Here is a 110,952-nt window from a genome sequence, read left to right on the forward strand (position 1 = left end):
GCGGCTGTCATAACCGAAGAAGCGCGCAAAGCGTTCCATGGCGCCGACGTCATCGGGCAGCGAGTGAGTCTGTTCGTCGGCCACCATCTGCAGCCGATGCTCGACACGTCGCAGGAAATCATAGGCGAGCGTCAGTTCATCACGCGCCTCAAAGGTGATCCAGTTGCTGGCGGCGAGAATGTTCAGCGCCTCCAGCGTCGGCCGCACGCGCAGTTCCGGATGGCGCCCGCCGGCAATCAACTGCTGGGTCTGCGCGAAGAACTCGATCTCACGGATGCCGCCGCGCCCGACCTTGACATTGTGGCCTTCGACGGAGATTTCATTCTGCCCGCGAAACGTCTGCATCTGCCGTTTCATGTCATGGACATCGGCCAGTGCGGCGAAATCCAGATGCTTGCGCCAGACGAAAGGCGCGATCTCGGCCAGCAGGGCCTCACCGGCCTTGAAGTCACCGGCGCAAGGCGACGCCTTGATCATTGCCGCGCGTTCCCATGTGCGCCCCTCGCGCTCATAGTAATGCAGCGCCGACGCGGTCGAGACCGCCACCGGCGTTGAGGCCGGATCTGGCCGCAGCCGCAGATCGACGCGGAACACATAGCCGTCGCCGGTGCGCTGCTGCAGCAGCCGCGACACGCCCTGCGCGATGCGCACAAAGAACGAATTCGGCTCGATATCCTCGGCCAGCGTATGCGCTTCGAGATCGAAGAAAACGATGAGATCGATGTCGCTGGAATAGTTCAGCTCGCCGGCGCCCATCTTGCCCATCGCCAGCACGATCAGGCCGCTGCCCTGCTCCGGATTCTCGGGATCCGGCGGCAGGATGCGCTTGCGTGCCATGTCCTGGCGCAGCAGATAACGCACCGTCGTCTGGACGGAGGACACAGCGAGATCGGTCAGCGCCCGCGTGACGCGCATCACCGGCCAGACGCCACCGATATCGCACAGCGCAATCAACAAGGCCGCTTCGGATTTCATGCGTCGCAGCAGATGCATGACATCGGGATCGCCGCCAGCGGCAGCGACATTCGCCGAGGTCTCGGCGATCAGCGTGGTGAGCTGGCGATCGGGATCGCAATGCAGCAGCCGCAATGCGCGCCCGGCATCGGCGCGGATCAGATCGAACAGATAGGGCGAGGCCTCGGCAATGCCGAGCAGGATCGCCTTGACGTGCGGAAATTGCTCGGTGATCGCGCGAAATGCGGCGGCATCGTCCGGCGCGATATCGGCGAGCCATTCGCCGAAGCGCTGCTCGGCATCGGCGGGGGCGAACAGCTGCGGTCCGCTGACGAATTGCGCGGCCAGCGGGAGCTGGCCCTCGCCTGTTGCGGCTGAGGTCATGCCGACTTCTGTGGCACATTCCCCGTTTGACCCGCAAGGCCTTCGGCTGCCACTGCGGGCAGCGCCAGCGTGACCCGCAACCCTGGATAATTGTCGCCCAGCTGCAATTCACCGCCGTGCAGCGTGGCCACGGCAGATGCAAGACTGAGACCGAGGCCGGAACCGGGCAATGTGCGGCTCGCTTCCAGCCGCACGAAGCGCTCCACCGCATGTTTCCGATCGGCTTCGGGAATGCCTGGACCATGATCGGACACGCTAAGCAGCACCTGATCGCCCTCGCGCCGCGCCTCGATCACGATGTCCTTGGCAGCCGCAGCGCCTGCGCTATCGGCACTCTCGTCCGTGATCGCAGGTTTGCCATATTTGATGGCGTTTTCGACGAGATTGGCGAGCGCCTGGCTGATCAGTTCGCGATTGCCACGCAGCGGCGCTGCCGCGGTCTTGACGGTCAGCGTGAGGTCGCTGTCTTCAGCAAGCGGTTCATAGAGCTCGTGGATGCCCTCGGCCACTTCAGCAGCGTCGAAATTGTCCATATTGCCGCGCGCCTGCCCTGATTCCGCACGTGCGATCATCAGCAGCGCATTGAAGGTCCGGATCAGGCCATCGGATTCCTCGATGGTGCGTTCCAGCGCCGCACGATATTCGGCCTCGTTGCTGGATCGCGCCAGCGCCTCCTCCGCCCGATTGCGCAGCCGCGTGAGCGGCGTCTTGAGGTCATGGGCGATATTGTCCGAGACTTCCTTCAGTCCTGTCATCAGCGCTTCGATGCGCTCCAGCATGGCATTGAGATTTTCCGCGAGACGGTCGAGTTCGTCGCCACTGCGTCCGACCGGCAGACGACCGGAGAGATCGCCCGCCATGATACGCTGCGTGGTGCCGGTCATCGCGTCGATCCGCCGCAGCACGCGGCTGGCGACGAAGATACCGCCGCCGAGTCCAAGGACGACGACGATCAACACCGACCACTTCGCGGCATCGCCGACGATGTCGAACAGGCGCCGGCGTTCCTCGAGATCATGGCCGATCAGCAGCCGGAAGCCGCTGCTCAATTGCGTCACCTTCACCAGTGCGCGATGGTTGGACGAGTCGGGATCGTCGAGCCGGCGATAGGCGGTCTCGGACCAGCCCGTGGTCGCCATCACGCCGGGCGCCAGTGAGGACACGTTGCCGGCGATGGATTGACCCGCCGGTGTCGTGATCAGATAGAGGTTGGCGCCAGGACGCAGCGCCCGGTTCTCGATGGCGCCCACGATTCCCCGCAAGCCGCGCCGCCCGAACAGATCGCTCAGCTCGGTCATTTCGTCATCGACCGTGGTCGTGATCTGATCGTTGATCAGCCGGTGTGTATTCCAGGCGAAATAGCCGAGCAGCGATGCTGCAAACAGCGCGAACAGCAGCAGATAGGCCAACGTCAACCGGAAGGCCGTCGTGCGAAACAGTTTACCGATAGCCGTCACGGGTCACGCTCGGGACGTGCGGAAATGGAAGGTTCTGGAAGTCATCCCCTGTTCTAGCAGGCGCAAGCTGTAACAAACAGGGCGTGAATATGAGATGTTGGTAATGTCGCCCGACTGCAGGAATTTTATCTTTCAGCCAAGTTTATTCCGGAAGGCCGGCTTTTCGCAGGCCTTCCGATGCAAGTGCGAAGTCCTGCGGTCGCCGCACCAGCAGCCAGTCGTCAATATTGCTGAGCCGTAATGTAGGATCGAGCCGGCGCACATGGCCCATCGCCTCACGCGCCTCTTCCATTCGCCCACCCAGGGCATGCGCAGCGGCCTGGAATGCGGCGACCCGAAGAATGTTCGGCACCTCGCGCGACGCCTCCCGCAAGCAATCGAGCGCGGTATCAAAGCGTCGCGAATAGAGATGCGACATCGCGATTCCCGTATGCATCTGGAATGTCTCGGGATCGAGCGGACTGAGCCGCATGGCGCGTGAAAAATAGGCGATGGCCTCGTCGTGTTCACCGAGCGAGACGCGTTGATAGCCGCCGAGGTACCAGATCGTCGAGAGATTGGGATTGAGCACCAGCGCACGATCGACATAGGCGACGCAGGCATGCAGGTCGCCGCCGAAATGCGGCCAGGCATGGCCGCCACGTGTCAGCGCTACCGCATCGTTCTTGCCAAGCGTCACAGCGCGCTCGGCAAGCCACGCCGCCTCACGCCCGTCAGCCACACGATCGGAAAGCCAGCGGTTCATCTTGCGCCAGTAGAAGCATCCCGCGGCCATCCCATAGGCCGCAGCGAAGTCGGGATCGAGCTCGATGGCTTTGTAGAAATTCGCCAATGCCGCATCGATCCCATCGCGCGTCGACACATGAAAATTCGCCAGTCCGCGCAGGTAGTAATCATAGGCGTCGAGGCTTTCGGTCGGCTTCCGCTTGGCGCGTTCGATCTCCGCAAATTCAAGCTGCGGCGCGATGGCGCCTACGACGCTTTCCGTGACCTGGTCCTGCAGATCGAAGATGTCATCGACGACACTCTCGAAGCGCTCGCCCCACAGATGCATGCCCGTGGTGGTATCCACGAGCTGTCCGGTGATGCGCACGCGGTTCGCCACACGGCGCACGCTGCCTTCCAGTACATAGCGCACGCCAAGTTCGCGCCCGACCTCACGGACGTCCACGGCACGGCCTTTAAACGTGAAACTGGAATTGCGGGCAATGACGAACAGCCAGCGAAGCCGCGACAGTGCGAGGATGATGTCCTCGACCATGCCATCGACGAAATAGTCCTGCTGCGGATCGCCGCTCAGATTGAGAAACGGCAATACTGCGATCGACGGCCGATCGGGCAACGTCAGCGCGGCGTTCGGATTCGCCGTCGACGTGGCGTGATCGGCAACCGCCGCGTCAGACTGCGCCGGCATTGCCGTCTCGGTCACATCGCCGACGAAACGAAAGCCCTTGCGCGCCACCGTCTTCAGCAGCCGCTGTTCGTCGCCGCTATCGCCCAGCGCCTTGCGTACCGCATTGATGTGACTGGCCAGCGTCGATTCGGACACGATCCGTCCCACCCATACGGCATCGAGAAGGGCATCCTTGCTGACGACGTGGTCGCGGTTCTTCACCAGATGCAGCAGCAGGTCGAAAGCCTGCGGCGTGATCGCCACCTTGTCGCTGCCATGCGACAACTCTCTGCGGTCGGGATCGAGGACATAGCCTGCGAACAGATACGGCACTCGGCGCTCCATGACTGCCTGCGTTTTCGGCCGGCGGCAATGAACCGTCAAGACCTTCAGGAGGCAACAGAACCGACCCCACAAGCTGGCCGGTCGCGCGCCATCGGCGGTGACGTGTCAGCCGGCCCCTTCTGAACGAACATCCAAGCGAAACTCAAGAGAAAACGAAGGTTGCGGCAAAGTCTTCCAGTGCGCCGCGGCGCATGGTCCGCCCACACGATCGTCACCGTGTGAAAGGGAGAAAATATCATGAAAATCGTCGTCATTGGAGGTAGCGGCCTCATCGGTACGCAGGTCGTGAGCGGCTTGAACAAACTGGGCCATAAGGTCTTCGCCGCCTCGCCGTCGACGGGCGTCAACACGCTGACGCGGGAAGGACTGGCCGAGGCCATGTCCGGGACAAACGTCGTCATCGACGTGGCGAATTCGCCATCATTCGAGGACGGGCCGGTGATGGACTTCTTTCAGACATCCAGTCGCAACCTGCTCGCGGCGGAAAAAGCCGCAGGCGTCCAGCAGCATCTGGCCCTGTCTGTGGTCGGGACCGAGCGCCTTCTGGCCAGCGGCTATTTCCGCGCCAAGCTGGCCCAGGAGGATCTCATCAAGGCGTCTGGAATGCCCTACACGATCCTGCGGGCGACGCAGTTCTTCGAATTCATCCCCGCCATCGTGCAAGGCGGCGTGGACGGCGACGTGATTCGCCTAGCGCCGGCCCTGATCCAGCCCATCGCATCTGCGGACGTGGCAGCCGCCATGGTGGACCTGGCCTTGGGCACCCCAGTGAACGGCGTCGTCGAGGTGGCCGGGCCCGAACCGCTCCCGCTCGACGCACTAGGGCGCAAATATCTGACGGCAAAGCAGGACCCACGCCAGGTCATCGCCGACATCCACGTGGGTTATTTCGGCACGCCGATCAATGATCGCTCCCTGACGCCCGATGCCGGCGCGCGCATCGGAGCGATCCATCTCGACGACTGGCTCAAGGGCTGATCGACGCAAGCTGCCTCTCCGCCAGCCAAGGACCGACCATGACCGACGACGTTCCGCGCTCGACACCCTCCCGCCGCGATCTGCTCGCAGCTGCCGCCATCACCGCGATCACTGCCGGCTTGCCCTCGATCGCCGAGGGCAAGGCCGGCGACAAGCCAACCAAACCTCACGCTCACAAAGGACATCGCACCATGAGCACCATCACCACAAAGGACGGCACCGAAATCTATTACAAGGACTGGGGCAAGGGCCCGGTCGTTACCTTCTCCCACGGCTGGCCGCTCAACGCGGACGCGTGGGACGGCCAGATGCTGTTTCTGGCCCAGCATGGCTACCGTGTCGTCGCCCATGATCGCCGCGGTCATGGGCGCTCCAGCCAGGCCTCGAACAACAATGACATGAACGGTTATGCCGACGATCTCGCCGCAGTCATCGAGACGCTCGATCTGAAGGACGCGACGCTGGTCGGCCATTCCACCGGCGGCGGCGAAGTCGCACGCTACATCGGCCGCCACGGCACCAAGCGCGTGAAGAAGGCGGTGCTGATCGCGGCGGTGCCACCGATCATGCTGAAGACACCAGCCAATCCCGAAGGATTGCCGATCGAGGTGTTCGACGGCATCCGCGCCGGTGTCGCGGGCGACCGCTCACAATACTACAAGGATTTGGCGATCGCCTTCTACGGCGCCAACCGGCCCGGCGCGAAAGTCTCGCAGGGCACGCTGGATCAGTTCTGGCTGTGGAGCATGCAGGCCGGCGCGAAGAATGCCTATGAGAGCGTGAAGGCATTCTCGGAGACGGATTTCACGGAAGACCTGAAGAAGTTCGACATCCCCACCCTCGTCCTGCATGGCGAGGACGATCAGATCGTGCCCGTGAAGGATTCCGCAGTGAAATCAGCCAAGCTGATCAAGGGTGCCAAGGATGTCTATTATCCCGGCGCACCGCACGGCATCACGGCGACCCATGCGGATCAGGTCAATGCCGAGCTGCTGAAATTCCTGAAGAGCTAGCACAAGCAACCTTCACGGTCCGGTAGAGCGAGGCGACGAACATGCAACAGATCAATGACAGGCAACTGGCGGGAGTAACCGTCCCCGATACGGCCATCATCGCCAGCGCGATCGACCACGCCCGGAACAGTTGCGAACCGTACCTGTTCAACCATGTCGTCAGGTCATGGTTGTTTGCGGTGCGGCTCGCTCAACTGCAGAACATCGAGCACGACGGCGAGGTTCTCGCCGTCGCAGCACTGCTGCATGACATCACGCTCAATGAACGCTTCGCCGGACCGCGTCGCTTCGAAGTGGAAGGCGCCGACCTCGCGCGTCTCTTTGCACGGGAGCATGGCTTCGACCGAAGCCGTGCTCAGTTGATCTGGGATAGCGTTGCGCTCAATTCCACACCGTCGATTGGGCTGTTCAAGGAAGCGGAAGTCGCGCTCTGCACCGCCGGCATCTGCTTCGATGTCGTCGGCTTGCAGTATGAGCTTATTCCGCCGAGCGACGTTGCGGCAATTGTCGCGGAATTTCCACGTTTGGGAATGAAGCAGAAAATGACTCGCTGCTTCTGCCATATCGCCCGGACCCAACCCGGCACCACTTACGACAACTTCATTCGCGATTTCGGCGAACGTTTCGTGGCGGGCTACAAGGCAAGCTCCGTCGTCGAACTGGTGATCAACGCGCCGTTCGACGAAGAACAGCCATAGATGGCGCGACGGGACCGCCGCTGCATCTTTATTAGAATCAGGTTCCGGGAGAATGTCACGATTGTCGTAAGGCAATCTCGCCAGCTGCCATAGTTTCGCCGGCGACCTGATCAAGCGCGAAAGTGTGGGAATCACGGGTAAATTTGCCTAATCTCCTTAGTTATGGGTGAAGAGGATAAAGCTCCATGGATCTTGGCAGATCCGGTTGGAGGCCGACAACAACCAGAACGACATCGGCAACTCGGCCGATTAATCCTACCAAATACCGCTATCGGGCAGTAGATGAAGTAGCTTGGGGGAGGAATTGAGGCTGATGCAGATGCTTGCTCGACGGTTGGATAGCCGGCGGCTTTCTGTTTCCTTGATCGTGATCGGATGCGTTCTTTTAGGCTTCCTGCTCCGCTTCCTCGCTCGGGAGCATGCCACCACTGACGCCGTTCGATACCTGATCCCCTGGTACATATTCGCGCGCGACCGCGGTATCGGCGGGCTTGGCGAAGCCTTCACCAACTACACGCCGTTCTACAGTTACCTGTTGTTGATCACGGCGCAATTCAATGGGCTGGGCCAGCCCCTCACTCTGGTGAAGGCGATCTCGTTCGTATTCGAATTCGGCTGCGCGATTGTGGTAGCTCTGATCGTGTGGTCGGCGAATAAGGCACCATCGCGCGCGTGCGTTGCCTTTTGCTGTGTCTGGCTTGCGCCGACAGTGATCTTCAACGGCGCGGTGTGGGGCCAGGCCGACTCGATCTGGACATTCTTCACGCTCGTTTCGATAGCGGCATTCATGCAGCATCGGAACGGCATTTTGCCATTCGCGGTCGCAGTCGCGGTGAAGGCCCAAGGCGTATTCCTGGGGCCGTTCGTCCTTGGCATGATGTTGCGTGACAAGATTCACTGGGCATGGCTCGCCGCCGTTCCCGTGGTCTATGCAGCCCTCGCCGTTCCTGTGGTTGTCGCCGGCAGACCCATCGCCTCGGTGTTCAGCATCTACATGGAGCAGGCTGAGACGTTCCACCGCCTCACCATGAACGCCGCGAATATCTGGGTGTTCGCAGGGAGTCTTCCCTACCAGATGGGTGTCGCCATCGGGCTCGCATTGGCGGCGCTCGGCGGGCTGGCTCTGGCAGCCTTGCTCGCGCGGTCCAAGCGAGAAGGCCCAGAGTTCATTTTGCTTGTCGCATGCGCATCTCTGATGATCATGCCCTACCTGCTTCCGAAGATGCACGATCGTTACTTCTTTGCGTTCGAGGTCGCGTCCATCGGGCTCGCCTGTCTCAATGCGCGTTACCTGCCGTTTCCGGTGATCGCTCAAGTCTCCGGCGTGCTGTCTTATCTGGGATTCGAACGCGAGATCGTGATGGGCCTGCTCCCCGCGGCGCTGTGCAACACGTTGCTGGCCATATACCTGGTGCTCGACCTCTCGCGCGATGAGAGCGGCTTCCGCTTTCCGAAACTTGCATGGCTCGGCTACGCCGCATCGACTGCAGGACTGTTCGCTTACCTGTTGCTGGCAGATGCAGGGGAGAACATGTCTCTCACCTACCTGCTCTTCACGGGTCTCGTCGTGGGCACGGCGCTGATGGTCATTAAAGGCTCGCGTTGCGCGTCGGTTCCCGAACGGTCAGTCGCCGGGGCAGCCCCCGCGCACCCGCCCGTCAATTGAGATCAATCACTTTCGCAGTCCGGGACGATTCACGCGATGATGATCGGCAACGACCGCGTAAAGCGTCAATCTTCTGACTGAACCTAGATTTGACTCACTTCATGCCGTCGCGGACCATATAGCCGGCGCCGCGAATCGTGTGCAGCAGCGGACGCTCGAAGCCCTTGTCGATCTTCGAGCGCAGGCGCGAGATATGGACGTCGATCACGTTGGTCTGCGGATCGAAATGATAGTCCCAGACGTTTTCCAGCAGCATCGTGCGGGTAACCACCTGCCCGGCATGTTTCATGAGATATTCGAGCAGCCGAAATTCGCGGGGCTGCAGGATCAGTTCCTGGCCACCGCGCGTCACGCCATGGGACAGCCGGTCGAGTTCGAGATCACCGACGCGATAGGTCGTTTCTTCGGCGGGACCACCCTGGCGGCGCGACAGCACTTCGACGCGCGCGAGCAGCTCAGCGAATGAATAAGGCTTCGGCAGATAATCGTCGCCGCCGGCGCGCAGGCCCTTGATGCGGTCGTCGACCTGGCCCAGCGCCGACAGGATCAGTGCCGGCGTCCGGTTACCCTTGTCGCGCAGGCCGCCGATAACGGAGAGTCCATCGCGCTTCGGCAACATGCGATCGACCACCAGCACGTCGTAATCGCCGGAATCGGCGAGCGCGAAACCTTCCTCGCCATCGCTGGCGTGATCGGCGACATGGCCGACCTCACGGAAAGCCTTGACCAGATAGTCGGCGGATTCGCGGTCGTCTTCGATGATGAGCAGACGCATCTGGGGATCGGATTCGCTGTGGATCTTGTGAGTCTCGGTCACCATGGCGCGCACCGGGCTTTCATGCAAGGCGGCGGAATGCCCGCCGGATATCCTTCGGGGCAGAAAGAAGAATAGGCGGTGAAGCTGGGGGAAACTTCACCGCCCATTGGCCTTTCAACGGAGGGGGGCGTTTTCCATCGAAAGGAAGCAGCGGGAGCGAGTTTGTGGCTCGCCCCCTGGAAAGAGCCGTCAGCGGGGGCGACTATGCCGGCGACACTCTCCGTTCATGTGCGGTGATCAGCTCTTCGCAAGGGGAACGGCCACGAACTTCGAGGAGCCGTTCGAGCGAACCCTGATCAGCACGCTGTTCTTGTTGTCGTTGTGCGCGGCGACAATCGCCTCGCGCACATCGCCGGGATTGGTCACGCTCTTGCCGGCGACTTCGAGAATGACGTCGCCTTCCTTGAAGCCACGCTCAGCAGCGGCGCTCTTCGGATCGACGCCGGTCACGACCACGCCGTCCTTGCCGGCACCGGCGACACTGCTCGCGGGCGAGACCGTGAGGCCGAGCCGCGGCACGTCGCTGCCGCGCGATGACGATCCCTTGTCACCGCTATCGACATCGGCCTTCGCCTCTATCGTGTTCGGTAACTGGCCGAGGGTCATGGACAGAACCTTGTCCTCGCCTTTGTGCAGCACGTTGATCTTCACCGTGTTACCCGGCGCGAAGCCGCCAATGGTGCGGGCGAGTTCGCGTGCATCCTTGACCGGCGTGCCATTCACCGCGGTGATGACGTCACCGGACTTGATGCCGGCCTTGGCTGCCGGACCATCGGCCTGCGGCTCGGCGACCAGCGCACCTTCCGCCTTCTTCAGGCCGAGACTGTCGGCGATATCCTGGGTCACCGGCTGAATCTGCACGCCGATCCAGCCACGCGAGACCGAACCCTTGTCCTTGAGCTGCGCCACCACCGTCTTCACGGTCGAGGCCGGGATCGAGAACGCGATGCCGACGCTGCCGCCCGAAGGCGAATAGATCGCGGTGTTGACGCCCATCACTTCGCCCGACGTATCGAAAGCCGGACCACCCGAATTGCCCTTGTTCACGGGCGCATCGATCTGGATGAAATCGTCATACGGACCGCTGCCGATGTCGCGACCCGAGGCCGAGACGATGCCGGCGGTCACGGTGCCGCCGAGTCCGAACGGGTTGCCGACTGCCAGCACCCAGTCGCCGATCCGCGGCTTGCCGTCAGCAAGCTTGGCGAACGGGAAATCGGTGCGGCCCTCGACCTTGATCAGCGCCAGATCGGTGCGCGGATCGGTGCCGATCACCTTAGCCGAATAGGTCTTGCCGTCGTCGGTCGAGACCTCGACCTTGTCGGCGCCATCGACCACGTGATTGTTGGTTACGGCGAAACCGTCAGCCGAGATGAAGAAGCCCGAGCCCTGACCGCTCACGACGCCACGGCCGCCGCCGCGCGGACCACCGCGCATGCCTGGGGGCACGCCGTCCTGGCCGAAGCGTTTGAAGAAGCGCTCCATCGGGGAGCCCGGCTGGAACGGTGAATCGCCGTTGTTGTCGTCATCCTTCGATGCGACCTTTTCCTTCATGTTGACCTTGACCGAGATCACCGACGGCTTCACGCGCTCGACGATATCGGCGAAGCCGACCGGCTGCGCGGCCTGCGACTTGACCTGCTTGTCGACCTGCGCATGCGCAGTGGTGGTGAAGATGTCGACCGGACCGTTGGAGGGCGACAGGCCATAAGCGGCAACACCAAGGCCCGCAACAACCGACGCCATCAGCGCGAATTTACGCGCAGAGAACAGCGAACGGCGGGACGCCTTGTAGGACGGCAATTCGGAAAGATCGGTGGGGCGGTCGGACATCGAGAAAATCTCCAGAGCAACGGCGCGGGGGCAAGGCGCCTTGTGTGATCTGAAGATGGAGGTTTCCACCTTACCGCGGGCTGGCAGGGGAATTAAGGTTTGGTAATCTGGCGGATACAGGTGTGGCGGGGTGACGCAGGGAAAACCGCGCCTGAATCACCCCGATATCGGCAGATGCAGCGGCGGTATCAACCGCCGGTCTTTTGACCCGTCTCCGGGAACAGACCGGCCAGGATTTCGCCGGCCATGTTGAAGGCTGCAACGCCGCGGAACAGCGCCGCGATTCCGGCGCTTGCGTGCAGTTCCTCAAGCGTAGCCCCGGCCTTGATCGCAGCCTTTGCGTGATTGGCAGCAGCTTCGGACGTCTGGACCAGCAGGATTGCGAACGCCATCAATTGCACGGTCTTCTGGTCCAGTGCTGTCGGCGTCAGCGCCGCAATGCGCCAGTCCTCCAGCGCCGTGACCAGAGCGGGATCGACGCGCATGCCCAGTTCCAGCCGCTTGGCGATCTTCGGCGGCGTAAAGCCAATCATGGTCTCGTAGCGGGACTTCAGCTCGTCGAGCTCAGCAATTTTCTTCGTCATATGATTCCCGTTTTCAAATCGATTACCGCCGAGGTCCTACTCGACCTTGGCGCCCGCTGTCTTCACCACCTGGCCCCATTTTTCCGACTCCGTGCGCAGAAACGCAGCGAATGCGTCGCCTGACAATGTGCCGGGCTCGGCGCCGACATCGGCGAGACGCTTCACCATGTCGGGGTCCTTCAGCACCTTGGTCACCCCGTCGATCAGCACCTTCGTCACATCCGGCGGCATCTTGGCCGGCGCGACGAGGCCAAACCATGACGACGCCTCGAAATTCGCGACACCCGCCTCCGCCATGGTCGGCAGCTCCGGGAACAGAGGCGAACGCGCAGCGCCGGCCACGGCAATCGCACGGATCGTGCCGCCCTGAACCTGCGGACGAATGGCAGGCATGTTGTCGAACATCATCGGGATCTGACCGGCGATCAGGTCGTTCATCGCCGGCGCCGCGCCGCGATACGGCACATGGACGATATCGATACCGGCGCGCGCCTTCAGCAGCTCGCCCGCCAGATGATTGGTTGATCCCAGGCCGGACGAGCCGAAATTGAGTTTGCCCGGCGACGCCTTGGCGAGCGCAATCAGCTCAGCCACCGTCGTCGCCTTCACGCCCGGATTGACCGCCAACACGATCGGAACCGACGCGATCAACGCCACCGGCGTGAAATCCTGCGCAGGATTGAAGGGGAGTTGCGCGTAGAGCGACTGATTGACCGCGAGCGGTCCGGGCGCCGTCAACAGCAACGTATAGCCATCAGCGGGTGAGCGCGCGACTGCATCCGCGCCAATGTTGCCGCCGCCGCCGGCACGGTTATCGATCACCACCGGCTGTCCCCAGAGCTCCTGCAGCTTGGTGCCAAGCAAGCGGGCAACGACGTCGTTCGATCCGCCGGCCGGAAACGGCACCACGATCTTGATGCCGCGTTCGGGAAACCCTGCATGGGCAACCTGGCCGACCAGCGAAACCATGACCAGAGCCACCAGTGCAGAAACCACGTGCCGCATGCGAACCTCCAAATAATCGATTTTTCTTGCTTCGTCGATTTTATGTTGGCACTACTTAAGGCTGTCGTCAAATCGGCTGATTGCCACCGTTTATTTTCAGCGAACAAAGATCGCTTATTTGAAGGGAGTTGCCACGATGAGTGCGCATACGCCTGGCGCCGCACCGAAGCCCTGCCCCGGCCCCGATCGCCATCCGAAGCGGCCGGCATTCGTGATGCCGCGTGGTGCCTGCGATACCCACGTCCACGTCTTCGGCCCGCAGGCCGAATTTCCGTTCGGCGAACAGCGCAGCTACACGCCCGAAGACTGCACCTATGCCGACCTGATGCAGCTCCACGAAACGCTCGGGATCGACCGCGCCGTCATCGTGCATGGCGGCGCTCACGGCACCGACAACAGTGCGACCCTCGCGGCCCTCGACCTCAATCCGAAACGGTTGCGCGGGGTTGCCGTGATCCCGTCGGGCCTGCCGCAACAGGCGCTCGAAGACATGCACCTCCGCGGCATGCGCGGCTGCCGCATGTCCCACGTCGTCAGCGGCGGCGCATCCTTTGCGCATCTGGCGGGCCTCGCGGACGAGACCTTCGATCTCGGCTGGCATCTCGTGCTGCATTTCAACAAAGCGAGCGAACTGGTCGATGTCGCGCCTCAACTGATGCAGGTCCGCAGTCCGTTCGTGCTGGATCACCTCGCCCGGATCAGCGCCGCGGAAGGCGTCGATTCCGAACCGTTCCAAACCTTGCTGCGATTGCTCGACACCGACCGCTGCTGGATCAAGCTCGCCAGCCTGTATCGCCTCTCTGCAGAGCCCTATCCGCATCGCGACATGCTGCCGATGATCGCGTGCGTGGTCGAAGCGCGTCCCGACCGCATCCTCTGGGGCAGTAACTGGCCACATCCGATCTGCCCGGTCGCGATGCCGAACGATGGCGACCTCGTCGATCTCATCCCGCTCTGGCTGCCGGATCCCAAAGCGCAGCAATTGGCACTGGTGGATAATCCGGCTTCGCTCTACGGTTTCGAGAGCATCGGACAGGCATCATGAGCACCGCACACACCACTACGGCCGGCGCGATCCCGACCACATTGTCCACCACGCTCGTCGCCCGCTTGCGGGATTCGATCATGCGCGGCGACCTGCTGCCGGGCAGCAAACTCAATCTCGATCGCCTGCGCACCGCCTTCGGCGTCAGCCTCAGCCCGCTGCGCGAAGCGCTGTGTCGTCTGGAGAATGACGGACTCGTCGCGCTGATCGACCAGCGCGGCTATCGCGTCACGCCGGTCTCGGCGAGCAATCTCGCCGAGATCATTCGGCTGCGCGTCGAACTCGAAGGCCTCGCCGTCAAGGAAGCCATCGAACACGGTGATGTCGCCTGGGAAGGACGCGTGCTCGGCTCGCTGCATCAGCTCAGCCGCTGCAAGCGCGGCTCACGCTCGGCCGCTGAACAGGAAGCCTGGGAGATTGCGCATCGCGCCTTCCATGCCGAACTGATCTCGGCATGCCAGATGCCGCTGCTGCGGCAGTTCTGCGCGACGCTGCACGACCAGAGCGATCGCTATCGCCGCATCTTCCTGAAGAAACATCAGCCGGATCGCGATGTGCCTGCAGAACACACTGCCATGGCCCATGCGATGATCGAGCGGCGCACGCGCGATGCAACGCGGATCCTGCGGGAGCATATTGAACGGACCGGCCGGAACATCCAGGCGGTGTTGCCCGCCGAATAGACGCCGGCCGCGACAACAGCTGCACTAGTGGATTGACGCTTCCCCCGTTTGATAGCGTCGCGGACGAGTTTGGGATTGGCCGTCCAGACAAAGGGCTTTGGATCGGTGTTGGTTTTGGTAACGAAGCGATCGATGACGGCTTTGAGATCATCGACGGATCGGAACACGCCGCGTTTGAGGCGGCGTCTCGCAAGCTTTGCGAAGAAGCCTTCGACAGCGTTGAGCCATGGTGCCGAGGTTGGTGTGAAGTGGAACGTCCAGCGGGATGCCGGGCCAGCCATTCTTGCAGCTTGGGATGTTTGTGGTTGGCGTAGTTGTCGATGATGGCGTGGATCGCCTTCGTGCCGGCACCTGGCCCTCGATGGTGTTGAGGAAGCGGATGAACTCCTGGTGCCGGCGGGGGCTGCATATTGCGGCCGATAACGGTGCCGTCGAGGATATTCAGGGCCGCAAACAGGGTGGTCGTGCCGTTTGTAGTCCTGGGTCATCGTCCCGACACGGCCCTTCTTCGTCGGCAAGCCGGGTAGAGTGCGGTCGAGCGCACGGATTCAATGAGTCCTGAGCCTCAGCGGCCATATGTAAAAATACGGCAACTCGCGTATTCTGTATTAAGATCGTCGGGCAAATGAATGCATGGCTCCCAATCTTTGATTGGATATGATTTATATCCTAGTGCCGTTGTAGCGGGGCGATACATGAGCGGACTGGTGAGGACGATCATTGCCGACGATCATGCCTTCATTCGGCAAGGTCTGAAACAGCTTCTATCGACCGTCGACGAGCTAACAGTCAGTGGAGAAGCCGCGGATGGTGAAGCCGTTCACCGGCTGCTGAACGAAAGCTCCGCCGATCTTCTCATACTCGATCTCGGCATGCCGGGTGTGAACGGGTTTCAGTTCATAGCTAACCTGAGAACCGAATGGCCGGAGCTGCGAGTTCTTGTCGTCACTGCCAATGTTGAGCCACGTTCCGTTCGGGCAGCTTTTTCTGCAGGCGCGAATGGCTATTTGACCAAGAGCGGCGATCCATCCGAGCTCATCGCTGCAATCGATGCCATCAGAAAAGGCAACACCTATGTGGCGGAGGAGGTTCGTTTTGCGGTGGACCAGCATGACGGACCGAACGTCTCCCCGGAGCCCACGGCTGCGATCATATCTCCGGTCACGCTTACACGGCGCGAGCGGCAAATCCTGGGGATGATCCCTCACGGTGCCACCAGCCGCGACATCGCCAGCCGGCTCGGCATTAGCCCGCTGACCGCCCGGAAACATCGCGAGAATCTGATGCGGAAGCTTGATCTGCACAGCGGTGCTGAATTGACAGCCTACGCAATTCGTCTCGGCCTTCCAGCGGGCTAGCGCAACGCGCAACTCGCGAACGAAGCCGCCGCACCTACCGGCGCGCGAAGAGGTTTCGATGCAAGAAGACAAGATACGCGAGGCGCTCGTCGAGCTTTTGTATCGCAATTCCTACGGGGTGGTGGTCGCCAACATCCTCATCTCCCTGGCGGCAGCATACGTACTGAGGAGCGTCGTATCGGCGAGCTGGTTGATCGGATGGCTCGGCGCATTGTATCTGCTCACTGCCATACGCGTTCTGGCGGCGCGCCGGTTCTTCAGCCGAGATAGAGAGCCGACGTCCGCGTTGCGATGGGCCTGGCTTGCGGCTGCGTTTTCCTGCGTGTCAGGCCTGCTATGGGGAATGCTCGGCTGGGTTGGGTTCCTTCCTGAGGCGCCCATTCCTTTTTCATTCACGGTCATTGTCTTGACCGGTCTGATCTGCGGCACAGTTCCGTCGCTCTCGGCCTTTCCGCCTGCTCTCGTCGGCTCGATCATCGCAACGGTGCTTCCGATCACCGTACGCTCGATTACCAATGGAGGTGACATCTCCGGCGCATATCTCTCCCTGCTTGCGGGGCTTGTGGCCATCAATCTCTATTACTGCCGCACAACGTACCACATGCTGCGTGAGACCATCAGGTTGCGCCTGGAAAATGTCGAACTGGTGAGCCACCTGCAGGAAGAACGCGACCGCGCGCAAGCGGCCGATCATGCGAAAACACGTTTCCTTGCGGCCGCCAGTCATGACCTGCGCCAGCCGATCCATGCCTTGAGTCTACTGATCGCCACGCTCGCGGCGCTGGGTCACCGCGGCGCTGTCGCATCCGGCGATGCTCGCGATCTGGCCGGCAAGGCAAAATCCATTGTCGGCAATCTCAGCGCCCTCCTGAATGGACTGCTCGACATCTCCCGGCTCGATGCCGGCGTCGTCACTGTTGCGAAGGAGACGGTGAATTTGTCCCAACTTTTCAATCAACTCGGCAACGAATTCGCGCCCGTGGCGAAGGATCGCGGCCTTGATTGGCGTGTTGTTGAAAGCCGTCTGCTGGTGGACAGCGATCCCATGATGCTGAAACGGGTTTTGGACAATCTGCTGTCGAACGCTTTTCGATACACGAGATCCGGCGGCGTTCTGCTCGGCTGCCGTAGGCGCGACGCTTCGGTGGAAATCCAGATATGGGATACCGGCCCCGGCATCCCCGCAGATCAGCAAGCAATGGTGTTCGAGGAATTCGTACAATTGCAGAACCCGGCGAGGGATCGCGCGCTTGGCCTCGGCCTTGGCCTCGCCATCGTTCGCCGCACCGCCGTACTGCTGCAACATCCGCTAAAGCTGGTCTCCGTCACCGGGCGCGGCTCGATGTTTTCCGTTACGGTTCCGATAGCCAGTGCGGCGGAAACTCCCTTGCCCGACAACAAGGCATCACCAGCCGGCATCGCCGTCGGCATCATGGTCGTGGAAGACGAGAGGGATGTTCTCGATATCATGGTGCAGTTGCTCACACTGCAGGGGCATCGCGTCTATGCCGGCCGATCTGCCGCCGAGGTGCAACAGATTCATGCCGAGGCGATCGAGTCCGGCAAGGCACCGGTCGATCTGATCATTGCCGACTACCGCCTCGGAGATGGGTCTACAGGCCTGGACGCTATCGAGGCTCTTTGCGCCCATATCGGCCGCTCGGTCCCTGCCGTTATCGTGACCGGCGATACCTCGCCGTCGCGGATCAAGGAAGCCATCGCCAGCGGTCATCGTATTCTGCACAAGCCGATCACCGGCGAGGAATTGCACGAAGCGATCGTTACAGCCTGTGTTGACGGCAAGGAATCAATCGATAGCGGTCGCTAAAAGCATATGTAGCTGCCCCGGATTGGCGATCACCCGGCCACGGTTGAGATCGCGTCTCCGCACTGATCTCCCACGGCGCCACCATCTGCAGCGGCGCAAAGCCTTTCGATACCAGAGCGTTTTCCAGCAAAGTGGACCCGGTTCGCGTCAAGAAAACGCGTCAGAATAACGAATCTAGAGCCCCGTTTCGATTCTATCGAAACGGAAAAGGCCCTGGCCTCCTTACCGACGACGAAATACGGCATCTGCCGTATCGCTTGCGACTGAACCCAACGATATCTTTCGTGCCGACTGGGCACGCTAGAACAGCGGCAGATTCTGAATTCGGCAGTTGAGAGCAGAAGTGTGCCATCAACGGAGCTATCAAGACGAGCAGCTTCGCTTCGGGAAGTCTCGCACGACGACGGCGATCTTCGAGGATGAGTTCTCCAACGTGACGCGCAGCTACGCAGGCGAAAGTGTCGCGCGGTACCAGTGGTGAGCAGGGAATGTCGAGTGAATGTCACACAGGAGATATCTGACATGTTCATGAAACAAATTGCCGTAGTTGGTGCCGTCTTGGTGTTGGGCGGCTACTTGGCGGCCTCAGATGGCGCGCTGGCCGAAAGTCAAGGCGGGCTTGGCCAGCGCCCCTCGCAGACGGTCAAAAACGGCACGCCAAATCTCGCCGGTCCGCAGACCAAATCGCCCTCAAACTCCTTGTCCGGTTCGACGATCCGCAACGGTAACAGCGCTTCTGGCCCCTATAAACCTGTCTTGGGATACAAGTGGTGAGCGGCATGCAGGCGAGCGCGTTCCTCTAGCTATTATGAGGCAACGGCGACGTTTTGATTCCAAAGTCGGTCGCATGAGTGGCGAAGTGCACGTCAATCGATTGACCGCGAGGATGAGTGGATGTCACACAGGAGATATCTAACATGTTCATGAAACAAATTGCCGTAGTTGGCTCTGTCTTGGCGTCGGGTGGCTACTTGGCCGCCTCAGACGACGCGCTCGCCCAAAGTCAGGGCGGGCTTGGCCAGCGACCGTCATACACGATGAAAAACGGCGCGCTAAATCTCTCGCAGGCCAAACCGCCCTCAAACTACTTTTCCGGTTCGCCTTCCTCCGGCTCGACGATCCGCAACGGTAACAACACCAACTTCAGCCTCAACGGCCCCTATGTCGGTCTGAAGTATATCGGAAAACAATAACCGACCAAACCGCGGCTACGACCTGGTCGTTTCGGGGGCGCCTCCAGGCGGCCTTTTCTATACTAGCAAACAAAATACGGGCCGCCCTCGCCGCGGCTACTCCGTAACCGGTGCGTCATTCCTCCACAGACCAGCTCTGTTTGGGGGAACATTACTGACTTTGAAATTTGTCCGTAATGCTGTGAAATGCGTTCTGGAATTTTGGGCGGCGGGGGTATTTTATGCGACTATTAATTCCCGGTGCGGTCGTGGTTGCGTGCGGAGGTGCTCCAGGTCAGGCGCTTGCAGCCGATATGCCGATCAAGGCCGTTGTGCAGTCGATCGATCAGTTGTGGAACATCAGCTACAACAGCGAAGTCCGCTATTTCAGTTGGCGGAATACCCGAGGCTTTCCGACCAATGCTGCCCCCCTGAACGGCGTCGGTCAGGGAACGCAACTTTACGCGCCGATGTCACTGTTGTTGACAGGCAATCCCAACCCCAATTGGAAACTCGAATTCGTGCTGCGGGGGGGCTTTGTCTCTTCGTCGCAATCAACATCCGGCGAACGCGGCTCGGTCGATACGCCGGTCGATACGCAGCTCTCGGGCACCGCCACTTACAATGGCTTCACCGGCTTCCAGCCCTTCGTCGCAATGCTGATCAACGCCCCGACCGGAACGTCCGCACTTTACGGTAACTCGCGCTTCGCGCGCATGGACGGCGATCTCGTCGACCAGGGCACCTATGGCGAAGGCTGGAATTTCGGACCGACTGCGGGCGTCAACATTCCGCTGTCGCAGGCGCTGATTTTGACCCTGTCGAGTGGCTATACCCAGCGCAACCCCTTCAACAAGGAAGCCCTCAACCCGATTACGGGCCTGACCACCGATACCATCAGTATCAAGAACGGCGACGAGACAACGGTGACCGCCGCGCTTGGATATTCCAATGGGCCGCTCTCGCTGCAGGGCTCCGGGTCCTATTCCTGGGACGGCATCTCGCAATCCGGCCAGTTCGGCATGCTAGGCTACGACAAGTACAGGGTCGGGCCGCGCACGACGATTTCCGGCAGTGCATCTTATGCCTTTGATCAAAGGTGGTCGATCTACAGCGATGGTTTCTGGACCCATACCAACAAGAATGAGATTCTTGATCCTGGCGGGTTGGCCTTGATTCCGGAAGGGTTCAATTCCAACAGCAACCTGTATAGGGTCAATGCCGGATTGAACTACAGGTTTGCCAACGGCTTCACCGTCGGCCCCACCGCGGGCTATCTCTATCGCGACCACGATGGTTATGATGCTGCGACGTTCAGCTTCGTGCCGGCCAAGACCCGCTGGGCGGTGGGCGGAGTCGCCAACTACAATGTCACCAACAAGATCAACATCAATGGCAGGGTCGAGCGGGTCTGGATTCGGGAGAATGAAACTCCGGGACCTCCGGCTTCGCTCCGTTAGTGCCATTCATGTCCGGCGACGCCTGGGTCGTCGCCGGCGGCGCAACCGTGAATTTTTGAGAGAGGCCGACATGTCAAAACGTTTCAACACCGGCCTTCTCGTCACGCTCGCTTTTGGAGCCAGCGTCCTTACCAGTTCGATTGCCGCGGCCCGATTCACATGCGCCCCCGGACTCGAGAATGTGGCAGGCACCTGCGTGACTGCCGGCCTTGCCGGATCGATGCGATTACGCAGTGTCCTGATGAACCAATTGAAGATCGGCTATAACCTGCCGATACCGCCACAATTGGAAAACACCTATCCGAAGAATTTTGACGTCAACCGATTTGAATTTAGCCAGCGCGGCAACTTCAGAACCCGCGCGTCTCCCCTTTCGCCCTAGGTGTTCAGTCCCGAGGTGAAGTGGAACGGATTGAGCCGAAAGCGGTATGGTTCATTTGCCCAAGCCGTACAGATGGCTTCATGGGCAGTGAGGCCGCGTCTTCAGCCGCCTGGCGAAGTTGTAGCTGTTCAGGAAAGCCGCGAGCCGATGCTCGATGCCATGATCTCGACAGGTCCGGTCGAAGGGATGGCCGCGCCAACTGACGGTTGGCCGCCCCTCACCAGCGACATCCGGCAGGCGGCTGATCCCGTGGCGCTAAGAAATAAACCAATGACGGTTGCTAAAAGGATGTGTAGCTGCCCCGGATTGGCGATCACCGGGCCACGGTCGAGATCGCGTCTCGGCGCTGATCTCCCACGGCGGCGCCACCTGCGGCGGCGCAGGGCCTTTCGACATTAGCCTCCTTGCCGACGACGAAATACGACATCTGCCGTATCGCTCGCGTATGAACCCAGCGATATCGTTCACCCCAACTGGACGCGCTTGAGCAGCAGCCGATCTTGAATTCGGCAGTTGGAAGCAGGAGCGCGCTTTCAAAGTGACAGTCGAATTTTCCGAACGCATGCAAGAAGGAAATTTGGATATGGCAGTTACCAAGAGCTCCCACATCCGTCGACCAACGCCTCCTCCGTCTCCTCTCAAAGCGTGGGCAATCGCTGTCCTGGCTGGCTTCGGCATTTTGCACGTTGTCGGAGGATACATGCTGAACCACGTGTCGAGTATCCAACCTATCGAAACGGCAACAACGGCGATCCACGGCGACTAGATGGATTGGTTGTTATGGCTTGAGTGAGTTCGGACGCCCCAGCGGTCCCGCTATTGAAGACGATCACCGTTCCAAAGGAAGCGATGCCATGTCAGATATAGCGGCTTATTTGACGCTAAGCGGGGCGGTCTTTGCGGGCGCGTTCGTTTCCGGCCTTTCCGGGTTTGCGTTCTCGGCGGTCGCCGGTGCTGTCCTGCTACACGTTTTTCCGCCTATGGAAGCCGTGCCATTGATGATGGCTTGCAGCATCACTGTACAAGCGGCCACTCTGTTTGCGCTACGCAAGAACATGCAATGGAAAACCAGCCTCGTTTTCATCGCGGGTGGACTGCTAGGCATTCCGATCGCGATCTATCTCCTGCAGAATGTGGGTACTGGAACCTTCAGACTGGGTTTTGGAGCTCTCGTATCCCTTTACGCGACATATGCCTTGTTCCGGCCAACGCCTGCCTGCTCGCGTCAGATGGAGAGCCAGAGCAGAAACGCGCTGGTAGGGTTTGGTGGGGGATTGGTCGGCGGATTGACTGCGATGCCCGGCGCACTTCCTGCGATCTGGTGCGACATCCATGGTCTCCCGAAAAATCAGCAGCGCGGTCTGGTTCAACCCTACATCGGGGTCATGCAGCTTTTCGCCCTTGCTCTCATGCTTTCGCACCACAGCCTTTCGTTAAAGGTCTTGATCAACTTTGGCATGTCTCTACCCGCCTTGGCTGCTGGAACGGCTTTAGGCATCGTCCTGTTCGGACGGGTCAACGAAGCAGCCTTCAAACGAATTATCCTGGGCTTGTTGCTGTTTTCGGGACTTTGCCTCGTGATCTAGATGCGAGCTTTCAATAGTCGGCTGCTGGCCGGGGTCGGCGAACTAAACCGGCTTGTCCTGCACCGTTTCCTTGGCAATCAGCTTTTCGATCCGCGCTTCTTCCTCGGCGGTGAGCGTCATCACGGCATCATCATCGCCTGCAGCCCTGCCCCGCCGCCGGTTGTGCCACCATAGCGCAACGCCACCACCGATCAGCACCAGTGGCGTCAGCAGCCACAGCAGCAGCGTGTGCAGGTTGAGCCGCGGCTTCAGCAGCACGAATTCGCCATAGCGCGCCACCAGGAAATCCAGCACCTGCTTGTCGCTTTCGCCAGTGGCGATACGCTCGCGCACCAAGAGGCGCAGGTCGCGCGCCAGCGGTGCATCGGAATCGTCGATGGACTGATTCTGACAGACCATGCAGCGCAGCTCCTTCGACAGGTTGCGCGCGCGGCCTTCCTGCGCCGGGTCCTTCATGATCTCGTCGGGCTGCACCGCATGCGCGAGCGGCGCAGCGAGCAGGAACATAACGGCGATGAGGCTTGCGACAATGCGTGTCACGCCATCACTCCGCCGGCTGTAGTGCGCGCGCCGCCTTGGCCGGCTTCGGCGCGCCGACGCGTAGCCGTCGGTCGGACAGTGACAGCAGCCCGCCGAAAGCCATCAGCACCGGTCCCCACCAGATCATCAGCACCAGCGGCTTGTGATACATCCGCACGGCAACTGCGCCGCCCGCGGCTTCCTCCCCGAGCGAGATATAGAGCTGGCTGGCGCCGCGCGACAGCAACGCGGCTTCCGTGGTGGAGGACTGCCGCGCGGTGAAGTTGCGCTTCGATGGCGTCATCTCGCCGATCTCGTCGCCGCCGCGCGTCACCCTGAAACGTGCGAGGCTCTCGCGGAAATTCGGCCCCTGCCGCTGCGTCACATCCTTGAGCGTGAGCTCATAGCCGGCAAGCTTCGCCACATCATTCGGCTGCATGGTGCCGATATATTCGGTATTCCAGGTGCTCTCGCAGACGATACCGATCAGCACGACGCCGATGCCGGCATGAGCAAAGGCCGTGCCCCAGGCCGCGCGCGGCAATCCGCGCGCACGGCGGAACGCCGCACCGAACGGTAAACGAAACAGCATGGTGCGTTCGGCGATATCGACGATCGATCCGGCGATCACGAACACGCCGAGCCCGATCGCCAGCGGCGCCAGCGCCGCGCCGCCGGTCGTCCATGCCCAGACGAGTGCCACCGCCAGCAGCGCGGCAATGCCGGCCGCCATCAGCCGCTGCGTCACGCCTCTGAGATCGCCGCGCTTCCACGCCAGCAGCGGTCCGAACGGCATCGCCAGCAGCAGCGGCACGAACAGCGGGCCGAATGTGAGATTGAAGAACGGCGCACCGACCGAGATTTTCTCGCCGGTCAGCATTTCCAGCGCCAGCGGATACAACGTGCCGATGAACACCGTGGCGCAGGCCGTGGTGAGGAACAGGTTGTTCAGCACCAGCGCGCCCTCGCGCGAGATCGGTGCGAACAGGCCGCCCTGCTTCAGCGACGACGCTCGCCACATATACAGCGTCAGGCTGCCGCCGATGAACACGCACAGGATCAGCAGGATGAACACGCCGCGCGTCGGGTCGGTCGCAAAGGCATGGACGGAGGTGAGCACGCCGGAGCGCACCAGGAAGGTGCCGAGCAGCGACAGCGAGAAAGTCAGGATCGCGAGAAGTATGGTCCAGACCTTCAGCGCGTTGCGCTTCTCCATCACCACGGCCGAATGCAGCAACGCGGTGCCGGACAGCCATGGCATCAGCGAGGCGTTCTCGACTGGATCCCAGAACCACCAACCACCCCAACCGAGTTCGTAATAGGCCCAATAGGAGCCCATCGCGATTCCGAGCGTCAGGAAGATCCATGCCACCAGCGTCCATGGCCGCACCCAGCGCGCCCATGCAGCATCGATGCGGCCTTCGATCAGCGCGGCGACGGCGAAGGAGAATGCGATGGAGAAGCCGACATAGCCGAGATAGAGCATCGGCGGATGCACCGCGAGGCCGATATCCTGCAGCACCGGATTGAGATCGCGCCCCTCGAGCGGCGGCTGTGCCAGCCGTAGGAACGGATTCGAGGTCATCAGGATGAACAGATAGAACGCCGCGGCGATCCAGCCCTGCACCGCCAGCACATGCGCCCGCAGCGACAGCGGCAGATTATTGCCGAAGGCGGCAACCAGCCCGCCGAACAGCGCGAGGATCGACACCCACAATAGCATTGAGCCTTCGTGGTTTCCCCATACGCCGGTGATTTTGTAAAGCAGCGGCTTGGCCGAATGCGAATTCTCGAACACATTGGCGACGGAGAAATCCGACGTGACATAGAGCGTCGTCAGCGCCAGGAACGAGAGTCCGGCGAACAGCAACTGCGCCAGCGCGGTCGAGCGCGCAACATTCATCAAGGCGGGATCGCGCAGCCGCGCACCGATGATCGGCACTGTCGACTGGATCAGCGCCAGCGCGAGCGCCAGCACCAGTGCGTAATGTCCGGCTTCGGCAATCACTGCAAAACACTCTGTTTTGCAGGCGTCACCACGGGCTTGGCGGCGCCCTGCGACATCACCGGCTTGCCGCCCTCGCCTTCCTGCCAGCGCCCCTGTTTCTTGAGCGCGTCAGCGACTTCCTTCGGCATGTAGTTCTCGTCATGCTTCGCCAGGACCGTATCGGCCTTGAACACGCCCGACGCATCCATCGCGCCTTCGGCGACAACGCCCTGCCCCTCGCGGAACAGATCCGGCAGGATGCCCTTGTAGTTCACCGGCAAGGTTGCGCCACCATCGGAGACCTTGAAGCTCACGGCGAGATTATCGCCGCGCACCAGCGAGCCCTGCTCGACCATGCCGCCGAGACGAAAGCGCTTGCCAACGGGGATCTGCTTTTCGGCAACCATCTGCGGCGTCGAGAAGAACACGATGGAGTCGCGCAGCGCGTTCAGCACCAGCCCGGCCGCGATGGCGAGCACCACCAGCGCTCCACCGATCATCGTCAATCGTCGCTGCTTGCGCGTCATGCTTCACCTTCAAGACGCATGATGTTCTCCGAAAGCCGCTTCACACTTTTCGGCATCATGCGTTTACCCATCCAGCCCGGTGTCTTTCAGGCCATCGTTCAGCTTGCGCAGCCGCTCGGCATCGGTGCCGACCGCCTCCCGTGCATCCGCCAGCGCGCTCTTTGCCTTGTCGCGCTCACCGAGCACCATATAGGCACGCACCAGCCGCAACCATCCCTCGACATCGCTGCCATCCTGCTTGAGCCGCGTGGCAAGCCGGTCGACCATGCCATGGATCATCGCATTGCGGTCGCCTGCATTCATGCCCTGTACCGACGCGATCGTGTCTTCCGACAGCGCCGGCAGGTTCGGGCCTGATTTCGGAGCGCTGCCGCCGACACGCGCCAGAGCCGCCGTGACCACCGGACGCCACGGCGCATCCGCAGGTCCCTTTGTCAGCATGTCGCGCCAGATCACCGCCGCGTCGCTGCCACGCCCGTCCTGCTCGGCCGCGAGGCCCAGGAAGTAGCGGGCCTTGACCTCACCGGCATCGAGCGCGACAGCGCGTTGGAATTCGGTCTTGGCATCCGCTGTGATGACACCATTGGCGGCCATCGCCATGGCTTCGCCGAGATCGGCGCGGCGCGCGGCCGTATCGCCGGCATAGGTGATCGCATTGCGGAACGCGCGCACCGCATCGTCGGTACGGCCGATCTTCGCCAGCACAGGCGCCAGCACGGTCCAGCCACGGCCGTCGGTCGGGTTTTTCTCGAGATGCTGCTCGACCTGTGCGACGAGATTGTCTAGCGGCTGGGTGGGACTGGGCGACTGGTTGCGCGCGGCGAGCGGAAAGTCCGGCATGGCAGGCGAACCGAGCGGCAGATAGAAGCCGATGGCCAGCAGCGGCAGGCCGATCAGCGCCACCAGCGCCACCGCGCGGCGAAAGCCGGGACTGCTGCCCACGGACGCCGCGCCCTCGGCATCGACGGCTGCCAGCAGACGGCGGCTGACCTCGACACGCGCCGCCTCCGCCTCCGTCGGCCCGATCAGGCCGGCGGCGGTATCGCGGGAGATTTCAGCGAGCTGATCCCGGTAGACAGTGGCCTCGGTGCCCCCGGCATCGGAGCGGGTCCGGCCAAGCGGCCACAACACGGCGAAAGTCGCTGCGGCGGTCATCAAGGCGAACACAAACCATAAGGCCATCAATGGGTTCCGGCGTAGTCTTGAGTCGATCTAAACGACGTCATTGCCGGGTTACACCATGGCCACCGACGACGCGCAATTGACTTTTATGCCATCGCGACGTCCAGCCGCTTGTTCTGGATCAAGGATTGCGGCGGCTGCGAGCCCGCTTTCCGAGTAATGCCCCCTCCGCGACGTGGATGCCCTCCGGGAAGACCCATCAACGCGATTGACGAAACCGCTATCGGGCCTGTCGCGCGCCGACAAAGGCCGCGGTTATTTCATCCGGCGCAATGATGAAGTGCGCAGAGCGTGCATTCTCGCGCGCCGGATCATGAAGCAACTTGCATTCGCTGAACGGGAATGGACCCGACCACGAATTCAGGATCACAATCATGAAGCTCTATCACCATCCACTGTCCGGCCACTCTCATCGCGCGCATCTGTTCGCTTCGCTCCTTGGCCTGCCCCACGAACTCATCGAGGTTGACCTGAAGTCGGGGGCACACAAGACGCCGGATTTCCTTGCGCTCAATCCGTTCGGTCAGGTGCCGGTCCTCGATGACAGTGGCACCATTGTCTCCGACTCGAACGCCATACTCGTTTATCTCGCCAAGACATCCGGCCGAGCCGAGTGGCTGCCCGATGACGCGCAGGGAAGCGCGGCCATCCAGCGCTGGCTGTCTGTCGCTGCCGGCCAACTGGCCTATGGTCCTGCCGCTGCACGGCTGATCACCGTTTTCGGCAGGAACTTCAATCCAGAGGAAGTCATGGAGCGCGCGCACGCCTTGTTGGCACTGGTCGAAGCGCATCTCGCCGATCGCGACTGGCTTGTCGGCAATGGTCCGACCATCGCGGATGTGGCGCTCTACAGCTACATCGCAAGCGCGCCGGAAGGAAATGTCGATCTGTCCGGCTATCCCAAGGTGACCGCCTTCTTGCGCCGCATCGAAGCGCTGCCCGGCTTCGTGCCTTTCGCCAAGACCCCCGTCGGCCTCGCCGCTGCGGCTTAACTGCGTGTGTCGGGCGTATCCAGGCATACGCCCGACACTGCCAACGAGAGCGGACCGATGACCGATACTATGTCGCTATCAAAACTGGACATCTGGCACGCCGGCGAGAAGACGATTCAGGAAAAGGTCGGCGTTTCGGCTCACATGGATGAGCTCGGCAGGCGCATCGTGCGGGACTACATGCCGACGCAACACCGGGATTTTTACGCCCAGATTCCCTTCATAGCGCTCGGCAGCGTCGACGGCGCAGGTGACGCATGGGCCACATTTGTCACCGGCAAGCCCGGCTTCATCTCATCGCCAACAGCGCAATCGCTCGATATCGATGTCGTCAGGGAGCCAAGCGATCCCGCCAGCGAAGGTATGCACGAGGGCGATGCAATCGGCCTGCTCGGCATCGAACTTCACACGCGCCGCCGGAATCGCGTCAACGGCATCATCGGGCCGTCGGACAACAACGCGATCCATTTCGACGTCGACCAAAGTTTCGGCAATTGCCCGCGCTACATCCAGCTCCGCGATTACGAGTTCGTGCGCGATCCACGCGAACTGTTTACGGGAAATATCGAAGAGAAAGCCGAAATCGACGCAACGGCACGCCGCATGATCGAAGCCGCCGACATGTTCTTTGTCGCGTCCTATGTCGAGCGAGAATCTCGTCGACAGGTCGACGTCTCGAGCCGCGGCGGCAATCCCGGTTTCGTTCGCGTTGCCGACGACGGTACGCTCACAATCCCGGATTTCGCAGGCAATCTCTTTTTCGCGACGCTGGGCAACATCCTCATCAACGGCAAAGCCGGACTCTTGTTTGTCGATTTCGAGACCGGCGACGTGCTGCAGATGACCGGTGACGCCCGGGTCATGCTGGACGCCCCGGAGATCGCCGCCTTCCAGGGCGCCGAGCGCCTCTGGCAATTCAACGCGCGGCGTGTCGTTCTTCGGCGCGGTGCCCTGCCCCTGCGCTGGGCGTTCCGGCCGGACGGATGGGCTCCGAGCACACTCATGACAGGCAGTTGGGAGCAGGCAGCCGGTCGTCTGCGGGCTGCAGAACTTGCGACCAAATGGCGGCCGTTCAAGGTCATCAACATCGTCGATGAGAGCGCAACGGTCAGGTCGTTCCATCTGGAGCCGACTGACGGCGCCGGCCTCCTCCCTCATCGTGCCGGGCAGTATCTCCCGATCAGACTACCCATTGACGGAGCGGAGAAGACCGCCATCCGAACCTATACGCTGTCGGTCGCGCCTTCGGATCACGTCTACCGCATCAGCGTCAAACGCGACGGACTCGTGTCGCAGCGGCTGCACGACGGCGTCAATATTGGCGACGTGATCGAAGCAAGCGCGCCCGCCGGTGAATTCACGATCGATGCCGCTGAGGCGCGACCAGCGGTGCTGCTGGCGGGCGGCATCGGCATCACGCCGATGCTCGCGATGCTGCGGCATGTGATTTACGAAGGGCTGCGGACGCTCAAGATTCGACCGACCGTGCTTTTTCAGGCAGCCCGTTCGAAGAACGAGCGCCCCTTCGGCAACGAATTGGATGAACTTGCGACCTCCGCTGGAGACGCAGTCCGGGTCATCCGAGTTCTCGGCGACATCACGGATGCCGAAGAAGGCCCCGACTACGACGCTGCGGGGCGTATCGACATGGCCCTGCTGTCACGGTTCATGCCGGTCGGCGACTACGATTACTATCTCTGCGGACCTTCCGGATTCATGCAGTCGCTCTATGACGGTCTTCGTGCACTGAACATCGCTGACAACCGTATCCACGCCGAAGCATTCGGTCCCGCGTCACTGGTACGAACCGTTGACAGCCCGGCGACAGCACCAGCGCGCCGACCACCGTCGTCGACATCGGTGCATGTGGTGTTCGCGGAGTCTGCGAAGGAAGCACGCTGGACACCAGAGTCGGGATCGTTGCTCGACCTCGCGGAATCGCGTGGCCTGAGCCCCGATTTCAGTTGTCGGGAAGGACATTGCGGCACCTGCCGAACGAAGCTTCTGGCGGGAGTGGTGACCTACGTCAAAGAGCCAGCCGCTGCGGTGGCCGACGATGAAGTCCTGATCTGCTGTGCCGTTCCGGCCGCACAGAACGGCAACGAAGCCAATCGCATTCAATTGGCGCTCTGATCTCGGGATCAGGCGATGCGGATGTCACATCGCCGACGAGCCATTTCGCATCGCCTGGCCTAGCCGGCCCGCTTAGGCTTGCGCTCGACCACGACCATGGCCTGTTCGGCGGCGCGGCTCATCAGCGAGGCATATTCCTGGCCGAACAACACCTGGCAGAAGCGGATCGCGGCCTTGGCCTGCATCTGCCGGTAGCTACGGACGCGGGCATCGCCGGCGCGCAGCGACTGCACCAGCGACTCCGTGGACTTCTCGACATATTGCTGCAGGTCGGAATAGGTCCGCAGCGTCACCTCGTTGATGGCGAGTTCGCTGGCATAGGTCCGGCACACCGCGACGAAATTGATCAGCGCCACGGTCTCCTCGACCTCGGCGAAATCGATCGTCGCCGTCGCGGCAATATCCTTGTCAGGGCGCTGGCGCAGCAAACGCCGCACCCTGCCCGGCACGCTCTCGATCTCCGACTGCAGCGTCGAGGAAATCTCCACCCGGATCGACGCCATCTGGCGGCCCCAAGTGGAATCGTTGCGCATGTCGAGTTCGGTGCGCAGGCCGCGCACGCCGTCATGGGCGACCTTGAGATGTTCGGGGGCGCTGTCGAACTTGCCGCGCCTGATATCGGAGCGCAGTTCGGCCGCGACGCGATTGAGATCGGACAGCGCCATGGTCACGGCGACACCATAGGGCGTGGCGGCCACGCGGATTTCATCGTCCGAGGCCGCGATCTTCACCGCCAGACGAATGATCTGCCATGGCGCCGCCAGCCGCTGCATCACCAGCGAGAGTGCGAAAGGCAGCACCTGCGGCGTGGTCAGTGTCGGCACGTTCAGCGCGCTGTTCACCGAGGCGATCTGGCTATCGCCGAAGCTGCGCAGCACGCTCGGCAGCTTGCCGGCAAAGCCGTCCAGTTGCTCGCGCGCCTTCAGCACCGCGCCGATGGACGGCAGGTCTTCGACCGCATGGGTCGGCCCGATGCGGGCCGCGCCGCGATTGCCCGATGTGGCAGTGGTAATGGCGGCTGCTGCCGCCTGCTGGAATTTCTTGACCGCACGCTCGATGTCCGAAGCGCCCGGCTCGGGCGATACGGTGACGGCCGCCTCGAACTCGCGCACGGCGTCTGCGGCGTCGCGCTCCAGCCACTGCCAGATCGGCAGCAGCGAGGCGCGCCGGATCTGTCCGGGCCGGACATTGCCCACACCTTCGACAAGGAACGGCTCGAGCGATTTGAAGACGAGACGGGTGGGATCCTCGACGCGCGGGCGCACTGCATTTTCGTGGCCGCGAACCACGCCGCGCAGCAGGTCGAGCACGAAATTGGCGACCACGACGTCTTCGCCGCGCTCGATCGCGCGCTCATATTCGCGCATCAGCAGCATCTGCGACTGCTCGGGCAGTTGCGCCAAATACTCCCGCAAGCGATCGATCGAGGTTTTGTTCATGCAGCCTAGGAATCCGTGCTTTCCGGTCGATCTACAACCGAAAATCGCCACCGATTTTTGTAGCAGGCGCCCCGTTAAGAAGGCGTTGAGGAACCGGGATCAGGCGGCCGCCCAGGTGCCTTCGGGGCTGCGACAGGCGGTGCCGCGGGCGGTCTTGAGGTCACCATTCACAGTGACCGTGTGGGAAAAGCCGCGGCATTCCCGGCCCTTCTGGTTATAGGCCGGTCCGGCGACAATATTGCCATAGCGTCCCGACGTGGCGTTGCGCCAGGGCACCGGCGCGCCGGGTGCACCGCGGTCGAGGGCGGCGATCTGGGCCTCGTAGGCCAGCCGGCGGTCTTCGTCGTTGAGCTGCGCCCCGAGTTTGGCGCCGATCAGCCCGCCAAAGGCGGCATTGGTCACCGCCGCCGCTGCGTTTTCCTCGGACAGGCCAACGGCCGACTTGGTGCTGATATAGGCCCGGGCGATCGTATCGGTGCCGAGGCCCAGCCCGCCGTCCGAGGTCGTCACGTCGCAACCACCCAGCGCCAGCGCGACGGCGGCAACACAGAAGGCGTTGAACTTGACCATGGACCGCAGACCCCGAACGCAAACCGGAACACAGGAAACGTCAAAGACGTTACGAACGGGATAATTCGGGCGACAACGGGGCGCAACATGGCCGGAACTCAGACACCCGGCAACACCAGTTCGGCCCGCAGCCCGCCGATCGGCGCCTTGCCGAGCGTCAGGCTACCGCCATAGAGCGCGGCCAGATCGACCACGATGGACAGACCCAGACCTGACCCCGGCTTGGTCTCGTCGAGCCGCTGGCCGCGGCGCGCGACCTGGGCGCGCTCGGTATCGGACAACCCGCGCCCGTCGTCATCGACGATGATCCGCAGCTTCGACGCCGGATCGGCACCGCCGGTGCGCTCGACCTGCACGCCGATGGTGACATGGGAGTCCGCCCATTTGCAGGCGTTGTCGACGAGGTTACCGACCATCTCCTCGATGTCCTGTTTTTCGCCACGGAATTTCGCCGCGGCATCGGCCTCAAGGTCGATGGTGATGCCGCGGTCCCGGTGAATCTTCTGCATCGTCCGGCACAGCGCCTCCAGCGCCGGCGCGACATCGGTGACGGTGCCGACGATGGTGACACGCGCTGCGATCCGCGCACGCTCGAGATGATGCGTCACCTGATCGCGCATCACATCGGCCTGCTCCAGCACCTTGCTCGCAAAGGGATCGACACCACGGCTGTTCGCCTCGTTGACGATCACCGACAGCGGCGTCTTGATCGCGTGGGCGAGATTGCCGACATGGGTGCGCGCGCGCTCGACGATGGCGCGGTTGGCATCGAGCAGCGCGTTCATCTCGCCCGCCAGAGGTGAGATCTCGACAGGGAATGTGCCCTCCAGCCGCTCGGCACGGCCGGACCGGATATCGGCAATGGCATCCGACATGCGCTTCAGCGGCGCGAGGCCGAAGCGGACCTGGAAGATCGTGGTGAGCACGAGCACGATCGAGAGGGCAGCGAATGTGCCGCCAAGATAATAGTCGAAGGTGCGGGTTTCCTCGAAAATCTCGGTGGCGTCGCCGGCAACGCTGATGCGGAATTTGCCGTCGGCGCCGAGATCGACGGGACGTTCCACCATGCGCAGGCGCTGGTCTTCCGGCCCGTCCACATAGCCCTGGCGGATGCCCGACGCCGTCAGCTCGATGCCTTGATCCTCGAGCTTCGGAAGCTTCTTGTCCCACAGCGAGCGCGAGGCCCGCATCTCGGTCTTCGCGCCTTCGGTGGGCGCGATTTCCCAGTACCAGCCCGACAGCGGCAGTTCGAACAAGGGCTCGCCGAGCGATGGCGCATCGTGATCCGGCGCGTCCGGGGGATTGGCGACTTCGGCCACCAGGGTACGGAGATAGAGATTGAGGCGGCGATCGAAGGCGCGCTCGGTGGCGCTGCGATAGACCGAGGACAGGACGATGCCGGTGATCAGGAGGATCACCACCACCCAGGCCGTCGCCGACAGAAACAGCCGCGTTGCGAGCGAGCTGTTGCGCATCAGCGCATGATCCCGGGGACGATCACGGCTGCGGCGGCGTGAGCAGATAGCCGAGGCCGCGCACGGTCTGGATGATATCGACGTCGAGCTTCTTGCGGATACGGCCGACGAACACCTCGATGGTGTTGCTGTCACGATCGAAATCCTGATCGTAAAGATGCTCGACCAGTTCGGTGCGCGAGATCACGCGGCCGGTATGGTGCATCAGATAGGACAGCAGCCGGTATTCGTGTGATGTCATCTTGATCGGATTGCCGGAGACGCTGACGCGGCCGGTGCGGGTATCCAGCGACACGGGTCCGCAAGTGAGTTCGGACTGGGCGTGGCCGGTGGAGCGGCGCAGCAGCGCGCGGATGCGGGCCAGCACCTCTTCGAGGTGGAACGGTTTGGCGACGTAATCGTCGGCGCCGGCATCGAAGCCCTGGACCTTATCGCTCCAGCGATCGCGCGCGGTGAGGATCAGCACCGGCATGATGCGGTTGTTGCGGCGCCAGGCTTCCAGCACCGAAATGCCATCCATCTTCGGCAGGCCGATATCGAGCACCACGGCGTCGTAGGGCTCGCTGTCGCCGAGGAAGTGCCCCTCCTCGCCATCGAAGGCGCGATCGACGACATAGCCGGCATCGGTCAGCGCCGTGGTGAGCTGACGGTTGAGATCGGGATCATCTTCGACAACGAGCAGGCGCAAGTGACTTCTCCGCGTTCACAATCCGAATTGATGCCCGGACGCGTGAACACTCCATGAATGGCGACGGCCGCCAACCTTACTTTTTCTTCACACCGTCTTTGACCAGAACCGCCTTGACCAGCTTCTCGACCATGCCGGGCGAATCCTGCCCGGTCAGTGCACTGACCTTTTCGCGGGTGCGGCCGCTGATATAGACGCCTAGCACGCCGAACCGGAACCCCCAATAGGTCACCAGGAGCGCTGTGGCATTGACCAGCGCGTTGATGGTCTGAATATCCCCGGTCCAGAATTCGTGCATCAGCACACACCACAGCGCGGCGCATTCTACCGTCAATTCCAGTGCGTAGGCCGGCCGCCACCAGCGCTGCAGCGGATCGTCGCTGGCGATCTCGGCGCGGATCGTCGCCTGGGTCTCGCTGATCGCCGCGCGCTGGGTCTCCGCCTCGGCGCGGATCATGTCAGCCCAATGCGCCTCGGCTTCAGCCAGCCTGGCTGGATCGGCCGCGGGAAGCGCCGCCTGCACCGCCGCCGGCGTCAGCGTCACCGAGCCCACCGCCTTGGCGAGGATCTCGCCGGCCACGCCGCCGAGCGGACCGCCCAATGCCGTCCCCAGCATCGGCGCGCCCAGCGCAATCACCTGTTTGGCAAGGTCACCCCAGTCCATGGTCATGTCCTCCGGAAAGCCGCGACTACCGCGGCAATGAAAGCGGAAAGATTGGTGGGCTTAGTGGTGGGTTTGGCTGCCGGCAGTTCGGGCACCAGCGGCGGCGATGCGATCACGGGCGGTAGCCCTACGGACGGCGCTGTCGCCAGCGACACATCGCGCAGCGCAGCCTTCCATTTCGCCAGCCACGCCTTGCGCTCGGCGAGACCCACGGTGCCGCCATTCAGCCGCCGCGTGACCCCGACGATGTCATCGGCTTTCGCGAACGGCAGGCAGCCGCAATTGATGAAATCCGATGCAGCGCAAGTGAGGAAGTACCGCGGATCGATCAGATATTCGGGATGGCTGACCACATCGATCCCCGTGGCCTTCCTGACCCGCTCATAGCCTTCGCGGCCCGTGGTCTGCGACCCGCCCCTGCCGCGGAAATTCCAGCCGTCATCGGAGCCGACGGCGTTGCCCATGCGGCCGTTATAGACCTTGTTGGCCAGCGCCCGCGGATTGCCGGCATAAGGTCCCGCACTCGCCATGGTCGGAAAGCGCGACGGCCAAACCTGCATCATCCGCCCGGCGCTGTAGTTCATGTTCTCGACGACGTCGCGCCCTGCTCCGCATTCGTGTGATATCTGCGCCATCACATGCGCGGCAAGCAAAGGCGTGGTGATGCCGTAGCGCGCAAACACAGCCTCGGACGATTGCACCATACCCGACAGCAATCCGGGCACGCGGCTGTCGCCCTGCGGCCAGAGACGCCGCAAGGTGTTTCCATCGAGCTTCATGATGTTGATCCTGTAAGAGAGCGAGATCCTCGCCTTCGCGCAACTAGGCGATGCGGTGGCCGTAGAAGCCGTTCTGCGCGGCGGCGATATAGCCGTCATTGGTCTCCATCGCCGCCCAGACCGAAATGGCATCGCCGGCGGCGAGCTTGAGAAGCGCATGGCCGCTCAACATCGTCCTGTTGCTGACGAGCGCCGACGATGTCTGCACCCGCGTGTCGTTGAGCAGCTCAACGCCGTTCTTGTACATGGCCGCCGTCAGCATGGTCGGCACCGCCGCATTGGCCTTGAACAACACGCGGAAGCCGAGCGCATAGACGCCGGCGACCGGCGCGACAAACTGGTTGTTCGCGGCATCGAAAACGCTCTGGTCGTTATGCCGGCTATTGTTGAACTGCACCTTGGTGAAGGTGTTCGCCGCGCAATATTTGTCGAAGTTCAGATAGGCGAGAAACTTCGGGGACTGCTCGAAACTGACCTGCCCGCTGGTCTTGTCGACTGCCAGCGCGGTCCGATAGGTCACGCCATCGGCGGAGACCTTGATCGAGAGATCGTCGCTGCCGAGCAAGCCGATCAGCGCGCGCGGTGAATAGTTCGACTGCAATGTGAAGCCGACATCCTTCATTGCATTCAGCTTGTTGAACGTCACCCGCAGGTCGCCGCTGCCGGGTGTTACGTCGTCATGCGACAACAAAACGGCATCGGACTTGACGCTGAAGCGGTTGCTGCTGTCGGCCGCTGTGTTGACGCCGAGATGGTCGATATTGTCGAGCGCAAGGTTGCGCAGATCGCGCCACAGCGCGCCGTCGAACACCATCATCACGTCATCGGCCACCGACCAGACGCACCAGCCGGCTTTCGGCACGAGGAACGTCCAGGCCCCGTCCTGCCATGTGGCGATGGCCAGCGCATGGCCGCTCCAGGCCCCTGACGCCCCGGCCGCCACGATATGCCGTGCGCCCTCGGCCGGCGATGCCGGCGGAACGGTTCGCGTCACGTCGCGCACCGAGATCTGGATCGCCGCATCGAGAATGCGCAGCGCCTCATTATGGGTGACGTGTTTCTGCGCCTGCCCACCATCGATGAAGGGCAGCTTGAGATTCGGCGTGTCGGTCATGTCTACGGTCTCGCGCTCTCAGCCGTCATTGCGAGCGCAGCGAAGCAATCCAGAAAACCAAGAGCTGGATTGCTTCGTCGCTATGCTCCTCGCAATGACGATCACAATGAAATTATACCCTCGGTCGCATGCCCGGCGCCGACGGTGCCGGAGAGCTGCGCGACGCGCAGATGCAGGCTCGGCTGCGGCGCGCCGAAATCGGCGACCTCGTCGGCCACTGCATAGAGCGCCTGCGATGTGGTGCAGGCGATGCTGCGGACGACAGTGCTACCTGAGAGAATCTCGAGCCGGTACGCCTCGCCGTCTTCGCCAAGGGGCACTTCGGCATTCCAGCCATCGCCATCGAGACGCGTGCGCCTGATCCACGCAATGTGGATGCCATCGGGCTTGCGCACGGCTTTTACATGCACGGGCGCGAGCGGCAGCAGCGCGCTGCGATCGGGCGTCAGCATCAGCGCGACGGCCGAGGCATCGTCATGGCTGCGGCCATTGCCGACGACGCGCAGCGACAATGGTCGTTCGAGTGCGTCGAGTCCCCGTGCGATCGGTACCAGGCTTCTGTCGAGCACCACGAACGGCGCACCAACCGGCAATAGCGCTGCCATCGCGGATTCCGACCCCGCCTGCCCGCGCAGCAGCCGCGACAGCTTGTAGGTGTTGGCCCCGACCAGTTCGGCATCGGCAAACTGGATAATCTCCCAACCACCATCCGCATTCCGCACCGCTGCGGAATTGCTGCCGCCGAGCACCCGCGCGTCCGACAGCGAAGCCAGCGCGCCGCCATGAAGCCGCACGCGGCAGATATTGGCATTGTCCCATCGTGCGGTCGGGCCGGCCGGCAGCGGATCCAGCGTCTCGCCGATGACAGCAGGCGTCGCCGCGATGGCAGCGACCTGAAAACTCGCACCGTCGTTCGATTGCCAGATCACCACCGAGCCCGGCCACGGATTGGCGAAGACAGCGAGCCGTGTCAGCACATCGGCATTGGCGCCATCGATGACAGGCAGATTCAGCGCGAGTACCTGTACCGGCCCGAGCGCCGCCGGCACCGGCGGCAGCTTGATCTCAGGCGCCAGCAGCGGCACGGCAAACACGTCGGGATCGATACTGCGCGCCGTCACCTGCCGCGCCTGCGTATCGACGAGCCCGCTGATCTCGAACAGCCGTCGCCTTTCGTTGAGCGTCAGCGCGATGACGTCGCCCGGCGCCAGTGCGAGCGCAGTCATGCCGACGGCGAACTCCGCGCGCTCGCGCCCGGCCCACAGGTCCTGCAGCCAGACCTCGGCGCGCTGCGTAGCTGCCGTATCGCTGGTGATGACGGCGAGATCCGCATGCAGCATCCGGTTGGCGCCGCCGGTGAGTTTGCGCGAGGACACCGCCGAGCGCCGATAATCCGTCAGCGCATCGCTGAAGCCGATGCTGACCTGACGGGGCAATTCGGTCTCCTGTGCGCGGACCAGCCGCGCCAGCGCGCCGTCATCCGGCGCCACCAGATCGTCTTCGGACAATTCCGCCACCAGCGGCCCGCCGCGCGGGATGAAGCGCAACGTGCCATCCCCCGCCGTGGCATCGAAGGCATAGGCCACCGACAGCGGCTCGATCATCGCCCGCGGCGCCATCGGCCGGTCCACGACATAGCCGTCGCAGCCGCCGGCCAGCGCCGATGTATCGATCCCCGTCACACCGGCATCCGTTGCCAGCCTGTCGACCAGCGCATCCAGCGGCGCGCCGCCGAGCCGGCCGGTCAGCCAGTGGCCGGTATGCCAGTTGGCGCCATCGCCCCAGATGTCATCGGCCGCGGGAAAGATCGGATAGGGCCGCGAGTCCCAGGTCCAGACATGAATGGCCGAGACATCGATCATCCGCCCGCCATAAACAGGCGACACCGGATTGTCGGTATCGCTTGCGCCGAAGGCCGGATCGAAGGCGGAGATCAATGCTTCCAGATGGCGCCGCTGCATCAGGTCATCGCGTGCGCCGCTGGAGAAATACGGCGCAAAGTTCTCCGACGACTTCGGATCGGGAAACACGCTGGGCTGATTGGCGCCCTTGTCGACGGCGGGACAGCCGATTTCCGTCAGCCAGATCGGCTTGCTGCGTGGAACCCATGCGGTCGGACTGCCGAGCTCGGCATGGCCGACGCGCTCGTGATGGGCATTGCCCCACCAGTTCCAGAGATCCTTGACGCGATGGATCCACGGCTTACCGGTGCCATCGGTGATGGCAACACGCTCCTGCGCGTCGCGCGCGGCGTCGTTCGGATAGTACCAGTCATAGGCCTCGCCGCCCGCCACATTGCTGCGCAGATAGGCGCGATCATAGATCGTGTCGGCGAGATCACGATCGAGATGATCGGCTTCATCGCGCCAGTCTGACAGCGGCGCATAGTAATCGATCCCGACCGCATCGATGGCGGCCGATGCCCAGAGCGGGTCGAGCGGAAAACGGATCTCCGACGCGTCACTGGTTGCGACATGCGCGCCGTATTCCGTCCAGTCCGCGCCATAGGTCACGGCCGTGCCGCCCCCGACGATCGCCTTCACGTCGGCTGCGAGCGCGATCAGTTGAGCGACAGCGGGATAGTTGCCCGACGCCGAGCGCACGCGCGTCAGCCCGGGCAATTCCGAGCCGATCAGAAAGCCATCGACGCCGCCGGCAAGCGATACGAGCTGCGCATAATGCAGCACCATCCGGCGATAGTTCCAGACACCTCCGGCAAAGAAGTTGTCGACCTGCGCGCCGGCCGTTGCGGTGCCATCGGGTGAGCCCGGTCGTCCTGGCGCGGGATCGCAGGTGATGCGGCCGCGCCAGGGATAGGCCGGTTGCGCGTCCGCCCCGCTCCACGGATCTGGCAGGCCGTTGCCATCAGGCACATCCATCATCACGAACGGATAGAACGTGATCTTCAGCCCGCGCGCTCTCAGCTCGCCGATCAGATGCACGACGCTGTCATCCGACGGCGTCCCGCCGAATGCCGCACGTCCGTCGATTTGCGACACCACATAGGCGGAGGGGCGCGTGACGCCAGCCACCGACCACGACAGCGGGCTGGTCGTCTTGGCGGAATTGTCGATGCCCGGCCGTACCACGCAATATTCGGCGCGCAGATCCGAACCAAACCACGCCACAACAATGGCGACACGCTGGAGGTTCGGGCACAGGCCCTGCAGATCGTCCAGCGCCGCCACCACATCGGACCGCGCCGAGCCGTGATGGCGGTTCTCCGGTGCGGATTGTCCGGGGCCTAGCAGTTGCACCACCGTGGAGGGTTCATAGCCGAATTCGGTGGTGCCGGGGATCAGCGTCACCGCGCGCACCATCGCTTCGAGCAGGCCGATCGGCCGGATGATCTCGAAGGACAGCTGCGGAAGCCGGTTGCCGAAATTCGCCAGCGGCAAGCGCTCGAACACGACATAAGCCAGCCCGCGATGGGCCGGCGCGTTACCCGCGCCCTCCTTCGCGACGATCAGCCCGTCCGGCATCTGGTCTTCGGTGCCGCGATAGACGCGAAAATTGATCCCATCGAGATCGAGCGGCTTGCCGTCGGCCCAGATCCGCCCGACGCGGCCGATCACGCCGTCGCAAAGACCCACCGCGAAATTCGCGAAGTAACTATAGGTCGTCGTCGTTGTCGTCGGACCGCCGCCGAGACCCTTGCCGCCATCGGTCGGCACCGTATCCGATGTTACGACCTCCTCCAGCGGCGTCGCCCAGATCACTTGGCCGCTCAGCCGCGCGCGGCCATAGATGCGCGGGATCGGCGCCCCTTCGGTCGACGCCATCACATCGAGATCGGCCAGTTGCGGACCGCTTGTGGTCTGATCGCTGGAACCGAACAGCGCGCTATCGATCGCACCGCCAAGCGCCGCGCCGGCGAGCTGGCCCGCGATTGCACCGATGGGCCCGAACATCCCGCCTATGGCGCCGCCGGCCGTCGAGAGGACGAGTTGCGACATCAGCTCACTCCGGGAAAGCGAAACGCATAGGCCAGACGCCGCCGCCACCAGGATGTCAACGCCACCTCGCACACGGCCGCGCCGTCATGGGCGTGGATCATTGTGCCCTCGCCGCTTGCGATCGCGGCATGTTTGGCGACGAAGCCGTCGCGCCAGCGAAACAACAACACATCGCCAGCGCCGAAGTCATCCACTGCAACGGTCACGAGATGACGCAACGCCGCCTGCGCGAGCGACTCCTCAGCCCGCGCCTCGGCCCAGTCCGGCGCATAAGGCGGCGGCGCTTCCGGCTCATCGCCAATGCAATGACGCCAGACGCCGCGCACGAGGCCGAGGCAGTCGCATCCGACATGCTTCACCGACGCCTGATGCTGATAGCGCGTGCCGATCCAGCTCCGCGCCTCGGAAACGAGGACCATAGGCGTGAGCGTTTCGATCATCACGTGAACTCCATCGCGTCAGCGATTGCGCGACGCGCCACATCGCCATCCGGCACGCGTATTGCATCGACACATCTTGTGATGCTGGCTCATCCGATCGCATGACGCTCCGCTTTGCGCGTCCCTGCTAGCAGAACGCTCGATGCCCCGGCTTCACCGCGGGACACAATGCACGAGCAAGAGGAAACGAGATCGATGACACATGTTGGGAAGTGCTTCTGCGGCGCAGTTGAACTGGAAGCGGATGGTGCACCGGAAGCGATGGGCTATTGCCACTGCAGTTCATGCCGTTCGTGGTCCGGCGGGCCGGTCAATGCCTTCAGCCTGTGGAAGCCGAGTGCCGTGCGGATCACCGCAGGCGCCAAGCATATTTCAAGCTTCCAGAAGACGCCGCTCAGCCAGCGCCAATATTGCAGCAAATGTGGCGGGCACCTGCTGACCAATCATCCGACGTTCGGCCTGGTCGATGTCTTTGCGGCGACCATCCCGACACTTCGTTTCGAACCCGGTGTCCACGTCAATTATGCCGAGACCGTGCTGCCGATGAAGGACGGCCTGCCGAAGTTGAAGGACTTTCCGGCGGAGCTCGGCGGCTCCGGCGAGGCCGTCGCTGAATAGACATCACGCGCGAGGTCCCATGAACGATCACATGAATTGCAAAGTGAAGTGCAGACTGTTCGGGGCGGCGCTCATCGCGGCCCTCGCCGCGTTGACGCATGCGGTCGCAGCTCAGGTGCCGTCCGAGATTGCCGAGCCGGATGCCACCATCGTCGCGATCTATCACGCGGAGGGCGCGCAGGTCTATGAGTGCATGGCCGCCTCCGACGGCAAGCTCTCCTGGAGCTTCCGCGAGCCGATCGCCACGCTGCTGTCCAATGGACTGACCGTCGGCCGCCACTATGCGGGCCCGCATTGGGAACTCACCGATGGCAGCACGCTGGGCGGCAAAGCGATTGGTCGCGCACCAGGTAAAACCGCGAGCGATATCCCGTGGCTCAAATTGACGGTGACTGACCGGCATGGCGACGGCAAGCTCGCAATGGTCGACGTGATCCAGCGCATCAACACCAAAGGCGGCGTTGCCGCCGGTTCATGCGATGATGCCGGCCAGTTTCTCAGCGTGCCCTATTCGGCAGACTACGCGTTCCTGCACAAGGATTGAGTGTTCCGCATCAGTTGAATTTGGTTCAAATGACGGCGCCGCAAGCGCCGTCATTTTGCTATCAAAGACCGATCGGCGCACGTCCGTGATTTTCGATTTATTCCGCGCATCATTCGGAAAATATTTCGCATGCTGAAACACAGCTTCTGCGCGTTCGGCAACGACATCGCCGCCGGAACCACATAGCTTTCCAATCACGCATCGTCGGTGTGCCGGCATAGGCACGCATGCAAAGGTGCATGCTCACCTTCCCGAGAGATAGTTGCAAATGACGTCAGTGACTCCGCTCTGGCCGATGGCCGCCCGGCTCGCATCGCCTGATCTCGCAGAAGGCGCAGAACAGCTCAGCGACCTGATCGGCTGCATCTACGACACCGTCCTCGACTCGTCGTCCTGGACGAATGCGATCGAGCGCGCGATGCAATTCGTCGGCGGTGTCGGCGCCAGCCTCTATACCAAGAATGCAGCCATGCCGTCGGGGCATATTCTCCACGTGGTCGGCATTTCCGCGGACTATCAAAGCTCCTATTTCGACAAATATGTTGCGCTCGATCCTACCACAACCGTGCAGTTCTTCGCGGAGCTCGATGAACCGATTGGGATCGAGGACATCCTGCCTTACGCGGAGTTCAGGGAAACCCGCTTCTACAAGGAATGGGTGCAGCCGCAGGGACTGGCGGATTGCATCAATTCGGTGCTCGACAAGTCGATCACCAATGTCGCCATGTTCGGCGTGTTCCGGCATGAGCGTGACGGCGTCGCCGATGAGCGCGCACGTCACCGTATGCGGCTGATCGCGCCGCATATCCGCCGCGCCGTGATGATCGGACGCATGTTCGATCTGAAAGCCGCCGAGGCCGCGACGCTGGCGGATACGCTGGACGGGCTGAGCGTCGGCCTGTTCCTCGTCGATTCGGCTGCGCGCATCGTTCATGCCAACTTTGCCGGCCATGCCATGCTCGATACAGCGGACGTCCTGCGCGCCTCCTCCGGCCGCCTCAGTGCTCGCGACAGCCAGGCCGATCGCGCCTTGCGGGAGGCCCTCGCCGTCGCCGGTGAAGGCGACAGCGCACTCGGCACCCGCGGAATCGCCATGCCGCTCGTCGGCAGCACTGGCGAACGATACGTCGCACATCTCCTGCCGCTGACATCGGGAGCACGGCGACAGGCCGGTCTGGTCTATTCGGCCACGGCGGCCTTGTTCGTGCGCAAGGCGGATATCGACGCCACCTCGCCGCCCGAACTCATCGGCAAGACATTCCAGCTCACACCGTCAGAGCTTCGCGTCCTGCTGGCGATCGTCCAGGTCGGCGGCGTGCCGGAGGTCGCTGCAGCGCTCGGCGTCGCCGAAACGACGATCAAGACGCATCTCAGCCGCCTGTTCTACAAAACCGGAACCCGGCGGCAGGCGGATCTGGTCAAGCTGTTCGCCGGCTATGCGACGCGCGTGATCGGGTAGACGCCGCTTGCCGATCACACCGACAGCGGAACGTGGCGACGCACGCAACAGATGAATGTGAACGCGTATCCGTCGTTCGTAGGACGCTTGATATCACTGCTCCATCGATGGTGAACCCGCGACAAGCGCGTCTCTCATCCGGATGGACCACCGATGGCATTACTCGAACGTCTGCTCTACGCCGTCGCGATCGCCTGTTTCGCGATCGTCCACTACATCGCCCTGCAGCGAATCGATGCCGCCGCATCACATGCGACCCACCCGCCATCCGTCACGCTGCAGGGGACGGATTGATCGTGCTCATCCCCACCCGTCCCTGGCGTCGGGTAACTCATGACGAAATCGTTGCCGGGAATATCGGGGAAGCCGCGGAAATGATCGACATTGCCGATACACCAAGAAGCTGTTCGGGGCCGGAGAGCGACCGACGAGTAACCCTGATCTTCATCGCGTAGCGATGCTGCTCCTCAGCGAGTGGCTACAACACGCCACCCATATTCTCGTGGTGTTCGTCATCAGATAAGTTGCGACGGATCGAGCTCTTTCGAAACGACGCCAAGTGTCAGAAGCAGACTTGTCCTTCGATGGGTCAGCTTTTCTGTCGTTTCAATTTGTCGCGCCAATTCTAGTACCGGTTGATTCTCTCTTCTCGGTGTCGCAAGCTGTGGGCCACGAGTTAAGGAGGCACCCGATGAAAATCGACGACTCCAACACAACGAAAATGCGAGATAATTTTTCGAACGATCGCACAACCGTTGGCCGCCGCGATCTATTGCTGGGCGGTAGCTGTGCGCTCGCGGCGTCAACCCTCATTGGCGAAGCATTAGTCCATGCAACGCCAGCCCAAGCGCAAACGCTTGCGGCTCTTCCCTCCGACGAGATCAGCGAGGTAGCAATCAGCGCCTACATCTACGCCTATCCCCTAATCCTCATGGAAATAACGCGCCGGGTCAGCACCAATGTCGCCGATGCCAGCCATTTCGGTAAGGCACCGATGAATCAGTTCGGTCATCTACCAGCATTTCCTGACGCCACCTTTACCGACGTGGTGCGTCCGAATGCTGACACGCTCTACTCGCTGATGTGGTTTGACGTGTCGGAAGCTCCGCTGCTGATAGGCGTGCCTGACTCGGGCGGGCGTTACTATCTACTGCCAATGCTGGACATGTGGACCGACGTGTTTGAGTCCACTGGCAGCCGAACGACCGGCACAAGCGCACAATACCTTCGCATAACGGGGCCGGACTGGCGAGGCGACGTTCATCCCGAGGCCATCTCCATTCGAAGCCCGACCGCAATTGGCTGGATCATCGGGCGCACACAGACCAATGGCAAAGCCGATTACGACGCCGTGCATAAGTTTCAAGCCGGACTAGTCGCTACGCAGCCGGGGCGCTTCGCTACTCAGCCGCCCAGCAAGATCAACCCCGATTGGGATATGAAGACGCCGCCCACGGAGCAAGTGGAGAAGATGACTCCAGCGGCCTACTTTTCGTTGTTTGCGGAGCTGGCGAGGACCAACCCGCCTCACGCGAACGACTATCCGATCCTTGACCAGATGCTGCGCATTGGAATCGAGCCGGGCAAACCATTCGACTTCAAAAGCGCATCACCGGAAGTGCAGCGCGCGTTAAGCGATGCTGGCCCGGCAGCAACGAAAAAGATCAAAGCACAGTTTTTGCGCGCCGGCATGGCGCATGCTGGATGGCGCACAAACCTCTCGGCGGTCGGGACTTATGGCGCGGATTATCTCAGCCGGGCCGGAGTCGCTTTTGCCGGTCTCGGTGCCAACACCATCGAGGATGCCGTTTATCCAACGGCGCTCACCGATGCCGATGGTAAGCCGTTCAGCAGCGACAATCGGTATGTCCTGCATTTTGAGAAGAACCTGCTTCCCGCGGTGCGTGGCTTCTGGTCCCTTACAATGTACAACGAAAAGCAGGCCTTCGCGGCCAATCCGATTGATCGCTACGCCATCGGAGATCGCGATAAACTTTCGTTCAACCCCGACGGCTCGCTCGACCTTTACATCCAGCGTGAGACGCCCGGCAAAGAGAAGGAAGCAAACTGGCTACCGGCACCTGCAAGTGGCCCATTCACAATGAACATGCGTCTCTATTGGCCGAAACCCGAGGTTCTCGACGGAAGCTGGCAACCGCCGGGCGTAAAGCGCGTGTAAGTCTGCTCTGAGTCCACCTCGGGTCATTTGCTACAGGGGCAAACGCTTCGTCCGCCATCGCCCAGCATGCAGGCGACAGACTGATCAGGATCATCCCCCGCCCGTCCCCGGCGTCGGGTAACTCATGACGAAATCGTTGCCGGGAATCTGCGGGAAGCCGCGGAAATTTTCGACATTGCCGATACACCAGGAAACTGTTCGGGGCCGGAGAGCGACCGACGAGTGCCCTGATCGGCGTCGCCGCTCGCGCCGTGCCCCAGCGGTTCATGGAAGCGACGGTGCTATCGACGCTAGCTCCGGACGAGATCGCGGCCTTGTTGCTCGAGCCAGTCGCAGAACACGGCGATATGTGGATCGGTCCGTCGCGCCTCCGGCAGATAGGCGAAGTAGCTTCGCGCCGAAAGACTGATGTCCGGAAACGGCGTCATCAATCGCCCGGCCGCGAGATCATCGGCAACCAATGCGGTCGGCCCCATCGCCACGCCGAGTCCGTCGATCGCTGCCTGTATGGTCAGATAGAAATGATCGAAGGTCAGGGATGCCTCTGGGCGAAGGGCGGGCTGTCCGGCCTCAGCCAGCCAGTCGCGCCATAGCCGCGCCATCGACGAGACGTGAAGCAGCGTGTGCTGCGACAGATCGCGGATATCGGTCAGCGGCGCCCGATCCAGGATGGTCGGACTACACACCGGCAGCCGCCGCTCCCCGAACAGGAAACGCGAGGTGTAACCGGGAAAAGTGTCCGGGCCACCTCTGATCACGACATCGAACGACTCTGCCAGGGCGTCGATCGTCTCGTTCGACGTGCTCAAGCGTACCTCGATGTCAGGATGCTCCGCACGAAAAGCGCCCATGCGTCGCAACAGCCATCGCAGACTGAAAGTTGCGAGAGCGTTCACATGCAGCACGATGGATGGCGCGTCATCCCGTCTGGTTCGATGCTGCTGCACGGCAGCCGAAATACGATCGAGCGCCGGTCCGAATTCGGTGAGCAACGCTGCGCCGGCAGGCGTCAGCACGACCCGGCGGACCGAACGCCGAAACAGCGCCGGAGCACCCAGCCAGTCTTCCAAGTGCCGGATCTGCTGACTGACGGCGCCGTGGGTCACGCTGAGCTCAACGGCCGCCTCCTTCAGACTGCCGAGGCGGGCGGCGGCTTCGAAGGCGCGGACCGCATTCAGCGGCGGCAGGCTACGGCGCGGGACAAAGGTGGACATAGTTGAGAATTTCTAGCCCATGACCTGAGTATTACTGATTTGTGACAGCCTGAACTCTAGTTCAGAGTGACTTTAGCAGCGCTTTGCATGCCAGACACCAGCTTTAGCACACCAATCTTCAGATTTTCTGCAATTGCGGCGCGTGCGCCGGAAGACCCAAGAAACAGCACATGACCCACAATGAGACCACGGCATCCACCACTACGGCTCCTGCGAACCGGACACGCGCCGCGCGAACGCTTGCGCTCACCGGGCTCAATCACGCTCTGCACGACGGTTTCACCGACGTGATCTACGTGCTGCTGCCGATCTGGCAGTCCCAATTCGCACTGAGCTACAGCGTGCTTGCTATTTTGCGCGGGCTCTATTCCGGCACCATGGCATGTCTGCAAATTCCGGCAGGGCATCTTGCGGAGCGCATCGACGCCAAAATCATTCTCTGTTGCGGCACAGCGCTGGCGGCACTGGGCTACGCTCTCGCGGGCATCTCCGGCGGCATCGTCGGACTGAGCCTGGCGCTTGCGCTGGCAGGCGCAGGCTCAAGCACCCAACATCCTCTGGCGTCCGCCGCCGTGTCGCGCGCCTATGGGCGCGCTGCGCGCAGGCCGCTTGGCGTCTACAATTTCACCGGTGATCTCGGCAAGGCGGCCATTCCCGCGCTCATGTCTCTGCTGCTTGTCAGCGTCGCCTGGCAACACGCCGTATTCGCTCTCGCTATCGCGGGCATCGCGGTGTCCGTCGCCATGGCTGTGTGGATGCCGGCGGTCGGCAAAGGACATGCAGCCGATACGAAGGAACGATCCAGCCAGACGGGTCAAAGTCGAGGCGGGTTTTATTGGCTGCTGGCGATCGGAATGCTCGATAGCGCCGTCAGAATGGGCTTCCTCGCCTTTCTGCCATTCCTCCTGATTGCAAAAGGAGCGACGCTTCCCACCATCGGTTTCGCCTTGGCACTTGTCTTCAGCGGTGGGGCCGCCGGCAAGTTTGCGTGCGGCTGGCTGGGCGACAAGGTCGGCACCCGGCGCACCGTCCTCTTCACCGAGGTTGCCACTGCCCTTCTGATTTTCGGCGTTCTGGCCCTGCCGCTCGTTCCGGCCATCGTGCTTCTGCCGGTGCTGGGAGTGATGCTCAACGGCACGTCATCGGTGCTGTATGGAACGGTTCCCGAACTGACCCCGCCCCATCGCACCGAGCGTGCATTCGCTTTGTTCTATACGGGCACCATCGGCGCGGGCGCCGGTGCCCCGGTTCTCTATGGGTTTCTGGGCGACGCGTTCGGACCCGCGACGGCAACGGCCGCGACCGCGATGACGGCGCTGGCGATCTGCCCGTTCATGATCGCTCTATCAAGGCATCTGAGCGATGACGTCGCAATCGGTCTGGCATCGCACTCATCCGGACAGCCCTAGATCATTCTTTCACCACCACATGAAGGTTCGCCAAATGGATACGGTCTCGCAGACGCCGCTCATTCTGATAACGGGCGGAAGTCGCGGCGTAGGCGCGGCGACTGCGCGGCTTGCTGCCGCACAGGGTTACGATGTGGCGATCAGCTTCGTCTCCAACGAGTCTGCCGCCCTTGCGGTGGCGGCTGACGTTGAAGCTGCTGGGCGTCGGGCTTTACCCGTGCGCGCAGATAGCTCGGATCCAGAGCAGGTCGCCCAGCTATTCGCCGAGATCGACCGTGTGTTCGGCCGGATCGATGTGCTGGTGAACAACGCCGCGATGCTCGCGCGGCAGTCCCGGCTGGAGGATCTCGGATTCCAGCGGATGCAGCGCATCTTCGCCGTCAACGCGATTGGCCCTATCCTCTGTGCCCAGCAGGCAGTGAAGCGCATGTCGTATCGTCACAACGGACGGGGCGGCTCCGTGATCAATATCTCGTCGGCTTCGGCCCGGCTGGGCAGCCCCGGCGAATATGTCGACTACGCTGCGTCGAAGGGTGCCGTCGAGACATTCACGACCGGCTTCGCCAAGGAAGTCGCGCGGGATGGCATACGCGTCAACTGCATTCGCCCGGGGCACATCTACACCGACATGCATGCCAGCGGCGGAGAGCCCGGACGAGTGGATCGCGTCAAGGACTCGATCCCGATGGGTAGAGGCGGTCAGCCTGAAGAGGTTGCGCGAGCGATCCTGTGGCTGGCGGGCGCCGAGGCTTCGTTCGTCACCGGCACGTTCCTCGATGTCACTGGCGGCAAGTGAGCAACAATGTATGGCGCCGGGCCCTGCCCGAAACGCCCTCCTGATCGAAACCGAAACTTTCTCCAGAATAATTGCAGGCGACATGTGCGGTGAGCTCTCGCATATCGGCCGCTCGCTAGAGCCTTATTGGTTCTGATTGAATCAGAACCAGGCTCTAGCTTTCTGTTTTGACGCGTTTTCTTGACGCGAACCGGTCTCCACTTCGCTCGAAAACGCTATAATCCACTCCATCCCCCACCCGTCCCCGGCGTCGGATAGCTCATGACGAAATCGTTGCCAGGGATAGCAGGGAAGCCGCGGAAATTATCGACATTGCCGAAGCGATCGCGGCAGGTCGCCAGCGTCTTGTCGCAGCCGGCCGTGACGGTGAATGCATCGCCAGCCGCGATCGGCTCCGCCATGGCCTGCCACAGCGACAACCGCACATGGCCCGGCGTGACGCGATGCTGCTTCACTTCCATGGCGAGCCCGGCATTGCCGCCGCTCGTCCATGTCAGACGCCCCGCGGTGAACAGATCATCTGCGAAGGCACCGAGGCCACTCGCGGAAAACATCGACACGCCTTCGAGCGCCTCGACCGCACCAGTCCCCCGCCAGCCTGCGAGATTGATGCGGCATTTGCCATCGCCAAGATCGGCACCGCAGCGCGCCGTGTAGAGCCGCCCGCTCTCCTGCGACAGCAGCGCCGCAAGCCCACGCAATTCGGCGATGAATGCGGTGCCTTCGCGCTTCACTTCACCGAGCGTGCCGCGCGCCGTCAGCACGCGCAGCGAGGTGTCGCTCCAGTCCACCAGCCAGGTCTCCACCTGCGCGGCATCGTAGCGCCCCGCCGCGAGATCCGCGTCGGTGAGGATGTCGTCGTCCAGCGCACCGGCGATATCGCCGCCGTCCACCGACAGATCGAAGCGGCTCGTGGCTTCCGACGCGGCGAGCCCGGTGCCGGCGCGATAGGTGACGCCATCAATGACGAGATCGCAGTCGTGATCGGTGAAACCCGCGACGACGCCATCGCGCCGCGTCAATTTCCAGACCTGCGCCAGTGTGGTGACGCCGGAATCGAGCCTGGCCTGAAGTGCGGGCGGGATGCTGCGCATGGTTGAATCCTGAAACGTCGTCGTTGCGCGCGACCATCCTTCGCGCTCTAATTGTTCTCACAGTACCGGCATGCAACAAGCCGGGCACAGGGAGCGGACGGATGCTGCGACAACGCCTTGCCGGGATCGCCGTGCTCGCGGCAATCGTCACACTGATCGTTACTCCCGCGACCGTCATTCGCGCAGCAGGTGCGCCGGACGAAACGCCGGCGACGACGCCGCCATGGCCGACCAAGGGCTGGCAGGTCGCAACGCCGGAATCGCAAGGGATGGATTCCGGCAGGCTCGCCCAATTGATCGATACCGTCGGCGCACGCCAGCAGGACAGCCTGTTGATCGTGCGCCATGGCAAGCTGGTCGCCGATGCCTATTACGCGCCTTATGTCGCCGGCCTGCGCCACGATCTGCGCTCGGTGACCAAGAGCGTCACCGGGACGCTGATCGCCATCGCATTGAAAAACGGGATACTCGACAGTGTCGATCACCCGGTCGTCGATCTGTTCGCCGACAATCAGATCGACAAACTGGATTATCGCAAGAAGGCCATTACGATCCAGCATCTGCTCGACATGACTTCCGGCATCGCCTGGAAGGAGGAAGCCTATACATCCGACGAAACGCTTGACCGGATGTATCGCAGCAAAAATCCGACCGAATTCGTACTCGGCCAGGAGATGAGCCGGGCGCCGGGCGAGCGGTTCTATTACAATAGCGGCAATCCCTATCTGCTCTCCGCGCTGATCAACAAGAAGACGGGACAGAACGCGCTCGAATTCGCCAAGCGCGAATTGTTCGGACCGCTGGGCATTACCGACATTGACTGGGGCCGCCCCGACGCGCAGGGCGTGACCGATGGCGAAGCCGGGCTCTATATCCCGCCGCATGACATGGCAAAGATCGGCTATCTCTATCTGCAAAACGGTGTCTGGGAAGGCCGCGAGATCATTCCGCCGTCATGGGTCGATCGCGCGGCCGAGGGCAAGATCGTCGCAACTGCCGACAATCATTACGCCAATCTGTGGTGGTCGATCCCTGAGAAAGGCGCCTATATGGCGCGTGGTCTGCACTCGCAGCTGATCATGGTTTTGCCGAAACTCGATATTGTCGCCGTGTTGACCGGCAGCATGCGCAAGGATGAATTCTATCCGACCCGCCGTCTGATCGACGACATCGCCGGCGCAGTGAAATCCGAGAGCGCCCTGCCCGACGATCCCGTCGCGCAGGCCCTGCTGGCCGCATCGATCCGCAACGCGGCAACGCCGCGGCCGTCACCGCTCGGCCTGACGCCGGATCTGGCCAAAGACGTCTCCGACAAGACCTACCGCTTCACCCAAAATGCAATCCGGGTCGGGACGTTCAGCCTGACCCTGGTCGGTGACAGCCCGTCATGGGAGATCACCACCGTCACCGGCAAGCCCGAACAGACCCGACGCTTCACCGGTCCACTTGGACTTGACGGCAACTTCCGGACCGGTTCTCCCGTCAGCTACGGTGTCGATGCGGTGCGGGGGCGATGGACGAACACCAATACTTTTGTCGTCGAGCGCCGTATTCTCGGCCACAGCGAAATGCAGTCCTGGACGCTGGCTTTCGAGGGCAAGAAGGTCACGGTCAATTTCGAGAACACCGACAGCTACAAGCTCGAGCTGCACGGCGAGACTACCGACTGATAGTCCGCCCCCCTCACGACCGATGCGCCTCCTAAATTCTGATCTCCACCAGCGGAATTTTCGGGATTGCACCGGCGGCGAAGGCCGACAGATCGACTTCGAGATAGTCGGTGTCGAAACGCACCGGCACATCGAACTGGAAGCCGGCGGTGATCGCGGTACCCGCCCCAGGAATATGCCCGCTGGCGAATGTCACGAGGCCCGTCGTCACATCGCAGCTGAATGCACTGCCCGCGATCTCGTCGCCGCCAACGGCGATCCGCACGCTGCCGTCGACGGGCTTGGTGATCGGCCGCTGATAGGGCGCAAAAGCGCTGCCATAGGTCTTCATCAATTGAAACGAGGCGGTCGCACCGTCGCCGATGCCGATGCCCTGATCGCGGGGCGAGATCGCGTCGCCCGAGATGTTCGAGGTCTGATCGAGCCGGTCGCGCCAGCGAAAGCCATGCAACCTTCCCCGCCGCTCCTCGAAGAACGCCACCACGCTCTGCAGCGCCGCCAGCGTCCTGATGCCGTAGCCTGCATCGTAGCGGCGCCGCGAATGCGCCCAGCGTGCGTTGCGCTCCTCTCGGCCTGAGCCGAACGACACGATCTCCGTGCGCCGCTCCGGTCCGCCTGCGCTCTTCAGCGCAATATCGAGCGGAAACAGGATGTCGTGAAAGACTGTCATGAGACTCTTCCTTCACCCTCCCCTGGAGGGGGAGGGTGAACGATCAGCGCACGAAGCGCGATGAGAGACGGGGTGGGGTAAAGCCACAAGTACCGTCGATGAACAGTCACCCCACCCCGTCACGCGCTGCGCACGTGACGACCCCAGAGCGGGCGAAGTCGCCCGCTCGACCCCTCTAGGGGAGGGTAAGCAGATCGCACGCTATCCATCACAGACTGCGCTGTCCGCGCGCGACGGCACGGGCGATCTGGCCGGTGACATAGCTCTCCGAACGACGGAAGCCGTCGAGATCCGGCGTCGCGATCTGCACATTGATGGTGTTGCCACCGCCCTGCGTGGCGACGCCGAGGCTGCCATCCGCGGCACGCTGCAGCGGCATGATCGCTTCCGGCCCGGACTCGCCGGCCAGACCCGTGCCGCCGCCGGGTATCGGAAAATAACTGGGCGTGCCGATCACGCCGCCCGACGCGAACGCCTTCACCGGACTGCTGACACCAGCCTTGCCCGCGCCGCCGAACAGGCTCGAGACCAGCGAGGCAATGCTCGATGACATCGCGCCCGCGCCGGCCTGCAGCGCGGATTTCGTCGCCAGGTCCGACATTTTCAGCGCCAGCGACTTCAGCACGTCGTCGAACTTCTGGCCCGACGCGACCGAACTCGAAAAGGCCTGGGTCATCACTTTCGAGAACGTCGTCGCGGCGGATGTCAGGCCGGCGGTCTTCGTGGTCATGCCGTCGAGCGTGCTCGACGCCGTACTGAGGTCACTGGCGTCACTCATGGAGAAGCTCCCCAGAATCCGGAAACTGTTTCATCAATGCGTCGAGCGCCCCCCGGTCCATCGGCATCGACACGGGTCCGCGCACCCCCGCGATGGCATGCGCCAGTTCACGCGGCGTCATCCGCCAGAACGCATCCGGCGACAGCCGCAGCACGCCGAAACCGAACTGCATCGCCTCGGCCCATGGAAATGGCGCGGGGGCCATCATCGCACGGCCTGCCGCGTGTCGGTGAAGGTCGCGGCAATCAGTTCGGCGGCGATGCCGACAAAGCCCGCGGCCCCGCCCGGCACGGTCATGGTCGCAACCTCGTCATCGCTGATGGCCTCCCCCGCCCCGCGCAGTCCGGCGCCGATAATGCGGATGAGATCGCGCGCCGACATCCGCCCGGAGCCGAAACGTTCGGCGAGTGCTGCGAGATCGTCGGCGCCGAATGCGCTTTCGAGCTCCGCCAGCGCGCCGAGCGTCAACACCAGCGTATGGCTGCGGCCGCCAATCTCGGCGGCGATCTCGCCGCGCAATCTGTTGGGCATGGTGATCTCCGTTCTTACCCTCCCCTGAAGGGGGAGGATCGGTGAGCAGCGCGCGAAGCGCAATGCGAGACGGGGTGGGGTGAAGCCACAAGCACCGTCGATGAACATTCACCCCACCCCGCCACGTGCTACGCACGTGACGACCCTCCCCCTCCAGGGGAGGGTAAGGGTCACACCGCGGCAAATATCAGCGCGCCCGCAGACTCGAGCGCGAGATCGAAACTCACTTCGCCATTGTGCTCCCCGGCGAATTCGAGACTCGCGATCTGGAACAGGCCGGTGATGGTGCCGAAATCCGGCACCATCACCTGGCAATTATTGATGCTGCCGTCGAAGACCGCCTGCCGCACCAAGGCGTCGGAGGCGCCGTCCTTGAACAGCCCGCGGCCGGAGATCGACGCGCGGCGCACGCCGGCGCCGGCCAACAGCTCGCGCCAGCGATCGACGGATTCCGCATGGGTGATGTCGACGAGCTCCGCATTGAAGGCGACGCGCCGGCTGCGCAGCCCCGCCACCGTGACGAAGGTGGTGCCGTTATGGATCTTGATCAGCAGATCCTTGCCCTTCTGTGCGCCCATCGCGTGCTCCCTTTATACAATAGCGTTTTCAAGCGAAGTGGATGCCGGTTCGCGTCAAGAAAACGCGTCAAGCAAAGATCACTGCGGTTCGGTGACGGCGCGAAACCGCACCACGGCGTGATAGGTCCGGCCATCGGCCTCGCGCCGGATATCGGCGATGGCAAAGCGCAGATTGACGAGGCGATGCCCGCTCGGCGTCAGCGGCGCATCATCCAGCGCCTGCAGCAGCGCGCCGGTGATGACATGCGCCTCCTTGTGGCCGCCCTGCCGCGACCAGGCATGCAGCGTGAGCTGATGCTCCTGCACATGGCCGTCATCGACGGAGACATCGACGATGCGCGCATCGCCCAGCGTGACATAGGGAAAGGCGACATTGGCAGGCGGCTCGTCATAGACGCGGTGACCGCCGAGCGCGAAACCCAGCGCGGTGTCGGCCTTGAGCGCATCAAAGATCGCCGCGCGCAAGGCGACGTGGGCTGCGGGCATGGGAGGCTCCGTGAAAGCAAAGCGTTTTCGAGCGAAGTGGATGCCGGTTCGCGTGAAGAAAACGCGTCAAGAAAAACGTCAGTCGATGCGCCATTCGGCGTCGATCTCGACGAACCTGCGGTCGTCGATCTCGCGCAACGCGGTGATGCGATAGATTTTCGCGCTGTCGATGAAGCGATGCCGCAGGGTCAGCGCGAAGCCGCCGCGCAGGATGATGCGCAGATGCACCAGCGCGCCGTCGGCATCGGCCTCGACGGTGCGAGTCATGCGGGCCGGTAGCACCGCGGCCCAGACCGTGGCGACGGCGCTGTAGTCGCGCGCGACGCCGCCCTGCCCGTCATCGGCCTCATCGGGCGCCTCGATCACCAGGCGTGTTTTCAACCGTCCGGGATCGATCATAGCGACAGCCCCCGATACGGCGCGATCAGCGCGTGCAGACCCGCCGGCTGCATCGCAGTGCCGGTGCCGATCGCTGCGAGACCGCGATTGTCATACCAATGCGCCAGCAGCATCTTCAGCGCATGAAGGAGATCCGCCGGCACGTCGCTCGCAAGCGCGCCGAAGCCGCAGATCACATCGAGCTCGATGCCTGCGACAGCGCGCCCCGGTGCGGGCAAGGCCCAGCACGGCGCGGCGATGACATTGGCTGCGGTGTCGACGACGAAACTCTCGACCTCCAGCGCATGCGCGACGCCACTCGCATCGAACACCCGCGCAGCGAGCAGGCTCTGCAGCGGCCCGATGCGCGGGGTAATGCGCCCATTCGCGGGCCATGCATCCAGCACGAACCGCCAGGTCTGCGTCAGCAGCGCGCGGCGTGTGAGCGCTTCCACATGCGCGCGGGCGGCGGCGGTCAGCGCGGTGATGACAGCGTCATCGTCGGCGTGCTCGACACGCAGAAATTGTCTGGCCTCGGCAAGCGACAGCGGTTCGCTTGCCGGCGGCACCAGCAGAATGGCGGACATGGGGATCTCCGGGAGGCTCGTGTGACCAATCAGGGAATTGACATCGCGGGTCCGCGGGGCTGACATCCCCGCCATGATTCAGACAGGTTCCCGCATGCCGCCGCGCCCACGCGTGACGCGGCGCACTCTCGCCATTGCCAGCATTGCGCTTGCATCGCTCATCTCAATTCCCGCTTCTGCCCTGGTCGGCGGCGCGAGCGTGCGCGATGACGAGATCGGCCGCGCGGTGATCACCATTGTCGGCTCGCGCGGCAATTTCTGTTCCGGCGCGCTGATCGCGCCGACTTTGGTGCTGTCGGCGGCGCATTGCGTGACGCCCGGCGCCAGTTACAAGATCGTGCTCTATGACGCCCAGCGGCAGCCGCAATTGCTGGCGGTGAAGCGTGTCGCCGATCATCCGCAGTTCAATGCGGAAGGCATCAAGGCGCATCGCGCCAGCGCCGATGTGGCGCTGCTGCAGCTCGCAGATCCGCTGCCCGGCAAGACCGCGCTGCCGCTCGGCGTGCCCACCGAGCCCTTCGCCGCCGGACAGAATTATCTCGTGGCCGGCATCGGCGTCGCCGCGCGCGGCGACGGCAAGAGCGGCGGCACCGTGCGCGCGGCGCAGCTCACCTCCACCAGCCATCCCGGCAAATTGCAGATAAGACTGGTCGATCCCGCGACCGACAACACACGCGACGGCCTCGGCGCCTGCACCGGCGATTCAGGCGGGCCCGTGCTGCAGCAGCAAAATGGCCGCAACATCGTGATCGGCGTGGTGTCGTGGTCCACCGGCGCGAAGAACGCCGCTGGCTGCGGCGGCCTCACCGGCGTGACGCCGCTGACGCTGTATCGCGACTGGATCCTGCAGACGGCACGCGCCTGGGGCACGCCGCTCTGATCGCAGGCGCCATTCAGGCAACGCTGCGCAAGCAAGCGCCGCGCAAGGCAGGTGTCGTTAAGATCCGTGAAAGGTTCTCCGCTATGATCCGCGAATCATGGGAGTCTCCGACATGCTGCGCCTGCTCATCCCCGCCGTTTCCGTGGCCATTTCAGCCGCTGCCCTGATCGCGGGCGCGCAGGCCGCCGACATGGCCGGCCAGGGCCGCATCGGCCGCCTGTTCGACGAGCCGGTGGTGAAGAGCCGCCGCGTGGTGGTGGTCAAGGACGAAAAGCCGATGGAAGAGCCGATCGTGCAATATGCGCCGGAGGTGGATATCTCCTCCATCGTGCATGGCTATTACGGCAAGCCGAATTCCTATTATTACCGCAACTATTACGGCACCCCGTCCGAGACGATCTTCAGCCGCGCGCCCTATGGCTGCGGCTATTACGGCTATTGCTGAGCGCCGCGCGGAACAGGCGCGCCGGCTGCGGAGGCTTCAGACTGCGACAGCGTTTACCTGCGATAGCAGTACATGCGACAGCATTTTCCTGCGACAGCATTGCCTGCGACATCGTGATATTGGCGTCTCTCATTCTTGTGAACTGCATTTCCGAAACGCCTCCCTAGCTAGAGGGGTGCTTCAGAGCATCACGGGAAGCCGGTTATGGGAAAAGAAGAAAAGACCGAAGCCGAACTTGAGGAAATGATCGCCCAGCGCATCGTTGTCGGCGGCGTCTATGTATCGGTCCGCAGGGATGCCCTGCTCGGCTGGCGGCCGATGGTGATCACCGCGCCGAAACACGCCACCTATGCCCAGCAACTCGCCGACGAAGTGGCCGTGGAACTGCGCAAGAAGTTCGTGCTGAAGGATTGAACCTGTCCGCACCAGGAATTCCGGGCGCATGGTCCATGCAGCAGTATCGCCTGCGGCAGCAGCCCACGCGCCCGTATCGCCTAGTCCTTCTTCTCGGTCACATTGCTGATGGTCTTGACGCCATTGCTCTCGGTATAGGTCACCGTGACGCGCTCGCCGGCATGCAGCGACTCCGGAACCGTGCGCAGCCGGAATTTCTCCACCGCGCCCGGCGTATTCGCGCCGACGGTCTCGCCAGCCGGCGCCTGCTTGATCACCACTTCGCTGGTGGTGCGATCGAGGATGGTGACGACCCCCGTGAAGGTCTGGTCAGCCTGGGCCGCCGATCCCGCAAAGGATCCCAGCACGGCAATCACGGCCGCACACGCGACGCGTTCGGTCAGTCTCATTGTCGTTCTCCCAAAGCTTGCGTGAATGGAGGTAACGGCTATTGCTCGGCATCTGTTCCACGGAGAAGCCCAAACGCGGCCTCGCTCCAAAACTATTTACAACCTGTGCTTGCCATTTATGCGAGTTTGAGGCTCAATTGACCGATAGGGCGAGGAAAATTCATGTTCAAACTGATTTTGGCCGCACTTGCGGTCGCGATTTTTTGCGGCTCGGCACAGGCACAATCCACATTAACGAGTTTTGAAGTCGACAATGTTTTAGCGGCAGCCCAATGCGAGTTGGGTATCTTCGCCAGACGAACCAACTATCACGCTCCCCTGCCGGGACGCGACAAAGCTTTGATTGTTGTGGAAGGCAAGGAAATCGTGATCTCCGAATATCGCGGTGGCCTTCCCATCATCGGCGGCGGCTATACTCAGACAATCACCAAGCGTTGGAAACGAACCGCCCCCCGAAACATACATCGGGATAATGAGCAGGCCTGCGCGCGGTCGCGACCACCTGTAGGATTGGTCGAGTGCTTGACAACGCAAAGGCGCGGGCTGTTTTCGCCAACAGATGGAGCGGAGTGTGAAACAACGGTCAGTGCACTCAAGGATCTGACAGTCGGAGGAAGTTTCGTTTGGATCGTAACGGTTCAACTATCGGCCAAAGAGTCGGTGCAACGCGAGTACAGCGTTACACTTACAGCACCTCCTCCCAGATAAACGAGCGAAACCAGCGAGCAGCCGCGTTGTCGTGCGGCGCATCCATATTCTAGAGCAGCCGTATGCGCGGCCCGCCGCTGGTGAAATTGCTCATCAGCGAGGTGATGCCCCACACCATGGCGTCGAGTCTGTCAGGTGAACGCCCGCTCGACAGTCCCTCGACTCCGAAGTCGCACATCTCGTCTTCGAGATCGGGAAAGCAGCCGACATGCTTCACCTTGCCCTGCTCATAGAGCGCCGCCACCGGCTCGGCGCGCAGATATTTGCCGCGCGTTGCATGCACTTCCTTCAGCGGCACCGTGTGATCGACCTCGCGCAGCACCGCGCGCACCATCTCGCCGCCCATATTCACTTCGGCGACGATGTTGTTGGCATTGAGCCGGCGATACAGCGCCACAGCCTTGCTGGCCCAGGCGGATGGCGACATGCCGGCAGCAGACGCATCTTCCAGCACATAGAACCAGCCGCTCTCGGCGCGGCCGACCGCGACGATGCCGCAGGCATCCGCGCCCTTGCGCGATGTGCCCGGCGGATCGATCGCCACCACGATTTTCGACAGCGCCGGCGGCTCGACGACCCGGCACGTCTCGATCAGCGCGCGCGACCATAACGCATCCGGCCGGTCCTCGATCAGCTCGCCATCCAGTTCCTGCCGCCCCATGCGCGTGCCGGCATAGCGGCCAACCACCGCATCGAGAAAGGCGGGCGACAGGTAATCCTTGTTGGCAACTGTTGGCGCCCGCGTCACCCGCGTGCGCGGATCGACCAGCAGCCGCTTGATGATCGGCAAAGGCCGCGGCGTCGTGGTAATCAACTGCCGCGGTCGCGGGCCGAGCCGCAATCCGAATTGCAGCGTGTCGAAAGCGGCTTCCGCATAGCGCCACTTCGCCAGCTCATCGCACCACGCCGCCTCGAATTGCGGCCCACGCAAGCTCTCCGGCTCGTCCGCGGAGAATACCTCGCCCACCGCGCCATTCGGCCATTCGAGCCGCTTGCGTGTTGCGATCCATGTCGGCCGTTCGGCGCGCGGGCATACCCGCAGCAGACCGGACTCGCCTTCGATCATCACCTCGCGGGCAGCATGCACGGTCTCGCCGATCAAGGCGACGCGGCCATAGGCATGATCCGCATAAGGTCGCATGCCATGCACCAGCGCCCGCACCCATTCGGCACCCGTGCGAGTCTTGCCTGCCCCGCGGCCGCCGAGCATCAGCCAGGTGGTCCACGGTCCGCCATTGTTGCCGGCCACGCCGTATTCCTGATGCGGATGCGCGAAACACGCGAAATCATGGTGCAGGCGCAGTTGCGTCTGCAGGCTCAGGGTCTGCAGGAAGGTGTCCGTCAGCCCGGCTGCGGACAAACGCGTCCATGCGCTGCGCAAGAGTGTGACGGAATCCATCGAGATCGGCTGGCATGTCATCATCGGCAATGGCGCCCGCTTGGCCCGGCTCGCGGAGCCGGCGCACCTTGAACAGGGTTTCCGTGAGCGTGGCCAGCGTCCGCGCCGTCCGCTCGGCTTCGATGCTGCGATGCGCAGGATTGCCGAATTCGTTGCGCAAGGCTTCGACCTTGCGCAATTCCTTCTCCAGCGCCTGCTCCAGCCTCGCGGCGATATTTAGCGACGCGGCCATCGCGCCGGGCGCCGGCACCATCGTGGGATCGCACGACGCCTCGCTGCTCGCGGCGCCACCGACCGCCTGATCGGCCAACAGATTCAGTCGTATGGCTTCGGGCAGATCGCGCGGCGGCCGATTCTTGCGCAGCTTCCAGCCCTGCTTGTGTGCCAGCGTCCGAAGCGTCTTGCTGTGGACGCCGAAGTCCGCCGCGATGGACGCCTGTGTCTCGTCGGTTTCTTCGTAGCGTTGGCGCATATGCTCGATTGCTTCGGGAGTGAAGCCACGCATGGGGCGTTGGGTGAAGGGGGATTGAGACACGTGAAGCCCAACTTGCCTGAGAAATGAAAATAGTTGAGGCGCAAGTGTTTCTCTGTCAGCCGATTCCCTTCAATATGTCGCAGCGCAACAATAACTATTGAGGTCGGCTGACAATGCACTTTAGCAGTTCGCACGATCGTCGCTTTACTTACGACGGCAAACGCTATTCTACTCCAGATAGAGAAACTGGAAGACAATATGAACTCGATTAAGAGCATACGCTCACGCCTGGCTGTCTTCGAAGTCAGCGGATTGTTTGGCCTATTTAATCACCACGTCACCATGAGGACCAAAGAGCGAATTACTATTATTCACGCCCCAAATGGATACGGCAAGACTGCAGTCCTAAAGATGATTTCCGGATTCTTTGGCGGGTCAATGTTGCCGTTTCGCCAATACGAATTCGCCAGCGTAACGATGCGATTTACTACTGGCGAGGTAGTCAAAATCGATCAAACGTCTGACGAAAAAATTGACACTAATCTTCCGGGCTCTCGCCGTTACTCGATCACGATGACTAATCTCGAGGGAGAAGAACATAGTTGGTCTGCTTGGGACGCAATCGCGGACACCGATCAAGATGGTCCATTGCAGCGCTTTCGAGCCAGAGACGCTGCTGGCATCGCTTTCTATCGTGATCCTCGTACGGGCGAACGAATCCATGCAGACGAATGGATAGAAAAATACGAAAAACTTTATGCGCGCGGCACCCGGGCCGTTTTCCCGCCATGGCTGGCTGAAATCCGATCCTCCCTAGAATGCAGACTTATCGAGACACAGCGATTGATGGTTCGGCAAGCTGACAGAGAAGCGAGCCGCAACGAAGACAAACGAGACTTCATTCCCGCAGTTCGTACTTTCTCGCAGGACGTGTCAACTGCGATGAGAAATGCTCTCACACAATCAGCAACGATCAATCAATCCTTGGATCAAACATTTCCAAATCGACTCCTCGCAAAAGGCAGGGATGCGACAAAGCCTCTCGCCGAAGCGCAGCTTCGAGCGCGATTGGCAGACCTCCAGAAAAAGCGAGCGCGATTGCGCGCCGCGGGGCTGCTCACGCAGAGCGATGAGAATACTGTTCTCTCACCAGCAAAATTTGATCCGACTACGAGACGAATCTTGACGCTCTATGTCGCCGATACTCAACAGAAACTCGATGTGTTCAATGAGCTTCTTGGAAAGATCGAAGCCTTCATGAGCATCATCAATAAGCGCTTCCAGTTCAAATCCTTGTCGCTCGATAAAGAACGAGGATTTGTTCTGACCGACTTTCGTGGAAATAAGCTCGACCCGGACGATCTTTCCTCCGGAGAACAACACGAGTTGGTTCTGATATACGAGTTACTTTTTAAAACAAAGGCCGACTCTTTGTTGCTGATTGATGAGCCAGAGATATCCCTTCACATTGCTTGGCAAAAGCACGTGCTCCCTGATCTTCGCCAAATCATAGCGCTCGCCCCGATGGACGTTATTTTGGCGACACATTCGCCTCAGCTAGCGGGAGGCAATTTAAATTTGATAGAAACCCTTCAGGCTCCGAAATAGTTTTAATGTTTGAGCACATTACTCCTGACACGCTTGCCGCAGAGGCATTCTTCTTACGCGCTGCATCTGCGACGGGCACCATCGCGCTGGTTGAAGGCGACTCCGATTTTCGCCTGCTGCAGAATCTTTTAGAAATTGACATAAGCAATTTCGTAAACTGCTATGGGAAAACAAACGCGCTCCAAACCAACCACGCACTGAACACGTCTAACTTCGAGGGTCATATTTGCTTTGTGGATGCAGACTTCTCTCGCTTGGGGTCTGCACCGCCTTCGCTCGCTAATGTTGTAGTAAGCGAATTTCACGATCTAGAAGTTACGCTCTTCAGATCCGACGCGCTCCTTCGCCTGCTAAGCGAAGACGGATCGCGAGAGAAAATCAAAGCACTTACGGATAGCGGCAAGACAGTCCTTAATATTCTTTATTCGGCATGCCTGCCCATTGGAGCACTAAGGCTTTACGGCATTCGGAATATGACCGCGCTAAAATTCAAAGGAATTGGATACAAGTGCATCAGCAAGAAGCTAGTGCTCAACGTGAAGTCACTCGTTAAGGAGGTTTATGACAATTCGCAGATCTTCACGGGCCGCGAGGAAGCAGAGTCGCACCTGCATGAATTCGAGTTTGGAAACTTCGCTGACGATCAACTAGTATGCGGCCACGATCTATCTGGCGCGCTGAGCATAGGCTTACGCTCGCACTTAGGTAGTCGCCCATCGGCGCTGTGCGCTAGCGAAGAGTTGGAATCAAAGCTTCGTATCGCTTTCGGTTACGAAGATTTCAAGCAGACCGGAATGTACGCTGACATCTTAAGCTGGGAGTCCGATAACGCGCCATTTCGATGCCTCGCTTAGAAAGCAAATTTTTCTACTCACGCAAACTGGGAGTGTAGATAGAAGATTGAGGCCATTAGATTGAGCCCCTGTCATCGCGAAGGCAAAAAAGAGTAATTTCATGAGCTCGACGCCGAACCTCGATTAACTCACCGCAAACTTCAACACCTTGATCGCATCGAAGTCCTGCACCCCGCCCCCGACCCGCTTGGTCGTGTAGAACAGCACATAGGGTTGGCGCTGGTGGGGTCGCGCAGCACCCGCACACCCTGGCGGTCCACGATCAAATAGCCCCTGCAAAAATCGCCGAAGGCGACGGAGAGGGAGCCCGCCGCGACGTCCGGCATGTCTGCGACGCCGCGCACGTCAGATCAGCCTCACACAAGCTCTTTCTGGCAACATGCATCGCACAACCGTCGCCATCGCTCTCGCGCAGTGACGCGCCGATCAGAAGGAATGCCCGTCGTGCTGCGCCAGCTCGCCTTCGCCTGCATCGCTGCTGCTGTGACGCTGCCGGCGGCAGCCGCCGATCTCTCGGGCACTCCGCGCTATGGCCAAGGTCAGGTGGTAGAGCCGGCACCGCTTGTTGGCGGCGGGCGTTTCCTTGCCGTCGAATCCCCGCCATTCGACAAGGTCACCACTTATTCGTCCCCGGTCGGAGCTCCAATTCAGGTTTACCGCTATTTCGGTCCGCCGCAGGTTTCCTATTACTATAGCCACTATGGTGTGCCGCCGGAGCTGCTTGTTGGCCGCCAGCAATTTGGCTGCAACTACCGCTATTGCTGAACCAGGCAATGGCGGGCGACGATACATCGCCCGCGCCAACCGTCCGTCTCTCAGCTCACCGCAAACTTCAGCAGCTTGATCGCATCGAAGTCCTGCACCCCGCCCCCGACCCGCTTGGTGGTGTAGAACAGCACATAGGGCTTGGCGCTGTAGGGATCGCGCAGCACGCGAACGCCCTGGCGGTCCACGATCAGATAGCCGCGGCGGAAGTCGCCGAAGGCGATGGAAAGCGAGCCGGCGGCGACATCCGGCATATCCTCGGCTTCGAGCAGAGGAAAGCCGATGAGGCTTGATTTGCCGCCGGCCACCGCCGGAGGCTGCCACAGATAGACGCCGGTCGAATCCTTGAATTTGCGGACGGAGCTTTGCGTCTTCCGGTTCATCACGAAAGTCGCATTCTGGCGATAGCCGGAGCGCAGCGCGTAAATGAGATCCACCAGCACGTCCGATGGATTCTCGCTCGGGAATGCGCTGGCCGCGCCGCTCGGCACATAGCCGATATTGCCCCAGCTCCAGGACGCGTTGGCAATTGTCGAGTAGGCAAGGAAGCCTTTCGGCTTGTTATTGCCGTCGCCGTTCACGAAGGCCGCCCCCTCCTGCATCGCGAAGACGAGTTCGACCTCGCCGGCCAGCCACTCGTCGATATTGACGGCGGAATCCTCAAGCAAGGTCGCAGTGGCCGCCGGCATGGCGTAGAGCTCCATCGCCGGGAATGCCAGTTCGTCGAGCACAGGCGACGTCGTCTGCGACCGTGCCGCCGTTTCACCGACCCAGCCGGTGGCCGGCCCCGCGGTTATGAACGGCTTGCGATAGATGCCGCCGGAGATCGAACGCGACGACGAGAGCGAGCGCATCGGCGACAAATCCTTGAGCCTCGCTCCAATCTCCGTCTCGGTTTCCTCCGGCACCAGATAGCCACCATCGGCATTGGAGCCGACCGACATCGCCTTCGTCTCGATGGCGCGCAGGGCCCCACTCTCACCATCGCGAATATAGGCATCGAAGGCCGACTTGTGTTCGGAAGGTTGGGGGCGCGCGGCGCTGTCCGCAGCAAGTGCGGGCCGCGCGCCCTTCAGGGAAAGCAGATCGAGACGTTGCTGATGCGCGTCGAGGGCGGCGTCGATGCGCGCCACCTTCTCCTCGACGAGAACATCGCCTGATCGTTTCTCGATACTGGCGAGGCGCGCATCGTTCTCGGACTTGAAGTCTTCGAAGGTGCGCATCATCGCGTCATAGACGTCCTGCGCATCGCCGGAGGGAATGCCGGCCTTGATTTCGAGCGCGCTCTGGTTGTGGTCGAAGGTCATTCGCTTCTCCTGGTAAGACATGGGTGAAGGAGCGGTACGGCGATGCCGTAACGCGTTGTAAAAACTGAGTTTTGGGTCGTGTTTGCCGCCGCGTCGGGTTGACCGCCCGGCCACAATGTTCTTATTTTGTTCTTATGTCGTCAGAGGGCCAAAACAGACGTTTCCCGCCGCCTTGGCGGGTCCAGAGCGACAACGCCGATAGCTTGCGCGTGGTCGATGCCAACGGCATCACGGTCGCCTGGGTCTACAGCCGCGACGATCTGCAGAAGTACAGTTTCGGCCACGACAAGCTGACATCCGACGAAGCCCGGCGCATCGCCAAAGGCATCGCGCGGCTGCCGGAATTTCTGATGAAGCGGCATGGCTTTTTTCCGCGTGGCTCGGGCCATTATCGATGGCGTCCCGACCGCCCCTATCATGTCGCGCTCGAAGACACCTATGTGCGCGAGAACTGGTTCGACATCGACGAAATCTGCAAGCTGAACGGCATCCCCTTCAATCCCACCGGGGAGCGGATCGGTGGTGGCGGCCGATGGCGTGTGTTCGATTTCACATGGCAGATGGACGCCATTCTGTTCTGGAATCACTTTCAGGCACGATGGCTGCACGGCAACGACTTTCACTATCCGGACAAGCCGGCAGACTTGCCGCAACTGAAACTGCCGCCGATGTATCGGTTCAACAAGCCACGGCCGGAGCGATAACGCTAAGAAACGAAGTGCGACTTCCCTACTCATTGCCACCGCTATTTTTCCCGCTAAGGTTGCTTTCATTTAGAAGACGTTGATTGATCAAGGCTGCTGTCATTGGGACAAAATGAGCAAAATTCTTACGTTCGATGAGGCAATCGCAGATAGTGCCTCCTGCGCTAAACGTCACCTACTGCTCGGAAATGGATTCAGCATCGGATGTCGGGCCGATATCTTTCACTATGCTTCTTTGTACGCTGAAGCCGACTTTTCGAAAATTCCTGAAGCAAAAGCAGTATTCGAAGCACTTGATACAAAAGACTTCGAGGTCGCAATTAAGGCGCTCGAAAGTTCATCGAAGCTACTGCCAATATATGCACCTATAGATGCAACCACTGTGAAAAAGATGCGGGCCCATGCCAATGCTCTTAAAGATGTCCTTGTCACTACAATCGCAGGTAACCATCCAGATCTACCCAGCAGCATTGCAGAAGAGAAATTTTGGGCGTGCCGTAAATTCTTGAACAACTTTCTCGGGCCAGAGAACGACGGACAAGTCTACACCTTGAACTATGATCTACTGCTGTATTGGACCTTGATGCATGAGGACATGCCATTCGACGAAAACTTCAATCTCGCGAAAAACGATGGTTTTGGAAACGACGAAGACGACCCCAACGCTGACTACGTCGTCTGGCAAGGCGAAACGGCCTCACACAGTGCCAGAGTTCATTTTCTCCATGGCGCCCTTCATCTATTCGATGCTGGCTCCGAACTTAAGAAGTATACTTGGATACGAAACGGCACTCCCCTCATAGTCCAAGCGCGCGACGCGATGAATGCAAACGCATTTCCTCTGTTCGTCGCCGAAGGAACGAGCGTTCAGAAAAAAGACAAGATCCGTCACAACGCCTATTTGTACCAATGCTTCAAGCAATTTACGGCTAACGCTGCCGTTGGAACTCACTGCTTTTTCATCTTCGGTCACTCTCTGGCAGAGAACGACGATCACATCCTTACGCGCCTTGGAAGAGGACGATTTAAGAAGCTATATGTCGGCCTATTTGGCGATCCAGCGTCTCCTTACAACGAGGAAATAGCTAAACGCGCACGGGGACTTTCTGCATTACGACAAGATAGATACCCACTGGAAGTCATATTCTACGACTCAGCAACTGCCAGTGTTTGGGCAACGTCGTAAATTCGCTAGTGTTCTCTCCGCTCGCCTTGCGCCCGCGCTTTATGACGGGCGCCGGTGCATCCGCGGCGCCGTTCATGTCGGTGAGGACGCGCACCGCGGAGGCCGCAAAACTTGCTCTGAGCGACGTCGAATTTGATCTGGAACAGTGAACCCGCGGGCGGGGTATGGTGTTATCGCCCGGTATGATGACAGGGCACGGAGCCGACGCGATGCAACACGCTCAACCACCGATGACGAAATACGAGCAGTTCCTGCAGCAGGCGCAAGAACAGATGCTCGCCTTCGAGCGGCGCGAAAGCGAATTCCGCAAGCGCGAGCGTGAGGAGCGCGCGGCGCAATTGCACCTGCCGATTTCGCGCGACGAGTTGCACTAGGTCCTTTCAGATTTCCGGCGAAACGCGACACCGGCGCTCACGGCGCCGAGCGCCTGCTTGCGATCGGCGCTGCTGCGCATCGAGCGCCCGGTTGATGCGATCGACCTTCTCCTCCAGCAGCACGTCGCCGCGCCCGCGCTCGATCCGCGCGATGCGCTCGTCATTGGCGGACTTGAATTCCTCGAACGTGTTGCGCAGTTCGTCGTAGTCCTCGCGCGGCAGCGCAAAGGCCGCCTTGTGCTCGGGCGCAGCGTCGGTGATGTCGTAGGTCATGGTGTGGTTTCCGTGGGGGTTCGTGAACGTTGGAGGAAATCGGGCACGCGAACGCGCCGCGCGCGGCGCTGATTGGCGATGATCGAGGTCACTTGTCTCGGACACGGCGGAACTGTGCGGAATGGCACAGACCCGCCTCCCCCGCTCTGCCTAGGCTGCTGCAAGCGGGGATTCGCCCCGCCGGGGGAACGACATGCGCAACATCACCATGACTGGAATGCTCGCCGGCCTGGTCGCGGCCGGAGCCGCGCAAGCGGCCGATGTGACCGTCAAGGCGCCGCGGCTGCCGCCGGCCGAGACCTCGTGGGTGCCGCACTCCGGCTTCTTCGTCGGCATCGGCGGCAGCGCCAATACGCTCGATTTCGGCACCCAGAATGTCTATGCGGTGGGGACGTCGAACGTCTTCACCAACGGCGTGCTGACCTCCTCGGGATCGGCCGCCGGCCCGGCGACGCTGTATCCGGACGACCGTGCGCAGATCGCCTTCTCGGCGCAGGGCGGCTACTTCTCCCGTTTCTCCGGCAGCGACTGGCTGTGGGGCGCCAAGTTCGGCTACAGCTATCTCGGCGCCAGTTCCAACATCCGCGCGGCGCTGCTGCCGCAGGTGGGATCGTTCACGCCGACCGGCACGAGCACGGTGGTGCCGTTCACCGGCAACGCGCTGGTGCAGTCCTACCAGATTCATATCGATCACCAGATGACGTTCGTGCCCTTCATCGGCCATGCGTTCGACCGCGGCTTCGTCTATCTCGGCGCCGGCCCGACACTGACCCGGGTCCGCACCGACCTCAACGGCCTGATCGGCTTCGCCGACCTCAACGGCAACCGCACCGACGTCTCCGGCGCGCCGATCAACCTGACCAGCAAGAGCTGGGTGCTCGGCGGCGCCGCCATGGTCGGCGCCACCTACTTCCTCGATCCGACCTGGTTCGTGGATGTGAACTACATGTTCGCCATGACCGAAAACAACACCGCGAACTATGCGAGCCCGTTCACCAATCCGAATGGCACCGGCGGCACCACCAACCAGGGCACCATGGTCGGCACCGCCGCCGCGCGGACCCAGACCCAGGCGATCACGGCGACGATCAACAAACTGTTCTGAGCGCGCATCGCGGCGCGGCGCGTTGTCCTCAGCGCCCGGCGAACCGGGCGTGGGCGGCGACGCCGTGCAGCGCGCGTTTGCGATCGGCGCGGGCCCGCAGCGAACAGGCCTGGACAGGTCCGCCCGCTTTGCGCCCACGCCGGATGACCAGCGCCGGTGCATCCGCGGCGCCGCTCAAATCGGTGCGATATGAGTCGATGACGTGTTGGCCGGTGAGCTGGGTCCAGTCGCGCTCGGCCTGACCGCGCAGGCGCGAGCGCGGCGCGTCCTTCACGGCGCTCACCCGCGCGCCGTGCAGCAGCGGGAACGTGACGATGGACACTTCCCAGAGATCGATCTGATAGAGTTTGCGCACCCGCGTCTTCGGCTCGATCTGACCGCGCTGGGTGCGATAGCCGATCGACAATCCGTCCACCGCGCCGGCCTGCAGCAGCGCCAGCAATTCGCGGGCGCGCGTCACATCGGGGATCAGCCGGCCCCGCGCCCATAATCCACGCAGGTCTTCCTTCATCTCGAGCCAGACGCCGACGGGCTCCGAGGGATCGTGCTGGAAAAGCATCGGGATCTTGCGGAGACCGCGCTGCTTCAGCGTCTGCGTGAAAGCGCCGGGCATCACCATGTCGCGCGCCTGGTCGATCTCGCCGAACAGCGAGGCATAGCCCTCGATCACGCCGTCCGGCGTGAGTGCGAGGCGCGCGGGGGATGGCTGGGGGGATGGCCAGGGAGATGGCAACGGGGCATGCATCGGCGGCCTCGCAACATGCGGGGGAATGGGACGGCAACGATCACGGACAGCAGTGTCCCCTCTCCCCCGCGCGTGGCGCAGCCACGCGAAGGCGGGAGAGGGTCAGGGAGAGGGGGCGCTACAAGCACCGGAGCCTGCGGCTCCCTCTCCCGTCTCGAATGCACGATGTGCATTCGATCCACCCTCTCCCGCGGCGCACGGCTGCGCCGTGCTGGAGGAGAGGGGAAGAAAAACGAACTACACTTTTACGCGCCGCGGCGGCTTCCGTCGCGCTGCCGGCTTCACCCGCTGCCTCGAAGCTAGCGCCTTGCGTTGCAACTGGTCGAGATGCGCCAGAAATTCTTTGAAAACACTCAGATGATCCTTGCCCGCTTTCGTCTCCGGGCGGATCGAACGCATCACGTCGTGCAGACTGTCCATGGATGATCCCTTTCAGATGTCGTCGGTGTCGTCGCGCATGCGGTGGCGGCGATGTGCACGGCGGTTGAAGCGCGCGAGCTGCCGCACGAATTCGTCGAAGCGGCGCGAGGCGCCGGCGAGTTCGCGCAGCGCGAACAGGGCCGCGGCACTGGCGACGCTCGCCCACAGAAACAAAGCGAGATGCGCGAGGTCGCCGCGCTCGGTGAAAATGCGGATCAGGTCATCCATGGCGATTGTACTTCCATCTTGCGCGCACCCGCCGCCGCGTTCGCGCGCCGTCGAACCTTTCAGCCGCGGGCGCCGACCAAGCAGCAACGCCGTCCCGGCTCCCTCGCCATCCGAGCACGACACATGCACCCGAACGCACGATCAGGCCTGTCCTTGCGCCTATCCTTGCGCCTGCCGTTTTGCAGCACGCTGATGGCAATGGCGCTGGCCGCCAGTGCCGCCGCAACGCCGACTTATGCCACTGCTGCCACACTGGCCGGCCCTGGCGGCGATTATGCCATTTGCCTGAAAGGCCGCGGCACGAAGGCGATGGCCGCCTGCGACCGCGCCATCGGGCTCGACTATTACCGCGGCGGCGATCTGGCGGCGCTGCATCGCAGCCGCTCGCTCTTGCATGAGACCTATAGCGAAACGGATGCAGCCATCGCCGACGCCGACGCCGCCATCCGACTCGAGCCGGACGACGCATCGGGCTACGCCATGCGTGGCCACCTCTGGCAGGTCATGAAAGTGTATGACCGGGCCATCGCCGATTTCAGCGCCGCCATTCGGCTGCGGCCCGACGATGCAGACTTCTACAAGGACCGCGGCAGCATCTGGTTCGACACCGCCAAGCCCGACCAGGCCATTGCCGATTTCGATGCCGCGATCCGCCTCGCGCCGGACGATGCCTCCGCCCATGAGAGCCGCGCCCGGGCCTGGAAAGACAAGCACGATCTCGACCGCGCCATCGCCGATTACAGCGAAGCGATCCGTCTCGATCCCACCAATGCCGTGACAGTCTATTGGCGCGGCCGCACCTTTGACGACAAGGGCGACAGGGACCGCGCCATCGCCGATTTCGAGACAGCGATACGGATCAGCCCGGACTATCCCAGCGCCTATAACAGCCGCGGCGTCATCCACTACATGCGGAACGATCTCGACCGCGCCATCGCCGATTTCGGCATGGCCATCAAACTCGCCCCCGAGTCCGAGCTCTATCTGTTCAACCGCGGCGCGGCCCTGATCGACAAGCACGAGCCGCTGCGCGCCATCGCCGATTTCGATGCCGTGCTGACGCATACGCCCGACAATGCCAAGGCGCTGTATTACCGCGGCGTGCAGAAACGCTTGACCGGCGATGCCGAAGGCGCACTCAACGATATAGCCGAGGCGACCCGGATCGATCCCGACTGGGTCAAGGCGCAAACCACGCACTAGACGCCTTTGCGTGGCGCCGTGACGCGCGGCGCGATGCGCATCGGCCATCTCTAGCGATCGCGGTGGACGTCCCAGTAATTGGTCACGCCCTCGTCGTGGTTCCTGCCGCTGGGCGGCGCCCGCGGCGTGTGCAGAAATGCGCGATACAGAACGGCGAGAATTCCGATCAGTAGCAGCAGCGGCAAGACCCAGTCCGGCATTGGCGTATCTCCTCAGGCTTCTGGCCGACATCCAAACAGCAGCTCCATCGGCTGGCCGTCGAGATCGCGCAGATCGTAAGCGGCGCCGAGCGTCACCAGCGCATGATGCAGCAGGCCGAACGGATCGGCGGGAATCCCGAGGCCGAGCTGTTGCTGCAGCAGCGGGCGATTGGTTTCGATGGCCGGATCGTTATCGATGGCGTCCGCGTCCAGGTCAGCGCCCTCGTCATCCAGCATTGCGCGCATCGCGGCCACATCACCGTCGCAGGCCGATGCGATCTGTTCCCACCAGGGATGTTCGACAACGAGTTCGAGGAATTCCTGCAGGCTGGCCGCGACGATGCCGGCCTGCCCTTCGCTCGTCAGGTGCAGCACATGTTTGATATCGCCGACCAGCGCAAAGATGCCGCCCGATCCGTTCTGGCCGACAACCTCGAATGGCTGCAGCGCGGTGACATCGATCCAGACCGGACCGTGGGATTGATTGTCCGTGACCGTGAATTCGAACGGCCACAACATATCGCGCAGCGCCTGGCTGGCGCCGAGCATCGCCGATGTCACAGTCATGGCGATCACTCTGTCGGCGTCGCCGCCGCGCGGCGCAGGCGCCAGAACCACACCAGCAGCAACCCACCAGCACCGATGCCGACAAAACCACCGATCACCAACGCCTGCACGCGCTCAGTGCCGGATGACGACAGTGCCATGACCACGCCGACCCCGAGGCAGGTCGCTCCCACGGCTTCCTCGACCCACGGCCATCGCGCTGTCACCCAGCCCCAGACGAGCTCGGCAAAGAATTCGACGACGGTTTCGATGATCGAGGACATGGCAGTGTGCCGGTTCAGTTGCGTTACCCGGTTAGGCGTCGCGGCGCGGCCTTTGGTTCAAGAGGTCATATCCGCCTCAAGGCGCCGGCAGCGCGGTGATCTCGATCAACTCCACCGGCCCGCCCGGCAGCGCGTCATCGAACACGCCGATCACCAGTCGACCGGTTTTCCAGGCATAGGTGTCAAGATTGCTGCGGCCCTGTTTCAGCAGCGGCCCATCGGCATGGCGGTCATGGCCATGCACCACATGGCGCGCGCCCTCGCCTGCATCATGGCCGGACGCGTCATCATCCGCATAGCGCTTGGTCATCAGCAATACGGGGTCCTGCTGCGCCAGCGGCAGCGCGGGCTCGACGCCGGCATGCACATAAATGCGATGCGCATCCATGTGCCACAGCGGCCGGCCATCGAGCCAGTCGATGTCATGCACCGGCACATCGGCGACGTCGCCGCCATAGGAGGCGAGCGCCGTATCGCCGCCTTTCGTCATCCAGTTTGCTATCGCCACGTCGCCGCGCAGCGCGGCGACCATCAGCGCATCGTGATTGCCCTTGAGCATCGCCAGCCGCAGGCCAGGTGCCCCCCCTGCCCGCAGCCGCGCAATGACGCGGCGCGAGTCCGGGCCCTTGTCGACATAGTCGCCGAGCACAATGAGCGTGGCGTTTTCACCAGCCCGATGCGTCTCGATCCGCAGCAGTGCAGCATCGAGCAAATCGCGTCGGCCGTGCAGATCAGGAATGACGTAGGTGCGGGGCATCGCGCAATCATATCCCAACCGGCGCGATCTCTCCACCGGCGCAACTGGGCAGCGGTGATACGTCCCGTTCTCTGTCATTCATGTGACATGAGCCGCACGCTCCGTGCATTGCCACAGAAAAAGCCCGGCAAAAGGCCGGGCTCTTAAGTTTTCGGGAGAAGATTTCAGGCGATCAGTAGCGCGCAACCACCGGGCTGCCGAACTTGTAGTTCAAGCCGACGCGGACGGTATGGAATGTGAAATCCTGCGAGATGTTCTCGCGGTAGTTGAAGCCCGGCGGAGCGAAGGTGCTGCCCGGAATATAGGTCGAGTTATAGGAGATGCTGCCGAGGTCGGTGTAGAGATATTCGAGCTTCACCGTCCAGTTCGGCTGGAAGGCATGCTCGACGCCAGCGCCGACCGTCCAGCCGACCTTGGTTTCGCTGCCCGAGCCGGTCTTGTTGTAGCCATTGCTCGACAGCAGCGTCCAGCTGCCCTGCACATCGCCGACCGCCAGACCGCCAGTGGCGTACCACAGCGTATTGTTCACCGCGTAACCCAAGCGCGGACGCACAGTGGCGAACCAGTCGCTCTTGGTGGTCTCCGTGAAATTGCGGGTGATGAAGCCACCATTGAGGCCCGACAAGGCAATCGTCTTGCTCATGCCGGACGCGTTGATATCGGCCTCGAGGCCAAACACCCAGCTGCCGACCTGATAGTTGTAGCCGACCTGCCCACCGCCGACCACGCCCTGCGGGCTGTAGCGCTGGTTGCTGAGGCCGATCAGTTCGTTGCGGAAAGCAGGCGATTCAATGGCCCAGCTGCTGGTCGGATCGAGAACCGTATCGGCTCCGCTGCGACCGAAGCCGTAGCCGACATTGCCGCCGATATACCAGCCGGTCCAGCTGTAAACGGGATCGACCATCACCGGCGCTTTCGTGTATGGGCGCGGCGCCATATCAGCGGCCCATGCAGAGGTTGCGCTCAAGGCGAGAACCGAAGCTGCCAGAATGATCTTGTTCACGAGAATCTCCCAAGTCTGTCGTCTTATTATGTCAGCGATCCTAGGCCGCCCACGGCCCGAATGCTGTCACGCGACGGCAACACCCACGGCCAAACTCAACCCCTGATTGTGAACAAATGCGCAATACACTCCAGTACTGTTCGCGTCTGTCCATAACGTCGGGCGGGTCCGTCCGCACCGCTTGGAGAACGCGTTGCAGTCAGGCCCCTATCCCAGCCGGTCCCCGCCCTCCACCGGGGCGTAGCCTACCGCTTCGCGTTTCTCGTTCAGCGTCAGGAAGTCCGCGCTGCTGACGCGCTGCCATAGCGCGGTGCGATCGGCGGCGAGCGCATCCACGCGGTCGGTATCGATGTCGATGCGGATGCCGTCACCGAACGCAGGCGCCAGCCATTGCGCCAGCGCGTTGCCGGTGCGCGCCGCCAGCGGCAGCACGGTCTGGCGGAAGAACACGCGATTGGCTTCCTGGAAATTCGCGAATGTATTGTCGCCGGGGATCCCCAGCAGCATCGGCGGCACGCCGAAAGCCAGCGCGATCTCACGCGCGGCATTGTGCTTGGCGTCGAGGAAATCCATGTCCTTCGGCGTCAGCGACATCGCCTTCCAGTCGAGCCCGCCTTCCAGCAGCAGCGGCCGCCCGGCATTGGCGGCGCCCTGATAATTGCCCTCGAGTTCGCGCTTGAGGCGATCGAATTGCGGCTCGGACAGCACCGATCCCTCCGGTCCCGCATAGACCAGCGCCCCCGACGGCCGCGCCGCATTGTCGAGCAGCGCCTTGTTCCATTTCGACGACGCGTTGTGAGTGTCGAGCGCAGTCGCGGCCGCGTCGATCGGCGCCAGACCATAGTGATCGTCGAGCGGATGAAAGAAGGTCAGATGCAGGATCGGCGGCACGCTGGACGCCTGCTGATCGAAGCGGACGCTGCGTCCGCCGACGCTGTAGTCATAGGCCTCGGCCCAGCCATCGCTGCCGGGCACGACTTTCATGCGATCCGGCCGCAACGCGTAGAGTTCACGGACCTCGTGCTGCCGCACCTCGTGCTGCCGCACCTGCGTGTCGAGCGTCACGGCTTCGACATAGGCATTGCCGGCGAGCAGCAGATGCGCATAGAGCGTCTCGAAGAACACGCCGCCATCCTGCCGTGGATTCGGTCGCGTCAATAATTGCGCAAGGGGATGCGCCTCGCGTTCCTGTGCGCCATCGAACACCAGAAAGCTGCATGCCGCGGCATTCTCCGCAATCAGCCTGACAGCGCGATGCACGATGGCATTGGAGAGATAACCTTCGCGGGCCAGTGCCGCAAAATCCTTCGGCGTCCAGCGCGCCCGCCCGCCGCTCTCGAATGCGAGCACGCGCGCGGTGCGCGACGCCTTCACTTCCGGCGCCGCCAGATAGGCTTTCAAGCGATCGAACATGATATGATCCAATTCAACTGTGCACGGGACACGAGGTCACAACACCCTGATCCTTGGCCCATCCCCGCGCGGCACCAGCGCCAGCGAGGCAACCGCCCAGACCATGGCATCCAGCCGATCCGGCGAGTGCCCCGACGACAGCCCCGAACTTGCGAAGTCGCACATCTCGTCTTCCAGCGCGGCAAAACTACCGGCATGTTTCACGCGGCCCTGCTCGTACAGGGTCGCCACCGGCTCGGCGCGCAGCCATTTGCCGCGCAAGGCGCGGACGGGCGTCACCGGCACGGTGTGATCGACTTCGTTGATCACGCTGCGCACCATCTCACCGCCCTGGTTGACTTCCACCACCAGCGCGTCGGCCTCCAGCTTGCGCCACAGCGCGATGGCCTTGTTGGCCCAGGCTGTCGGCGTCACTGACGATACGGTGTCATCGGCCATCACATAAACGATGCCATCCTCGGCGATCCCCGCTGCGACGATGCCGCAGGCATCCGCACGTTTGCCGGACGACACCGGCGGATCGACCGCCACGACGATGCGTCGTAGCGGCGGTACCTCGCGCACGCGGCATTGTTCGAGCAGCGCGCGCGACCACAATGCATCGGGCCGGTCCTCGATGATCTCGCCGTCCAGTTCCTGCCGTCCCAACCGCGTGCCAGCATAGCGATCCATCACGCTCTGCAGAAACGTCGGCGCGAGGTTGAACGCATTCACTACGGTTGCGGCGCGCGTCGTCACCGTCGTCCGATCGCCCATCAGGCGCTTCAGCAGCGCCGTCGGCCGCGGCGTCGTGGTGATCATCTGCCGCGGCCGGTGGCCCAGCCGCAGCCCGAATTGCAGCATGTCGAACGTGGCTTCGGCATAGCGCCACTTCGCCATCTCGTCGGACCATGCGCAGGAGAATTGCGGGCCGCGCAGGCTCTCGGGGTCCTCCGCGGAAAACACCTGAGCGACCGCGCCGTTGCTCCATTCCAGCCGCTTGCGCGAAGGCATCCAGACCGGGCGCTCGTGATCCGGATGCACACTGAGCAGCCCGGACACTCCCTCGATCATCACTTCACGCACGTCGTGTTCGGTTTCGCCAACAAGCGCAATGCGACGGGCTTTTTCGTGCGCCAGTGGCGCCTGACCGAGCGCCTGCGCACGCACCCATTCGGCACCGGCGCGTGTCTTGCCTGCGCCTCGTCCGCCAATCATGAGCCATGTCAGCCACGGCGCACCATTCGGCGCGATGTCAGGCGGCACCTGATGCCCATGCGCGAAGACATTCCAGCACTCACTCAGGAAGCCTCTCTCGCCCCGCGTCATTCCCGTCGACAGGAATTGGCGGTCGCCCGCCAGGCCGTCTTGCAAGACGTTCAGCAATGCGTCGACGGAGTTCGTCGAGGTCTCGGGGGCGGTCGTCATCTTCGGCGGGCCTCTGTTCGTTGCCGCCCTGCACTTTCTTCAGTTCGGTCAATGTGCGCGCCAGGGAAGCCAGCGTGCGGGCGCGGCGCTCGGCCTCTGTGCGCAACGCTTCATTCAAGCGCCGGCGGCCAACGATCTTCTGGATCGAATCGAGTTCGCGTTCGATGGCATGGGTAACGCGATCGGTCAGCGGCGCGTCAGGCGGCAAATCATTGAACCGATCGACGGCCGTTCGCCGTCTTGCACGCGGAGCGCTGGACCGCTTCTTGGTAACAGCTTTCATTGCGGCCGGTCGCTTCTTGATTTGAGTTCGAGGTATATCAACTTCAGCAGCGGATGCTGGTTTCGGCCTCCCCGGTCCGGCGAAGATTGTCGTTGCCGCAATCGTCCTCTTCCGGGCCGCCACGCTGGCCCGGATTTTTTCAGCGGCTGCTTCCATGGTGGCCGGGTCAACGGCGCTCCATGTTTTCTGTGAATTCTTTACTTTCGAGTTCTTGGAGCTCTTCTTCGCCGCCCTTGGTTTCCGCGCGGCCTTCACAACGACAGAAGCCCGCGCCGGCTTTCTCGCCGGGCGGGTTATTGGCTTTCTGACCATGTTGGGAACTCGTTGCTGTTGTCAGTCGATCGTGCCGGACGGACGGAAACTGACCGGCGAATCGCCGAAACCGATCACGTCCTGAAGAACACAAACCAGACCACGCCGAGGATCAACACAGCGAGGCCGAGGCTGATCGCCAAAAGCGCGAGGATCGACGGGCCCGGTTCGGCCTGGCGTGCCTCCGTCGCGGATTCGACGATCTGCTCTTTTTGCTTGGTTGCCGAATTCCTGATTATCATGGCACCCTCGTTTCGCTTGCTGTTGGATGCCGATGAGATTCCTTGCGGCACCGTATGGAAAGCAACGCGGGATTTGGATCGATGTTCCGGGTATTCACTGCCACATCGGGTTGAACAGCGACGGCGCAGCTTCGCCGCCAATCAACAGCGGCGTTTCCTGCGAACCCAATTGTGGAGCATGCCGCAAACCTACTTCGACAGCGCAACGCTGTCAAGGCTAAAAATCCTATAATTTGAATTTAGTCCTTAAATCGGAATTTTGTCCACGCGATCAACGCTATGGCTATCGTAGCGGCTGCGACCACGCCGCTCCTGGCGCACCTGTGATCTTGCCGGGATAGTCGATATTGACCACGCAATTGCCGCGCAGCTCGGCCGCGGCCTGCAGGCATTGTTGATAGTCGAAGAACCGGCAGATCTGCGGCACACTCCCCGGCCCACGAGGGCCGCCGGTCAACACGCAGAACGGCGGAATACCGGAACGGGCCGCGACCGAGGGCCGCGCCTGCGCAGAATCCAGAGCCGGCAACGACGCCGACGCGATGGTAATCGCAGCCACAGCCCATACGAGCCCGCGAATCCTTGTTGTCATCGATGCGTCCTTCACGAGCGGGCGATCACTCACCGCGCGCGCCGACGACGTTGTGGCGCCGGTTCCGTGGCAGCTCCAGCGCGATACTCGACATTGCCCACGCAGTTGCCTCGCGTACCGACGGCAGCATTGATGCATTGCTGGTAGTCAGAAAAGATGCAGTTGCTCACATAGGAGGATTCGCCGTTGGCGCCACTCTGGGCGATGCAGAATTGCGCACCAGCCGCCGAGGCCGGCGTCGCTCCCGCGAGGACGAATGCCGCAAATCCCAAACCGGCCAATGCCGAAAGCTTCAAACGCGAATTCAATGTCATGATGGTCATCCATATGAAAATGCGCAGGCTCGAGGCCCGCGCACGATCATATAGGGTGCAGCATCGCAATCGATAGGACATTCACAACATTGCGTTTCGACAAGACAGCCATGTCTTTTGTCGATTGCAATGGCGGCGCGCCCGGCACCGGCCGGTCTTCGCTGCCCTATTTCAGCGAGGTATTCACGGCGGCGTAGCGCCCGTTCAGCGTGGTACCAAGGCCCTGCACGGCCACGATGATCGCGAGACTGATGCCGGCAGCGATCAGCGCATATTCGATGGCCGTTGCACCGGACTCATCGTCGATAAATTTCGAAATCAAACGCAACACGGAAATCTCCTCATACGGCCGCGGATTTCTTCCACGCCGTCCCCTGAAAACTGAACTCAACCTAAGCGGCAGAGGTTGCAGGAAGGTTCACCAACAGGCTCAATTATGAATTAATCATGCGGTAACCATGTGTGCGCTCACCCGGAGCAGCGGGACTATCGTCTGCATTTCAGCTTGCACTTAACCAGAAGTGTCGAGGCTTGTCCCAATGGCATCTGAACCTGTCGCATGCAGCCAATCCGTCGCGGCGTTCATTCCCGAATTCGAACATCTTGTCGTAGAGGTCATGAAGGAGTGGAAGGTCCCGGGCCTCGCCGTCGCTATCGTGCAAGACCTGGAGGTTGCGTTCGTCGGGACCTATGGCCTTCGCGATATCGAAGCCGGCCTGAACGTCACGACGGATACGCAGTTTCAAATCATGTCGGTCTCGAAGTCGTTCGCCGCTACGAGCCTGGCCCTCTTGGTCGACGAGCGACGCATGGACTGGAAGAAGCCCGTGCGGGAATACATCCCGGAATTCCGGCTCTACGACGCCGTTGCGAGCGACCGCGTCACAGTGCGCGACTTGCTGTGCCACCATTCCGGATTGCCACGTCACGATTGGATCTGGCTGCCCGGCGATCTGTCACCCGCCCAAATGCTGGCAGCGCTGCCCTATCTCGAACCGAGCGCCGACATTCGCAGCGCCTTTCAGTATTCGAACCTCGGCTACCTCATTGCGAGCATGGTGGCCGAGCGCGTCAGCGGCCGGAATTGGGCCGACTTCACCCGCTCGCTGACCGACAAGCTGGACATGAAGGTGACGTTCACTGTGGAGGAGCTTGCCGCAGCTACCGACGCGGCCGTGCCCTACGGGATGATGGGAGACATTTGTCAGCGCACGAAACTCTGGCCCATCAGCGTGCCGGCTGCGGGCGGCATGAGCACGTCGATTACAAGCTTCGCGAACTGGCTTCGTTTTCATCTCGGCCAGGGCGCGTTTGAAGGACAACGTCTTCTGTCATCCGGCTTGATACAGGAGCTCCAGAAGCCGCGGGTGCATGTCGGGGCAACCGGATTCGCCGAATACAGCGATGTGCATTACGGTTTCGGCTTCCGCTCGCACTGGTATCGCGGAGAACGCGTGGTGTGGCACGGAGGCGGCTTCACCGGCACGAATGCGCTGCTGATGATGTTGCCCGATCGCGGCGTCGGTGTCGCGGTGCTCGCCAACAACGGCATGACTCCGATACTCGCTCCGTACATCCTCGCGAACTATGTCTTCGACCGCGTCTGCGGCAAGGAACCGGTACCCTGCTTCGGTCGCTTCCGCGAGCAACGCCGCAAATTCGTGACGCAATACGAGGCCTGGCTGCAGGCCGGGAAAGCCGCACCGACGCCGGCCACCGAGCCGCACCGTGACCTCGCGGATTATGCCGGTGACTACGCGCATCCCGGCTACGGCCGCATGACGATCACGCATAGCGAAGGCAAATTACATTGGGCGTTCCGCGGCATGTCCGAGCCACTCGCGCATCGGGGCTCGGACACGTTCGAGCTGCCCGAGGCACCCGATTCACCGGGCGGCCTGATGCCGAGCCGGCTTTCCCTCTCATTTTCCACCGGCGAAGACGGGAATATTGCGAGCGTGGCAGTCCCGCTCGAGCCGCAGGTCAAGGACATCGTCTTCACACGCATTGCAGCGGGGCATGCCTGAAGTCGGATGACGGCTTCGCCCTACTCCGAAACCAGTGACGGCTTCGCCTTTGCCGGCCCGGCCAGCGGGCGTTCTTCCATCAGCAGCAGGAACAGTGTCGAGAGCGCCAGCAGGGCTGCCGCTGCTTCGAACACGTAGCGGAAGGCGCTGACCATATCGCTGGCCGCGATCGGATGCGTGCTGGCGGCATGTTCGCCAGAGATCGAGATGTCCGTGCCCAGCGCCATCAACAGGATGGTAGTGAAGGCGGCAACGGTGAACGACGCCATCAGCGCGCGGAAGAAGTTCATCGCGCCGGTGGCAGTGCCGATCTGCGGACGCGGCACGGCGTTCTGGATCGACACCAGGCTGACGGGAAACACCGTGCCAAGCCCGATGGAGAACAGGCCGAGCATCGTGAGCAGCGCCCAGAGTGGCAGCGGCGTCGCGAGCGCCAGCGCCAGACCCATCAGCGCCGACATGGCGGTGCCGGCGATGGCGACGCGCTTGTAGTGCCTGGCCTTGGTCATCATGTGGCCGGCAAAGGCAGCGCCGCCGACTGACACCGCCGCGATCGGGATCAGCGCAACGCCGGCTTGACCTGCAGTCAGGCCGTAGACCACTTCGTAATAGAGCGGCATGTGCACGGTCAGCCCGAGCATCGCGCCCATCGCGCAGCCGCCGGCGGCCATGGCGAAAGGCACCACCGAGCCGGACATCAGCGGCAACGGCAGGAACGGCTCGTCGTGATGGATCGCATGCCAGATGAAGGCGAACGCCATCACCGCTGCTGCGCCGATCATCGCGACGATGGTCGGCGACGCCCACGAGAATTTGGTGCCGCCCCATGTCAGCACCAGCATGAAGACAACGGCGGAGGCCATCAGCAGCATGCCGCCGAGCCAGTCGACCTTGCGGCGGCGATGGAACACAGGAAGCTTCTTCATCTTCGGCAGCAGCAGCGCCAGCGATCCCACACCGAGCGGAATATTGATCCAGAAAATCATCGACCAGTGCAGATGTTCGGCGAACAGCCCGCCGATGATCGGGCCGCCGATGCCGGCCGCCACCCACACGCCGCTGAAATAAGCCTGGTACTGACCGCGCTCACGCGGCGACACCACGTCGGAAATCACCACCTGCACGATGGGCAGGATGCCGCCGCCGCCGAGGCCCTGCAAAGCGCGCGCGATAATGAGCACAATCATGTTCGGCGCCAATGCGCACATGATCGAGCCGACCATGAACAACGACATCGCCGTGATGATCATCGCGCGGCGGCCATAGATATCGCTGAGCGTGCCGAACACGGGCGCCACTGCGGTCGATGCCAGCAGATAGGCGGTGATCACCCAGGACAGATTGTTCACGTCGGCGAATTGCCGGCCGATGGTCGGCAGCGCGGTGGCGACGATGGTCTGGTCGAGCGCTGCCAGGAACATGGTCAGCAGCAGGCTCATCAGGATGGTGCGGACTTCGGCGGGGGTCAGCGGCGCCTTCACGACAGCAGGCGCGTCGCCGGGTTCGATTACTTCTGTGGGAATCCGCGACAGTTCCTGCGCGATTTCGTCCGACAGGAGCTCATCCGACGAGATTTCCTCGGGCAATACCTGATCATCGGCCGCTGACCGGCTCTGTCGCTCGAACTTGTTCATGAAACTTCGGATTCAGAGGACTTGGGAGGTAACCGGAGAGCCAGAACGGCGCGACCTTCCGCGCGCAGACTCTCTTTGGAAGAAATCTATTCCCCTGCCCCATGCAGCAACAGTTGTTTCCTTGCATGGGAGCGTCCCGCGGCGATCATCTGACCGTCATATGCGCGTGATCGAACACCGCGCGCCGGGGATTCTACGCCGGCCGCTTCTTCAGCTTCGCCTTGCGCGGCAGCAGCGCTGGCCAGGTCACGATGTGATCCTGCAGTTCGTCGTCGGAGATCGTGTCCTCGCTGCCCTCGACCCGCCCGCGGACCGATACGCCGGCTTCATGGACGGTGTCGGCGCTGCCCGAGATCAGCGGATGCCACCAGTAGAGATCGCGCCCCTCAGCCGCGAGCTTGTAGCCGCAGCTCGACGGCAGCCAGCTCAGCGTGCGGACATTGTCGGGGGTCAGCCGCACGCAATCGGGAACATGGTCGGAGCGGTTCGGATAATCCTTGCAGGCGCAAAGACCCGCATCGAGCAATCGGCAGGACACATGGGTATAATAGATCTTGCCGGTATCCTCGTCTTCCAGCTTTTCCAGACAGCAACGTCCGCAGCCGTCGCACAGGCTTTCCCACTCGGCGCCGGACATCTCTTCCAACGTCTTGGTTTTCCAGAACATTCCCTCCTGTGCGGAAGGACGCGGGGGACGCGCGGTCATGCGATTTGAATCAATCCAGGTTGCGGCGAAACGCCCTTCTAGGAGTTGCGATGCAGGCTCTGCAAGCAACATCGTGTCGGCCGGCTCGCAAACAAGGGCAAAACCGCCAAGCTGTTAGCCCTGTCGTGCAAATGATAAGCAATGCCATTGGTTTATCCGCCCTGCTCGGCTAGAACTTGAACGACTCTCCGGCGGCCGCAAACCTGCCGCCGGGTTGCCGCATTATTTCAGCATGACGTCCGCGCGGTGCCGGTGGGTGCACGCGAACGCTGCAACAAACCAAGGGCCCCTGTGCCTCAGATCGTGCCATCCCGTTGGAAGACCAAATTCCGGCATTTCCTGCTGGATCTGGATGCGCGCATCGATTCCGGCCTGTTCTCGTCCGGCCGCGGCACCCGCGAGCTGTGGGAACGCTACTCCACCTTCATGGACCGCTTCTATGTCGGTCGCTGGAAGCGCTGGGTGTTCATCGAGCCACTGTCGGAAATGGCCACCATCGGCCTCGGCGGTCTCATCCTCATGCTCGCTTTGGCGCAGCCGGCGTTTCGCGAAACCGCCGATGAAGACTGGCTGAAGAAATCCGACCTCGCGGTCACGTTCCTCGATCGCTACGGCAATCCGATTGGCAGCCGCGGTATCAAGCACAACGACTCCATTCCGCTGGAAGATTTCCCGGATAACCTGATCAAGGCCACCCTCGCCACAGAGGACCGCCGCTTCTACGATCACTTCGGCATCGACATCGCCGGCACCGCGCGCGCGCTGGTCACCAACGCGCAGGCCGGCGGCGTACGCCAGGGTGGCTCGTCGCTGACGCAGCAGCTCGCCAAGAACCTGTTCCTGTCCAACGAGCGCACCATCGAGCGCAAGGTCAACGAAGCGTTCCTGGCCATCTGGCTGGAAACCCGCCTGACCAAGAACGAAATTCTGAAACTCTATCTCGACCGCGCTTACATGGGCGGCGGCACGTTCGGCGTCGACGGCGCAGCGCATTTCTATTTCAACAAATCCGCGCGCGACGTGAACCTCGCGGAAGCCGCGATGCTGGCCGGCCTGTTCAAGGCCCCAACCAAATACGCGCCGCATATCAACCTGCCCGCCGCCCGCGCCCGCGCCAACGTGGTGCTCGACAACCTCGTCGATGCCGGCTTCATGACCGAAGGTCAGGTGTTCGGTGCGCGGCGTAATCCCGCCGTCGCCGTCGATCGTCGTCAGGAAATCTCGCCGAACTACTATCTCGACTGGGCCTTCGACGAGATGCGCAAGCTCGTCGATACATTCCCGAAATCCTATGTCGAACGCGTTTTCGTGGTCCGCACCGCCATCGATATGAATGTGCAGCGCGCCGCCGAAGCCGCCGTGGAAAACCAGCTTCGCCAGTTCGGCCGCGACTATCACGCGACGCAGGCTGCCACGGTGGTGTCGGACCTCGAAGGCGGCGTCCGCGCCATGGTGGGTGGCCGCGACTACGGCGCAAGCCAGTTCAACCGCGCGGTGGACGCGATGCGCCAGCCCGGTTCATCGTTCAAGCCCTATGTCTATACGACGGCGCTGCTCAACGGTTACAAGCCGACCTCGATCATCCTCGACGGCCCGGTCTGTATCGGCAACTGGTGCCCGCAGAACTATGGCCACTCCTATTCCGGAAACGTGACGCTGACGCAGGCCATCACCCGTTCGATTAACGTCGTGCCGGTGAAGATCTCCATTGCGCTCGGCAAGGGGGCGCAGAATCCGGCCAAGGCGGGCCGCGTCAAGATCGTAGAGACCGCGCGCCGCTTCGGCATCACGGCGCCGTTGCTTGATACGCCGTCGCTGCCGATCGGCTCCACCGAAGTCACCGTGCTCGAACACGCCGTCGCCTATGCGACTTTCCCGAACAAGGGGCGCTCGTCGAAGCCACATGCCGTGCTGGAAGTCCGTACCGGCGCCGGCGATCTGGTCTGGCGCTTCGACCGCGACGGCCCGAAACAGTTGCAGGCGATCCCCGCCTCCGTCGCCGCCGATATGGCCGGCATGATGAGCCACGTGGTCAGCGAGGGCACCGCGCGCCGCGCCGCGCTGGACGGCATTCCAACCGCAGGCAAGACCGGCACCACCAATGCGTATCGCGACGCCTGGTTCGTCGGCTACACCGGCAACTTCAGCTGTGCAGTCTGGTACGGCAATGACGACTACTCGCCGACCAACCGCATGACCGGCGGCTCGCTGCCGGCGCAGACATGGCACGACATCATGGTCGCCGCGCATCAGGGTATCGAGATCAAGGAAATCCCGGGTGTCGGCGCGGGTACCAAGAATCCTGCCGCAGCCGCCTCATCCGTGATGGCCGCCAACGCGCAGGACGCCAAGCCCGGCCCGCCACCGGTGCTGACGCGCCGCGGCGCCGACGTCCTGCTGCGTGTCGAGAAGCTGCTCGACGACGCCGGCAAGACCGCCGGCCGCACATCATCCAACGAACCGTTGAAGCCCCGCGCCTCCTCCGCGTTGGCCTTCCCCGAGAGCTACGCGTCGGCGAATGATGCACCGGATGCCAAAACGACCACATCCGCAACCGCCCCCGCGTCGCGCAAGAACTGAAGCTGCTATCATGACGGTGCGCACGTGCGGCTGATCTTCCTCACGCTCCTGGCGCTCGCGATCGCCACTGCTGTCGGTCTCGGCCTGACCTGGACCACCGCGACCCGCGGCACAGACCTTGGCACACTCACCATCGGTGCATGGACTGCGCGCCCGCGCACCGGCACCAGCGAGATCGATCCCTATGCGCGTGCGTCCATTGCACGATCCGGCGAATTGCCGATCGGCACGGGCGACGGCGTCACCTTCACTGCCACCACCGACGACAAGAAAAAGCCGCTGGACGGTCGCTGCGATATCGTCGTGTCAGGCGTGACACCGGCTGCGCGTTTCTGGACGCTCTCGCTCTATGACACCAAGGGCCGTCTGGTGCCCAACACATTGCAGCGCTACGGCTTCACCAGCCAGGAAGTGGTGCGCAATGCCGACGGCGCGTTCGAGATCCGCATCGCTGCACGCTCGCGCGCAGGCAACTGGCTGCCGACATCAGCGCTGGAACGCTATGTGTTGATGCTGCGGCTGTACGATACGCCGGTTGGCGTCGCCACCCGGACGCAGAAAGACGCGCCGATGCCCGCCATCGCCACGGTGAGCTGCCCATGATCCGGCTGATGTTCGCGCTCATCGGTGGTGTCGTGCTTGGCGGCATCGTGCACCTCGTCAGCGTGCTGGCGCTGCCGCGCATCGCGACGCAGGACGCCTATTCGCGCCTCGCTTCGGTGACGAAAGAAAATGCGGTGACAGCATTGCCGCAGACCGAGCCGGCCAATGCGCTGCTGCCATTCATGGACCCGGCCTTCGCCATGGCGGTCTGCCGCTACGACCTGGCCAAAGGACCGATCAAGCTCACCGTGCCGGTCAGCCAGTCCTACACGTCGGTGTCGTTCTATACCCGCAGCGACGTCGCTTACTACGCGATCAACGACCGCTCCGCCGGCCGCCGCGTCATCGAGCTCGATCTGATGACCGAGGCGCAGCACGAAGCCCTGCCCGAGGAAGAGGACGTCACGTCCGCCGACCGCCTCATCATCGACTCGCCGACCGCGACCGGCCTGATCGTACTGAAGGCGCTCGCCGCCGAACCCGGCCTGATGATCCAGGCCCAGGCATCCCTCGCCGCATCGAATTGTCGCGTGCAGACCGATCCGCCGGCTGCGCCGGTGAAGGGCAAGCGCTGATAAGCGATCGTCATCGTAGGATGGGTAGAGCGTCTTCGCGAAACCCATCATGTCGTCGTGTGTATTTGATGGGTTTCGCTGCGCTCTACCCATCCTACGTGCGTTATCCCGTTGCCAGCGGCGTGCCGATATCCGCCACGAGCTTCACGAGGTCGGCCTGCCGTGACCTGCCGGTCTTGGCGTAGATCCGGTTAAGATGTGTCTTCAGCGTATTCTCTGAGATCCCAAGCAAAGTAGCAGTCTGGGATGGGTTGAGCCCCTTTCCGGCGCTCACGAGCACGCGCGCTTCGGCGGGCGTGAGCTCGAACAGCGTCGTCAACACGGCTTCCGGCATTGGAGAGGCCGAGGTCGTTGTCGAGACGAAGACGGCGGCACATGCGGGGCGGAAAGCGGCGCGCGCCGTACCAGCGGTCAAAGGCAGGACATAGGCGACCGCGGGAGGTTGTCCTGCCGCCGACACTGGCAAGCCAATGCCTTTGGCGCCGAGCGAGAGATCCGATGCAGCGCTTGCGATCGCCTGCAGCAAGGCATCGCCCATTAATGCGTTCTGTGCCTGAATGGTTCGCCCCTGACGCAGGATCGGACCGTCAGTTGCGAACATGCGTTCGGCACTTGCATTGGCATGGAGCACCGATCCGACCGCGTCGGTCAGCACGACGGGCACTGCAAGATTCTCGAGGGATTCGCGAAACAGATGCGCCGTCACGCGCACGTCATCGAGCAGGTCGCTGATCATCGCGGCCCTGCGCAAATGCGGAGACAGCAAGGTCAGAAACCGTTGATCCTCGGCAGATACGGCAGCCTTGTCCGCCCAGGTGGTGCAGCCGAGCAGACCGATGCGGTCCGGCGTGTGGACGAATTTGACAATGCACCCTTCCCGCAATCCCTGCGGTCCGGCCCAATTACGAAAGAAAGCGGTCTGCTGCAATTCACTTTCGGGCATCAGCGAGAGCGTGGATACGGGCGTATCGATATCGCCGACCACTGCAGCCTTCAGGCCCGGAATATCATCGAAACTGTAGTCCTGCAGCGCGCGCATGCGCTCGGCATCCCAGGGCGATTGGGCAGCAAACCGGCCGTGATTGTCCGACGTGCCAGCGAGCGCAATCGTGGTGTAGGCCGCATCCATCGTCTGTGTGATGCGGGTGAGAACACGCGACCATCCCTCACGGTTCAGAACGCAGTCGTAGATATCTCCGATGATTGAAGAGAGTACGTCATTGTCGACAACGTCCATGAACATTCCAAATCCGTGATTGCGCGCGCTCTGGTGTGGCAGGGCGAGATCGAAGTCAATTTCCGGACGCGCACACGCAGCATATTTTACCACATCATACTTCGGGGTGACGACACGGAATTCCGCCACGCGTAGCAGTGGCGATGGCGACCTTCGACTTTTCGGGGGCGCGAATGAGCGGCCTGCTTGTCCGGCGGGCCCGCACGTCTGGAAGTCACGTCTCGAAGTACTGGAGAGCTCGATGTCGAAATCCGCTAAGTTGGCCTGCGTAATCGGCTGCGTTCTGCTTGCGTCAACGCCCGTGCTGGCCGCGGACAATCTCGCTCCACCGCACTACAAGGCGGCAGTGTCCCCACAAATCGTGACATGGACAGGCGCCTATATCGGCGCCACCTTGGGCTATGGCTGGACCGAAAGTGCGTCCACCATTACGGCCATCGACACGATCATCACGCCATTTTTCCTGTCGCAGGGCACGATGCCCCGGTCGCTCAATTCCCGCTTTGATGGATTCATCGGTGGCGCTGAAATCGGCTACAACTGGCAGATCGACCGTTGGGTAACAGGTCTGGAAACAGACTTGTCCTATTCGAAAATGGGCGCGGGCGTCACTTATTACGCCCCGGAGATTGGTGCCAATCCGGAAACCCTGACCAGCCATAACACCGAGCTGAGCTGGTTTGGTACCGCGCGTGCACGATTGGGCTATCTGGTGACACCGGAGACATTATTCTTCGCTACCGGCGGTCTGGCCTACGGCCACGTGAAAGTCTCGTCCACTCTTGTGCCGGAGCCGACATTTCCATGTGCCCGGAACGCTCTCTGCTCCGCAGGGTCTGCATCGGAGACACGGATCGGCTGGGCGATCGGCGGCGGCGTGGAATCGAAGATCGCATCGAACTGGACCGCGAAGGTTGAATATCTGCATTTCGATCTCGGAACGATCAGCGATACGACGTTAAGCAAGGCCACCTTCGCGGCCTGGCCAGGAAAGCCGATCATGGGCGTTAATTCGGACATCACAGGCAATATCGTCCGCATCGGCGTGAATTATCAGCTGTAAGACGACCTCGGCCGTGACGTTTTTCCGCATGGAAAACGTCCAGGGAGCCCTCTGGCGTAATCTGCCTGCAATCTCCCGCAGCGAAGCTCCGCATCCATCGTCGACCCACGAATCGGCGCGAATGCGGGGCCTCCATGCAACACAACCAAGAGCCGTCCGATACGGCCGTCAGCTATTTCCTGTCCCTGATCTGGTGGCCGCTGCTGTATTTCGGGGCGCTGTTCGGTGCCGGCATGGCTTTCGCCAGCAATGCGCCGCTGTTCTGGTTCAATATCGTCTATGCCGCGCTTCTGCTGGCGATTGTGCTGCTCGAACGCATGACGCCGCATCGCGCCGAGTGGCTGGAGCATGATGGCGAAACGCTGAATGACCTCGGTCACACGTTGCTGACCAAGGGGGCGGCGCAACTGGCCGTCGCCGCGACCTCGATTGTGCCGATGGCGGTGGCGACCGTAACGCGCGCGGACGATCATGCCTCGCATTTGTGGCCGACACAGTGGCCGCTGATCGCGCAGGTCGTGCTGGCGCTGGTGATTGCCGAATTCGGCCTCTACTGGTCGCACCGGATCGCCCATGAAAACCTGTTCTTCTGGCGCTTCCACGCGCTTCATCACAGCGTGGTCCGGCTCTGGGTGGTGAATACTGGACGCTTCCATGTGATCGACTCGCTGATCAAGATGGCACTCAGCCAGGCGCCGCTCTACCTGCTCGATGCGCCGCTGCCGGTGTTCCTCTGGGTCGGCGCCGTGACGGCCATCACGGGCCTGCTCACCCATTGCAATGTGGAGACGCGCACGGCGCTGTTCGATCCGATCTTTGCGACGCCAAAACTGCATCGCTGGCATCATTCAAAGATGCTCAAGGAAGGCAACAGCAATTATTGCGAGAACATCATGGTGTGGGACCATGTGTTCGGCACCTATCTCAATCCCGCCAAGGCGTCGCCCGATCGGCTCGGCATCAGCGGCAAGGTTGCACCGGATTTTCTGGGACAGATCGTGCAGCCGTTTTCGCGCAAGGGCGCGCGGCAGATTCTTGGCCGCCAGACCGTGCCGGACGATCAGGTGAAGCCAGTGGAAAAGTCCGATGCCGTAGCGCGGATCAGCGAAGCGTAATCCACCCTACTTCCAGCCCTACACGTCCAGCTATCCGCCGACCTGGAGCACCTTGCCGGGGCGCACCGGCGTGAGGCTGCCGGCCATGGCCGTGGTCTGCGCTGCCAATTCGCCGATCAGCATATCGGCGCTGGACGCCATGCCATCGGGGGCGTGGATCACCATGCGTTCCAGCGCCCACTTATAGGACGATACCCGGCGCTGCAGGCATTGCTCGACCCACTGCACGATCAGCGCGTTCTCATCCATGCGCGCGATGGCGTCGGCGCGCTCCTTCGGCTCCAGCGCCGACACCAGCTTCAGGCTGGCATTGCGTTTGCGATCGAGCTCAACGACCTTTGCGGCCGTCGCATAGAAGGCTTCGAAGCGCAGGATGTCGTCGCGCGCGTCGTCCATCAGCACGCTGTAGCGCGACGTATGCGAGCGATGCGGCTCGTCAATCAGGAGTCGGCCATAGGCTGTGCGATCGTAGGTGATGTTCTGCCGCCATGGCGATGCGATCGGCTTGTAGTCGCCGAACACACTCTTCCAGAGAGGGCGCGAATGTGGCGGCTCGATCAGCGGATAAGCGAGATCGCGCATCTGGCGTTCGAGATCGGTGAGCTGGAATTCCGACGACTTCAGGCCGACGCTGCCGGTCGCCTCGACACCGATCCAGCGATGCATGTCGTCGGTCACCGCATTGTTGCGGGTACGGCCGAAATCGCCGCCAGCGCAGCCGCCGAGCGTGCTGCCGATCAAGCTCGCAAGTACGAAACACGGCGCAAGAAACGACGTCTTGCGCCGAAGCCGTATCCGGTTCGGATGGGATATCGCCGACATCAGAACAGGTCCGGGGTCAGGAACGGGCGCGGCGCTTGCGGCGGCGTCCCGGCGCAGTGCCCTCTTCCGGGCCGCTGCCACCATTGCTGTCGTCGATCTGACGCTCGATTCGGATCACCGGCAGGATCAGGATTTCTGCGGAGGTTTCGCGGGGAGATGGCGCCACATTCACGCCCAGCCGTCGCGCTGCCGCATCCGCCGGGAACTTGATGATGGTGCTCATTATCCAGTCTCTCCGCGCCGCTTCGCCCGGTTTGCCGACGCACCGTCATTAAGGACAGTCATGGTTAATGGCGTGTTAACGCCACAGGTTCATCGAAACAACGGTTCGTTGATGCCGCGCGATGTCAACGAACGCACGCTCCGCTCGCACCTGCACCGTTGAACCGACTCGTCGGAATCAGATCTGCTCGGCCAGCGGCCCATGGTTAAACACATATTAATGCGTCCGCGATAATTTGAGGCAAGGTTCCCTTAGTAAGCGTATGCCATGCCTGCCTCACCTCCAATGTTTCCGGGCTTTGACGGATTGCTGACGCTCTCGCGTCGCGAAGGTGTGGACGTGCGACCGACCTTGCTGCGCGTGCTGACGGATCTTTATGTCCAGGCACCGAACCATACGATCGACGAAGAGAAGCAGTTCGTCGAACTCACCGCGCGCCTGATCGATCAGGTCGACGACGCCACCCGCGCCGCTGTGCGCGCTCGGCTGTCGATCTATCCGAACACCCCGCGCGCGATCCTCAACCGGCTCAATCTGCGCCCGACCGAACCCGGCCAATCGGTGCCGCTCGCGCAGCCCATTTCCGCCGCGGAATCTGCCGCGCCGACCGTGAAGCAGCCGAGCGAAGCGCAGATGCGTGTCGCCGCCAACATGGCCATGGCACCCAGGGACGCGTCCGAGATCAGTACGCTGTTCTTTGCCGCGTCGAGCAGCGAGCGTGCGCAGATCCTGCATAACCTCGCCGAAACGCCGCTGCGATCCTCCGCCCGGATTCCGCAAGCGCGCGCCGCCCGCGCCATGCATATTCTGGAGATGGCCGCCTTCGCCGAAGACCGCGACAACTTTGCACGCGAGCTGAGTGAAGCGCTGATGCTGCCTGCCGCCATTGCCGAACAGGTCGTCAGCGATCCCGGCGGCGAGCCGCTTGCCTGCTGCGCCAAGGCGCTCGGTATGCGGAGCGACATCTTCCAGCGCGTGCTGCTGTTCCTCAATCCGGAATTCGGCACCTCGGTGACGAACGTCTACCGGATCGCGCGCATGTATGACGTGCTGAGCGAACGCTCGGCGCTAATCATGGTCGCCGCCTGGCGCGGCGCACATATGGCCGCGACGCGCGCCAAGTTCCGCCCCGCGCTCTATGACGACGAGCGCCATCGCGCGCGGCCGAGCGCGCAACAGGCAAGGCCGAGCGTTCAGCCGGATGTCGATATCACGCGCGTGACGCGGAATTCGTCGGGCCGTTAAAATTGAAGCTGTGAAGACGCCGGGAAAGATACGCTTTTGTAGCAAGCTGCCCCGATGAGCGTTCTGCCACTACCCAAATGGGTTCGAAACACTCGCAGAACCATCCTATGCATCGGCATCGGATGGCCTGCGATTGCCTACATGATTTCCCTCGGCCATCCCGCAGGCGGAATCTGGTTCGCGATAGGCAGCATATTTCTGGCAATAATCTTTCTTCCCGGGGTCCTGCTTCTAACGTTCGTGCTCCCGACCTACAGAAGCAGGATCATCGCAATTCCCCCGCTTCTACTTTTTATCTTCTGGCTGATATCCCGCCAGTCACACACCTATGACGGCTTCTCGCTACCAGTCCCAATGCTGCTTTGGATCTGCACTTTCATGGCCATTGCGATGCTTATTCCGCAATGGTCGAGCATTGAGCTGGCAGCCCGACGGCTTTTTCGCCGGCAAACCACTTGGTATTGAAGAGCTGATCCTAGCCCTTCGCCAATTCGAGAAAATGCCGCCCGGCCTTGTCCTCGGTCTCGACGATCCACACGTCGGGATCGAACGAGATCTCCTTCTGCAAGCGCTCTTCGATCTTGCGTTCTTCGACGGGCTGCTGCGGTGACGGCGCGAAGACGCGATCCACAGGGCGGCTCTCGTCATAGGCGCTTTGCGGCGCCGGCGTGTAAAGCATCGCGGTGCCATCCAGCAGCGCGACCTTCACGAATACGGCGCCCGCCTCATCTGCGCCACGACGGCGCACGGCGCCGAACACGCCTTCGGTCTGGCAACGGCGCAGATAGGCTGCGACCCAAATGGCTGACTTCAATCGTGACATCTGAGCCCTTGATTACTCCGGAGAACGAGATTGCGAGGTGACTTCGAGACCGGGAACCAAGCCCGAAATGCGCAATTGACGCGACGCCCATTTATAGTATTATGACTATAACGCGCAACGTCGCCCGGCATCAATATCAGAATGTCACCCACCGACACACCCTTGGAATTCGTGGGGTCGTCGAAAGACGATCTTTCTGAGTTTCCGGTGCCCGTGAAGGTATGCATCGGTTTTGCTCTGCGAGCGGCCCAGAAAGGCAAGAAGCACCCGGATGCGAAGCCTTTGAAGGGCTTCCACGGCGCAGGCGTTGTGGAGATCGTCTCTGATTTTGATGGCGATACGTTTCGCGCGGTCTACACCATCAAACTGAAGGGCATGGTCTACGTTCTCCACGCGTTTCAGAAGAAGTCGAAATCCGGGATCCAGACCCCTAAGACCGAGATTGACCTGATCAAATCCCGTCTAAAAGACGCAATGGCGCTTTACGAAGAAGCCATGGAGAGCAGCAATGAAAAAGCCAGCAAGCACAAAGAGCAGCGGCAACGTATTCGCCGACCTCGGCCTGCCAAACGCTGATGAGCATCTCATCAAGGCAGAGATCGTTCTCGGCATTGCCGCACGCATCAAAAGCAAGGGACTGACCCAGGCACAGGCATCCAAGCTGATTGGCCTTGCCCAGCCCGACGTCTCCAAGCTGCTGCGCGGACAGTTCAGCGGCTACTCTTATGAGCGCCTGTTTGGATTTCTCGTTGCCCTCGGCGAGCGCGTCAAAATCGAGGTGTCGGACGCGAAGACGAAGAAGCAGGCACGCGTCGAACTCGAAATGTCGTGAACCGCATCGCCGGGCCAGCAGCCCGGCAGCGCTAGTCGATCGCGCGGCCGGTGACGGTGGCGAGTTCGCGCACCATACGGTCTGAGACCTGCCCGGTCACCGGCAGCTTGCGCTCACGCTCGAAGCGCTGGATCGCGGCGGCGGTGTCGGAGCCGACATTGCCGGTCGGCTTGAGCTGACCATAGCCGTATTCCGTCAGCGCACGCTGAACAGCGGCGACGCGGCGGGTATTGGTGATGAGATCGCCAAGCGGATCGGTGCGGGTTGCATTCGGGATCGCCGCAGGCGGGCGTGCCACGGCGCCCGTGGTCGCCGGTGAGGCCGGTGGTGCCGGCGCCTTCAGGAGATTGCCGACCGGATCAGCCGCGCGCTGCTCGACGGGCTTGGCCGCGAGCGACGGCTTCGGCTCATTGGCGCTGTTGACCGGCTTGGAATCCAGCATGCGGGAATCGAGCTTGGTGTCCGACGACGTAGCAGCATCCAGCGGACGCGGCTTGGGCAGCGGATTGGCGACCTGCGCCGGTGCCGGAAATGCAACGACGGTGCTCGAACCGAACATCGGCGACGGATGATGGCCCTTCTGCAGGAAAATGGCATTGGCGATGATGGCGCTGACCGCAGCGAATGCGATCAACCCGGCGACCATGTCCTTCGGGCTGTGCAGCAGCACGCGCAGGATGATACCGCGCTCCGCGGGCTCATCGACGATGGCGACGGCGCGGCCGCGTTTGGACTTGGTCGCTTTGGAACTGGCTTTAGGCACTCTTCTTCACCTGATGGGCTTGGTCGGACGGCGCGGTGCGCGCCGCGGGATTCAAGATCGCGATATTGCTGACGTGTTCAGCCTGCGGCGTAAACTCCAGCGGCAGCGCGATGGTGATGGTGGTGCCTTCGTCGATCCGGCTCTGCACCTGCATCTCGCCACCATGCATGCCAACGAGGCTCTTCACAATGGACAGGCCGAGGCCGGTGCCCTCATGGCGCCGCTGATAGGTCTTGCCGGCCTGGAAGAACGGATCGCCGATGCGGGCGAGATCGTCCGATGCAATGCCGACGCCGGTATCGCTGACGCGCAGCATCAAGCGTGATCCTTCGACGCCCGCTGCCACGGTAACGCTGCCGCCGCGCTCGGTGAACTTGATGGCATTGGATACGAGGTTGAGCAGGATTTGCCGGAATGCACGCGGATCGCCGTTGACCTCAGGCAGATCCTTCGGCGCATCGGTGATGAGATCGATGCCGTTCTCGCGCGCCTTCAGCGCCAGCAGATTGCAGCAATTGATCAGCGCGGGACGTGGCGCGAACGGCTCCGGCGAAATCTCGAAATTTCCGGATTCCAGCTTCGACATGTCGAGGATGCCATTGACGACCGACAGCAGGTGCTGGCCGGAATCGTTGATCAGCTGGGCATATTCCTTGCGCTTGGTCGCATCGAGCATCATCAACTCTTCCTGCACCAGCATATCCGAGAAGCCGATAATGGCATTCAGCGGCGTGCGCAGTTCGTGGCTCATGGTGGCGAGGAAGCGCGTCTTCGACGCATCGGCGCGCTCGGCCTCGATGCGAGCCTGCGCCAATGCCTCTTCCTGCAGTTTGCGGTCGGTAACATCGCGCAGCACGGCCACAACTTCTGCATCGGCATTGACGGGCATCGACGTATCAGCGCCCTGCTCCATTGGGCGGCAACGCATTTCAACCCAGATGAATTCGGCGCCCGACGGACGCATGCGATCATTGCCGCGCACAACATCGCGGCGCAGGCGGAATTCGACGCTGCGGGCTTCGCCGCCGCGCGCGGCGTCAGACAGAGCCGTGAGATAGGCCGGGCGATCCGCGACATGGACGCGATCGAACAGGCCATGGCCGAGCAGCCGCTGCGCCGGGGCGCCGACCAGTGCTTCAGCCGCCGGCGAAATGAACTGCACGGCGCCATTGTGACGATGACGCGAGATCACGTCGCTCATATTGCGTGCCAGCAGGCGATAACGGTCTTCCTCGACATAGAGCAGCGAGACGCTGGTTCGCGTCAGCGACTCCGCGCCGAAGGCGAGACCGGCTGCATAGATGGTGGCGGACGCGATGCCGAAGGCCATGAACACGCCATGGCTGGCGACACCCGCTTCGGATACAGGCAACCAATCGAGACCGGTCAGCACGATGAGAATGCCGACGCAGGACAGCGCCAGCGCCGATGCAAAGGCAACGATACGGCGCGAAGCCGAGAGTGCCGCCTCGATCGGCACCACGACAAGCCAGATCGCGGCGAACGAATTGATGCCACCGGTGGAGATCGCCATCATCATCACGAGGCCGGCGAGTGCGACGGACGACAGCACCTGTGCGCTTTCATAGCGGCCGGTACGCGACAGAAAATATGAGCAGAGGATCGGCGCCATCAGCCAGGCGAAAGCTGCGACCTCGATCGCGTTCGGCGCGCCGCGTAGCGCGAGATAGACAGGAAAAGCCGCAAAGGCCGCAAGGCTGCCGAGCAGACGCGGCGCCATGAATGCGCGATGACGCGCACTCGTCAGCGCATCGTAGCGCACTGAAGGGTGCAGCATGGCATCAAGGCAGTCGCGAATGATGGTCGATACTGTCACTGGTCTCGCTTCGGCTTGATCGTCAATTCAGACGCGCCGAAACGCCTCCTTTTATCGTTGCGCCAACGTGTCAGAGCGACATTAAGCGAACGCTAAAGCGCATCCCGTGTTCGCCATGCCTAACGCGTAAGTGCTGATTTAAGAGGAGTTTTCGCGTTTCCATTCGACAACGATGGTGAACGAGTAGTTTCCATCGCCGCGTCCATATGGTTTCGAAAGTGTGCATCCCCAACATCGTGTCGGAAAACGCACGAACGGCTCATCAATGGAAAATTTACGCCAAACCGAATGAAGCGAATTTTCGTCGATTTAACCGCATCGCAAATACTTGCAATTTATCGACTGCTGCTAACTTCGATCCCAATTGCGACAAATCGCAACGGTTCGAAGAGACTAACGGGGTTCGCGATGTTCTTCCTGCTTCGCATGGCATTCTGGCTCGGGCTCGTGCTCGTGCTGCTGCCGAGGGACAAGACGCCGGAATCGGACAAGCTGCCGCAGATCGGCGCGTCCGATGCGGTATCGGCTGCGAGTGCGGCGATGTCCGACATGGCTCAATTCTGCAAGCGCCAGCCGGCCACCTGCGAAGTCGGCGGCCATGCGGCCACCGTGATCGGCGAACGAGCCAAGGACGGCGCGAAGAAAATCTACCAGATCATCACCGAGAAGAAGCCGGATACCACCGGCTCGATCGGTGGCGAAGGTGAAGACCACGGCGCGGTCGCCATGGCCCGGCCCGACACGCTCACCCAGGATGACCTTGCGGCCGAATGGCAGCCCCCCACCGCTGTTCCCTAAACGGCTGATTGCGGCGGATAATTACCGCAAACGGCGGTCGCTTTCGGCGCTGTTCCTCCCTATATAGGGCCTGACATTGCTTGCAGGCCCCGATGACCACCATTGACGATATCCGCGATAATTTCGAGCTACTCGAGGACTGGGACGACCGCTACCGGTACGTCATCGAACTCGGGCGCAGCCTCACGCCGATGCCGGATGAGGAACATTCCTCAGCCAACAAGGTCAACGGCTGCGCGAGCCAGGTCTGGCTGTCGCGCCAGGTCGCCCGCGACCACGGCACGCCGGTGCTCAGCTATCTCGGCGACAGCGACGCGCATATCGTTCGCGGGCTGATCGCGATCCTGCTGACGCTGTATTCGGGCCGCAAGGCCGAGGACATTCTGGCCACCGACGCCATCAAGGTGTTCGACGAACTCGGCTTCAAGGAACACCTCACGCCGCAGCGCTCCAACGGCCTGCGCGCCATGGTCGAGCGCATCCGCCGGGACGCCACCGAGACCCTGGCAGATGCAAACCAGGGCGTGACCCCATAGGCTCGGGCGGCTGCGGGCGATGCACCAACGCCCGCCAGTATCCACTGATCGGAGCGCAGCTGAGGCCCGTTTACCGGGCTTCAGCCCCAAGCGCGCCCGACCGAGCTCTCGCCTGCAGCCGGGACACCGCCTCGGCCAAAGGAACGTCGGCCTGCGAGCCGTCGCGCTCGCGCAGGCTCACCCGGCCGTCCCTCATCTCGCGCCCGCCGACGATCGCCATCACCGGCACCGCCATGTCATGCGCCGCCACGATGCGCCGTGAAAGCGTATCGGCGCCGTCATAGGCAACGGCCCTAATCCCCGCATCCTCGAACGCCGCCACGACGTCAGCGCCGTATCCGGCCTGGTCTTTCGAAATCGGCGCAACCGCGATCTGATCCGGCGACAACCAGAAAGGAAGCACGCCGCCGTGGTGCTCGAGCAGGATCGCGATCATGCGGCCAAGCGATCCGAAGATGGCATGGTGGATCATCAGGGGCCTTGCGCGGCTGCCGTCGGCGGCGATGTAGGACGCGTCGAGCCGCTGCGGTAGCACGCTGTCGAGCTGCACCGTGCCACACTGCCAGGATCGTCCCAGCCGGTCGCGCAACGCGAATTCCAGCTTCGGTCCGTAGAACGCGCCTTCGCCAGGATTGATGTGAGGCGCGAGGCCGCATTGCCGCGCGGCATCGTCGAGCTTCGCCTCCGACCAGTCCCACGTCGCGTCGTCGCCAGCGCGCACGGCCGGACGCGTCGACAGCGCCACTTCGTAGTCGGGAAAACCAAGATCGCGATACACCTCGCCCAGCAAAGCGATGAAGCGCGCGACTTCGTCCTCTACGTCCTGCTCGCGGCAGAACACATGCGCGTCGTCCTGCTCGAAGGCGCGCGTTCGCATGATGCCGTGGAGCGCACCGGATGGCTCGTTGCGGTGGCAAGCGCCAAACTCGGCATAGCGGATCGGAAGTTCCCGCCACGAGCGCAGACCCTTGTTGAAGATCTGCACGTGGCAAGGGCATGACATCGGCTTCAGTGCCATCGTCTGCTCGCCGTCATCGACCCGGAACATGTGCTCGCGGAATTTGTCCCAGTGGCCGCTGCGGCTCCAGAAGTCCTTTGGCAGCAGCTGTGGCGTTTGGACCTCGGCATAGCCGGCTCTGCGCATTTTGCGCCGGAGATAGTCCTCCAGCACCCGGTAGATCGCGTAGCCGCGCGGATGCCAGAACACCATGCCCGGCGCATCGTCCTGCAGGTGCCAGAGTTTGAGTCTTACGCCGAGATTTCTGTGGTCGAGATCGTCCATGGCTGTGTTCCTTACGAGGGGAAAAAGCGCGGACGGGGATCATCAAAAACAGAAAAGGCCCCGTCCGTCGCCGGCGGGGCCTTTTCTGGGTGAAGTACGCTTGTCTCTAGCGCGCGCGACCAGAAGGCGATCCGCCGTGAGCGGTCGCCGTGGTGGTCAATGCAGCTGATCGAAGCTTGTTCATGCGCTGTATATGGCGGCAAAACGCGCAGGCGTCAACGAAAGCTGCTTGGCGTCGCAGATATATGATGCGCGGGCCTATGATCGCGGCGAACGACTTGGCCGTCGTCAAGCTCGCATCCATCCGCATCTGGCTGCGCGCTATCGACTCCACACCCTAGCTCTCGAACGCCGCATCGCCTGCGAGCCAGGTTCGCACTTTCGATGGCTGTCCCCTGACCTCACTGGCGAAGCCGTAATGCCGCGCGAGGCGATCCAGCGCGAGTTGCAGCACGACCTTGGCGGAGCGCGCCGGCCAGTTGCGTTCGCGCTCGATGTCTTCGAGGCCGCGCAGAAAACAGCACACGTCCATCAGAACCCCTGAAAACTCGGGCCCGCAAGCATCCAGCGCCTGACTGACGCGCTGGCGCGCTGTCATCATGATATCCGTCATCTCGCCGGGACTGCTGCCGGCCCCGCGTGGTCGGCCGCCGGTCGGCGCGGCCCAGTTCGCCGTCATGCGCGGCGCCATGTTGCCGCGCGTGAAATCGGCGCGCAGCTTTTCGCCGGCGATGAACTGATGCGGGCTGATCATGCTGCGGCCATCGCGGCCCTTGCGCCGGGCCAGCCAGCCGAGCGGGCTTTCACTGTCATTGACGAGAACGCTGGCGACGCCGTCCTCGGTGAGGATCTGCCGCGTTTCCAGCGACAGATGCTGCGCGCGATGGTGATCGACGCGGTCGGGATGCCTGGTGGTGCAGCGGGACGTTTTCATCGTGAGCGACTCCATCTAGGATAATAAGCTCACATCCCGAATGGCCCGGCAAGCAGAATTTTAGACTTTATTCCTTCCTGGGCTTTTATTCAAAAGAACCAGTGCCTTCGCACGATCGCTCAAAGCCGCGGCGTTGAGAAAGCAGGTTTCCGGCAGCGACTGCGATTGATCCGCGGCCGGCGCGCGCGAAGAGTTCATCGCAGTCCTCGACAACGACCTGCGGGCAAAGCCCTCCCCCATCGTCCGACAGATCACTTCCAGATTTCGCGGTACGGCATCGATGCGCGGGATGGCCTCAACGTCCGCTTGAAAGTCTCCCGTCATACGCGCCAAGTTCACGTATCGCCTGCCTGTGGTGTCACACACCAATTGCGCGTGGCGGGAGATGTATCCCGCATCCAGACGTAGAACTTTCTTCGTCTCCGATTTGTTCTATATTGGTTCCTGCGGATGGAACCTGACTTTATTGCTTAGCTTTACTTGTTCGGATTACTTGCGGGATCACTCGCCCAGATCGCTTGCTCAGGTCACCTGTTCAGGTCACTTGCGCCGGCGGCGCTGCTGACCCAGCCCCATTTTCTTGGCGAGCTGCGAACGCGCCACCGCATAGTTCGGCGCGACCATCGGATAGTCGGCCGGCAGGCCCCATTTCTCGCGATACTGTTCCGGCGTCATCGCGTACTGCGTGCGCAGATGGCGCTTCAACGACTTGAAGCGCTTGCCGTCCTCGAGACAGACCAGATATTCGGCGGTCATCGATTTCTTGACGGACACCGCCGGTTTGGCCGGCTCCGCCGCGACCTCCGGCCGGCCGTTCGACACCCGCACCAAGGCGGCGTGAACCTGACCGATCAGCGCCGGCAGCTCGGACGCCGGTGTTGGATTGTGACCGACATAGGCCGACACGATCGTCGCAGTGAGATCGATGAAGCTCTTGCCGGCGATGTCGTTCATGGTCCCTCGTCTTTCAAGGATTGGAGCCGCACTTTACTTGACAATCATGCGGGCATTACAGCCACGAGGGCAATAACAACGTATAGCGCGCCGGTTTCATTCTGCGTGCAAGATTAGTCGAGATCAGCTGAAAGTGACCGCCAACGGAAATGGCTGAACGGCATCAGCCCCTGTTGTCGAGATGCTCACGCAACTCGTCGATCGAGGCGAAGCGCATCATGCCTTCGGGCATCTGCGCCTCGATGGAGCCGTCGGAATACAGCGAATAGGCCATGCCATCGACGACCCCCGATTTCAGCACGGTGACGTCCGATGCCTGCGGCGGCTCTTCAGCCGGCGTCGGCGGAACGTAGCGATCCGGGATCAGCGCGGCATCCGGCAGCTTGTCGCTTGGCGAGGACGAGGTACGGGCGGCGCGGCGGATCGCGTCGGAGCGCGACCGATCCGGCTGCGGCCAGGCATCCTCGAAACTCTTCGGCTGCTCGGCGGGCGCCTCCGGCGTTGGCATGGCCGCCTCGAATGCGGCAGCTGCCTCGGCCCTCTCCCGCTCCCGGCGCGATGACTGGAACAGCAGATTGCGACGCTTCGGCTCCTCAGGCACCGGTGCCTCGGCGGCAGCGGACGCGAGCCGCTCACGGTCGCGCAGCACTTCGTCCTGCCACGGGGGAACACCTGGCTCCGGAACGGCAGGTCGCGCGGCCGGCTGGTCGCGGCTGAACAGCGGGGCCGGCGCGGGCGCGTCATCGGCCTCCTCTGCGTCCTCCCCCGGAACCGGCGGCAGCTTCAGTTCCCGGCGCGGCAGCCGGGGCGACGGAACCGGTTCATCGATCTCGCCCTGCGGCCCAAACTTCTTCAGCTCGCCGACGGCGAGCGCCATGCTCACCATGATCAGGCCGGTGCAGGCCCCGACCGTCCCGGTCAGGATCAGGGTATTGCCGAAGCCGAATTCCTTGACCGGAATGCCGAAGCCGATCGCGGCAAGGCCCGCCAGAATGACCCCGATCCCGGCAATCAGCAGCAATTTCATAGTCTTCGAACTCCTCGACGGACCGCTCGCGAGTCTCGTCATGGGTGCCACGATAGCGTCATATTGCGTGCACCGCCAAACGGCATTTTGCGTTCATCCCTTGTACATCGGCCTGGTGGTAAGTTTTGGGAGAGTTTTCTTCCACCGGAGACAACAGGTTTGGGACAGCCGACGCCGATCTATCCCTAAACGGTAAAGCTTTTACCTTGTCCTGTTTGTTGCAACGCATTAAGAAACTTCAGCCACAATTCTCAATTACTTCAAAAGAGAAGTGCGCTATATCGATGCCGGGGAAACGAGGCTCAAAGAGCGCTAAAGCCGAGCCATTGGGGACACCGGGTTATCCATCGCCATGTCATCGATTACGACTGCGGCCATCGACACGCCAGTAAGGCGCTCGGTGGAACGGACGTGTGACGACCTCGCCATCCTGGCGCTTGTCGTTGTCAGTATCGTCGCAAGCTTCACGTTCCGGGACTATGGTCTCGGATGGGACGACTATACTCACGCTGAATATGCAGATCTTCTATTGAAGATGTACGGGTCGGGCTTCACCGACACCGGCGCTTTGTCGTTTGCAAATCTCTACATGTATGGCGGCGGCTTCGATATGGCGGCCGCGCTGCTGCACAAGATCATCCCGCTGGAGCTGTTCGAGACGCGACGCCTGCTCGGCGCGATCGTCGGCGTCATCGGCCTCGGCGTCACCTGGCGCCTCGGCCGCCGTGTCGCCGGCCCCGTGGGCGGCCTCGCCACGCTGTTGCTGCTGGCGCTGTGTCCGACCTTCTACGGCCATATGTTCATGAATCCGAAGGATGCGCCTTTCGCTGTGGCGATGGTCATCCTGATGCTCGGGCTGGTGCGCCTTGCGCAGGAATATCCGAACCCGTCGCCGCGTACGGTCCTGATCCTCGGCCTCGGCGCCGGCTGCGCGATCGGCTGCCGCATTCTCGCCGGCCTCACGCTGATCTATGCGGTGATCGGTTTCATGCCGCTGTGGATCGAGGATGTCCGCACCAATGGTGTGCGCGAGAGCGTGCACCGCTTGCTGCATGTCCTTTACGTGCTGCTGCCCGGCCTCGCTTTCGGCTATCTGATCATGGGCCTGATCTGGCCGTGGTCGATTCTCGAGCCCGCCAATCCGCTGCGCGCCCTGGGCTACTTCTCTCACTTCTTCGAGAAACCGTGGAAAGAGATGTTCGACGGCGCGATGATCTCGGTGCCGGACATGCCGTGGTCCTACCTGCCGACGCTGTTCGCGCTGCAGCTTCCGGAAGTGCTGCTCAGCCTCACCTTCGGCGGCATCGCGCTGACCATCATGTCGCTGTCGCGCGACACCGTGCCGGCGCGTCGCAAGACCATCCTGTTGATGCTGACCTTTGCCGCCACATTGCCGCTGGTGATCGCCATGGTGAAGCGCCCGGCGCTGTATAACGGCATCCGGCATTTCATCTTCGTGCTCCCGCCGATGGCCGTGCTCGGCGGCGCGGCTTTCGCGGCGCTGATGGATTGGCTGCGCGTCAATCATCGCGGCGCGCAAGCGGCTGCCGTCGCCGTGTTCTCCTTCGGCCTGATGCTGCCGACGGCCGAGATGATCCGGCTGCATCCGTATCAGTACACCCACTTCAACTACATCGCCGGCACCGTTCGCCAGGCCGATGCGCTGTACATGCTGGACTATTGGGGCCTTGCGCTGAAGCAGGCCTCCGATGCGCTGCGCGAGCAGATCATTGAGCGCCAGGAAAGCCCGCCGGTCGGCCGCAAGTGGAAGGTCGCCGTGTGCGGCCCGCAGCGTCCGGCACAGGTCGCGCTCGGTCCCGACTTCACCATCGGCTGGGACAGCCAGTCGGCCGACTTTGCGATGACGCTTGGCGAGTTCTACTGCAAGGGCCTCACCGCCCCCGTGATTGCCGAGATCAAGCGCGACGACGTCGTCTTCGCCAAGGTCTACGACATCCGCGGCAGCAGCATTTCGAGCCTGCTCGCGATCCCCGCGCCGTAAAATTCTGCGTTAGTACTAAGTTCCAAGTTTTCGTCATGCCCGGCCTTGTGCCGGGCATCCACGTCTTGGCGACCATGAAAGGCGTGGATGGCCGGGACAAGCCCGGCCATGACGACTCTTGTTGTTCATGGCCCGCGTCGTTGACTAACGCGCCGCCTGAAACCTGATGTCGCCGTTGTTCAGAAAACACGTCTTGCTGAACAGGCCGAGATCGACAGGATTCGGCAACCGGACGTCGTCCAGATCAGGACATGGCTTCACAGCCGGATCGTAGGACCGGTGGATCTGCGAGATGAAGACGAAGATCAGCCCGCGTTCCCTCGCGAATGACTGCAGCGCGCGCACCTGCACCATCAATGCCGGGTTCTCGCGTTTCTGATCGAGCAGTTGCAGATAGTCGATCACCACAAGCGTGCCGCGCGGCGCGTCCGCCAGTTTCCGGGCGACGTAGTCCGCGCAGATGTCGTCGGAATTGTCGAATGCGAACAGCGTATCGAAACGCCCCCGCTCCACGCCGATGGCACTGAAACGGTCCAGCACGTCCTTTTCGCCGTATTCCAGCGAAAAGAACACGCTGCGATGGCCGGATTGCATCGCCTCCACGGCGAGCTTCAGGCTCATCAGCGTCTTGCCATGGCCCGGGCGCGCGCCGACCAGCACAAGATCTCCGGGAGACAGTTGTTCGAACAGTTTCGCGGCGGGTGTTACCGAAGACATCCGCGCCACTAGCAGGCTCCAGGCAGCAAAGCCTTCTCGCACGGCGATCCGGTCGAGTGCCTCGTGCAGCGGAATGTTATCGGTGCGGGATAGAAGCCTGGCCTTGCGCTTCAATTGATAAACAGGCGCAGAAAGACGCATTGTGAGAACCTCCTGGTGCGAGCGTTGTCACAACCCCTCCTTATGCTTGATGCTCGAACAGTTGGTTCGGTGATCAGAGAGCCCGGTATGATCGATACTTTCCCGCTGGAGGGGGGAGGCGTGGGCCGCGCCAGAATCGGAGTGTAGCACAATCCCCCTCCCCGCGAAATTGCCGATACCCGATCGCCCGCCATCAATTCTCCCTCTTCGCCCACGAATGACACGCCATGATGATCAATCGACGAACATTGCTGGCGGCTGCGCCGGCGCTCATGGCCTGGCCGGCCTTTGCCAAGGAAATGGCAAAGGAGGCGCCGGCGGCGTTGCAAGCTTATGAACGCGACACCGGCGGGCGGATCGGCGTCTATGCCGAGAACCTGAAGACGGGCGCAAAGATCGCGTGGCGCGCCCATGAGCGCTTCGTGATGTGCAGCACGTTCAAGGCCTCGCTCGCCGCCTGCGTGCTCGCCCGCATCGACCGCGGCGAGGACAAGCCCGATCAGATGATTTCCTACGCCGCGGCGGACCTGCTCGACTACGCGCCGGTCGCGCGCGACAATCTCGCCAAGGGCGCGCTGTCGGTGGCCGACATGTGCAAGGCCATCGTCGAACTCAGCGACAACACCTGCGCCAACATGCTGCTGGCGCGCGTCGGCGGTCCGGCCGCCCTCACCGCCTTCTGGACCAAGACCGGCGACAGCGTCTCGCGCCTCGATCACAACGAGCCGTTATTGAACCGCTCACGACCCGGCAATCCGCAGGACACAACCACACCCGCCGCGATGGCCGGCAACGTCAAACGCTTCGTCACCGGCAATGTGCTGACGCCCACGTCGCGCGATCAGCTCACCGACTGGATGGTGAACTGCAAGACCGGCGACAAGCGCCTGCGCGCCGGACTGCCGAAGACATGGAAGATCGGCGACAAGACCGGCAATAACGGCAAGGACGCCGCCGGCGACATCGCCGTGACCTGGCCGAAGCCGGACCAGCCCGTCGTCATCGCCGCCTATACGCAGGGCGGCACGCCGACGGCTCCACAATTGGAGACGGTGTTCACGGGGATTGGCGAGATGGTCGGGCAGAGGCTGGGATAGGCTGCACGGCCATTGCAGCATCCGGCTTTGAACGCGACATCGTTCCGATGACAATCCCGCCAAGGATCATGGCCATCGCTGCGATCAGCGACAGCTCGATCGCCTCGCCCAGCACCAGCGCGGAAATCGCAACGCCCATTACCGGCGTTGCCAGCAGACCGAGGGACGTAATGGTCGCCGGCAGGCTGCGGTTGATGATCACCATCGCCCAATGCGCCAGCGCCGTGCCGAAGATCCCGCCGAACAGCAGAGCGCCGACAAGTTCGCGCGTCCAGGCGATATCGGGGACGCCTTCGCGGATCAGCGCCAGCACTGTCAGCAGCACGCTCGCGAGCAGCGCCTGCCAGAACACGAGTTGAAACGGCTCGGAGATCCAGCGGTGGCCGCGGACATAGACGATGTTCGCCGCCCAGCACAGCGCCGCGAGCAACAGCAGCCCGCTGCCGATCAGCGCATTGCCGTTGCTCCAGTCGAATGCCGACGGGTTGAACATGACAGCGATGCCGGCAAGCCCCAGCACGATGCCCGCGAGACGTTCTCGCGGAACGGGCTCACGCAGCAGCAGCCAAGCGGCCGGCGCGACCCAGAGCGGCGTGGTGTAGCCGAGCACGATGGAGCGCCCGACCGGCACGAATTGCAGGCCGAAGGCGACCAGCACCGAGAATAGGCCCATATGCAGCACCGCGACACTGACGATCACAGGCATGTCGCCGCGCCGCGGCACGATGAATTGCCGGCGCGCGAGTGTAATGGCTGCCAGAGCGAGCGTGGCAATCACGGCGCGAATCGCCACCGACCACAGCGGCGAAATGTGCTGCACCAGAAATTTCGTCAGCGTCCAGTTCAGCCCCCACATGGTCACGACGACGGCAAACAAAAGCAGCGCCGTGCGGCGCGACAGGGGATGTTCGGACATGGCTTCATCTCACGGCTTCGGTGCATGGCACACTCGACAGACCGAGGACACTAGGTTTTACTGGCCCCAATCAAAGATCCATTCCACTAAAAATGACTGAGCCAGTTTGATGGGCGACATTCTCGCAGGGCTGATCGATATCGAGCGCGGGTCCGCGAGCAGCGAGACCCTGACGCGGCAGCTCTATGATCAGCTCCGCGCGGCGATCCTGAGCGGCGCGCTGCCGCCGGGCCATCGCCTGCCGTCGAGCCGCGACTGCGCGCAGCAGCTCGGCCTCGCGCGCAACACCGTCTCGACCGTCATCGATCAGTTGGCGATGGAGGGCTATCTCGACGTCACGCAGGGACGACGCCCCATGGTCGCCGCCGCCGAGCGCAAGGCGTTGCTCACCGGACGCAACATTGCCGGCAAGACGCCGAAGCCGCTCGGCCTGTCGCGCTGGGCCGAGCGCGTGCAGAAGTCGGATTGGCCGTTCATCAACAAAGGGCGGCCTCTGCTGTTGGCCCCGGCGCTGGCAGATGCGCGGCTGTTTCCCCACGACATCTGGGCGCGCTGCCTGCGCCGCGCGGCGCGACGCGGATCGACCGGCGATCCCGCCATCAATCGCGCCTCGTTGCGCAACGCCCTGCTCCGCCATCTCATCGCCTATCGCGGCGTGCGGGCCGAGGCACGACAGATTGTCCTGATGCCATCGGCGCAGTCTGCGCTTGAACTCATCGCGCGCGTGTTACTCGATGCCGGCGATCTCGCCTGGGTCGAAAGCCCCGGCTATGGCGGCGCATATGCGGCGCTCAATGCGGCCGGTGCGACCTTGCGCGGCATTTCGCTGGATGGCAGCGGCCTCTCCATCAAAGGCCGGCGCGATCGCCCGCGGCTGATCTTCGTGACCCCGTCGCATCAGCATCCCACCGGACGGCTGATGCCTGTGAGCCGGCGGCAGCAATTGCTTGCATTTGCCAATGACATCGGGGCTGCCATCGTCGAGGACGACTATGACAGCGAATTCCACTATGACGGCCGCCCCGTCGCCGCCCTGCAGGGCCTCGATGACAGCGGCCGCGTGTTCTATGTGGGCACGTTCTCGAAACCGATGTTCGCGGATGTGCGCAGCGGCTACGCCATCGTGCCGCCGGATCTTGCCGACCTGTTCGAAAAGGCGCAGCGCCACGGCAGCCATATCGTGCCGGCGCCGGTGCAGGATGCGCTGGCCGAATTCATCGACGACGGTCACTTCGCGGCGCATATCCGCAAGATGACGCGTGTCTATCGCAGCAGGCGCGATCACCTGCTGCAGGCACTGCAAGTTCATGCCGGCGATCACCTGACGATCGAGCCCCCGGCCGGCGGCATGCAATTGCTCGCCCATCTCGATCTCGATCGCGACGACCGCACCATTTCGGCACGACTTGCCGAGCTCGGCGTGACCGGCCGCCCGCTATCCATGTATTTCACCGGACCTGTGGCCGGCCAGGGATTGTTCATGGGCTTTTCCGCCTGGAACGAACAGGAGATCGACAAGGCCGCCGCCATCGTCGGACAGGTCCTGCGCGACACCGCCACGCCGCGCGGCCGCTCCGGCAAGGTGTCGAAGCGGCCAAGAGGCTGACGCTGTCCTATGCAGCCGCGAGCTTCTTCTCGACGGCCAGCGCCGCCGGCAGCGGTCGCCACAGCACCGTCATTTCCTGTATGAGGCCGGCGTCGTTCAGACGCCAGTAGTCGACGCCATCCAGCTGTTCCGTTCCGACGGTGATACCGAAGAAGGCGGACACGTGTTCGGGCCCCTGCAGCACTTCACGGAAATCGAAACTGTCGACGACACCCAGCAGCGCTGTCACCACCGGACGGATTGCCGTCTTGCCCTTGAATGGCTCGGCGGCAAGCGGCGTCTTCAGCACGATGTCGTCGGCCATATGCGAGAGCATGGCATCGAGGTCTTTGCACTGCATCGCTTGGGTAAATGCATGGATGTGCGTGAGGTTCATGGTCATGATCCTTTCGATCATATTAGAAGCGGCTTGCGCAACTCACTCCGCCGCTGTCGGCACGATGATGCCAAGCTTCGTCGCGATGCGTTGTGCGGTGGCCTCGCGTTGCGCGGTGATCTTCGCCACCGACTGACGGGTCTGCGCCAGCACCGTCGCCGGTGCGGTTTCGGGCGTGCCGCTGTTGAACGGCGGCTGTGGCGCATATTCCATGAACAGCTGAATTCCCTGCGCCACCTCGTCGCCGCGCAATTCCGCAGCCAGACGCAGCGCGCCGTCGATGCCGGAGGTGACGCCGGCAGCAAAGATCCAGTCGCCGTCGATCACCACGCGCTCGTTGACCGGCGTTGCGCCGAAATAGCGCAAGAGATGAAACGATGCCCAATGCGTGGTCGCGCGGCGCCCCATCAGCAGGCCCGCAGCGCCGCAGATCAGCGCGCCGGTGCAGACCGAAAAGATTCGAGCATGTCCGGCCTGCTGACGGAGCCAATCGAGCACAACCGTATCGTCCATCAGCGCTTCCTGGCCGAAGCCGCCGGGCACATGCAGCACGTCGAGCTGGGGCGCGTCGCCAATGGCGGCATCCGGCGTAATACGGAGCCCCCTGTAGTCGCGCACGGGATCGGTGGTCTTGCCATAGATTCGATAGGTCGAATTCGGGATCCGCGACAGCACTTCGAACGGGCCGGTGAGATCGATCTGGTCAAGCCCCTCAAACAACAGCGAGCCGATCTGGAGATGTTGGTCTGGCGGGATCATGGAATGCTCCAAGCATTTGTGAATGGACAAGCCGAACCTAGCCCGGCACAGTCTGGCGAATATGCCAAAGACCCCTCGTTCTCCGCCAAACTCTGTTGCGACGGTTCCGCGCGTTATCGACGTGCTGGCCTTCCCGTCGGTGCAACTGCTCGACGTGTCCGGCCCGCTGCAGGTCTTCGCCACGGTCAATGAGATCATGCAGCGCAAGGGACAACCCGCGCCCTATAGGCTGCGCGTGATCGCGCGCGGCGGCCATAGTGTGACCGCCTCTGCCGGACTTGGCCTCGCCGTGAGCGATCTGCCGCGCCACGCCGAGCCGATCGACACGCTGCTGATCGCCGGCGGTCCCGGCGTCCACGCCGCCGCTTCCGATCCCGCTATGGTCGCCTGGGTGCGCAAGCGCGCGGCCAAGGCGCGGCGCACCGCCTCGGTCTGCACCGGCGCCTTCCTGCTCGCCTCAACCGGCCTACTGGACGGCCGCCGTGCCGCGACCCACTGGTCCTGGTGTTCCGAACTCGCGCAGCGCTTTCCCGACGTGCATGTGGAGTCCGACCCGATCTTCGTCCGCGACGGCGCGTTCTGGACATCGGCCGGCGTGACCGCGGGAATCGATCTCGCGCTGGCGCTGGTGGAGGAAGACCTCGGACGCAGCGTCGCGCTGATGGTGGCGCGTCATCTCGTGGTGTTTCTCAAGCGCCCCGGCGGCCAGTCGCAATTCAGCGCGGCATTGTCGCTGCAGACCGCGGACGACAAATTCGGTGCGCTGCATGAGTGGATCGGCAAGCATCTC

At 62.4% G+C, this 110,952-nt stretch carries 118 protein-coding genes and 2 pseudogenes (2 of these 120 running past the window's edge); 51 read left to right on the plus strand and 69 right to left on the minus strand.

Annotation, left to right across the window (positions count from 1 at the left end; translation table 11 throughout):
- The 3 genes from AB7951_RS16815 to AB7951_RS16825 form a co-directional block, all read right to left on the minus strand.
- Positions 1-1,338 carry the 5' end (the start) of a bifunctional [glutamine synthetase] adenylyltransferase/[glutamine synthetase]-adenylyl-L-tyrosine phosphorylase gene (locus AB7951_RS16815; RefSeq protein WP_120290933.1) on the minus strand. It extends 1,626 nt beyond the left edge of the window, so 1,338 of the gene's 2,964 nt are visible here — the first part of the coding sequence; its start codon is at positions 1,336-1,338; its stop codon lies off the left edge, out of view.
- On the minus strand, positions 1,335-2,795 hold the full coding sequence (locus AB7951_RS16820; RefSeq protein WP_120290931.1) for an ATP-binding protein: 1,461 nt from the start codon (positions 2,793-2,795) through the stop codon (positions 1,335-1,337). The genes AB7951_RS16815 and AB7951_RS16820 overlap by 4 nt, the downstream gene beginning before the upstream one ends.
- A gap of 142 nt (positions 2,796-2,937) precedes the next feature.
- Positions 2,938-4,521, minus strand: coding sequence for a winged helix-turn-helix domain-containing tetratricopeptide repeat protein (locus tag AB7951_RS16825; protein WP_120291201.1), 1,584 nt, complete (start codon positions 4,519-4,521; stop codon positions 2,938-2,940).
- A 249-nt stretch (positions 4,522-4,770) separates the two neighbouring features.
- On the opposite strand from AB7951_RS16825, the gene AB7951_RS16830 reads away from it, so the two are divergent.
- The 4 genes from AB7951_RS16830 to AB7951_RS16845 all read left to right on the plus strand — a co-directional run bounded on the left by AB7951_RS16830 (position 4,771) and on the right by AB7951_RS16845 (position 8,888).
- Positions 4,771-5,511 (plus strand): SDR family oxidoreductase, encoded by a 741-nt coding sequence (locus AB7951_RS16830; RefSeq protein ID WP_120290929.1) that lies wholly within the window; start codon positions 4,771-4,773, stop codon positions 5,509-5,511.
- 38 nt (positions 5,512-5,549) lie between these two features.
- Positions 5,550-6,524: an alpha/beta fold hydrolase gene (locus AB7951_RS16835; RefSeq protein WP_199712083.1), complete on the plus strand. Its 975-nt coding sequence runs from the start codon at positions 5,550-5,552 to the stop codon at positions 6,522-6,524.
- A 41-nt stretch (positions 6,525-6,565) separates the two neighbouring features.
- A complete protein-coding gene (locus AB7951_RS16840; protein WP_089267099.1) occupies positions 6,566-7,222 on the plus strand; it encodes an HD domain-containing protein in 657 nt (218 codons plus the stop codon).
- Positions 7,223-7,535: 313 nt separating this feature from the next.
- Positions 7,536-8,888, plus strand: a complete 1,353-nt coding sequence (locus tag AB7951_RS16845; protein ID WP_147421697.1) for a hypothetical protein — start codon at positions 7,536-7,538, stop codon at positions 8,886-8,888.
- 94 nt (positions 8,889-8,982) lie between these two features.
- Here the strand turns inward: AB7951_RS16845 and AB7951_RS16850 are convergent, their stop codons facing one another.
- The 4 genes from AB7951_RS16850 to AB7951_RS16865 all read right to left on the minus strand — a co-directional run bounded on the left by AB7951_RS16850 (position 8,983) and on the right by AB7951_RS16865 (position 13,127).
- Positions 8,983-9,663 (minus strand): response regulator transcription factor, encoded by a 681-nt coding sequence (locus AB7951_RS16850; protein WP_068730718.1) that lies wholly within the window; start codon positions 9,661-9,663, stop codon positions 8,983-8,985.
- A 279-nt stretch (positions 9,664-9,942) separates the two neighbouring features.
- Positions 9,943-11,538: a Do family serine endopeptidase gene (locus tag AB7951_RS16855; RefSeq protein WP_120290925.1), complete on the minus strand. Its 1,596-nt coding sequence runs from the start codon at positions 11,536-11,538 to the stop codon at positions 9,943-9,945.
- Between the two features lie 188 nt (positions 11,539-11,726).
- Positions 11,727-12,122 carry a carboxymuconolactone decarboxylase family protein gene (locus AB7951_RS16860; protein WP_120290923.1) on the minus strand — a complete coding sequence of 132 codons (396 nt, stop codon included), beginning with the start codon at positions 12,120-12,122 and terminating at the stop codon, positions 11,727-11,729.
- A 36-nt stretch (positions 12,123-12,158) separates the two neighbouring features.
- Positions 12,159-13,127, minus strand: a complete 969-nt coding sequence (locus AB7951_RS16865) for a Bug family tripartite tricarboxylate transporter substrate binding protein (RefSeq protein ID WP_089267096.1) — start codon at positions 13,125-13,127, stop codon at positions 12,159-12,161.
- 136 nt (positions 13,128-13,263) lie between these two features.
- Between AB7951_RS16865 and AB7951_RS16870 the strand changes: the two genes are divergently transcribed.
- The gene (locus AB7951_RS16870; protein ID WP_441255924.1) at positions 13,264-14,172 is read left to right on the plus strand and encodes an amidohydrolase family protein; all 909 of its coding nucleotides are present in this window, start codon (positions 13,264-13,266) and stop codon (positions 14,170-14,172) included.
- A complete protein-coding gene (locus AB7951_RS16875) occupies positions 14,169-14,855 on the plus strand; it encodes a GntR family transcriptional regulator (RefSeq protein WP_120290919.1) in 687 nt (228 codons plus the stop codon). Before AB7951_RS16870 ends, AB7951_RS16875 begins: the two co-directional genes overlap by 4 nt.
- A gap of 41 nt (positions 14,856-14,896) precedes the next feature.
- Here the strand turns inward: AB7951_RS16875 and AB7951_RS16880 are convergent.
- Positions 14,897-15,403, minus strand: a pseudogene (locus AB7951_RS16880) (IS630 family transposase); the annotation flags it as partial.
- Positions 15,404-15,550: 147 nt separating this feature from the next.
- Here AB7951_RS16880 and AB7951_RS16885 point away from each other — a divergent pair.
- The 7 genes from AB7951_RS16885 to AB7951_RS16915 all read left to right on the plus strand — a co-directional run bounded on the left by AB7951_RS16885 (position 15,551) and on the right by AB7951_RS16915 (position 22,641).
- Positions 15,551-16,213 carry a response regulator transcription factor gene (locus tag AB7951_RS16885; RefSeq protein ID WP_120290917.1) on the plus strand — a complete coding sequence of 221 codons (663 nt, stop codon included), beginning with the start codon at positions 15,551-15,553 and terminating at the stop codon, positions 16,211-16,213.
- A 58-nt stretch (positions 16,214-16,271) separates the two neighbouring features.
- On the plus strand, positions 16,272-18,041 hold the full coding sequence (locus AB7951_RS16890; protein WP_120290915.1) for an ATP-binding protein: 1,770 nt from the start codon (positions 16,272-16,274) through the stop codon (positions 18,039-18,041).
- A gap of 522 nt (positions 18,042-18,563) precedes the next feature.
- Positions 18,564-18,815 carry a hypothetical protein gene (locus tag AB7951_RS16895; protein WP_120290913.1) on the plus strand — a complete coding sequence of 84 codons (252 nt, stop codon included), beginning with the start codon at positions 18,564-18,566 and terminating at the stop codon, positions 18,813-18,815.
- 143 nt (positions 18,816-18,958) lie between these two features.
- Complete coding sequence (locus AB7951_RS16900; protein ID WP_120290911.1) at positions 18,959-19,234, plus strand: hypothetical protein; 276 nt, start codon at positions 18,959-18,961, stop codon at positions 19,232-19,234.
- 221 nt (positions 19,235-19,455) lie between these two features.
- Positions 19,456-20,673, plus strand: a complete 1,218-nt coding sequence (locus AB7951_RS16905; protein WP_441255925.1) for an outer membrane beta-barrel protein — start codon at positions 19,456-19,458, stop codon at positions 20,671-20,673.
- A gap of 70 nt (positions 20,674-20,743) precedes the next feature.
- Positions 20,744-21,055, plus strand: a complete 312-nt coding sequence (locus AB7951_RS16910; RefSeq protein ID WP_120290907.1) for a hypothetical protein — start codon at positions 20,744-20,746, stop codon at positions 21,053-21,055.
- 854 nt (positions 21,056-21,909) lie between these two features.
- Entirely contained in the window at positions 21,910-22,641 is a 732-nt protein-coding gene (locus AB7951_RS16915) for a sulfite exporter TauE/SafE family protein (protein WP_120290905.1), read from the plus strand.
- 42 nt (positions 22,642-22,683) lie between these two features.
- Here AB7951_RS16915 and AB7951_RS16920 read toward each other — a convergent pair whose 3' ends face one another.
- From AB7951_RS16920 to ccmI, 4 genes are all read right to left on the minus strand, one after another.
- Positions 22,684-23,181, minus strand: a complete 498-nt coding sequence (locus AB7951_RS16920; protein WP_120290902.1) for a cytochrome c-type biogenesis protein — start codon at positions 23,179-23,181, stop codon at positions 22,684-22,686.
- 4 nt (positions 23,182-23,185) lie between these two features.
- Positions 23,186-25,168: a heme lyase CcmF/NrfE family subunit gene (locus AB7951_RS16925; RefSeq protein ID WP_120290900.1), complete on the minus strand. Its 1,983-nt coding sequence runs from the start codon at positions 25,166-25,168 to the stop codon at positions 23,186-23,188.
- Positions 25,165-25,674: a cytochrome c maturation protein CcmE gene (ccmE, locus tag AB7951_RS16930; RefSeq protein WP_089267088.1), complete on the minus strand. Its 510-nt coding sequence runs from the start codon at positions 25,672-25,674 to the stop codon at positions 25,165-25,167. The genes AB7951_RS16925 and ccmE overlap by 4 nt, the downstream gene beginning before the upstream one ends.
- Positions 25,675-25,737: 63 nt before the next feature.
- Positions 25,738-26,856 carry a c-type cytochrome biogenesis protein CcmI gene (ccmI, locus tag AB7951_RS16935; protein WP_120290898.1) on the minus strand — a complete coding sequence of 373 codons (1,119 nt, stop codon included), beginning with the start codon at positions 26,854-26,856 and terminating at the stop codon, positions 25,738-25,740.
- 374 nt (positions 26,857-27,230) lie between these two features.
- Here ccmI and AB7951_RS16940 point away from each other — a divergent pair, with 374 nt between their 5' ends.
- The gene (locus AB7951_RS16940; protein WP_120290896.1) at positions 27,231-27,848 is read left to right on the plus strand and encodes a glutathione S-transferase; all 618 of its coding nucleotides are present in this window, start codon (positions 27,231-27,233) and stop codon (positions 27,846-27,848) included.
- Between the two features lie 57 nt (positions 27,849-27,905).
- Complete coding sequence (locus AB7951_RS16945) at positions 27,906-29,981, plus strand: 2Fe-2S iron-sulfur cluster-binding protein (RefSeq protein WP_120290894.1); 2,076 nt, start codon at positions 27,906-27,908, stop codon at positions 29,979-29,981.
- Between the two features lie 59 nt (positions 29,982-30,040).
- Here the strand turns inward: AB7951_RS16945 and AB7951_RS16950 are convergent, their stop codons facing one another.
- The 9 genes from AB7951_RS16950 to AB7951_RS16990 form a co-directional block, all read right to left on the minus strand.
- On the minus strand, positions 30,041-31,420 hold the full coding sequence (locus AB7951_RS16950; RefSeq protein ID WP_120290892.1) for a hypothetical protein: 1,380 nt from the start codon (positions 31,418-31,420) through the stop codon (positions 30,041-30,043).
- A 99-nt stretch (positions 31,421-31,519) separates the two neighbouring features.
- Positions 31,520-31,990, minus strand: coding sequence for an RT0821/Lpp0805 family surface protein (locus AB7951_RS16955; protein WP_120290890.1), 471 nt, complete (start codon positions 31,988-31,990; stop codon positions 31,520-31,522).
- Positions 31,991-32,088: 98 nt separating this feature from the next.
- Positions 32,089-33,465, minus strand: a complete 1,377-nt coding sequence (locus tag AB7951_RS16960; RefSeq protein WP_120290888.1) for a sensor histidine kinase — start codon at positions 33,463-33,465, stop codon at positions 32,089-32,091.
- Positions 33,466-33,487: 22 nt separating this feature from the next.
- Positions 33,488-34,153, minus strand: a complete 666-nt coding sequence (locus tag AB7951_RS16965) for a response regulator transcription factor (protein WP_089267078.1) — start codon at positions 34,151-34,153, stop codon at positions 33,488-33,490.
- A gap of 76 nt (positions 34,154-34,229) precedes the next feature.
- Complete coding sequence (locus AB7951_RS16970) at positions 34,230-34,817, minus strand: 3TM-type holin (RefSeq protein ID WP_120290886.1); 588 nt, start codon at positions 34,815-34,817, stop codon at positions 34,230-34,232.
- Between the two features lie 2 nt (positions 34,818-34,819).
- Positions 34,820-35,596, minus strand: coding sequence for a glycoside hydrolase family 19 protein (locus AB7951_RS16975; RefSeq protein ID WP_120290884.1), 777 nt, complete (start codon positions 35,594-35,596; stop codon positions 34,820-34,822).
- 43 nt (positions 35,597-35,639) lie between these two features.
- On the minus strand, positions 35,640-36,710 hold the full coding sequence (locus tag AB7951_RS16980; protein WP_158596827.1) for a DUF2793 domain-containing protein: 1,071 nt from the start codon (positions 36,708-36,710) through the stop codon (positions 35,640-35,642).
- Positions 36,711-36,811: 101 nt separating this feature from the next.
- The gene (locus AB7951_RS16985; RefSeq protein ID WP_120290882.1) at positions 36,812-40,666 is read right to left on the minus strand and encodes a baseplate multidomain protein megatron; all 3,855 of its coding nucleotides are present in this window, start codon (positions 40,664-40,666) and stop codon (positions 36,812-36,814) included.
- Complete coding sequence (locus AB7951_RS16990) at positions 40,666-41,106, minus strand: NlpC/P60 family protein (RefSeq protein WP_120290880.1); 441 nt, start codon at positions 41,104-41,106, stop codon at positions 40,666-40,668. The genes AB7951_RS16985 and AB7951_RS16990 overlap by 1 nt, the downstream gene beginning before the upstream one ends.
- 195 nt (positions 41,107-41,301) lie before the next feature.
- Here AB7951_RS16990 and AB7951_RS16995 point away from each other — a divergent pair, with 195 nt between their 5' ends.
- From AB7951_RS16995 to AB7951_RS17020, 6 genes are all read left to right on the plus strand, one after another.
- Entirely contained in the window at positions 41,302-41,724 is a 423-nt protein-coding gene (locus tag AB7951_RS16995; protein ID WP_441255926.1) for a GFA family protein, read from the plus strand.
- 19 nt (positions 41,725-41,743) lie between these two features.
- Complete coding sequence (locus tag AB7951_RS17000) at positions 41,744-42,268, plus strand: DUF3455 domain-containing protein (RefSeq protein ID WP_441255927.1); 525 nt, start codon at positions 41,744-41,746, stop codon at positions 42,266-42,268.
- A gap of 268 nt (positions 42,269-42,536) precedes the next feature.
- Positions 42,537-43,727: a helix-turn-helix transcriptional regulator gene (locus tag AB7951_RS17005; RefSeq protein ID WP_439061374.1), complete on the plus strand. Its 1,191-nt coding sequence runs from the start codon at positions 42,537-42,539 to the stop codon at positions 43,725-43,727.
- Between the two features lie 153 nt (positions 43,728-43,880).
- Complete coding sequence (locus AB7951_RS17010) at positions 43,881-44,021, plus strand: hypothetical protein (protein ID WP_158596826.1); 141 nt, start codon at positions 43,881-43,883, stop codon at positions 44,019-44,021.
- Positions 44,018-44,182 (plus strand): hypothetical protein, encoded by a 165-nt coding sequence (locus AB7951_RS17015; RefSeq protein WP_158596825.1) that lies wholly within the window; start codon positions 44,018-44,020, stop codon positions 44,180-44,182. Before AB7951_RS17010 ends, AB7951_RS17015 begins: the two co-directional genes overlap by 4 nt.
- 236 nt (positions 44,183-44,418) lie before the next feature.
- Entirely contained in the window at positions 44,419-45,906 is a 1,488-nt protein-coding gene (locus AB7951_RS17020) for a DUF1254 domain-containing protein (protein ID WP_441255928.1), read from the plus strand.
- Between the two features lie 290 nt (positions 45,907-46,196).
- Here AB7951_RS17020 and AB7951_RS17025 read toward each other — a convergent pair whose 3' ends face one another.
- Positions 46,197-47,120: a LysR substrate-binding domain-containing protein gene (locus AB7951_RS17025; protein WP_120290874.1), complete on the minus strand. Its 924-nt coding sequence runs from the start codon at positions 47,118-47,120 to the stop codon at positions 46,197-46,199.
- Positions 47,121-47,290: 170 nt separating this feature from the next.
- On the opposite strand from AB7951_RS17025, the gene AB7951_RS17030 reads away from it, so the two are divergent.
- Together AB7951_RS17030 and AB7951_RS17035 are read left to right on the plus strand one after the other, a co-directional pair.
- Positions 47,291-48,529 carry an MFS transporter gene (locus AB7951_RS17030; RefSeq protein WP_441255929.1) on the plus strand — a complete coding sequence of 413 codons (1,239 nt, stop codon included), beginning with the start codon at positions 47,291-47,293 and terminating at the stop codon, positions 48,527-48,529.
- 34 nt (positions 48,530-48,563) lie between these two features.
- A complete protein-coding gene (locus AB7951_RS17035; protein WP_439089631.1) occupies positions 48,564-49,325 on the plus strand; it encodes an SDR family oxidoreductase in 762 nt (253 codons plus the stop codon).
- A 215-nt stretch (positions 49,326-49,540) separates the two neighbouring features.
- Here AB7951_RS17035 and AB7951_RS17040 read toward each other — a convergent pair whose 3' ends face one another.
- Positions 49,541-50,419 (minus strand): DUF2163 domain-containing protein, encoded by an 879-nt coding sequence (locus AB7951_RS17040; protein WP_441252520.1) that lies wholly within the window; start codon positions 50,417-50,419, stop codon positions 49,541-49,543.
- Between the two features lie 101 nt (positions 50,420-50,520).
- On the opposite strand from AB7951_RS17040, the gene AB7951_RS17045 reads away from it, so the two are divergent.
- Positions 50,521-52,089 (plus strand): serine hydrolase, encoded by a 1,569-nt coding sequence (locus tag AB7951_RS17045; protein WP_441255930.1) that lies wholly within the window; start codon positions 50,521-50,523, stop codon positions 52,087-52,089.
- A 31-nt stretch (positions 52,090-52,120) separates the two neighbouring features.
- On the opposite strand, the gene AB7951_RS17050 is transcribed toward AB7951_RS17045, so the two are convergent.
- The 8 genes from AB7951_RS17050 to AB7951_RS17085 all read right to left on the minus strand — a co-directional run bounded on the left by AB7951_RS17050 (position 52,121) and on the right by AB7951_RS17085 (position 56,097).
- Entirely contained in the window at positions 52,121-52,759 is a 639-nt protein-coding gene (locus tag AB7951_RS17050; protein WP_441255931.1) for a phage distal tail protein, Rcc01695 family, read from the minus strand.
- A gap of 208 nt (positions 52,760-52,967) precedes the next feature.
- Positions 52,968-53,537: a phage tail tape measure protein gene (locus AB7951_RS17055; RefSeq protein ID WP_441255932.1), complete on the minus strand. Its 570-nt coding sequence runs from the start codon at positions 53,535-53,537 to the stop codon at positions 52,968-52,970.
- Complete coding sequence (locus AB7951_RS17060) at positions 53,530-53,742, minus strand: rcc01693 family protein (RefSeq protein ID WP_441256120.1); 213 nt, start codon at positions 53,740-53,742, stop codon at positions 53,530-53,532. Before AB7951_RS17060 ends, AB7951_RS17055 begins: the two co-directional genes overlap by 8 nt.
- A complete protein-coding gene (locus AB7951_RS17065; RefSeq protein ID WP_441255933.1) occupies positions 53,742-54,068 on the minus strand; it encodes a GTA-gp10 family protein in 327 nt (108 codons plus the stop codon). The genes AB7951_RS17060 and AB7951_RS17065 overlap by 1 nt, the downstream gene beginning before the upstream one ends.
- A 170-nt stretch (positions 54,069-54,238) precedes the next feature.
- Entirely contained in the window at positions 54,239-54,646 is a 408-nt protein-coding gene (locus tag AB7951_RS17070) for a phage major tail protein, TP901-1 family (protein ID WP_441255934.1), read from the minus strand.
- 78 nt (positions 54,647-54,724) lie between these two features.
- Positions 54,725-55,132: a tail completion protein gp17 gene (locus AB7951_RS17075; protein WP_441255935.1), complete on the minus strand. Its 408-nt coding sequence runs from the start codon at positions 55,130-55,132 to the stop codon at positions 54,725-54,727.
- Positions 55,133-55,210: 78 nt separating this feature from the next.
- Positions 55,211-55,531: a phage head completion protein gene (locus tag AB7951_RS17080; RefSeq protein WP_441255936.1), complete on the minus strand. Its 321-nt coding sequence runs from the start codon at positions 55,529-55,531 to the stop codon at positions 55,211-55,213.
- Positions 55,528-56,097 carry a head-tail connector protein gene (locus AB7951_RS17085; protein WP_441255937.1) on the minus strand — a complete coding sequence of 190 codons (570 nt, stop codon included), beginning with the start codon at positions 56,095-56,097 and terminating at the stop codon, positions 55,528-55,530. Before AB7951_RS17085 ends, AB7951_RS17080 begins: the two co-directional genes overlap by 4 nt.
- 94 nt (positions 56,098-56,191) lie before the next feature.
- Between AB7951_RS17085 and AB7951_RS17090 the strand changes: the two genes are divergently transcribed.
- The 3 genes from AB7951_RS17090 to AB7951_RS17100 all read left to right on the plus strand — a co-directional run bounded on the left by AB7951_RS17090 (position 56,192) and on the right by AB7951_RS17100 (position 57,836).
- Entirely contained in the window at positions 56,192-56,977 is a 786-nt protein-coding gene (locus tag AB7951_RS17090) for a trypsin-like serine protease (protein ID WP_441255938.1), read from the plus strand.
- 112 nt (positions 56,978-57,089) lie between these two features.
- Positions 57,090-57,422 carry a hypothetical protein gene (locus tag AB7951_RS17095; RefSeq protein ID WP_089267299.1) on the plus strand — a complete coding sequence of 111 codons (333 nt, stop codon included), beginning with the start codon at positions 57,090-57,092 and terminating at the stop codon, positions 57,420-57,422.
- A gap of 204 nt (positions 57,423-57,626) precedes the next feature.
- Positions 57,627-57,836 (plus strand): hypothetical protein, encoded by a 210-nt coding sequence (locus AB7951_RS17100; protein WP_089267048.1) that lies wholly within the window; start codon positions 57,627-57,629, stop codon positions 57,834-57,836.
- Between the two features lie 80 nt (positions 57,837-57,916).
- Here the strand turns inward: AB7951_RS17100 and AB7951_RS17105 are convergent, their stop codons facing one another.
- Entirely contained in the window at positions 57,917-58,225 is a 309-nt protein-coding gene (locus AB7951_RS17105) for a hypothetical protein (RefSeq protein WP_184515533.1), read from the minus strand.
- A gap of 162 nt (positions 58,226-58,387) precedes the next feature.
- On the opposite strand from AB7951_RS17105, the gene AB7951_RS17110 reads away from it, so the two are divergent.
- On the plus strand, positions 58,388-58,933 hold the full coding sequence (locus tag AB7951_RS17110) for a hypothetical protein (protein ID WP_439089616.1): 546 nt from the start codon (positions 58,388-58,390) through the stop codon (positions 58,931-58,933).
- Positions 58,934-58,982: 49 nt separating this feature from the next.
- On the opposite strand, the gene AB7951_RS17115 is transcribed toward AB7951_RS17110, so the two are convergent.
- Together AB7951_RS17115 and AB7951_RS17120 are read right to left on the minus strand one after the other, a co-directional pair.
- On the minus strand, positions 58,983-60,332 hold the full coding sequence (locus tag AB7951_RS17115) for a phage terminase large subunit family protein (RefSeq protein WP_441255939.1): 1,350 nt from the start codon (positions 60,330-60,332) through the stop codon (positions 58,983-58,985).
- Positions 60,220-60,804 carry a hypothetical protein gene (locus AB7951_RS17120; RefSeq protein WP_439089613.1) on the minus strand — a complete coding sequence of 195 codons (585 nt, stop codon included), beginning with the start codon at positions 60,802-60,804 and terminating at the stop codon, positions 60,220-60,222. The genes AB7951_RS17115 and AB7951_RS17120 overlap by 113 nt, the downstream gene beginning before the upstream one ends.
- Positions 60,805-61,065: 261 nt before the next feature.
- On the opposite strand from AB7951_RS17120, the gene AB7951_RS17125 reads away from it, so the two are divergent.
- Together AB7951_RS17125 and AB7951_RS17130 are read left to right on the plus strand one after the other, a co-directional pair.
- Positions 61,066-62,415, plus strand: a complete 1,350-nt coding sequence (locus AB7951_RS17125) for an AAA family ATPase (protein ID WP_439089611.1) — start codon at positions 61,066-61,068, stop codon at positions 62,413-62,415.
- A gap of 5 nt (positions 62,416-62,420) precedes the next feature.
- Positions 62,421-63,269: a hypothetical protein gene (locus tag AB7951_RS17130; RefSeq protein ID WP_439089609.1), complete on the plus strand. Its 849-nt coding sequence runs from the start codon at positions 62,421-62,423 to the stop codon at positions 63,267-63,269.
- Between the two features lie 123 nt (positions 63,270-63,392).
- Here AB7951_RS17130 and AB7951_RS17135 read toward each other — a convergent pair.
- Positions 63,393-63,598, minus strand: a pseudogene (locus AB7951_RS17135) (phage major capsid protein); the annotation flags it as partial.
- Positions 63,599-63,704: 106 nt separating this feature from the next.
- Between AB7951_RS17135 and AB7951_RS17140 the strand changes: the two are divergent.
- The gene (locus tag AB7951_RS17140) at positions 63,705-64,034 is read left to right on the plus strand and encodes a hypothetical protein (protein WP_439089608.1); all 330 of its coding nucleotides are present in this window, start codon (positions 63,705-63,707) and stop codon (positions 64,032-64,034) included.
- 50 nt (positions 64,035-64,084) lie between these two features.
- Here the strand turns inward: AB7951_RS17140 and AB7951_RS17145 are convergent, their stop codons facing one another.
- A complete protein-coding gene (locus AB7951_RS17145; RefSeq protein WP_439089607.1) occupies positions 64,085-65,341 on the minus strand; it encodes a phage major capsid protein in 1,257 nt (418 codons plus the stop codon).
- A 209-nt stretch (positions 65,342-65,550) separates the two neighbouring features.
- Here AB7951_RS17145 and AB7951_RS17150 point away from each other — a divergent pair, with 209 nt between their 5' ends.
- From AB7951_RS17150 to AB7951_RS17160, 3 genes are all read left to right on the plus strand, one after another.
- A complete protein-coding gene (locus tag AB7951_RS17150) occupies positions 65,551-66,045 on the plus strand; it encodes a hypothetical protein (RefSeq protein ID WP_439089606.1) in 495 nt (164 codons plus the stop codon).
- Positions 66,046-66,157: 112 nt separating this feature from the next.
- A complete protein-coding gene (locus tag AB7951_RS17155) occupies positions 66,158-67,231 on the plus strand; it encodes a DUF4917 family protein (protein ID WP_439089605.1) in 1,074 nt (357 codons plus the stop codon).
- A 230-nt stretch (positions 67,232-67,461) separates the two neighbouring features.
- Complete coding sequence (locus AB7951_RS17160; RefSeq protein WP_439066387.1) at positions 67,462-67,605, plus strand: hypothetical protein; 144 nt, start codon at positions 67,462-67,464, stop codon at positions 67,603-67,605.
- Between the two features lie 6 nt (positions 67,606-67,611).
- Here the strand turns inward: AB7951_RS17160 and AB7951_RS17165 are convergent, their stop codons facing one another.
- Positions 67,612-67,878 carry a hypothetical protein gene (locus tag AB7951_RS17165; protein WP_439089604.1) on the minus strand — a complete coding sequence of 89 codons (267 nt, stop codon included), beginning with the start codon at positions 67,876-67,878 and terminating at the stop codon, positions 67,612-67,614.
- 193 nt (positions 67,879-68,071) lie between these two features.
- Here AB7951_RS17165 and AB7951_RS17170 point away from each other — a divergent pair, with 193 nt between their 5' ends.
- Positions 68,072-68,983 carry a hypothetical protein gene (locus tag AB7951_RS17170; protein ID WP_120290836.1) on the plus strand — a complete coding sequence of 304 codons (912 nt, stop codon included), beginning with the start codon at positions 68,072-68,074 and terminating at the stop codon, positions 68,981-68,983.
- A gap of 28 nt (positions 68,984-69,011) precedes the next feature.
- Here AB7951_RS17170 and AB7951_RS17175 read toward each other — a convergent pair whose 3' ends face one another.
- From AB7951_RS17175 to AB7951_RS17185, 3 genes are all read right to left on the minus strand, one after another.
- Positions 69,012-69,728, minus strand: coding sequence for an HK97 family phage prohead protease (locus tag AB7951_RS17175; RefSeq protein WP_439089602.1), 717 nt, complete (start codon positions 69,726-69,728; stop codon positions 69,012-69,014).
- 237 nt (positions 69,729-69,965) lie between these two features.
- Positions 69,966-70,148: a hypothetical protein gene (locus tag AB7951_RS17180; RefSeq protein WP_441255940.1), complete on the minus strand. Its 183-nt coding sequence runs from the start codon at positions 70,146-70,148 to the stop codon at positions 69,966-69,968.
- A gap of 12 nt (positions 70,149-70,160) precedes the next feature.
- Positions 70,161-70,376: a hypothetical protein gene (locus AB7951_RS17185; RefSeq protein ID WP_089267037.1), complete on the minus strand. Its 216-nt coding sequence runs from the start codon at positions 70,374-70,376 to the stop codon at positions 70,161-70,163.
- A gap of 192 nt (positions 70,377-70,568) precedes the next feature.
- On the opposite strand from AB7951_RS17185, the gene AB7951_RS17190 reads away from it, so the two are divergent.
- The gene (locus AB7951_RS17190) at positions 70,569-71,579 is read left to right on the plus strand and encodes a tetratricopeptide repeat protein (protein WP_441255941.1); all 1,011 of its coding nucleotides are present in this window, start codon (positions 70,569-70,571) and stop codon (positions 71,577-71,579) included.
- Between the two features lie 50 nt (positions 71,580-71,629).
- Here the strand turns inward: AB7951_RS17190 and AB7951_RS17195 are convergent, their stop codons facing one another.
- The 12 genes from AB7951_RS17195 to AB7951_RS17250 form a co-directional block, all read right to left on the minus strand.
- On the minus strand, positions 71,630-71,779 hold the full coding sequence (locus AB7951_RS17195; RefSeq protein WP_441255942.1) for a hypothetical protein: 150 nt from the start codon (positions 71,777-71,779) through the stop codon (positions 71,630-71,632).
- Positions 71,780-71,791: 12 nt separating this feature from the next.
- Positions 71,792-72,346 (minus strand): hypothetical protein, encoded by a 555-nt coding sequence (locus AB7951_RS17200; protein ID WP_441255943.1) that lies wholly within the window; start codon positions 72,344-72,346, stop codon positions 71,792-71,794.
- Positions 72,347-72,351: 5 nt separating this feature from the next.
- On the minus strand, positions 72,352-72,609 hold the full coding sequence (locus AB7951_RS17205; protein ID WP_441255944.1) for a hypothetical protein: 258 nt from the start codon (positions 72,607-72,609) through the stop codon (positions 72,352-72,354).
- A 76-nt stretch (positions 72,610-72,685) separates the two neighbouring features.
- Entirely contained in the window at positions 72,686-73,366 is a 681-nt protein-coding gene (locus AB7951_RS17210; RefSeq protein ID WP_441255945.1) for a metallophosphoesterase, read from the minus strand.
- A gap of 172 nt (positions 73,367-73,538) precedes the next feature.
- The gene (locus tag AB7951_RS17215; RefSeq protein ID WP_231077348.1) at positions 73,539-74,369 is read right to left on the minus strand and encodes an outer membrane protein; all 831 of its coding nucleotides are present in this window, start codon (positions 74,367-74,369) and stop codon (positions 73,539-73,541) included.
- A gap of 207 nt (positions 74,370-74,576) precedes the next feature.
- A complete protein-coding gene (locus AB7951_RS17220; RefSeq protein ID WP_441255946.1) occupies positions 74,577-75,782 on the minus strand; it encodes a phage portal protein in 1,206 nt (401 codons plus the stop codon).
- A gap of 36 nt (positions 75,783-75,818) precedes the next feature.
- The gene (locus tag AB7951_RS17225; RefSeq protein WP_120291188.1) at positions 75,819-77,090 is read right to left on the minus strand and encodes a terminase large subunit domain-containing protein; all 1,272 of its coding nucleotides are present in this window, start codon (positions 77,088-77,090) and stop codon (positions 75,819-75,821) included.
- Complete coding sequence (locus tag AB7951_RS17230; RefSeq protein ID WP_147421689.1) at positions 77,059-77,784, minus strand: hypothetical protein; 726 nt, start codon at positions 77,782-77,784, stop codon at positions 77,059-77,061. Before AB7951_RS17230 ends, AB7951_RS17225 begins: the two co-directional genes overlap by 32 nt.
- 74 nt (positions 77,785-77,858) lie before the next feature.
- Positions 77,859-78,026: a hypothetical protein gene (locus AB7951_RS17235; protein ID WP_176454703.1), complete on the minus strand. Its 168-nt coding sequence runs from the start codon at positions 78,024-78,026 to the stop codon at positions 77,859-77,861.
- A gap of 283 nt (positions 78,027-78,309) precedes the next feature.
- Positions 78,310-78,618, minus strand: a complete 309-nt coding sequence (locus AB7951_RS17240; protein WP_147421687.1) for a hypothetical protein — start codon at positions 78,616-78,618, stop codon at positions 78,310-78,312.
- A gap of 29 nt (positions 78,619-78,647) precedes the next feature.
- A complete protein-coding gene (locus AB7951_RS17245) occupies positions 78,648-78,932 on the minus strand; it encodes a DUF3551 domain-containing protein (protein WP_158596822.1) in 285 nt (94 codons plus the stop codon).
- 166 nt (positions 78,933-79,098) lie between these two features.
- Positions 79,099-79,263, minus strand: a complete 165-nt coding sequence (locus AB7951_RS17250) for a Flp family type IVb pilin (RefSeq protein WP_093759013.1) — start codon at positions 79,261-79,263, stop codon at positions 79,099-79,101.
- 208 nt (positions 79,264-79,471) lie between these two features.
- Here AB7951_RS17250 and AB7951_RS17255 point away from each other — a divergent pair, with 208 nt between their 5' ends.
- Entirely contained in the window at positions 79,472-80,959 is a 1,488-nt protein-coding gene (locus tag AB7951_RS17255) for a serine hydrolase (RefSeq protein ID WP_120290819.1), read from the plus strand.
- A 20-nt stretch (positions 80,960-80,979) separates the two neighbouring features.
- On the opposite strand, the gene AB7951_RS17260 is transcribed toward AB7951_RS17255, so the two are convergent.
- Together AB7951_RS17260 and AB7951_RS17265 are read right to left on the minus strand one after the other, a co-directional pair.
- The gene (locus tag AB7951_RS17260; RefSeq protein ID WP_120290817.1) at positions 80,980-82,593 is read right to left on the minus strand and encodes an MDR family MFS transporter; all 1,614 of its coding nucleotides are present in this window, start codon (positions 82,591-82,593) and stop codon (positions 80,980-80,982) included.
- Positions 82,594-82,786: 193 nt separating this feature from the next.
- On the minus strand, positions 82,787-83,299 hold the full coding sequence (locus AB7951_RS17265; RefSeq protein WP_120290815.1) for a YcgN family cysteine cluster protein: 513 nt from the start codon (positions 83,297-83,299) through the stop codon (positions 82,787-82,789).
- Positions 83,300-83,590: 291 nt separating this feature from the next.
- On the opposite strand from AB7951_RS17265, the gene AB7951_RS17270 reads away from it, so the two are divergent.
- Genes AB7951_RS17270 through AB7951_RS17280 form a run of 3 tightly spaced genes read left to right on the plus strand, consistent with a single transcriptional unit; the run spans position 83,591 to position 87,057 of the window.
- Positions 83,591-85,879, plus strand: a complete 2,289-nt coding sequence (locus tag AB7951_RS17270; protein ID WP_089267024.1) for a transglycosylase domain-containing protein — start codon at positions 83,591-83,593, stop codon at positions 85,877-85,879.
- 24 nt (positions 85,880-85,903) lie between these two features.
- Positions 85,904-86,482 (plus strand): DUF1214 domain-containing protein, encoded by a 579-nt coding sequence (locus tag AB7951_RS17275; RefSeq protein WP_068730494.1) that lies wholly within the window; start codon positions 85,904-85,906, stop codon positions 86,480-86,482.
- Positions 86,479-87,057: a DUF1254 domain-containing protein gene (locus AB7951_RS17280; protein WP_089267023.1), complete on the plus strand. Its 579-nt coding sequence runs from the start codon at positions 86,479-86,481 to the stop codon at positions 87,055-87,057. The genes AB7951_RS17275 and AB7951_RS17280 overlap by 4 nt, the downstream gene beginning before the upstream one ends.
- Positions 87,058-87,160: 103 nt before the next feature.
- Here AB7951_RS17280 and AB7951_RS17285 read toward each other — a convergent pair whose 3' ends face one another.
- Complete coding sequence (locus tag AB7951_RS17285; RefSeq protein ID WP_120291186.1) at positions 87,161-88,294, minus strand: helix-turn-helix transcriptional regulator; 1,134 nt, start codon at positions 88,292-88,294, stop codon at positions 87,161-87,163.
- Positions 88,295-88,535: 241 nt separating this feature from the next.
- On the opposite strand from AB7951_RS17285, the gene AB7951_RS17290 reads away from it, so the two are divergent.
- Positions 88,536-89,357: an outer membrane protein gene (locus tag AB7951_RS17290; protein WP_120290813.1), complete on the plus strand. Its 822-nt coding sequence runs from the start codon at positions 88,536-88,538 to the stop codon at positions 89,355-89,357.
- Between the two features lie 134 nt (positions 89,358-89,491).
- Positions 89,492-90,472: a sterol desaturase family protein gene (locus AB7951_RS17295; protein ID WP_120290811.1), complete on the plus strand. Its 981-nt coding sequence runs from the start codon at positions 89,492-89,494 to the stop codon at positions 90,470-90,472.
- Positions 90,473-90,502: 30 nt separating this feature from the next.
- On the opposite strand, the gene AB7951_RS17300 is transcribed toward AB7951_RS17295, so the two are convergent.
- Positions 90,503-91,294: a hypothetical protein gene (locus AB7951_RS17300; RefSeq protein ID WP_439061361.1), complete on the minus strand. Its 792-nt coding sequence runs from the start codon at positions 91,292-91,294 to the stop codon at positions 90,503-90,505.
- 16 nt (positions 91,295-91,310) lie between these two features.
- Positions 91,311-91,517 carry a hypothetical protein gene (locus AB7951_RS17305; RefSeq protein ID WP_068730489.1) on the minus strand — a complete coding sequence of 69 codons (207 nt, stop codon included), beginning with the start codon at positions 91,515-91,517 and terminating at the stop codon, positions 91,311-91,313.
- A gap of 267 nt (positions 91,518-91,784) precedes the next feature.
- On the opposite strand from AB7951_RS17305, the gene AB7951_RS17310 reads away from it, so the two are divergent.
- Positions 91,785-92,762 carry a DUF2336 domain-containing protein gene (locus tag AB7951_RS17310; RefSeq protein WP_439061360.1) on the plus strand — a complete coding sequence of 326 codons (978 nt, stop codon included), beginning with the start codon at positions 91,785-91,787 and terminating at the stop codon, positions 92,760-92,762.
- A 475-nt stretch (positions 92,763-93,237) separates the two neighbouring features.
- On the opposite strand, the gene AB7951_RS17315 is transcribed toward AB7951_RS17310, so the two are convergent.
- Positions 93,238-93,585 (minus strand): DUF1491 family protein, encoded by a 348-nt coding sequence (locus AB7951_RS17315; protein ID WP_120290806.1) that lies wholly within the window; start codon positions 93,583-93,585, stop codon positions 93,238-93,240.
- Between the two features lie 141 nt (positions 93,586-93,726).
- Between AB7951_RS17315 and AB7951_RS17320 the strand changes: the two genes are divergently transcribed.
- Both AB7951_RS17320 and AB7951_RS17325 read left to right on the plus strand, forming a co-directional pair.
- Entirely contained in the window at positions 93,727-94,161 is a 435-nt protein-coding gene (locus AB7951_RS17320) for a type II toxin-antitoxin system RelE/ParE family toxin (protein ID WP_120290804.1), read from the plus strand.
- Positions 94,094-94,417 (plus strand): helix-turn-helix domain-containing protein, encoded by a 324-nt coding sequence (locus tag AB7951_RS17325; RefSeq protein WP_089267016.1) that lies wholly within the window; start codon positions 94,094-94,096, stop codon positions 94,415-94,417. The genes AB7951_RS17320 and AB7951_RS17325 overlap by 68 nt, the downstream gene beginning before the upstream one ends.
- A gap of 31 nt (positions 94,418-94,448) precedes the next feature.
- Here AB7951_RS17325 and AB7951_RS17330 read toward each other — a convergent pair whose 3' ends face one another.
- Both AB7951_RS17330 and AB7951_RS17335 read right to left on the minus strand, forming a co-directional pair.
- Entirely contained in the window at positions 94,449-95,180 is a 732-nt protein-coding gene (locus tag AB7951_RS17330; protein ID WP_439061359.1) for a peptidoglycan-binding domain-containing protein, read from the minus strand.
- Positions 95,173-97,017, minus strand: coding sequence for a PAS domain-containing sensor histidine kinase (locus tag AB7951_RS17335; RefSeq protein ID WP_439066379.1), 1,845 nt, complete (start codon positions 97,015-97,017; stop codon positions 95,173-95,175). Before AB7951_RS17335 ends, AB7951_RS17330 begins: the two co-directional genes overlap by 8 nt.
- 408 nt (positions 97,018-97,425) lie before the next feature.
- On the opposite strand from AB7951_RS17335, the gene AB7951_RS17340 reads away from it, so the two are divergent.
- Both AB7951_RS17340 and AB7951_RS17345 read left to right on the plus strand, forming a co-directional pair.
- A complete protein-coding gene (locus AB7951_RS17340; protein ID WP_120290802.1) occupies positions 97,426-97,815 on the plus strand; it encodes a DUF5330 domain-containing protein in 390 nt (129 codons plus the stop codon).
- Between the two features lie 92 nt (positions 97,816-97,907).
- Complete coding sequence (locus tag AB7951_RS17345) at positions 97,908-98,351, plus strand: SufE family protein (RefSeq protein ID WP_068734257.1); 444 nt, start codon at positions 97,908-97,910, stop codon at positions 98,349-98,351.
- A gap of 70 nt (positions 98,352-98,421) precedes the next feature.
- On the opposite strand, the gene thrS is transcribed toward AB7951_RS17345, so the two are convergent.
- The 5 genes from thrS to AB7951_RS17370 all read right to left on the minus strand — a co-directional run bounded on the left by thrS (position 98,422) and on the right by AB7951_RS17370 (position 102,548).
- Positions 98,422-99,633 carry a threonine--tRNA ligase gene (thrS, locus tag AB7951_RS17350; protein ID WP_120290801.1) on the minus strand — a complete coding sequence of 404 codons (1,212 nt, stop codon included), beginning with the start codon at positions 99,631-99,633 and terminating at the stop codon, positions 98,422-98,424.
- 337 nt (positions 99,634-99,970) lie between these two features.
- Positions 99,971-100,567 (minus strand): DUF6456 domain-containing protein, encoded by a 597-nt coding sequence (locus AB7951_RS17355; protein WP_439061357.1) that lies wholly within the window; start codon positions 100,565-100,567, stop codon positions 99,971-99,973.
- A gap of 60 nt (positions 100,568-100,627) precedes the next feature.
- Positions 100,628-100,900, minus strand: coding sequence for a hypothetical protein (locus AB7951_RS17360; protein WP_439061356.1), 273 nt, complete (start codon positions 100,898-100,900; stop codon positions 100,628-100,630).
- A 207-nt stretch (positions 100,901-101,107) separates the two neighbouring features.
- Positions 101,108-101,521 (minus strand): MucR family transcriptional regulator, encoded by a 414-nt coding sequence (locus tag AB7951_RS17365; RefSeq protein ID WP_089267012.1) that lies wholly within the window; start codon positions 101,519-101,521, stop codon positions 101,108-101,110.
- 163 nt (positions 101,522-101,684) lie between these two features.
- A complete protein-coding gene (locus AB7951_RS17370) occupies positions 101,685-102,548 on the minus strand; it encodes a hypothetical protein (protein WP_120290797.1) in 864 nt (287 codons plus the stop codon).
- Between the two features lie 352 nt (positions 102,549-102,900).
- Here AB7951_RS17370 and AB7951_RS17375 point away from each other — a divergent pair, with 352 nt between their 5' ends.
- Positions 102,901-104,550, plus strand: coding sequence for a glycosyltransferase family 39 protein (locus AB7951_RS17375; protein WP_120290795.1), 1,650 nt, complete (start codon positions 102,901-102,903; stop codon positions 104,548-104,550).
- Between the two features lie 144 nt (positions 104,551-104,694).
- Here the strand turns inward: AB7951_RS17375 and AB7951_RS17380 are convergent, their stop codons facing one another.
- Positions 104,695-105,408 (minus strand): DNA helicase, encoded by a 714-nt coding sequence (locus AB7951_RS17380; protein WP_439061355.1) that lies wholly within the window; start codon positions 105,406-105,408, stop codon positions 104,695-104,697.
- Positions 105,409-105,635: 227 nt separating this feature from the next.
- Here AB7951_RS17380 and bla point away from each other — a divergent pair, with 227 nt between their 5' ends.
- Positions 105,636-106,505: a class A beta-lactamase gene (gene bla, locus AB7951_RS17385; protein ID WP_120290791.1), complete on the plus strand. Its 870-nt coding sequence runs from the start codon at positions 105,636-105,638 to the stop codon at positions 106,503-106,505.
- On the opposite strand, the gene AB7951_RS17390 is transcribed toward bla, so the two are convergent.
- Positions 106,465-107,421 carry a DMT family transporter gene (locus tag AB7951_RS17390; protein WP_120290789.1) on the minus strand — a complete coding sequence of 319 codons (957 nt, stop codon included), beginning with the start codon at positions 107,419-107,421 and terminating at the stop codon, positions 106,465-106,467. The two genes, bla and AB7951_RS17390, sit on opposite strands and share 41 nt — an antisense overlap.
- Positions 107,422-107,530: 109 nt before the next feature.
- Between AB7951_RS17390 and pdxR the strand changes: the two genes are divergently transcribed.
- Complete coding sequence (pdxR, locus tag AB7951_RS17395) at positions 107,531-109,027, plus strand: MocR-like pyridoxine biosynthesis transcription factor PdxR (RefSeq protein ID WP_120290787.1); 1,497 nt, start codon at positions 107,531-107,533, stop codon at positions 109,025-109,027.
- 7 nt (positions 109,028-109,034) lie between these two features.
- On the opposite strand, the gene AB7951_RS17400 is transcribed toward pdxR, so the two are convergent.
- Together AB7951_RS17400 and AB7951_RS17405 are read right to left on the minus strand one after the other, a co-directional pair.
- A complete protein-coding gene (locus tag AB7951_RS17400; RefSeq protein WP_120291180.1) occupies positions 109,035-109,403 on the minus strand; it encodes a nuclear transport factor 2 family protein in 369 nt (122 codons plus the stop codon).
- 42 nt (positions 109,404-109,445) lie between these two features.
- Positions 109,446-110,162, minus strand: coding sequence for a DJ-1/PfpI family protein (locus AB7951_RS17405; RefSeq protein WP_089267005.1), 717 nt, complete (start codon positions 110,160-110,162; stop codon positions 109,446-109,448).
- A 61-nt stretch (positions 110,163-110,223) separates the two neighbouring features.
- Between AB7951_RS17405 and AB7951_RS17410 the strand changes: the two genes are divergently transcribed.
- A protein-coding gene (locus tag AB7951_RS17410) for a GlxA family transcriptional regulator (RefSeq protein ID WP_120291178.1) crosses the window boundary here: on the plus strand, positions 110,224-110,952 show its 5' portion. Its footprint extends 276 nt past the window's final position; the window shows 729 of its 1,005 coding nt (coding positions 1-729); the start codon lies at positions 110,224-110,226; its stop codon lies off the right edge, out of view.

The organism is Tardiphaga sp. 285_C5_N1_2 (assembly GCF_052076065.1).
Lineage (GTDB): Bacteria > Pseudomonadota > Alphaproteobacteria > Rhizobiales > Xanthobacteraceae > Tardiphaga > Tardiphaga robiniae.

What these genes read in the sequence shown, in the direction of transcription:
- AB7951_RS17380 (WP_439061355.1), bottom strand. Translation starts at nt 105,408, where the DNA reads ATGCGTCTTTCTGCGCCTGTTTATCAATTGAAGCGCAAGGCCAGGCTT.
- AB7951_RS17400 (WP_120291180.1), bottom strand. Translation starts at nt 109,403, where the DNA reads ATGAACCTCACGCACATCCATGCATTTACCCAAGCGATGCAGTGCAAA.
- AB7951_RS17170 (WP_120290836.1), top strand. Translation starts at nt 68,072, where the DNA reads ATGCGCAACATCACCATGACTGGAATGCTCGCCGGCCTGGTCGCGGCC.
- AB7951_RS17025 (WP_120290874.1), bottom strand. Translation starts at nt 47,120, where the DNA reads ATGTCCACCTTTGTCCCGCGCCGTAGCCTGCCGCCGCTGAATGCGGTC.
- AB7951_RS17345 (WP_068734257.1), top strand. Translation starts at nt 97,908, where the DNA reads ATGACCACCATTGACGATATCCGCGATAATTTCGAGCTACTCGAGGAC.
- ccmI (WP_120290898.1), bottom strand. Translation starts at nt 26,856, where the DNA reads ATGGCCTTATGGTTTGTGTTCGCCTTGATGACCGCCGCAGCGACTTTC.
- AB7951_RS17310 (WP_439061360.1), top strand. Translation starts at nt 91,785, where the DNA reads ATGCCTGCCTCACCTCCAATGTTTCCGGGCTTTGACGGATTGCTGACG.
- AB7951_RS17095 (WP_089267299.1), top strand. Translation starts at nt 57,090, where the DNA reads ATGCTGCGCCTGCTCATCCCCGCCGTTTCCGTGGCCATTTCAGCCGCT.
- AB7951_RS17070 (WP_441255934.1), bottom strand. Translation starts at nt 54,646, where the DNA reads ATGGGCGCACAGAAGGGCAAGGATCTGCTGATCAAGATCCATAACGGC.
- AB7951_RS17005 (WP_439061374.1), top strand. Translation starts at nt 42,537, where the DNA reads ATGACGTCAGTGACTCCGCTCTGGCCGATGGCCGCCCGGCTCGCATCG.
- AB7951_RS17060 (WP_441256120.1), bottom strand. Translation starts at nt 53,742, where the DNA reads ATGGCCCCCGCGCCATTTCCATGGGCCGAGGCGATGCAGTTCGGTTTC.
- AB7951_RS16890 (WP_120290915.1), top strand. Translation starts at nt 16,272, where the DNA reads ATGCAAGAAGACAAGATACGCGAGGCGCTCGTCGAGCTTTTGTATCGC.
- AB7951_RS16960 (WP_120290888.1), bottom strand. Translation starts at nt 33,465, where the DNA reads ATGCGCAACAGCTCGCTCGCAACGCGGCTGTTTCTGTCGGCGACGGCC.
- AB7951_RS16845 (WP_147421697.1), top strand. Translation starts at nt 7,536, where the DNA reads ATGCAGATGCTTGCTCGACGGTTGGATAGCCGGCGGCTTTCTGTTTCC.
- AB7951_RS17040 (WP_441252520.1), bottom strand. Translation starts at nt 50,419, where the DNA reads ATGCGCAGCATCCCGCCCGCACTTCAGGCCAGGCTCGATTCCGGCGTC.
- AB7951_RS17300 (WP_439061361.1), bottom strand. Translation starts at nt 91,294, where the DNA reads ATGTCGGCGATATCCCATCCGAACCGGATACGGCTTCGGCGCAAGACG.
- AB7951_RS16990 (WP_120290880.1), bottom strand. Translation starts at nt 41,106, where the DNA reads ATGATCGAAACGCTCACGCCTATGGTCCTCGTTTCCGAGGCGCGGAGC.
- AB7951_RS17305 (WP_068730489.1), bottom strand. Translation starts at nt 91,517, where the DNA reads ATGAGCACCATCATCAAGTTCCCGGCGGATGCGGCAGCGCGACGGCTG.
- AB7951_RS16855 (WP_120290925.1), bottom strand. Translation starts at nt 11,538, where the DNA reads ATGTCCGACCGCCCCACCGATCTTTCCGAATTGCCGTCCTACAAGGCG.
- AB7951_RS17340 (WP_120290802.1), top strand. Translation starts at nt 97,426, where the DNA reads ATGTTCTTCCTGCTTCGCATGGCATTCTGGCTCGGGCTCGTGCTCGTG.
- AB7951_RS17255 (WP_120290819.1), top strand. Translation starts at nt 79,472, where the DNA reads ATGGCATCTGAACCTGTCGCATGCAGCCAATCCGTCGCGGCGTTCATT.
- AB7951_RS17120 (WP_439089613.1), bottom strand. Translation starts at nt 60,804, where the DNA reads ATGCGCCAACGCTACGAAGAAACCGACGAGACACAGGCGTCCATCGCG.
- thrS (WP_120290801.1), bottom strand. Translation starts at nt 99,633, where the DNA reads ATGGACGATCTCGACCACAGAAATCTCGGCGTAAGACTCAAACTCTGG.
- AB7951_RS16900 (WP_120290911.1), top strand. Translation starts at nt 18,959, where the DNA reads ATGTTCATGAAACAAATTGCCGTAGTTGGCTCTGTCTTGGCGTCGGGT.
- AB7951_RS17090 (WP_441255938.1), top strand. Translation starts at nt 56,192, where the DNA reads ATGCCGCCGCGCCCACGCGTGACGCGGCGCACTCTCGCCATTGCCAGC.
- AB7951_RS16995 (WP_441255926.1), top strand. Translation starts at nt 41,302, where the DNA reads ATGACACATGTTGGGAAGTGCTTCTGCGGCGCAGTTGAACTGGAAGCG.
- AB7951_RS17030 (WP_441255929.1), top strand. Translation starts at nt 47,291, where the DNA reads ATGACCCACAATGAGACCACGGCATCCACCACTACGGCTCCTGCGAAC.
- AB7951_RS16865 (WP_089267096.1), bottom strand. Translation starts at nt 13,127, where the DNA reads ATGCGGCACGTGGTTTCTGCACTGGTGGCTCTGGTCATGGTTTCGCTG.
- AB7951_RS17045 (WP_441255930.1), top strand. Translation starts at nt 50,521, where the DNA reads ATGCTGCGACAACGCCTTGCCGGGATCGCCGTGCTCGCGGCAATCGTC.
- AB7951_RS17375 (WP_120290795.1), top strand. Translation starts at nt 102,901, where the DNA reads ATGTCATCGATTACGACTGCGGCCATCGACACGCCAGTAAGGCGCTCG.
- AB7951_RS17145 (WP_439089607.1), bottom strand. Translation starts at nt 65,341, where the DNA reads ATGACCTTCGACCACAACCAGAGCGCGCTCGAAATCAAGGCCGGCATT.
- AB7951_RS17050 (WP_441255931.1), bottom strand. Translation starts at nt 52,759, where the DNA reads ATGACAGTCTTTCACGACATCCTGTTTCCGCTCGATATTGCGCTGAAG.
- AB7951_RS17370 (WP_120290797.1), bottom strand. Translation starts at nt 102,548, where the DNA reads ATGAAATTGCTGCTGATTGCCGGGATCGGGGTCATTCTGGCGGGCCTT.
- AB7951_RS17205 (WP_441255944.1), bottom strand. Translation starts at nt 72,609, where the DNA reads ATGTCCTCGATCATCGAAACCGTCGTCGAATTCTTTGCCGAGCTCGTC.
- AB7951_RS17010 (WP_158596826.1), top strand. Translation starts at nt 43,881, where the DNA reads ATGGCATTACTCGAACGTCTGCTCTACGCCGTCGCGATCGCCTGTTTC.
- AB7951_RS17315 (WP_120290806.1), bottom strand. Translation starts at nt 93,585, where the DNA reads ATGTCACGATTGAAGTCAGCCATTTGGGTCGCAGCCTATCTGCGCCGT.
- AB7951_RS17290 (WP_120290813.1), top strand. Translation starts at nt 88,536, where the DNA reads ATGTCGAAATCCGCTAAGTTGGCCTGCGTAATCGGCTGCGTTCTGCTT.
- AB7951_RS17235 (WP_176454703.1), bottom strand. Translation starts at nt 78,026, where the DNA reads ATGATAATCAGGAATTCGGCAACCAAGCAAAAAGAGCAGATCGTCGAA.
- AB7951_RS17140 (WP_439089608.1), top strand. Translation starts at nt 63,705, where the DNA reads ATGCCCGTCGTGCTGCGCCAGCTCGCCTTCGCCTGCATCGCTGCTGCT.
- AB7951_RS17165 (WP_439089604.1), bottom strand. Translation starts at nt 67,878, where the DNA reads ATGACCTACGACATCACCGACGCTGCGCCCGAGCACAAGGCGGCCTTT.
- AB7951_RS17130 (WP_439089609.1), top strand. Translation starts at nt 62,421, where the DNA reads ATGTTTGAGCACATTACTCCTGACACGCTTGCCGCAGAGGCATTCTTC.
- AB7951_RS17105 (WP_184515533.1), bottom strand. Translation starts at nt 58,225, where the DNA reads ATGAGACTGACCGAACGCGTCGCGTGTGCGGCCGTGATTGCCGTGCTG.
- AB7951_RS16945 (WP_120290894.1), top strand. Translation starts at nt 27,906, where the DNA reads ATGACCGATACTATGTCGCTATCAAAACTGGACATCTGGCACGCCGGC.
- AB7951_RS16830 (WP_120290929.1), top strand. Translation starts at nt 4,771, where the DNA reads ATGAAAATCGTCGTCATTGGAGGTAGCGGCCTCATCGGTACGCAGGTC.
- AB7951_RS16970 (WP_120290886.1), bottom strand. Translation starts at nt 34,817, where the DNA reads ATGGACTGGGGTGACCTTGCCAAACAGGTGATTGCGCTGGGCGCGCCG.
- AB7951_RS17185 (WP_089267037.1), bottom strand. Translation starts at nt 70,376, where the DNA reads ATGGATGACCTGATCCGCATTTTCACCGAGCGCGGCGACCTCGCGCAT.
- AB7951_RS17000 (WP_441255927.1), top strand. Translation starts at nt 41,744, where the DNA reads ATGAACGATCACATGAATTGCAAAGTGAAGTGCAGACTGTTCGGGGCG.
- AB7951_RS17020 (WP_441255928.1), top strand. Translation starts at nt 44,419, where the DNA reads ATGAAAATCGACGACTCCAACACAACGAAAATGCGAGATAATTTTTCG.
- AB7951_RS17175 (WP_439089602.1), bottom strand. Translation starts at nt 69,728, where the DNA reads ATGCATGCCCCGTTGCCATCTCCCTGGCCATCCCCCCAGCCATCCCCC.
- AB7951_RS16940 (WP_120290896.1), top strand. Translation starts at nt 27,231, where the DNA reads ATGAAGCTCTATCACCATCCACTGTCCGGCCACTCTCATCGCGCGCAT.
- AB7951_RS17260 (WP_120290817.1), bottom strand. Translation starts at nt 82,593, where the DNA reads ATGAACAAGTTCGAGCGACAGAGCCGGTCAGCGGCCGATGATCAGGTA.
- bla (WP_120290791.1), top strand. Translation starts at nt 105,636, where the DNA reads ATGATGATCAATCGACGAACATTGCTGGCGGCTGCGCCGGCGCTCATG.
- AB7951_RS17225 (WP_120291188.1), bottom strand. Translation starts at nt 77,090, where the DNA reads ATGACGCGGGGCGAGAGAGGCTTCCTGAGTGAGTGCTGGAATGTCTTC.
- AB7951_RS17160 (WP_439066387.1), top strand. Translation starts at nt 67,462, where the DNA reads ATGACGAAATACGAGCAGTTCCTGCAGCAGGCGCAAGAACAGATGCTC.
- AB7951_RS17195 (WP_441255942.1), bottom strand. Translation starts at nt 71,779, where the DNA reads ATGCCGGACTGGGTCTTGCCGCTGCTGCTACTGATCGGAATTCTCGCC.
- AB7951_RS16840 (WP_089267099.1), top strand. Translation starts at nt 6,566, where the DNA reads ATGCAACAGATCAATGACAGGCAACTGGCGGGAGTAACCGTCCCCGAT.
- AB7951_RS17240 (WP_147421687.1), bottom strand. Translation starts at nt 78,618, where the DNA reads ATGACAACAAGGATTCGCGGGCTCGTATGGGCTGTGGCTGCGATTACC.
- AB7951_RS16885 (WP_120290917.1), top strand. Translation starts at nt 15,551, where the DNA reads ATGAGCGGACTGGTGAGGACGATCATTGCCGACGATCATGCCTTCATT.
- AB7951_RS17265 (WP_120290815.1), bottom strand. Translation starts at nt 83,299, where the DNA reads ATGACCGCGCGTCCCCCGCGTCCTTCCGCACAGGAGGGAATGTTCTGG.
- AB7951_RS17245 (WP_158596822.1), bottom strand. Translation starts at nt 78,932, where the DNA reads ATGACATTGAATTCGCGTTTGAAGCTTTCGGCATTGGCCGGTTTGGGA.
- AB7951_RS17280 (WP_089267023.1), top strand. Translation starts at nt 86,479, where the DNA reads ATGATCCGGCTGATGTTCGCGCTCATCGGTGGTGTCGTGCTTGGCGGC.
- AB7951_RS17220 (WP_441255946.1), bottom strand. Translation starts at nt 75,782, where the DNA reads ATGTTCGATCGCTTGAAAGCCTATCTGGCGGCGCCGGAAGTGAAGGCG.
- AB7951_RS17035 (WP_439089631.1), top strand. Translation starts at nt 48,564, where the DNA reads ATGGATACGGTCTCGCAGACGCCGCTCATTCTGATAACGGGCGGAAGT.
- AB7951_RS16870 (WP_441255924.1), top strand. Translation starts at nt 13,264, where the DNA reads ATGAGTGCGCATACGCCTGGCGCCGCACCGAAGCCCTGCCCCGGCCCC.
- AB7951_RS16985 (WP_120290882.1), bottom strand. Translation starts at nt 40,666, where the DNA reads ATGTCGCAACTCGTCCTCTCGACGGCCGGCGGCGCCATAGGCGGGATG.
- AB7951_RS16955 (WP_120290890.1), bottom strand. Translation starts at nt 31,990, where the DNA reads ATGGTCAAGTTCAACGCCTTCTGTGTTGCCGCCGTCGCGCTGGCGCTG.
- AB7951_RS17295 (WP_120290811.1), top strand. Translation starts at nt 89,492, where the DNA reads ATGCAACACAACCAAGAGCCGTCCGATACGGCCGTCAGCTATTTCCTG.
- AB7951_RS16905 (WP_441255925.1), top strand. Translation starts at nt 19,456, where the DNA reads ATGCGACTATTAATTCCCGGTGCGGTCGTGGTTGCGTGCGGAGGTGCT.
- AB7951_RS17200 (WP_441255943.1), bottom strand. Translation starts at nt 72,346, where the DNA reads ATGACTGTGACATCGGCGATGCTCGGCGCCAGCCAGGCGCTGCGCGAT.
- AB7951_RS17405 (WP_089267005.1), bottom strand. Translation starts at nt 110,162, where the DNA reads ATGATCCCGCCAGACCAACATCTCCAGATCGGCTCGCTGTTGTTTGAG.
- AB7951_RS17230 (WP_147421689.1), bottom strand. Translation starts at nt 77,784, where the DNA reads ATGGTCAGAAAGCCAATAACCCGCCCGGCGAGAAAGCCGGCGCGGGCT.
- AB7951_RS17285 (WP_120291186.1), bottom strand. Translation starts at nt 88,294, where the DNA reads ATGGACGTTGTCGACAATGACGTACTCTCTTCAATCATCGGAGATATC.
- AB7951_RS16950 (WP_120290892.1), bottom strand. Translation starts at nt 31,420, where the DNA reads ATGAACAAAACCTCGATCGATCGCTTGCGGGAGTATTTGGCGCAACTG.
- AB7951_RS17115 (WP_441255939.1), bottom strand. Translation starts at nt 60,332, where the DNA reads ATGGATTCCGTCACACTCTTGCGCAGCGCATGGACGCGTTTGTCCGCA.
- pdxR (WP_120290787.1), top strand. Translation starts at nt 107,531, where the DNA reads ATGGGCGACATTCTCGCAGGGCTGATCGATATCGAGCGCGGGTCCGCG.
- AB7951_RS17110 (WP_439089616.1), top strand. Translation starts at nt 58,388, where the DNA reads ATGTTCAAACTGATTTTGGCCGCACTTGCGGTCGCGATTTTTTGCGGC.
- AB7951_RS17085 (WP_441255937.1), bottom strand. Translation starts at nt 56,097, where the DNA reads ATGTCCGCCATTCTGCTGGTGCCGCCGGCAAGCGAACCGCTGTCGCTT.
- AB7951_RS17355 (WP_439061357.1), bottom strand. Translation starts at nt 100,567, where the DNA reads ATGAAAACGTCCCGCTGCACCACCAGGCATCCCGACCGCGTCGATCAC.
- AB7951_RS17210 (WP_441255945.1), bottom strand. Translation starts at nt 73,366, where the DNA reads ATGCCCCGCACCTACGTCATTCCTGATCTGCACGGCCGACGCGATTTG.
- AB7951_RS17155 (WP_439089605.1), top strand. Translation starts at nt 66,158, where the DNA reads ATGAGCAAAATTCTTACGTTCGATGAGGCAATCGCAGATAGTGCCTCC.
- AB7951_RS17180 (WP_441255940.1), bottom strand. Translation starts at nt 70,148, where the DNA reads ATGGACAGTCTGCACGACGTGATGCGTTCGATCCGCCCGGAGACGAAA.
- AB7951_RS17125 (WP_439089611.1), top strand. Translation starts at nt 61,066, where the DNA reads ATGAACTCGATTAAGAGCATACGCTCACGCCTGGCTGTCTTCGAAGTC.
- AB7951_RS16915 (WP_120290905.1), top strand. Translation starts at nt 21,910, where the DNA reads ATGTCAGATATAGCGGCTTATTTGACGCTAAGCGGGGCGGTCTTTGCG.
- ccmE (WP_089267088.1), bottom strand. Translation starts at nt 25,674, where the DNA reads ATGACGCGCAAGCAGCGACGATTGACGATGATCGGTGGAGCGCTGGTG.
- AB7951_RS16835 (WP_199712083.1), top strand. Translation starts at nt 5,550, where the DNA reads ATGACCGACGACGTTCCGCGCTCGACACCCTCCCGCCGCGATCTGCTC.
- AB7951_RS17055 (WP_441255932.1), bottom strand. Translation starts at nt 53,537, where the DNA reads ATGAGTGACGCCAGTGACCTCAGTACGGCGTCGAGCACGCTCGACGGC.
- AB7951_RS16850 (WP_068730718.1), bottom strand. Translation starts at nt 9,663, where the DNA reads ATGCGTCTGCTCATCATCGAAGACGACCGCGAATCCGCCGACTATCTG.
- AB7951_RS16895 (WP_120290913.1), top strand. Translation starts at nt 18,564, where the DNA reads ATGTTCATGAAACAAATTGCCGTAGTTGGTGCCGTCTTGGTGTTGGGC.
- AB7951_RS16910 (WP_120290907.1), top strand. Translation starts at nt 20,744, where the DNA reads ATGTCAAAACGTTTCAACACCGGCCTTCTCGTCACGCTCGCTTTTGGA.
- AB7951_RS17320 (WP_120290804.1), top strand. Translation starts at nt 93,727, where the DNA reads ATGTCACCCACCGACACACCCTTGGAATTCGTGGGGTCGTCGAAAGAC.
- AB7951_RS17365 (WP_089267012.1), bottom strand. Translation starts at nt 101,521, where the DNA reads ATGAACGACATCGCCGGCAAGAGCTTCATCGATCTCACTGCGACGATC.
- AB7951_RS16980 (WP_158596827.1), bottom strand. Translation starts at nt 36,710, where the DNA reads ATGACCGACACGCCGAATCTCAAGCTGCCCTTCATCGATGGTGGGCAG.
- AB7951_RS16875 (WP_120290919.1), top strand. Translation starts at nt 14,169, where the DNA reads ATGAGCACCGCACACACCACTACGGCCGGCGCGATCCCGACCACATTG.
- AB7951_RS16860 (WP_120290923.1), bottom strand. Translation starts at nt 12,122, where the DNA reads ATGACGAAGAAAATTGCTGAGCTCGACGAGCTGAAGTCCCGCTACGAG.
- AB7951_RS17065 (WP_441255933.1), bottom strand. Translation starts at nt 54,068, where the DNA reads ATGCCCAACAGATTGCGCGGCGAGATCGCCGCCGAGATTGGCGGCCGC.
- AB7951_RS17075 (WP_441255935.1), bottom strand. Translation starts at nt 55,132, where the DNA reads ATGCCCGCAGCCCACGTCGCCTTGCGCGCGGCGATCTTTGATGCGCTC.
- AB7951_RS17080 (WP_441255936.1), bottom strand. Translation starts at nt 55,531, where the DNA reads ATGATCGATCCCGGACGGTTGAAAACACGCCTGGTGATCGAGGCGCCC.
- AB7951_RS17190 (WP_441255941.1), top strand. Translation starts at nt 70,569, where the DNA reads ATGGCAATGGCGCTGGCCGCCAGTGCCGCCGCAACGCCGACTTATGCC.
- AB7951_RS17390 (WP_120290789.1), bottom strand. Translation starts at nt 107,421, where the DNA reads ATGTCCGAACATCCCCTGTCGCGCCGCACGGCGCTGCTTTTGTTTGCC.
- AB7951_RS16975 (WP_120290884.1), bottom strand. Translation starts at nt 35,596, where the DNA reads ATGAAGCTCGATGGAAACACCTTGCGGCGTCTCTGGCCGCAGGGCGAC.
- AB7951_RS17100 (WP_089267048.1), top strand. Translation starts at nt 57,627, where the DNA reads ATGGGAAAAGAAGAAAAGACCGAAGCCGAACTTGAGGAAATGATCGCC.
- AB7951_RS17325 (WP_089267016.1), top strand. Translation starts at nt 94,094, where the DNA reads ATGAAAAAGCCAGCAAGCACAAAGAGCAGCGGCAACGTATTCGCCGAC.